Source organism: Candidatus Aminicenantes bacterium, from assembly GCA_011049425.1.
Classification (GTDB): Bacteria; Acidobacteriota; Aminicenantia; order UBA2199; family UBA2199; genus UBA876.
Genome location: DSBM01000141.1, coordinates 57,672 through 169,732 on the forward strand (window position 1 = coordinate 57,672; position 112,061 = coordinate 169,732).

The 112,061-nt window shown below is 53.6% G+C and carries 112 protein-coding genes, 3 tRNA genes, 1 other RNA gene and 2 pseudogenes (1 of these 118 only partly in view); 40 read left to right on the forward strand and 78 right to left on the reverse strand.

Going from position 1 to position 112,061, the window contains the following annotated elements; all coding sequences use genetic code 11:
* From ENN40_09805 to ENN40_09850, 10 genes are all read left to right on the forward strand, one after another.
* Nucleotides 1–172: the end of an ATP-binding cassette domain-containing protein gene (locus tag ENN40_09805; GenBank protein HDP95638.1), read on the forward strand. The gene continues 464 nt to the left of window position 1, outside the view; only the last 172 of its 636 coding nucleotides appear in the window; its start codon lies off the left edge, out of view; the stop codon is at nucleotides 170–172.
* 2 nt (nucleotides 173–174) lie between these two features.
* Entirely contained in the window at nucleotides 175–960 is a 786-nt protein-coding gene (locus tag ENN40_09810) for an ABC transporter permease (GenBank protein ID HDP95639.1), read from the forward strand.
* Between the two features lie 110 nt (nucleotides 961–1,070).
* The gene (locus ENN40_09815; protein ID HDP95640.1) at nucleotides 1,071–4,049 is read left to right on the forward strand and encodes a GGDEF domain-containing protein; all 2,979 of its coding nucleotides are present in this window, start codon (nucleotides 1,071–1,073) and stop codon (nucleotides 4,047–4,049) included.
* A 6-nt stretch (nucleotides 4,050–4,055) separates the two neighbouring features.
* The gene (tatB, locus tag ENN40_09820; GenBank protein ID HDP95641.1) at nucleotides 4,056–4,316 is read left to right on the forward strand and encodes a twin-arginine translocase subunit TatB; all 261 of its coding nucleotides are present in this window, start codon (nucleotides 4,056–4,058) and stop codon (nucleotides 4,314–4,316) included.
* On the forward strand, nucleotides 4,282–5,025 hold the full coding sequence (tatC, locus tag ENN40_09825; protein ID HDP95642.1) for a twin-arginine translocase subunit TatC: 744 nt from the start codon (nucleotides 4,282–4,284) through the stop codon (nucleotides 5,023–5,025). The genes tatB and tatC overlap by 35 nt, the downstream gene beginning before the upstream one ends.
* Nucleotides 5,026–5,116: 91 nt before the next feature.
* Entirely contained in the window at nucleotides 5,117–6,094 is a 978-nt protein-coding gene (locus ENN40_09830) for a TRAM domain-containing protein (protein HDP95643.1), read from the forward strand.
* On the forward strand, nucleotides 6,094–6,585 hold the full coding sequence (locus tag ENN40_09835; protein HDP95644.1) for a 2-C-methyl-D-erythritol 2,4-cyclodiphosphate synthase: 492 nt from the start codon (nucleotides 6,094–6,096) through the stop codon (nucleotides 6,583–6,585). The genes ENN40_09830 and ENN40_09835 overlap by 1 nt, the downstream gene beginning before the upstream one ends.
* Nucleotides 6,582–7,901 carry a ribosome biogenesis GTPase Der gene (gene der, locus ENN40_09840; protein ID HDP95645.1) on the forward strand — a complete coding sequence of 440 codons (1,320 nt, stop codon included), beginning with the start codon at nucleotides 6,582–6,584 and terminating at the stop codon, nucleotides 7,899–7,901. The genes ENN40_09835 and der overlap by 4 nt, the downstream gene beginning before the upstream one ends.
* Nucleotides 7,902–8,072: 171 nt before the next feature.
* The gene (locus tag ENN40_09845; protein HDP95646.1) at nucleotides 8,073–8,828 is read left to right on the forward strand and encodes a ParA family protein; all 756 of its coding nucleotides are present in this window, start codon (nucleotides 8,073–8,075) and stop codon (nucleotides 8,826–8,828) included.
* Nucleotides 8,821–9,684 carry a ParB/RepB/Spo0J family partition protein gene (locus tag ENN40_09850; protein ID HDP95647.1) on the forward strand — a complete coding sequence of 288 codons (864 nt, stop codon included), beginning with the start codon at nucleotides 8,821–8,823 and terminating at the stop codon, nucleotides 9,682–9,684. The genes ENN40_09845 and ENN40_09850 overlap by 8 nt, the downstream gene beginning before the upstream one ends.
* A 726-nt stretch (nucleotides 9,685–10,410) precedes the next feature.
* Here the strand turns inward: ENN40_09850 and ENN40_09855 are convergent.
* From ENN40_09855 to ENN40_09955, 21 genes are all read right to left on the reverse strand, one after another.
* The gene (locus ENN40_09855) at nucleotides 10,411–11,241 is read right to left on the reverse strand and encodes a TIGR00282 family metallophosphoesterase (GenBank protein HDP95648.1); all 831 of its coding nucleotides are present in this window, start codon (nucleotides 11,239–11,241) and stop codon (nucleotides 10,411–10,413) included.
* A 28-nt stretch (nucleotides 11,242–11,269) separates the two neighbouring features.
* Nucleotides 11,270–12,814: a ribonuclease Y gene (rny, locus tag ENN40_09860; protein HDP95649.1), complete on the reverse strand. Its 1,545-nt coding sequence runs from the start codon at nucleotides 12,812–12,814 to the stop codon at nucleotides 11,270–11,272.
* Between the two features lie 41 nt (nucleotides 12,815–12,855).
* Nucleotides 12,856–13,194: a cell division protein ZapA gene (locus ENN40_09865; GenBank protein HDP95650.1), complete on the reverse strand. Its 339-nt coding sequence runs from the start codon at nucleotides 13,192–13,194 to the stop codon at nucleotides 12,856–12,858.
* Nucleotides 13,178–13,399 carry a hypothetical protein gene (locus tag ENN40_09870; GenBank protein ID HDP95651.1) on the reverse strand — a complete coding sequence of 74 codons (222 nt, stop codon included), beginning with the start codon at nucleotides 13,397–13,399 and terminating at the stop codon, nucleotides 13,178–13,180. Before ENN40_09870 ends, ENN40_09865 begins: the two co-directional genes overlap by 17 nt.
* 14 nt (nucleotides 13,400–13,413) lie before the next feature.
* The gene (gene pheT / locus ENN40_09875; GenBank protein HDP95652.1) at nucleotides 13,414–15,483 is read right to left on the reverse strand and encodes a phenylalanine--tRNA ligase subunit beta; all 2,070 of its coding nucleotides are present in this window, start codon (nucleotides 15,481–15,483) and stop codon (nucleotides 13,414–13,416) included.
* 5 nt (nucleotides 15,484–15,488) lie between these two features.
* The gene (locus ENN40_09880; protein HDP95653.1) at nucleotides 15,489–16,520 is read right to left on the reverse strand and encodes a phenylalanine--tRNA ligase subunit alpha; all 1,032 of its coding nucleotides are present in this window, start codon (nucleotides 16,518–16,520) and stop codon (nucleotides 15,489–15,491) included.
* On the reverse strand, nucleotides 16,517–16,870 hold the full coding sequence (locus ENN40_09885) for a 50S ribosomal protein L20 (GenBank protein HDP95654.1): 354 nt from the start codon (nucleotides 16,868–16,870) through the stop codon (nucleotides 16,517–16,519). The genes ENN40_09880 and ENN40_09885 overlap by 4 nt, the downstream gene beginning before the upstream one ends.
* A 61-nt stretch (nucleotides 16,871–16,931) precedes the next feature.
* On the reverse strand, nucleotides 16,932–17,129 hold the full coding sequence (locus tag ENN40_09890; GenBank protein ID HDP95655.1) for a 50S ribosomal protein L35: 198 nt from the start codon (nucleotides 17,127–17,129) through the stop codon (nucleotides 16,932–16,934).
* Nucleotides 17,107–17,643, reverse strand: a complete 537-nt coding sequence (locus ENN40_09895; protein ID HDP95656.1) for a translation initiation factor IF-3 — start codon at nucleotides 17,641–17,643, stop codon at nucleotides 17,107–17,109. The genes ENN40_09890 and ENN40_09895 overlap by 23 nt, the downstream gene beginning before the upstream one ends.
* A gap of 16 nt (nucleotides 17,644–17,659) precedes the next feature.
* A complete protein-coding gene (thrS, locus tag ENN40_09900; GenBank protein HDP95657.1) occupies nucleotides 17,660–19,513 on the reverse strand; it encodes a threonine--tRNA ligase in 1,854 nt (617 codons plus the stop codon).
* A gap of 19 nt (nucleotides 19,514–19,532) precedes the next feature.
* A tRNA-Val gene (locus ENN40_09905) sits at nucleotides 19,533–19,611 on the reverse strand.
* Nucleotides 19,612–19,633: 22 nt separating this feature from the next.
* Entirely contained in the window at nucleotides 19,634–19,909 is a 276-nt protein-coding gene (locus ENN40_09910) for an HU family DNA-binding protein (GenBank protein HDP95658.1), read from the reverse strand.
* 128 nt (nucleotides 19,910–20,037) lie between these two features.
* Entirely contained in the window at nucleotides 20,038–20,562 is a 525-nt protein-coding gene (locus ENN40_09915; protein ID HDP95659.1) for a 3-isopropylmalate dehydratase, read from the reverse strand.
* A gap of 3 nt (nucleotides 20,563–20,565) precedes the next feature.
* Complete coding sequence (locus ENN40_09920) at nucleotides 20,566–21,819, reverse strand: 3-isopropylmalate dehydratase large subunit (GenBank protein ID HDP95660.1); 1,254 nt, start codon at nucleotides 21,817–21,819, stop codon at nucleotides 20,566–20,568.
* Nucleotides 21,816–22,406, reverse strand: coding sequence for a gliding-motility protein MglA (locus ENN40_09925; GenBank protein HDP95661.1), 591 nt, complete (start codon nucleotides 22,404–22,406; stop codon nucleotides 21,816–21,818). Before ENN40_09925 ends, ENN40_09920 begins: the two co-directional genes overlap by 4 nt.
* A gap of 2 nt (nucleotides 22,407–22,408) precedes the next feature.
* Nucleotides 22,409–22,897, reverse strand: coding sequence for a roadblock/LC7 domain-containing protein (locus ENN40_09930; GenBank protein HDP95662.1), 489 nt, complete (start codon nucleotides 22,895–22,897; stop codon nucleotides 22,409–22,411).
* 43 nt (nucleotides 22,898–22,940) lie between these two features.
* Nucleotides 22,941–23,543: a recombination protein RecR gene (gene recR / locus ENN40_09935; GenBank protein HDP95663.1), complete on the reverse strand. Its 603-nt coding sequence runs from the start codon at nucleotides 23,541–23,543 to the stop codon at nucleotides 22,941–22,943.
* Between the two features lie 18 nt (nucleotides 23,544–23,561).
* On the reverse strand, nucleotides 23,562–23,876 hold the full coding sequence (locus ENN40_09940) for a YbaB/EbfC family nucleoid-associated protein (protein HDP95664.1): 315 nt from the start codon (nucleotides 23,874–23,876) through the stop codon (nucleotides 23,562–23,564).
* Nucleotides 23,791–25,467: a DNA polymerase III subunit gamma/tau gene (dnaX, locus tag ENN40_09945; GenBank protein HDP95665.1), complete on the reverse strand. Its 1,677-nt coding sequence runs from the start codon at nucleotides 25,465–25,467 to the stop codon at nucleotides 23,791–23,793. Before dnaX ends, ENN40_09940 begins: the two co-directional genes overlap by 86 nt.
* A gap of 79 nt (nucleotides 25,468–25,546) precedes the next feature.
* Nucleotides 25,547–25,645: signal recognition particle sRNA small type (gene ffs, locus ENN40_09950), an RNA gene on the reverse strand.
* A gap of 23 nt (nucleotides 25,646–25,668) precedes the next feature.
* Nucleotides 25,669–25,755, reverse strand: a tRNA-Ser gene (locus ENN40_09955).
* Between the two features lie 132 nt (nucleotides 25,756–25,887).
* Between ENN40_09955 and ENN40_09960 the strand changes: the two genes are divergently transcribed.
* A complete protein-coding gene (locus ENN40_09960) occupies nucleotides 25,888–26,700 on the forward strand; it encodes a 1-acyl-sn-glycerol-3-phosphate acyltransferase (GenBank protein HDP95666.1) in 813 nt (270 codons plus the stop codon).
* On the opposite strand, the gene ENN40_09965 is transcribed toward ENN40_09960, so the two are convergent.
* From ENN40_09965 to ENN40_10000, 8 genes are all read right to left on the reverse strand, one after another.
* Nucleotides 26,697–27,581, reverse strand: coding sequence for an HAD family phosphatase (locus tag ENN40_09965; GenBank protein ID HDP95667.1), 885 nt, complete (start codon nucleotides 27,579–27,581; stop codon nucleotides 26,697–26,699). The genes ENN40_09960 and ENN40_09965 overlap by 4 nt on opposite strands.
* A gap of 156 nt (nucleotides 27,582–27,737) precedes the next feature.
* Nucleotides 27,738–29,825 (reverse strand): elongation factor G, encoded by a 2,088-nt coding sequence (gene fusA, locus ENN40_09970; GenBank protein ID HDP95668.1) that lies wholly within the window; start codon nucleotides 29,823–29,825, stop codon nucleotides 27,738–27,740.
* Nucleotides 29,826–29,990: 165 nt separating this feature from the next.
* Nucleotides 29,991–30,407: a DoxX family membrane protein gene (locus ENN40_09975; protein HDP95669.1), complete on the reverse strand. Its 417-nt coding sequence runs from the start codon at nucleotides 30,405–30,407 to the stop codon at nucleotides 29,991–29,993.
* 26 nt (nucleotides 30,408–30,433) lie between these two features.
* On the reverse strand, nucleotides 30,434–30,934 hold the full coding sequence (locus ENN40_09980) for a rhodanese-like domain-containing protein (protein HDP95670.1): 501 nt from the start codon (nucleotides 30,932–30,934) through the stop codon (nucleotides 30,434–30,436).
* A gap of 103 nt (nucleotides 30,935–31,037) precedes the next feature.
* Complete coding sequence (locus ENN40_09985; GenBank protein HDP95671.1) at nucleotides 31,038–34,136, reverse strand: efflux RND transporter permease subunit; 3,099 nt, start codon at nucleotides 34,134–34,136, stop codon at nucleotides 31,038–31,040.
* Nucleotides 34,133–35,215 carry an efflux RND transporter periplasmic adaptor subunit gene (locus tag ENN40_09990; protein ID HDP95672.1) on the reverse strand — a complete coding sequence of 361 codons (1,083 nt, stop codon included), beginning with the start codon at nucleotides 35,213–35,215 and terminating at the stop codon, nucleotides 34,133–34,135. The genes ENN40_09985 and ENN40_09990 overlap by 4 nt, the downstream gene beginning before the upstream one ends.
* A complete protein-coding gene (locus ENN40_09995; GenBank protein ID HDP95673.1) occupies nucleotides 35,212–36,570 on the reverse strand; it encodes a TolC family protein in 1,359 nt (452 codons plus the stop codon). The genes ENN40_09990 and ENN40_09995 overlap by 4 nt, the downstream gene beginning before the upstream one ends.
* Nucleotides 36,571–36,595: 25 nt before the next feature.
* A complete protein-coding gene (locus tag ENN40_10000; protein ID HDP95674.1) occupies nucleotides 36,596–37,210 on the reverse strand; it encodes a TetR/AcrR family transcriptional regulator in 615 nt (204 codons plus the stop codon).
* A gap of 284 nt (nucleotides 37,211–37,494) precedes the next feature.
* Between ENN40_10000 and sppA the strand changes: the two genes are divergently transcribed.
* Together sppA and ENN40_10010 are read left to right on the forward strand one after the other, a co-directional pair.
* On the forward strand, nucleotides 37,495–39,174 hold the full coding sequence (gene sppA / locus ENN40_10005; GenBank protein HDP95675.1) for a signal peptide peptidase SppA: 1,680 nt from the start codon (nucleotides 37,495–37,497) through the stop codon (nucleotides 39,172–39,174).
* A gap of 6 nt (nucleotides 39,175–39,180) precedes the next feature.
* Nucleotides 39,181–39,828: a threonylcarbamoyl-AMP synthase gene (locus tag ENN40_10010; GenBank protein HDP95676.1), complete on the forward strand. Its 648-nt coding sequence runs from the start codon at nucleotides 39,181–39,183 to the stop codon at nucleotides 39,826–39,828.
* A 7-nt stretch (nucleotides 39,829–39,835) separates the two neighbouring features.
* Here the strand turns inward: ENN40_10010 and ENN40_10015 are convergent, their stop codons facing one another.
* The 6 genes from ENN40_10015 to uppS are packed head-to-tail and all read right to left on the reverse strand — an operon-like array spanning nucleotide 39,836 to nucleotide 45,199.
* Entirely contained in the window at nucleotides 39,836–40,684 is an 849-nt protein-coding gene (locus ENN40_10015) for a prolipoprotein diacylglyceryl transferase (GenBank protein ID HDP95677.1), read from the reverse strand.
* The gene (locus ENN40_10020; GenBank protein ID HDP95678.1) at nucleotides 40,681–41,088 is read right to left on the reverse strand and encodes a septum formation initiator family protein; all 408 of its coding nucleotides are present in this window, start codon (nucleotides 41,086–41,088) and stop codon (nucleotides 40,681–40,683) included. Before ENN40_10020 ends, ENN40_10015 begins: the two co-directional genes overlap by 4 nt.
* A gap of 38 nt (nucleotides 41,089–41,126) precedes the next feature.
* Nucleotides 41,127–42,470: an RIP metalloprotease RseP gene (rseP, locus tag ENN40_10025; GenBank protein ID HDP95679.1), complete on the reverse strand. Its 1,344-nt coding sequence runs from the start codon at nucleotides 42,468–42,470 to the stop codon at nucleotides 41,127–41,129.
* Between the two features lie 3 nt (nucleotides 42,471–42,473).
* Nucleotides 42,474–43,634, reverse strand: coding sequence for a 1-deoxy-D-xylulose-5-phosphate reductoisomerase (locus ENN40_10030; protein HDP95680.1), 1,161 nt, complete (start codon nucleotides 43,632–43,634; stop codon nucleotides 42,474–42,476).
* 9 nt (nucleotides 43,635–43,643) lie between these two features.
* The gene (locus tag ENN40_10035; protein HDP95681.1) at nucleotides 43,644–44,456 is read right to left on the reverse strand and encodes a hypothetical protein; all 813 of its coding nucleotides are present in this window, start codon (nucleotides 44,454–44,456) and stop codon (nucleotides 43,644–43,646) included.
* On the reverse strand, nucleotides 44,453–45,199 hold the full coding sequence (gene uppS, locus ENN40_10040) for a di-trans,poly-cis-decaprenylcistransferase (protein HDP95682.1): 747 nt from the start codon (nucleotides 45,197–45,199) through the stop codon (nucleotides 44,453–44,455). The genes ENN40_10035 and uppS overlap by 4 nt, the downstream gene beginning before the upstream one ends.
* A gap of 151 nt (nucleotides 45,200–45,350) precedes the next feature.
* Between uppS and ENN40_10045 the strand changes: the two genes are divergently transcribed.
* Nucleotides 45,351–46,103 carry a cyclic nucleotide-binding domain-containing protein gene (locus ENN40_10045; GenBank protein ID HDP95683.1) on the forward strand — a complete coding sequence of 251 codons (753 nt, stop codon included), beginning with the start codon at nucleotides 45,351–45,353 and terminating at the stop codon, nucleotides 46,101–46,103.
* A 170-nt stretch (nucleotides 46,104–46,273) separates the two neighbouring features.
* Here the strand turns inward: ENN40_10045 and ispD are convergent, their stop codons facing one another.
* Nucleotides 46,274–46,960, reverse strand: coding sequence for a 2-C-methyl-D-erythritol 4-phosphate cytidylyltransferase (gene ispD, locus ENN40_10050; protein HDP95684.1), 687 nt, complete (start codon nucleotides 46,958–46,960; stop codon nucleotides 46,274–46,276).
* A gap of 122 nt (nucleotides 46,961–47,082) precedes the next feature.
* Between ispD and ENN40_10055 the strand changes: the two genes are divergently transcribed.
* From ENN40_10055 to ENN40_10090, 8 genes and pseudogenes are all read left to right on the forward strand, one after another.
* Nucleotides 47,083–47,289 (forward strand): 50S ribosomal protein L31, encoded by a 207-nt coding sequence (locus tag ENN40_10055; protein HDP95685.1) that lies wholly within the window; start codon nucleotides 47,083–47,085, stop codon nucleotides 47,287–47,289.
* Nucleotides 47,270–48,394 carry a peptide chain release factor 1 gene (prfA, locus tag ENN40_10060; protein HDP95686.1) on the forward strand — a complete coding sequence of 375 codons (1,125 nt, stop codon included), beginning with the start codon at nucleotides 47,270–47,272 and terminating at the stop codon, nucleotides 48,392–48,394. Before ENN40_10055 ends, prfA begins: the two co-directional genes overlap by 20 nt.
* Entirely contained in the window at nucleotides 48,355–49,203 is an 849-nt protein-coding gene (gene prmC, locus ENN40_10065) for a peptide chain release factor N(5)-glutamine methyltransferase (GenBank protein HDP95687.1), read from the forward strand. Before prfA ends, prmC begins: the two co-directional genes overlap by 40 nt.
* Nucleotides 49,200–50,528, forward strand: coding sequence for a radical SAM protein (locus ENN40_10070; GenBank protein HDP95688.1), 1,329 nt, complete (start codon nucleotides 49,200–49,202; stop codon nucleotides 50,526–50,528). Before prmC ends, ENN40_10070 begins: the two co-directional genes overlap by 4 nt.
* A 31-nt stretch (nucleotides 50,529–50,559) precedes the next feature.
* On the forward strand, nucleotides 50,560–52,035 hold the full coding sequence (locus ENN40_10075; protein HDP95689.1) for a hypothetical protein: 1,476 nt from the start codon (nucleotides 50,560–50,562) through the stop codon (nucleotides 52,033–52,035).
* A gap of 61 nt (nucleotides 52,036–52,096) precedes the next feature.
* Entirely contained in the window at nucleotides 52,097–52,696 is a 600-nt protein-coding gene (locus ENN40_10080; GenBank protein ID HDP95690.1) for a DUF937 domain-containing protein, read from the forward strand.
* A 29-nt stretch (nucleotides 52,697–52,725) separates the two neighbouring features.
* Nucleotides 52,726–53,163, forward strand: a complete 438-nt coding sequence (lysM, locus tag ENN40_10085) for a peptidoglycan-binding protein LysM (protein HDP95691.1) — start codon at nucleotides 52,726–52,728, stop codon at nucleotides 53,161–53,163.
* Nucleotides 53,164–53,356: 193 nt separating this feature from the next.
* Nucleotides 53,357–53,623, forward strand: a pseudogene (locus tag ENN40_10090) (DUF134 domain-containing protein).
* A gap of 381 nt (nucleotides 53,624–54,004) precedes the next feature.
* On the opposite strand, the gene ENN40_10095 reads toward ENN40_10090, so the two are convergent.
* From ENN40_10095 to ENN40_10105, 3 genes are all read right to left on the reverse strand, one after another.
* Nucleotides 54,005–54,283, reverse strand: a complete 279-nt coding sequence (locus ENN40_10095; GenBank protein HDP95692.1) for a peptidylprolyl isomerase — start codon at nucleotides 54,281–54,283, stop codon at nucleotides 54,005–54,007.
* 9 nt (nucleotides 54,284–54,292) lie between these two features.
* Entirely contained in the window at nucleotides 54,293–54,799 is a 507-nt protein-coding gene (locus ENN40_10100; GenBank protein ID HDP95693.1) for a tetratricopeptide repeat protein, read from the reverse strand.
* Between the two features lie 118 nt (nucleotides 54,800–54,917).
* Nucleotides 54,918–57,620, reverse strand: a complete 2,703-nt coding sequence (locus ENN40_10105) for a hypothetical protein (GenBank protein ID HDP95694.1) — start codon at nucleotides 57,618–57,620, stop codon at nucleotides 54,918–54,920.
* A gap of 97 nt (nucleotides 57,621–57,717) precedes the next feature.
* Here ENN40_10105 and ENN40_10110 point away from each other — a divergent pair, with 97 nt between their 5' ends.
* Nucleotides 57,718–58,038: a heavy metal-binding domain-containing protein gene (locus ENN40_10110; protein ID HDP95695.1), complete on the forward strand. Its 321-nt coding sequence runs from the start codon at nucleotides 57,718–57,720 to the stop codon at nucleotides 58,036–58,038.
* A 157-nt stretch (nucleotides 58,039–58,195) separates the two neighbouring features.
* Here the strand turns inward: ENN40_10110 and ENN40_10115 are convergent, their stop codons facing one another.
* Nucleotides 58,196–58,399, reverse strand: coding sequence for a hypothetical protein (locus ENN40_10115; protein HDP95696.1), 204 nt, complete (start codon nucleotides 58,397–58,399; stop codon nucleotides 58,196–58,198).
* Between the two features lie 50 nt (nucleotides 58,400–58,449).
* Between ENN40_10115 and ENN40_10120 the strand changes: the two genes are divergently transcribed.
* From ENN40_10120 to ENN40_10150, 7 genes are all read left to right on the forward strand, one after another.
* A complete protein-coding gene (locus ENN40_10120; protein HDP95697.1) occupies nucleotides 58,450–59,592 on the forward strand; it encodes an STAS domain-containing protein in 1,143 nt (380 codons plus the stop codon).
* Nucleotide 59,593: 1 nt separating this feature from the next.
* Nucleotides 59,594–60,361 (forward strand): ATP-binding cassette domain-containing protein, encoded by a 768-nt coding sequence (locus tag ENN40_10125; GenBank protein HDP95698.1) that lies wholly within the window; start codon nucleotides 59,594–59,596, stop codon nucleotides 60,359–60,361.
* Nucleotides 60,358–61,305, forward strand: a complete 948-nt coding sequence (locus ENN40_10130) for an MCE family protein (GenBank protein ID HDP95699.1) — start codon at nucleotides 60,358–60,360, stop codon at nucleotides 61,303–61,305. Before ENN40_10125 ends, ENN40_10130 begins: the two co-directional genes overlap by 4 nt.
* Complete coding sequence (locus ENN40_10135; GenBank protein ID HDP95700.1) at nucleotides 61,302–61,901, forward strand: hypothetical protein; 600 nt, start codon at nucleotides 61,302–61,304, stop codon at nucleotides 61,899–61,901. The genes ENN40_10130 and ENN40_10135 overlap by 4 nt, the downstream gene beginning before the upstream one ends.
* A 99-nt stretch (nucleotides 61,902–62,000) precedes the next feature.
* Complete coding sequence (locus ENN40_10140) at nucleotides 62,001–62,450, forward strand: N-acetyltransferase (protein ID HDP95701.1); 450 nt, start codon at nucleotides 62,001–62,003, stop codon at nucleotides 62,448–62,450.
* Nucleotides 62,422–63,360 carry a DUF2156 domain-containing protein gene (locus ENN40_10145; protein HDP95702.1) on the forward strand — a complete coding sequence of 313 codons (939 nt, stop codon included), beginning with the start codon at nucleotides 62,422–62,424 and terminating at the stop codon, nucleotides 63,358–63,360. Before ENN40_10140 ends, ENN40_10145 begins: the two co-directional genes overlap by 29 nt.
* A gap of 122 nt (nucleotides 63,361–63,482) precedes the next feature.
* Nucleotides 63,483–63,941: a polymer-forming cytoskeletal protein gene (locus ENN40_10150; protein ID HDP95703.1), complete on the forward strand. Its 459-nt coding sequence runs from the start codon at nucleotides 63,483–63,485 to the stop codon at nucleotides 63,939–63,941.
* A gap of 12 nt (nucleotides 63,942–63,953) precedes the next feature.
* On the opposite strand, the gene ENN40_10155 is transcribed toward ENN40_10150, so the two are convergent.
* Genes ENN40_10155 through ENN40_10210 form a run of 12 tightly spaced genes read right to left on the reverse strand, consistent with a single transcriptional unit; the run spans nucleotide 63,954 to nucleotide 74,136 of the window.
* Nucleotides 63,954–65,846 carry a hypothetical protein gene (locus ENN40_10155; protein ID HDP95704.1) on the reverse strand — a complete coding sequence of 631 codons (1,893 nt, stop codon included), beginning with the start codon at nucleotides 65,844–65,846 and terminating at the stop codon, nucleotides 63,954–63,956.
* A 3-nt stretch (nucleotides 65,847–65,849) separates the two neighbouring features.
* Nucleotides 65,850–66,512 (reverse strand): uracil-DNA glycosylase, encoded by a 663-nt coding sequence (locus ENN40_10160; protein ID HDP95705.1) that lies wholly within the window; start codon nucleotides 66,510–66,512, stop codon nucleotides 65,850–65,852.
* Between the two features lie 8 nt (nucleotides 66,513–66,520).
* Nucleotides 66,521–67,174 carry a hypothetical protein gene (locus ENN40_10165; protein HDP95706.1) on the reverse strand — a complete coding sequence of 218 codons (654 nt, stop codon included), beginning with the start codon at nucleotides 67,172–67,174 and terminating at the stop codon, nucleotides 66,521–66,523.
* Nucleotides 67,167–67,697, reverse strand: a complete 531-nt coding sequence (locus ENN40_10170; protein HDP95707.1) for a hypothetical protein — start codon at nucleotides 67,695–67,697, stop codon at nucleotides 67,167–67,169. The genes ENN40_10165 and ENN40_10170 overlap by 8 nt, the downstream gene beginning before the upstream one ends.
* Nucleotides 67,697–68,329: a guanylate kinase gene (locus ENN40_10175; protein HDP95708.1), complete on the reverse strand. Its 633-nt coding sequence runs from the start codon at nucleotides 68,327–68,329 to the stop codon at nucleotides 67,697–67,699. Before ENN40_10175 ends, ENN40_10170 begins: the two co-directional genes overlap by 1 nt.
* The gene (locus ENN40_10180; protein HDP95709.1) at nucleotides 68,319–68,627 is read right to left on the reverse strand and encodes a DUF370 domain-containing protein; all 309 of its coding nucleotides are present in this window, start codon (nucleotides 68,625–68,627) and stop codon (nucleotides 68,319–68,321) included. The genes ENN40_10175 and ENN40_10180 overlap by 11 nt, the downstream gene beginning before the upstream one ends.
* Nucleotides 68,617–69,501 carry a DUF1732 domain-containing protein gene (locus ENN40_10185; GenBank protein ID HDP95710.1) on the reverse strand — a complete coding sequence of 295 codons (885 nt, stop codon included), beginning with the start codon at nucleotides 69,499–69,501 and terminating at the stop codon, nucleotides 68,617–68,619. The genes ENN40_10180 and ENN40_10185 overlap by 11 nt, the downstream gene beginning before the upstream one ends.
* Nucleotides 69,502–69,504: 3 nt before the next feature.
* Complete coding sequence (locus ENN40_10190; GenBank protein HDP95711.1) at nucleotides 69,505–71,316, reverse strand: ABC transporter ATP-binding protein; 1,812 nt, start codon at nucleotides 71,314–71,316, stop codon at nucleotides 69,505–69,507.
* Nucleotides 71,313–72,146 (reverse strand): CDP-diacylglycerol--serine O-phosphatidyltransferase, encoded by an 834-nt coding sequence (gene pssA / locus ENN40_10195; GenBank protein ID HDP95712.1) that lies wholly within the window; start codon nucleotides 72,144–72,146, stop codon nucleotides 71,313–71,315. The genes ENN40_10190 and pssA overlap by 4 nt, the downstream gene beginning before the upstream one ends.
* Entirely contained in the window at nucleotides 72,143–72,388 is a 246-nt protein-coding gene (locus tag ENN40_10200; protein ID HDP95713.1) for a DUF465 domain-containing protein, read from the reverse strand. Before ENN40_10200 ends, pssA begins: the two co-directional genes overlap by 4 nt.
* A gap of 2 nt (nucleotides 72,389–72,390) precedes the next feature.
* Nucleotides 72,391–73,209 carry a hypothetical protein gene (locus tag ENN40_10205; protein HDP95714.1) on the reverse strand — a complete coding sequence of 273 codons (819 nt, stop codon included), beginning with the start codon at nucleotides 73,207–73,209 and terminating at the stop codon, nucleotides 72,391–72,393.
* A gap of 12 nt (nucleotides 73,210–73,221) precedes the next feature.
* Entirely contained in the window at nucleotides 73,222–74,136 is a 915-nt protein-coding gene (locus tag ENN40_10210) for a hypothetical protein (protein ID HDP95715.1), read from the reverse strand.
* A 221-nt stretch (nucleotides 74,137–74,357) separates the two neighbouring features.
* On the opposite strand from ENN40_10210, the gene queF reads away from it, so the two are divergent.
* On the forward strand, nucleotides 74,358–74,771 hold the full coding sequence (gene queF, locus ENN40_10215) for an NADPH-dependent 7-cyano-7-deazaguanine reductase QueF (GenBank protein HDP95716.1): 414 nt from the start codon (nucleotides 74,358–74,360) through the stop codon (nucleotides 74,769–74,771).
* On the opposite strand, the gene ENN40_10220 is transcribed toward queF, so the two are convergent.
* Nucleotides 74,741–75,958 (reverse strand): glycosyltransferase family 1 protein, encoded by a 1,218-nt coding sequence (locus ENN40_10220; GenBank protein ID HDP95717.1) that lies wholly within the window; start codon nucleotides 75,956–75,958, stop codon nucleotides 74,741–74,743. The two genes, queF and ENN40_10220, sit on opposite strands and share 31 nt — an antisense overlap.
* A 166-nt stretch (nucleotides 75,959–76,124) precedes the next feature.
* On the opposite strand from ENN40_10220, the gene ENN40_10225 reads away from it, so the two are divergent.
* Nucleotides 76,125–76,592 carry a prepilin-type N-terminal cleavage/methylation domain-containing protein gene (locus ENN40_10225; GenBank protein ID HDP95718.1) on the forward strand — a complete coding sequence of 156 codons (468 nt, stop codon included), beginning with the start codon at nucleotides 76,125–76,127 and terminating at the stop codon, nucleotides 76,590–76,592.
* A 75-nt stretch (nucleotides 76,593–76,667) separates the two neighbouring features.
* On the opposite strand, the gene ENN40_10230 is transcribed toward ENN40_10225, so the two are convergent.
* Nucleotides 76,668–77,255, reverse strand: a complete 588-nt coding sequence (locus ENN40_10230; GenBank protein HDP95719.1) for a lytic transglycosylase domain-containing protein — start codon at nucleotides 77,253–77,255, stop codon at nucleotides 76,668–76,670.
* Between the two features lie 293 nt (nucleotides 77,256–77,548).
* Between ENN40_10230 and purH the strand changes: the two genes are divergently transcribed.
* On the forward strand, nucleotides 77,549–79,081 hold the full coding sequence (gene purH / locus ENN40_10235) for a bifunctional phosphoribosylaminoimidazolecarboxamide formyltransferase/IMP cyclohydrolase (protein ID HDP95720.1): 1,533 nt from the start codon (nucleotides 77,549–77,551) through the stop codon (nucleotides 79,079–79,081).
* Here purH and maf read toward each other — a convergent pair.
* The 15 genes from maf to thiC form a co-directional block, all read right to left on the reverse strand.
* Nucleotides 79,053–79,700 (reverse strand): septum formation protein Maf, encoded by a 648-nt coding sequence (gene maf / locus ENN40_10240; protein ID HDP95721.1) that lies wholly within the window; start codon nucleotides 79,698–79,700, stop codon nucleotides 79,053–79,055. The genes purH and maf overlap by 29 nt on opposite strands.
* Nucleotides 79,697–81,091, reverse strand: coding sequence for a sigma-54-dependent Fis family transcriptional regulator (locus tag ENN40_10245; GenBank protein HDP95722.1), 1,395 nt, complete (start codon nucleotides 81,089–81,091; stop codon nucleotides 79,697–79,699). The genes maf and ENN40_10245 overlap by 4 nt, the downstream gene beginning before the upstream one ends.
* Nucleotides 81,076–82,662, reverse strand: coding sequence for a hypothetical protein (locus ENN40_10250; protein ID HDP95723.1), 1,587 nt, complete (start codon nucleotides 82,660–82,662; stop codon nucleotides 81,076–81,078). The genes ENN40_10245 and ENN40_10250 overlap by 16 nt, the downstream gene beginning before the upstream one ends.
* Before the next feature lie 12 nt (nucleotides 82,663–82,674).
* Nucleotides 82,675–83,886, reverse strand: a complete 1,212-nt coding sequence (locus tag ENN40_10255) for a type II secretion system F family protein (GenBank protein HDP95724.1) — start codon at nucleotides 83,884–83,886, stop codon at nucleotides 82,675–82,677.
* A 10-nt stretch (nucleotides 83,887–83,896) separates the two neighbouring features.
* The gene (locus ENN40_10260; GenBank protein ID HDP95725.1) at nucleotides 83,897–85,039 is read right to left on the reverse strand and encodes a type IV pilus twitching motility protein PilT; all 1,143 of its coding nucleotides are present in this window, start codon (nucleotides 85,037–85,039) and stop codon (nucleotides 83,897–83,899) included.
* A 9-nt stretch (nucleotides 85,040–85,048) separates the two neighbouring features.
* The gene (gene pilB, locus ENN40_10265; GenBank protein ID HDP95726.1) at nucleotides 85,049–86,761 is read right to left on the reverse strand and encodes a type IV-A pilus assembly ATPase PilB; all 1,713 of its coding nucleotides are present in this window, start codon (nucleotides 86,759–86,761) and stop codon (nucleotides 85,049–85,051) included.
* A gap of 68 nt (nucleotides 86,762–86,829) precedes the next feature.
* Nucleotides 86,830–87,999, reverse strand: coding sequence for a hypothetical protein (locus ENN40_10270; GenBank protein ID HDP95727.1), 1,170 nt, complete (start codon nucleotides 87,997–87,999; stop codon nucleotides 86,830–86,832).
* Between the two features lie 46 nt (nucleotides 88,000–88,045).
* Complete coding sequence (locus tag ENN40_10275) at nucleotides 88,046–88,696, reverse strand: hypothetical protein (protein HDP95728.1); 651 nt, start codon at nucleotides 88,694–88,696, stop codon at nucleotides 88,046–88,048.
* Nucleotides 88,689–89,594 carry a decaprenyl-phosphate phosphoribosyltransferase gene (locus ENN40_10280; protein ID HDP95729.1) on the reverse strand — a complete coding sequence of 302 codons (906 nt, stop codon included), beginning with the start codon at nucleotides 89,592–89,594 and terminating at the stop codon, nucleotides 88,689–88,691. Before ENN40_10280 ends, ENN40_10275 begins: the two co-directional genes overlap by 8 nt.
* Nucleotides 89,595–89,606: 12 nt before the next feature.
* Complete coding sequence (ruvB, locus tag ENN40_10285; GenBank protein ID HDP95730.1) at nucleotides 89,607–90,620, reverse strand: Holliday junction branch migration DNA helicase RuvB; 1,014 nt, start codon at nucleotides 90,618–90,620, stop codon at nucleotides 89,607–89,609.
* Entirely contained in the window at nucleotides 90,617–91,210 is a 594-nt protein-coding gene (ruvA, locus tag ENN40_10290; GenBank protein ID HDP95731.1) for a Holliday junction branch migration protein RuvA, read from the reverse strand. The genes ruvB and ruvA overlap by 4 nt, the downstream gene beginning before the upstream one ends.
* Nucleotides 91,207–91,722 carry a crossover junction endodeoxyribonuclease RuvC gene (gene ruvC / locus ENN40_10295; GenBank protein HDP95732.1) on the reverse strand — a complete coding sequence of 172 codons (516 nt, stop codon included), beginning with the start codon at nucleotides 91,720–91,722 and terminating at the stop codon, nucleotides 91,207–91,209. The genes ruvA and ruvC overlap by 4 nt, the downstream gene beginning before the upstream one ends.
* A complete protein-coding gene (locus ENN40_10300; GenBank protein HDP95733.1) occupies nucleotides 91,719–92,474 on the reverse strand; it encodes a YebC/PmpR family DNA-binding transcriptional regulator in 756 nt (251 codons plus the stop codon). Before ENN40_10300 ends, ruvC begins: the two co-directional genes overlap by 4 nt.
* 12 nt (nucleotides 92,475–92,486) lie before the next feature.
* On the reverse strand, nucleotides 92,487–93,332 hold the full coding sequence (locus tag ENN40_10305) for an MBL fold metallo-hydrolase (GenBank protein HDP95734.1): 846 nt from the start codon (nucleotides 93,330–93,332) through the stop codon (nucleotides 92,487–92,489).
* Complete coding sequence (gene thiC, locus ENN40_10310; GenBank protein HDP95735.1) at nucleotides 93,332–94,606, reverse strand: phosphomethylpyrimidine synthase ThiC; 1,275 nt, start codon at nucleotides 94,604–94,606, stop codon at nucleotides 93,332–93,334. The genes ENN40_10305 and thiC overlap by 1 nt, the downstream gene beginning before the upstream one ends.
* A 154-nt stretch (nucleotides 94,607–94,760) precedes the next feature.
* On the opposite strand from thiC, the gene ENN40_10315 reads away from it, so the two are divergent.
* The 4 genes from ENN40_10315 (at nucleotide 94,761) to ENN40_10330 (ending at nucleotide 97,369) form a co-directional block, all read left to right on the forward strand.
* Nucleotides 94,761–94,846: transfer RNA gene (locus tag ENN40_10315), tRNA-Leu, on the forward strand.
* An 86-nt stretch (nucleotides 94,847–94,932) separates the two neighbouring features.
* Nucleotides 94,933–95,619, forward strand: a complete 687-nt coding sequence (locus ENN40_10320; GenBank protein ID HDP95736.1) for a hypothetical protein — start codon at nucleotides 94,933–94,935, stop codon at nucleotides 95,617–95,619.
* A 60-nt stretch (nucleotides 95,620–95,679) separates the two neighbouring features.
* Nucleotides 95,680–96,747 carry a redox-regulated ATPase YchF gene (gene ychF, locus ENN40_10325; GenBank protein HDP95737.1) on the forward strand — a complete coding sequence of 356 codons (1,068 nt, stop codon included), beginning with the start codon at nucleotides 95,680–95,682 and terminating at the stop codon, nucleotides 96,745–96,747.
* Between the two features lie 100 nt (nucleotides 96,748–96,847).
* Nucleotides 96,848–97,369, forward strand: a complete 522-nt coding sequence (locus ENN40_10330) for a hypothetical protein (protein HDP95738.1) — start codon at nucleotides 96,848–96,850, stop codon at nucleotides 97,367–97,369.
* A gap of 44 nt (nucleotides 97,370–97,413) precedes the next feature.
* Here ENN40_10330 and ENN40_10335 read toward each other — a convergent pair whose 3' ends face one another.
* Both ENN40_10335 and ENN40_10340 read right to left on the reverse strand, forming a co-directional pair.
* Nucleotides 97,414–98,001, reverse strand: a complete 588-nt coding sequence (locus tag ENN40_10335; GenBank protein HDP95739.1) for an NUDIX domain-containing protein — start codon at nucleotides 97,999–98,001, stop codon at nucleotides 97,414–97,416.
* Nucleotides 98,002–98,498: 497 nt separating this feature from the next.
* Nucleotides 98,499–99,401: a glycosyltransferase gene (locus ENN40_10340; protein HDP95740.1), complete on the reverse strand. Its 903-nt coding sequence runs from the start codon at nucleotides 99,399–99,401 to the stop codon at nucleotides 98,499–98,501.
* Between ENN40_10340 and ENN40_10345 the strand changes: the two genes are divergently transcribed.
* The 3 genes and pseudogenes from ENN40_10345 (at nucleotide 99,357) to ENN40_10355 (ending at nucleotide 103,495) form a co-directional block, all read left to right on the forward strand.
* On the forward strand, nucleotides 99,357–100,793 hold the full coding sequence (locus tag ENN40_10345; GenBank protein HDP95741.1) for a TIGR04013 family B12-binding domain/radical SAM domain-containing protein: 1,437 nt from the start codon (nucleotides 99,357–99,359) through the stop codon (nucleotides 100,791–100,793). The genes ENN40_10340 and ENN40_10345 overlap by 45 nt on opposite strands.
* Before the next feature lie 40 nt (nucleotides 100,794–100,833).
* Nucleotides 100,834–101,382, forward strand: a pseudogene (locus ENN40_10350) (gliding-motility protein MglA).
* A gap of 586 nt (nucleotides 101,383–101,968) precedes the next feature.
* Nucleotides 101,969–103,495 (forward strand): ATP-binding protein, encoded by a 1,527-nt coding sequence (locus tag ENN40_10355; GenBank protein ID HDP95742.1) that lies wholly within the window; start codon nucleotides 101,969–101,971, stop codon nucleotides 103,493–103,495.
* On the opposite strand, the gene ENN40_10360 is transcribed toward ENN40_10355, so the two are convergent.
* From ENN40_10360 to ENN40_10390, 7 genes are all read right to left on the reverse strand, one after another.
* Entirely contained in the window at nucleotides 103,485–104,096 is a 612-nt protein-coding gene (locus ENN40_10360; GenBank protein ID HDP95743.1) for a hypothetical protein, read from the reverse strand. The two genes, ENN40_10355 and ENN40_10360, sit on opposite strands and share 11 nt — an antisense overlap.
* A 13-nt stretch (nucleotides 104,097–104,109) precedes the next feature.
* Complete coding sequence (locus ENN40_10365; GenBank protein HDP95744.1) at nucleotides 104,110–105,207, reverse strand: phospho-N-acetylmuramoyl-pentapeptide-transferase; 1,098 nt, start codon at nucleotides 105,205–105,207, stop codon at nucleotides 104,110–104,112.
* A gap of 2 nt (nucleotides 105,208–105,209) precedes the next feature.
* Complete coding sequence (gene murJ / locus ENN40_10370) at nucleotides 105,210–108,980, reverse strand: murein biosynthesis integral membrane protein MurJ (GenBank protein HDP95745.1); 3,771 nt, start codon at nucleotides 108,978–108,980, stop codon at nucleotides 105,210–105,212.
* Between the two features lie 113 nt (nucleotides 108,981–109,093).
* Entirely contained in the window at nucleotides 109,094–110,152 is a 1,059-nt protein-coding gene (locus ENN40_10375) for a hypothetical protein (protein HDP95746.1), read from the reverse strand.
* A 205-nt stretch (nucleotides 110,153–110,357) separates the two neighbouring features.
* The gene (locus tag ENN40_10380) at nucleotides 110,358–110,714 is read right to left on the reverse strand and encodes a hypothetical protein (GenBank protein HDP95747.1); all 357 of its coding nucleotides are present in this window, start codon (nucleotides 110,712–110,714) and stop codon (nucleotides 110,358–110,360) included.
* A complete protein-coding gene (locus ENN40_10385; GenBank protein ID HDP95748.1) occupies nucleotides 110,603–111,316 on the reverse strand; it encodes a class I SAM-dependent methyltransferase in 714 nt (237 codons plus the stop codon). The genes ENN40_10380 and ENN40_10385 overlap by 112 nt, the downstream gene beginning before the upstream one ends.
* Nucleotides 111,303–111,947 carry a thiamine diphosphokinase gene (locus ENN40_10390; GenBank protein HDP95749.1) on the reverse strand — a complete coding sequence of 215 codons (645 nt, stop codon included), beginning with the start codon at nucleotides 111,945–111,947 and terminating at the stop codon, nucleotides 111,303–111,305. Before ENN40_10390 ends, ENN40_10385 begins: the two co-directional genes overlap by 14 nt.
* Nucleotides 111,948–112,061 lie beyond the last annotated feature (114 nt).

The following is a 112,061-nucleotide window of genomic DNA, read 5'->3' on the forward strand; positions in this document are numbered from 1 at the left end:
TCTTCTGGATGAAGTCACGGCCGCCCTGGATCCGGAAAACATCGAAAACGTGGTACGTCTGCTGACCGCGTCTCCCGGCCGGACCGTGATATCGGTGTCTCACAATCGCGATTGGGAAACCTTCTCTACCCGTTCCCTGTTCATGCAATCCGGCAGTTTGCAGGCAGAATAGCCATGGGCGCCAAAGCGATCAACCTGTTTTCCCTGGCGACATTCTCGTTGTTGTTGCTGGTACCCATCAGCGTGTTCCTGTTTCTGCGCATTCCCCGTATCCGCGCACTGTTGATCGCACATATACGTATGGTGGCGCAGCTCTTCCTGGTCGGCCTGTACCTGGAAACCATTTTCCGCATCAACCATCCCCTGATCAATCTGGCCTGGATCCTGATCATGATCGCCGTTGCCTGCACGGCGGCTACCAGCCAGAGCGGCCTGCGATTAAGGCGGTTTTTTCTTCCACTGGGCACGGCGTACCTGATCAGCATGGCGGCAATTTTCGGCGCTTTTTTTATTGTACTTGAACCCCGGACCGTATTTTCGGCCCGTTATCTGATCCCCCTGGGAGGCATGATCCTGGGCAATATCCTGCGCAGCAATGTCATTACGCTGGACCGATATTTTCACGGCCTGCAGAAGCGCCCGGAAGAGTTCATCACCCATCTTTCCATGGGGGCCACCCCCTGGGAGGCCCGCAAACCTTTTATGGCTGACGCCCTGAAAGCCGCCGTATCCCCCCAAATCGCCACTGTCGCCACCATGGGACTGGTGTCCCTTCCCGGCATGATGACCGGGCAGATTCTGGGCGGCAACTCTCCGTCCGTGGCTATTCAATACCAGATCCTGATCATGGTCGCCATCTTTACCACGGCAACGGTTTCGGCTTTCCTGGGCATGGTGTTTGCCTCCCGGCGGGCTTTTGACGGCTACCAGCGTCTTCGTCCCGGCCTCTTCCGCCATTGAACCATATCTGCGAGCTTGTATGCGACTTGCGTGCATCCTTTTTGACAGCCGCCATAACCATTTTGCCCGTGCTGTCTTTTGATCCCGGTTTATGCTATGATTGAACGGCCATGATGCGCCGGATCGCCTTTTCAGGTCTACTCCTTCTGGGAATGTGGACTTTTATTCGCGGGGTTCAGTACCCCATTATTCATTACAAAACTTCCGACGGACTTCCGCAGAACTACATTACCGCTTTGGCGCAGGACTCGGACGGATTTATCTGGGTGGGGACCCAGAGTGGAATCGGCATCTTCGACGGTAATGACTTTATACGCACACTTTCAACCATGGAGGGGCTTCCGGGCAGTTACATCAATGACCTGGTGGCGGGTCCAAACAACCAAATGTGGGTGGCGACCGACGAGGGCGCCGCCCTGATGCAGTCCATGAAAACCACCCATGTATGGGCCCGGGGAACGCGCATTCAGCGTTTGTTTCCCGTTTCCGGAACCGGCTTGGGTTTCTTTGCATTGGGGGGCGGCCGCCTCCTGCGAGTGGACGATTCGCAGGAACCGGCTACCGTTGGTTTTTTAGGAAATGACAAACAGCAAAGAATCCGTCACGCTGCCCTGGACACCCGGGGGACCTTGACTGTCCTGGCCAACCGGCAAGTGTACCAGCTCACGTCCGAGGGTCAATGGATTCCATTTGATACCAACCGCGCCATCGATTTCCTGATTTACCGTCAAGACAAGCTATACCTGGCTGGAGAGGGGGTCCTCAGTATCGCCGCACCGGGAGAGTCGATCGTTTCCGTGAACCTTCCGGCCGCATGTGGAGAGATGCGTGACCTGGATATAGATCAAGGTGGAGGCATCTGGCTGGGAACAGATAAGGGCTTGTTCAGTTATGACCCCGGACCCGGTGATTGGCAACATTTTCACGCCGGAAACGGGTTGAACTACTCCCGAGTCAACCGCGTATTCGTGGATCGTGAACACACGGTATTCGCCGGTACCCGTTACGGTTTGTCATTCCTGTCCGGAATCACTTTCCGCATGTATTCGACAGACGACGGCCTGCCTTCCGAATTCATCTGCAGCCTGCTGGAAGATACACCCGGCACCATCCTGGCCGGCGGATACGACGGCATATCTGAGATCCGTAACGGGCGCGGTCGAGCGTTTGCCGTGAACCGGCAATTGCAGAACAAACAGGTGCGGGCTTTACTGAAGGTCGGTCCGCGAAATTACCTGGTGGGCACTCGTTACAACGGCATCTTCCGCTGGGACCGCAACCAACGCCTGGAGCTCCTTCTGGGTGATGTGCGGGTTTTAAGCGCCATCAGGGACAGCAACAGTGTGTTCTGGTTCGGAACGGACAACGGATTGTTGCGCTACGACGGCCATAACTCGTTCCAGACCATTCTTGAGGGGCTTCACCATCAGCGGGTCTGGGCCATGGCCGAATGGTCTCCCGGAGTATTGATTCTTGGAACCGGCAACGGCCTTCAAGTCTACTCTCATGGCCGATTTGTTTCCAGTGACTTGGAAACCCGCCTGGGACCGATCAATATAACCGACATTCACGTGGCATCCTCGGGGGAAATCCTGGTTTCCTCCGTGGTCCATGGCCTGTTCATCTACCGTGAAACGGATCTACTGAACTTCACCACCCGCAACGGCCTGTTGCACAACGATGTATGGTACGCGCTCAAAGATTCTCAAGGTCAAATCTGGCTCAACACCAGTGTCTCTCTGGATCGATACCACAACGGGTATTTCTCTCACTTCAACAAAAACACAGGCCTGTTTGGAGATGAGGGATTCATCCATACCACCCTTGAAACCAGCGACGGCAGCCTGTGGTTCAGCGTATCCCCGGGCCTGGTGGAACTGCCTCCCAGCACGCGCAGCCTGGACCCGGTTCCTCCAAGGGTTCCCAACTTGAGTATACGTGTAGATGATCAGCCTATCCCCCTGGACAAACCCATCCAACTCAGCAGCCGCCAGAATTCAGTAGAGTTTTCCTTTTTTACGGTTTCCACACGCCGGGACCAGCCTTTGTATTATCGCTGGCGCCTTTTGCCCCGTCAGCAAGAGTGGCAGCCCCCTTCCCAGAAAACCAGTGTTCACTTCCTTAACCTCAGGGAGGGTCTTTACACATTTGAAGTCATGGCGGATAACGGTTTTTTCCAGGAAGACTCTCAGAAACAATGTCAACGCATCTCTTTTGAAGTCACTCCGCCGCTATGGAGACAATGGTGGTTCTGGGGTCTGACCGCATTGGCGTTTTTCGGACTGATCCGGCTGGCTACATTCATACGCCTGCGTATGCTGGAAACCCAGAAACGCAAACTGGAGCAGCGGGTATACGAACACACAAGTGAGTTGGCACGAAAAAACCATGAATTGGTGGTCTTATCCATCACCGATCCCCTCACCGGCCTCAAAAACCGCCGTTACCTGAACGATCGCATCGGTGACGATGTACACATGATCGAACGCAGTCTTTTTCCGCGCAAAGATTCCGCGGCCGCGGGGCGCCGTTACCGCCGCGAAGATTTGATCCTGACCTTTTATGTGATCGATATCGACCACTTTAAAAGCGTGAATGATATTCACGGCCACACTGCGGGTGACCGGGTTCTGGTGGGAGTGGCTCAGGCCCTGCGGCGGGAGTTGCGCACATCGGATATCATTATCCGTTGGGGAGGTGAGGAGTTCCTGGTGGTCACACGCAACAAGCGGGCAGACAACTCCTACCTGTTGGCTGAACGCCTGCGCAAGAGCATTGAATCCAGGGCGTTCCACATCTCCAGCGGTGAAACGGTCCGGCGCACCGTCAGCATCGGGTTCGCGCGCTATCCTTTTGTTCAAGGAAATATTCGAGCGGTCTCCTGGCAGCAAGTGATCTCACTCGCAGACTCCGCCATGTATCTGGCCAAACTGAACGGTCGCAATCTTTCAGTGGGAATCGATCCCGGGCCAGGATTCACGGAAGTGCCTTTTTCTCAAATCATTACCAGGATGGATGAACAGGCCGCGGCCGGACGCATCCGGCTCTATTCCACCCGGGATGAACTTCAATTCCATTCCCACACATGAGGTAAGATGTTCGGCTCAATAGGTTTTCAGGAAATTCTTTTAATTTTTGTTGTCGTTCTACTGGTTTTCGGACCAGACAAATTGCCACGCTTTGCCCGTGAACTGGGAAAATTCATCCGCGACTTCCGCTCCACGGTAAACGATGCCAGGCATACAATTCAGGAAGAGGTTGACCGACACGATATCACAAAGGATATCCGCAATATGGACAGTGAACTGAAAAAACTCCAGGATGATGATCACAATGGTCCAAAGAAAAGCGGATGAGATGACTTTTTTTGAACACCTCGGCGAATTGCGCCGACGGATACTCATATCTTTAGCCATTATTCTGGTTTTCTTTCTGGTGTCCTGGAACTTCGTGGACGAATTTTACGCCTGGATTGCCCAACCCGTACAGCAATTCCTGCCTCCAGGCCAGAAACTGGTGTTTACGGCTCTGACTGAACCGTTCATGATGTACATCAAACTGGCCTTCATGGTATCTGTTTTTGGCGCTTCGCCATTGATATTCCACCAGTTATGGCTGTTTATCGCTCCAGGCCTGTATCCCAAGGAACGACGCCTGGTTTTTCCCTTTGTATTATTTACCACTGTTTTTTTCCTGCTTGGCGGCGCTTTTGGATACTATGCCATCTTTCCCTGGGCATGCCGTTTCTTTCTTCAGGTCGGACAGGATTTTACACCCATGCTGACCATCAACCAATACCTCTCGTTGGCGTTCCGGGTGATCTTCGGCATTGCCGTTGTGTTTGAACTTCCGGTACTGGTATTTCTCTTGTCACGGCTTGGCATTGTTACCGCGCGCATGCTGATTCGTTATTTCAAGTGGGCAATTGTGCTGATTTTTATTCTGGCCGCGGTAATCACACCCACACCCGACATGGTTACGCAATCCCTTTTTGCAGGCCCCATGATCCTGCTCTACCTGCTCAGTATCGGAATCGCCCGCCTGGCCGCGCCCCGCCGCAAATAATCACGACCGTTCTTTTTGACATCCATATAGCTGCTGGCTTTTCAGGCCCTGATCTGGTATATTATCTGTATTTCCATTGAGGAGTTTTTACGTGATTTATATCTATAAACTCATCTTTGTCGCCGTATTTGCGTTTATCGGGTATCACCATCCGCCGTTTCTGGGAACCACGCAACAAATGGGAGCGGTCATCGGTGCCGCTACCGCCCTGGCCCTGGTGATCCTGGCGCTGCGTGTCCGCGTCACCGAATTGAAATACATCTGGAGCTCATCCATCGGCATGTTGCTGGGAATCCTTGTGGGGCTGGGGCTTTATGCATTAACCGAATCGATCAGCCTTTTCTTTTCCGCCAAGGTGTTTTTCCAGATGGTTTTCCTGTTCGGATTTCCTATTACAGGACTTTTTATCGGCCTGCAGAAGCCCAACATGTTCTCACCACTGAACATCAAGGAATTCCTACGCGGCAGCAGTGCTTTCACGGATTCCTTTCTGCTGGATACCAGCGCCATAATCGACGGACGCATCGTTCCCATTGCCGCATCCGGTTTTATCAGCGGTGAATTGATCATCACCCAATTCGTGCTGGCTGAACTGCAGTCCATTGCAGATTCATCCGATCCCAGCAAGAAGATTCGCGGCAAACGCGGCCTGGATGTAATCGACCAGCTGCGCAAGACTCCCGAGATCTCGGTCACCATCCTCAACAAGTCTGTATCCGGCGTCAAGGAAGTCGACCAGAAACTGGTTCTGCTGGCGCGGGAAAGCAATTTCAAGGTGATTACCAATGACGTCAACCTGAGCAAGATCGCCAAACTGCAGGATGTCAGCATCCTCAATATCAACGAGTTGGCATTCAGCCTCAAGCCCATTGTTTATCCGGGGGAACATTTGACGGTCAATATACTCAAGGAAGGCAAGGAAAAACGCCAGGGCATCGCCTATCTCGAGGACGGAACCATGGTGGTTGTGGATGACGCCAAATCGGATATCGGAAAAACCTTGCGCATTGAGGTGACTTCCGTGCTTCAGTCCACCACGGGCAAAATGATTTTCGGCAAAAAATCCTGATGCTCAAGATCCGCGCGGGCGCAGGGTACGACATCCATCGCCTCGAAAGGGGAGGGAAGTTAATGATCGGCGGAATCCAAGTCAGCAATGACTTGCATTTCGTGGCCCATTCGGACGGTGATGTGCTGCTGCACGCTTTGATAGACGCCCTGTTGGGCGCCTCGGGGCAACCGGACATCGGCGAATTATTCCCGGACACCGATCCCCGCTATCGCAATATCTCAAGCTCCACTCTGCTGGAAAATGTCCTTTTACGTTTACATGAAAACGGTTTTACAATCATTAACATCGATTGCACCGTCGTGGCCCAAAAACCTCTTCTGCAACCTTTCAAGCCGGCTATGCGTGAAAACCTGGCGCGAATGCTGAAAATCCCCGCCGATGCGATCGGGGTGAAAGCCAAGACCCGTGAAGGCCTGGGCGCGGTGGGTCGCGGCGAGGCCATTGAATGTTACTGTATCTGCATGATCCGCGCACGCGCTGAATCATGAAACGCATCCCCATCATCACCATTATCGGTGTTCCCAATACAGGGAAATCGACCCTGTTCAATCGCTTGACCGGCCGCCGCAAAGCCCTGGTTCATCCGGAACCCGGTATGACGCGGGACGTGTTTCGCATGCCGATGTTCTTGGATGAACGGCCGGTTTTCCTTCAGGATTCCGGCGGGTTTTTCCCCGATAAGTCCGATATATCTAAAGAAATAAACATCCGGGTGTTGCGCGAAGCGGAACGCTCCGATGTGGTTGTTTTTTTGTGCGATGGCAAGCGGGATATCCTCGGATATGAAAAGGATTTTTACCTTTCCGTGCGCAGCCGTGCACAATCACTTATTCTGGTCGTAAACAAAGTGGATGACCCGGAACGCCATGTCGTTCCCCAATCGTATTATGAATTAAAGACCGATGTGCTGGCGATCTCCGCTGAACACGATCTGGGAATCAATCAGCTCCGTTTTCTTCTTGGCGAAAAAATAGGTGAATCCGTCACCAAGCCCACAACAGAACCGGGCAACGCCTCGCGCATCAGTATAGTGGGCAAACCCAATGTGGGCAAATCTTCGCTGATCAACAGCATCCTTAGGGATGACTTGTTGATTGTAAGCCCGATTCCCGGAACCACACGCGATTCAATTGACCTGGCCCTCAGCCGCAACAATCGAGACATGATCCTGGTAGATAATGCCGGGATTCGCAAAATGCAAAAAATTCACGAAGACACGGAGAGTATCGCCGTACTCCGTGCGCAGAAAGATATCCATAGCGCGGATATCATTATCCTGGTTATCGATGCTTCGCGCAAAATCAGTCAAAATGATTTGTTTATCGCCGACCAGGTGTTGAAATCAGCCAAACCGGTCATCCTGGCCGCCAATAAGTGGGACCTGGTATCGGCCTCACAGGCCCCGCATTTACTCGAACAATCGATTCGTCAACGCCTGCACGCATTTTATTTCGCTCCTTTTCATCTGGTATCCGCCTTAAATGGGAAAAATGTTTTCCGCTTGCTGGACAATGCGGAACGAATTCACATGGTACTTCAAGAGGGGGTTCGCACACCGGTCCTGAACCGCGCCATTAACTCAGCCTACGCGGAAAAACGCCTGGTGACAAAAAGCGGAAAGGCATTCAAATCGAAATACGCGACCATAGAATCCAGACGGCCATTCTTTATTCGCCTGCAGTCTCGTTATTCCGAGCACCTGAAACCTTCGGATGAAACCTTTCTCAAAAAGCGTATTACAGAAAAGCTTGATTTATGGGGCATTCCCATCTTTGTCAAAGTCACGGCATCCGCGCGGAACTGAGCATTGTCGACGCGTCGACATCTCTGTTGCAAAGGCATGTTCGACCGCATGCGCCGCCCAGCTTTATGTTTTCCTTGACATCGATTTCACCATAAAGTAGGATGCATTCAAGCGTTGGGAAACCATAGGAAACAAACCCTAAAACGCCATGACGGGAATCAGGAGAACAGCGTGATCATTACCATTGCCAACCAGAAAGGCGGGGTGGGGAAGACCACCACTGCAGTAAACCTCGCGGCTGCATTTGCCTTGGCCGGAAGACGCGCCCTACTCATTGATATGGACCCGCAGGCCAACTCCACAGTGTCTTTTCTGGACTCGCGTGACATCGAGCTGAGCGTATTTCATTACCTGGAAGACATCGATACCGCGTTTGAGGATGTGGTTCAATCCACGTCAATTGAAAACCTTGATCTGCTTCCCGCTTCCATCTCCCTGGCCAAACTTGAATCCAAAATGATCGGCGAAATTGATGGCCATTTCCGCCTGAAAGATCGCCTGGATGCCGTGTTTCCTCGATATGACTATGTCTTGATCGATACGCCGCCAACCCTCGGATTGATCACCATCAACAGTTTAGTGGCGGCTACCCACTTACTCATCCCCATTCAGGCATCCTATTTTGCTTTAGAAGGCACGGATGATCTGTTGGATACTTTTGAAAAAGTCCAAGCGCGCAGCAATCCGGAATTAGCCATTCTGGGTGTCCTCATCACCCTGTATGATCGACGCATCGTAATCGCACGTGACAGCGCGGCACACATCCGGGGGATCTTTAAGGATCGCATGTTCAAAACCGTGATTTCACGCAATGTGAGGTTGGAAGAGAGCCCGGCATTTAAAGAATCCATATTCACCCACGCTCCGAATTCTCGCGGGGCAGGGGAGTACAAAAACCTGGCAAGGGAGATTATGAAACATGGCTAAAAAGATCGGCTTGCCTGAATCCATCAAGTTGAAACATGATCATCACCTGGTAGACGAGCTTTCAAGTCGCAGCCGCACCTGCGTGATCCGCTATATTTCGCTGGAACGGATCGTGGCCGGCGCGCAGCAGCCGCGCAGTGATTTTGGTGACATCGAAGCGCTGGCGGCTTCGATCCGCGAAAAAGGCGTTATTGAACCCATAATTTTGCGTTCAAGGGATGGTCGATTCGAAATCATTGCCGGAGAGAGACGCTACCGCGCGGCCAGATTGGCCGGTTTAACTGAAATTCCCGGAATTGAATACGACATTCAGGACAATGAAGCTTTGGAACTGTCCATTGTGGAAAATGCCCAGAGAAAAGACTTGAACCCGTTTGAATTGGCATTTTCTCTAAAGTCCCTGAACGAGATATATGGATACACCCACGAAGAAATCGCCAAAAAAGTCGGCAACTCAAGGGTATCCATCACGGAAATGATACGCCTCAGTGACATGCCGCCCCAGGTAGTCAGCCGTTGCCAGGAAATGGGTATCGAGTCTAAGTCATTCCTGCTTGAACTGGTAAAGCTGGAAAATATCGAGCAGATGATGCATGTACTGGATCAATATGCAAAATCGCCGTTTTCCAGGGATGCCGTCAAGGAAATCCGCCGGCGCAAAACGCCGGAGGGCAAAGAAAAGGGCCGGCCCGCTGCCGCAAAAGCGCAGAGTTTCAAGTTTGTGGCGCCCGACAAATCCCTGAAAATCGATTTCCGTTTTCGCGAAGGTGAGATCAACCGCGAGCGCCTTATTGACGTATTGCAGACACTGCTTGAGGATCTGCAGAGCGGGCGGATCAAGGGCATCAATACCTGATTTAATTGAAAATTCGGTTTTTGGTTAAGGAATGTGTTGTTAAGTTTACATAATATATCTTATCCGACGTTACATCCGCTATGCATCTATCGCGCCGATATGGCAGTATTTTCATCTTTGTGGATAACTCTTGTGTATGTCTTGTGAAGGCTTTCTGGCAGTTCGCGTCTGTTTTCCCGCGATATCGTTCATCCGCCATTGCAACTGTCCGGGACCCGCTGGAATTAGTTGCTTTTCTTCCCTGGCCAGGCGCCTGGTTTTGTGCTGGCGATATGCAGCCGCGACCCAATTGGGGATTTCCCGTTTCGGCCTGAATTGAATCTTTTGGTTCTGTTACGTTGGTGATTGGAGTGAAGCTTCAGAACACCCAGAGGGCATAAATACCCGTAGGACATAAAGCATAAGCGAACGCAAGCGTAGGTTCCTGGGACCCATTTTTAAATTAGAATAACGTCCGCCCACACAGAATGGAAGAAAACCAATCTTTTCAACTATAGATCCCTTGCGTTTCCGTGTCGGTAATCCCGAATTGACGGTAAACGGGAATTTTTACTGCGCCGTTACCGGCAGAACTGTCTCAGCAGAAATAGTGTTTTGTTTTTCGGAAAACCTATATAAGGGATATTCAGCTAGAAATATGCCTTATTTGGCTGATTGTACAGTTGCTGCGCTGGACTTACTGAGGCGGTTTTTGGTTGGGCGCGAACATTTTAAATTTTGCTTGCGCTATGTGTTTCGGCCCAATGACTCGCTCAAATTCTTTAGTCCCTGGTCCATTTTTTCCTGGAAAATCCGCCAGGTGGATGCCTGGTTGCACTTGCCGCTGCGGATGTTGACATCGAATACGGAAAAATCCATGACCAGGTTGTTGCGGGCCACCTCAAAACGCTGGTACATTCCGGTCAGGAAGCGTTCAATAATGGGTTTGCGCTTCATGCCGATCACCGAATTGAGAGATCCGGTCATGCCCACATCGGTTTGATACCCGGTGCCGTTGCTGAGAATGCGCACGTCACTGGTTTGCACGTGGGTATGGGTGCCCACCATGACACTCACCCGCCCATCCAGAAAAAAGCCCATGGCTTGTTTTTCCGCCGTGGCTTCGGCGTGAAAATCCACGAAAACGCATTTCTCGGGGTCTTCTTTCAAGAGGCGATCCACAATCAGAAAGGGATTGTCGACCACGGGTTCCATGAAAACCCGCCCCTGCAGGTTGATTACGCGCAGTTTGGCTCCATTTGCCAGATTCGCCTTATAGCAGCCATTTCCGGGAACACTTGGTGGATAGTTCATCGGCCTCAGGATGCGGGGATTTTCGCGCAGCAATTCAACGGCTTCACGCTTGTCCCATACGTGGTTTCCCGAAGTGATCAGGTCCACGCCGGCCTGGAACAACTCTACGGCTGTTTTGGGAATGATACCTAAGCCTCCGGCACTGTTTTCGCCGTTGGCAATCACAAAATCAGGGCGAATGCGATAACGCACTTTGGGCAGCACATCAGCCAGGAATCTCCTGGCCCCGCGTCCCACCACATCCCCGATAAACACCACGCGCAGGTCTGGGGATTCGCTACTTGTATTTTTCCTATTTGGCATATTCAACTGCTCGGACTTCTCGTATCACCGTGACCTTGATCTGGCCGGGGTATTCCAATTCCTCCTGGATGCGTTTGGCAATATCTTTGGACACGAAAAACACCTTGTTATCGTTCATTTCATTGGAATCCACGATAACCCGGACTTCCCGGCCGGCCCGCAGCGCGTAGGCTTTTTCCACACCCTCAAAACCGGCGCACACTTCCTCCAGTTTTTCCAGGCGCTTGATATAGGTTTCAAAGATCTCTCTCCTGGCGCCTGGCCGGGCTGCGGACATGGTATCCGCCGCCTGGATCAACACACCCTCAACCGCGGTAAAATCCACGTCCATGTGGTGAGAAGCAATGGCCTCCTGCACCTGTTTGGACTCGCCGAACTTGCGGGCCAGGTCGACCGACAACTGGGTATGGGTGCCTTCAGTTTCGCGGTCAATGGATTTGCCCACATCGTGCAGCAGTCCGGCGCGGCGGGCGACGTTTACATTCGCCCCCAGTTCCCGTGCCATAAACGCCGCGATCAGGGCCACCTCTTGGGAATGCTGCAGGGCATTCTGGCCATATGAAGTACGGAACTTCAGTTTCCCCAGGTAGTAGTACAACTCCGGGTTTATGTCCTTGATTCCCAATTCCACGACGGTCTGCTCGCCGACTTCGCGGAGAAAGTCATCGAATCCCGTTTCGATCTTTTCCACGATCTCTTCCACGCGCGCGGGATGAATCCTGCCGTCCTGGATCAGTGTTTCCAAAGCCCGCTTGGCAATTTCGCGACGAATGGGGTCGAAAGAAGAAACGATAATCGCTTCCGGGGTATCATCTACAATGAAGTCAACACCGGTCGCGTTTTCCAGGGCGCGGATATTGCGCCCTTCCCTACCGATAATCCGCCCTTTCATCTCGTCATTGGGAAGATCGATTACCGCTACGGACGAAGAAACCACGTGCTCGGAAGCCAGCCGCTGGATGGCCGTGCCGATAATGTCCTTGGCCATGACCTGGCTTTTTTCTTTTAAATCCTCTTCAATGGCCCGCAATCGCTGAGCGGATTCCATGCGGGCTTCGCTTTCGTATTGGCTGACGATCAACTCTTTGGCTTCCTGAACGGTCAAGCCGGAAATAGTTTCCAACTTTTTGCGCTGTTCTTCAAGCGTGTTTTCCAATTCGCGGCGCGCCAGGTCCAGTTGTTGCCCACGCTCCCCCAGTTGGACTTCAACTTTTTTCAGGTCTTTTTCCTTGTTTTCCAGGTTGATGTAGCGATGGTCCAGATTCTCTTCCTTCTGTACCAGGCGACGCTCCGTTTCATTGATTTTGTTTATTTTCTGGCTCTGTTTGCGATTGTATTCGTTTTTCCAGTTGATAAACTCTTCTTTCAGTTCAAGATTGGTTTTCGTGCGCTGGGCGGCCAACTCCTGGTCAGCCTGACGTTTCCATTCCTGTTGCTGCTGCTCAAGCCTCCGGTATTGTCCGGAAAACAGCTTCTTGCGCAACAGGAAAACCACTACAGCGGTCAAAGCGATTCCGCCCAGGAACGGAACCATATATGTAAGTATCGACATGTCTCCTCCTTAAACAGGACATGCTACTTCGACAGCGGATTTTGCAGGGAATTTGATTTTTCATGGGCGCGTCCGCAATCGGCATCCATATTATCCAATGTCGCAATCACCTTGTCGATCCTGCGCAAAACAGCACGAAGATCATCGTTTTCACGGCGCAGGGAAAACAACTCGGCCGCAATGTTGATCGAGGTCAACAATCCCAACCGGAACGAATCCATATCGATGGACCGGCCCCGGACGGCGCGTATCTTATCTTCCACGTAAGCAATGATTTCCATAAAGGTGCGGGGGTGGATTTCTGTAGGTAAATCAAAACGGAAATTCCGCCCCAAAATCTTTACATCAATCGTTCTTACCATTATCGTCTTCCAGAGAATCAACCAATGCCAACAGGCTGTTGACTTTGCGTCTGATCTCCTCCCTTTCCTTGTTGATCTGGGTTTTGGCCTGCTCGATCTCAGCCAGCGAATTTTGCAAGCGCCGGTTGTCTTCGCGCAGGCGTTTTATTTCTTCCACCAATGCCATTACCCGCTTTTCCAGGCGGGAAAAATCATTCTCCGGCATGGTTTCCCTCCTCCTTACGTTCTGAGTTCCAACTTAAGGGTTTTTACCAGCTTGTCTACCAGTTCGGTGTGAATGTGGTTTACCCTTTCTCCGGTTAATGTCTGAAAAGCGTGGCGGTAATAGAAACTCAGGGCCATACTGACCCGCTCCCGCCCTGAATCCGCCTGATCCCGATAGCAATCAAACAGTTGATAAGACTCCAGTTCGTTTGGTCGATGCATGGCAATGGCTTTTTCCAGGTCCGCAAACGCGACTTCACTGGGAATATAAACCGACAGGTCACGCTTTACCATGGGGAAACGGTTCCATTGAACAAAGCGTTGAACCGCGTGTGCCGGCATCAGTGAATCCAGCCTGATCTCCATGGCGGGCAGGATTTTTTCCAAGCCTGCGCATCGCATGATTTTTTGCTTCAGGCAACCCATCCATCCCGCCGGTTTATTGCGGATTCGGATTTCAAAAGAGCAACCCGGGTGCAGCCAGGGCAGATTGCTCTGCTTTAGAGAAAATTCCGTTCCCAGCCCCGACAGAAGTGCTTGCATTTCCCCGCGAAACACGAAAAAATCAACCTCTTCGGCCTTGGGATTGCGCCAGGACAGCGGTTCGTGTTCACCCCATGCCGTAGCGGCCAGGGCTTCCTCTTCGCGATAGTCGCTGTCGGAGTAGCGGAAAAAGCGTTTTCCCGTCTCAAACAACTTAACGCCCGGCGCGCCCTGATTGGCGTTTAGAACCGTGGCGCGCAACAGGCCGGGTATAAGCGAATTGCGCAAAACAGCGTAATCCATTCCCAGCGGATTTCGCAGGGCGATAGAGTCCGCGGCAGTGGATTGCGTTTGTGCCATCATCAGGTTGTCTTCCAGGCTCTGAAAAGAGTAATTCAATGCTTGGAAATAGCCGTTGGCAATCAGGTGATGAGCCGCTTTCAGCCGCAGGTTCCGCTGTCTATTCAGAGTGAAATCCTGGTTAACGGTTCGCGGCACGGCCGCTGGTATGCGGTTGTACCCGTAAATGCGTATGATCTCTTCCACAAGATCCTGTTTGCGGGTGATATCGACGCGAAAGGCCGGCACGGTTACGGCCCAGGAATCATTGCTGCTCAAGTCCACCCGGAAACCCAGGCGTTCAAGAATGGCGGCCGCCTCAGTCCGGGGAATTTCTATGCCTGCATAGCAGCTGGGAAAATCAACCGGCATGCGGACAACGGTTTCCTGGAAGCGGCCGGGGTATTCATCGCGATATCCACTGGTAACCACCGGCTTTTCGGACCATGTTTGCATATATCCCAATGCCATGCCAAGGGCATGGGGCGTTGCCGTGATGTCGGTTCCACGCTCAAAACGGTATGACGCGTCGGTTTGCAAGCCCAGTCTTCGGGCCGTACGGCGAATGCGCACGGGGTCGAACCACGCGCTCTCCATGAATACGCTTTGGGTGCGGGCCGTGATTCCGGATTCAATCCCGCCCATGATTCCGGCCAGGGCGACCGGTCGAAGGGCATCCGCGATTACGATATCCTCCGGGTCCAATTGCACTTCCCGCTCATCCAGAAGTCGCAATCGTTCACCGGGTCGTGCCCGCCGAACCCGGATTTGTTTTCCTTCCAGACAATCCAGGTCAAACATGTGCAAGGGATGCCCCATGGCCGCGATCACCAGGTTCGATGCGTCTACAACCTGGTTGATGGGACGCATCCCCAGGGATTCCAGCAAGGTGGCGATTTTTGCGGGAGAAGGCGAAGACGCGATATCGTGAACCACACATCCCGTGTACCTGCGGCAATCCGTTGCGGATTCGATTTGCACTTCGACGGAGTCGCCACCCTCCCCCACCGTTTGCTGCGGATGTGGATATTCCGGAAGATCCAGCTGCAGATGCGGCATGCGCGCATGAATTTCACGCGCAATGCCCAGGTGGGAAAGCCAATCCGGCCGGTTGGGAGTGATCTCTACGTCAAAAGTTGTGGAATGGCTGCCGGAGTGGATTTCAGCCACTTCGATTCCGAGGGAAGCCAGCAACTCCTTGATTTCCGTCACTGGCATGTCTACATCGATGAACTGTTGCAGGAATCGCAGGTTTACGCGCATGGGAATTATCCGAATTGGCGCAAAAAGCGCAGATCGTTTTCAAAAAACATGCGCAGATCCGGAACACCATGTCGCAACATGGCGATGCGGTCCACGCCCATGCCAAAAGCAAAACCGGAAAACACCTCCGGGTCGATACCACAGTTTTCCAAAACCTTGGGATGCACCATACCGCTGCCGAGGATTTCCAACCAACCGGTTCCCTTGCAGATGCGGCATTCGGGATCCCGGCCGAAACACAAGAAACAACTGATATCGATTTCCGCCGAGGGCTCGGTGAACGGGAAATAGCCCGGACGGAACCGGGTGACAATCTCGGAGCCGAAAAAAGCCCGGATAAAGGTTTCAAGAATACCGCGAAGATGGGAAAAATTGACGCCACAATCTACCAGCAAGCCCTCAATCTGGTGGAAAACCGGCGTATGTGTGGCATCCGGTTCATCTTTGCGAAACACTTTACCGGGAAAAATCGCCTTGAAGGGGGGACGTTTTGACTTCATATAACGGATCTGTACCGGAGATGTATGGGTGCGCAAAACCGTATCTTCCCGCCCCTGGATAAAAAAAGTGTCCTGTTCATCCCGGGCGGGGTGGTGAGCGGGGATGTTCAATGCGGTGAAATTGTTGTATTCACTCTCCATCTCCGGTCCCTCCGCCACTTCATACCCCATCTGGATAAAGATATCCTCCAACTCGGTGCGGGTGCGCTCGATCAGGTGAGGCGCGCCGATGGGACGGTAAACAGGCGGTAAAGTCCAATCAACGGTTTTTTCTCGGCCGGTTTTCAAGCGGGCGGAAACCTGATCCAGGTTTTGCGTCACCGTTTGCTTGAAATGGTTGATGAGACGACCGGCTTCGGCTTTCTTTTGCGGCGGTACATCGCGCAACCGCTGCATCAGGAGCGTACAAATCCCCCTGCGGCGGCTGAAGTACTTTTCCTTCAACTCGCGATGCTGCTGCTGAGATTGAACCTGCTCGACCTCCGCTTTGAAAACCTGGATCAGTTCATCAATCTCATGACTGAGTTCCCGGCTCATAGGTACGTTTTGACTTTCTCAACGATACCTGTGAATGTGTCGGGTTCAGTAGCTGCAAGATTGGAGAGCACCTTGCGGTTCAGGCGGATCTGCGCTTTGTCTAAACCATGGATAAATGTAGCGTAATTCAGATCGTGTTGGCGCACGGCGGCATTGATGCGCACGTTCCACAGGCGCCGGAAGTCGCGCTTGCGGTTGCGCCGATCCCGATAGGCATATTGCAGCGAGCGTTCGACAGCCTCGCGTGCTGTGCGATAATTATGGCTCTTGGCTCCAAAAAAGCCACTGGCCAGTTTCAAAATTTTCTTGCGGCGATTCAGTTTTTTATTTCCGCGTGTTACTCTGGGCATCTCATCCTCCGTCTAAGGCTTTTTTCATTTGCCCCATTGCGATTCTTCAGCAGAGAAATCGTCAGCCATAGGGCAAAAGGTTCTTCATCTGCTTGGCTTCTTCCTTGACAACAATGGTGGATTTCCGCAGATTGCGTTTGCGTTTTGCGCTTTTTTTGGTCAGGATATGTGAAGCAAACGCGCGGTTGCGGCGGATCTTACCACTGCCGGTGAACCGGAAACGTTTCCGGGCGCCTCTATGGGTTTTTAGTTTCGGCATCTTTTCCTCCTTTCTTCTTGCCGATCAGTATATGGTTGGAAAACCGTTCTCTCTTGGGCATGGATTCAATCTCGGCAAAGTCCTTGAGGATCTCAAGAATCTTTTCCGTCATGATATGCAGCATTTCCGGTTTGCGTTTCTGGCGGCCACGCAACCACACCGTAATCTTGACTTTATTGCCTTCATCCAGGAATTGCCGGATCTTTTTTAACTTGACTTCGACATCATGCTCCCCGATTACAGGTGTGAACTTGATCTCTTTAACCTGGATTTTTTTCTGCAGTTTCTGGGCTTCATGTGCTTTTTTTTGAATGCTGTACAGGTATTTGCCATAGTCGAGAAGGCGACATACCGGGGGATTCGCATTCGGGGAAATCTCAACCAGGTCCATGCCCTTTTCTTCGGCGATTGCCAATGCTTCACGCATCGGGACAATCCCCAATTGATTCTTTTCTTCATCAATAAGCCGTACTTCCTGGGCACGAATTTCCCGGTTGATACGGTGAGGCCGGATCTTCTGAACAGGTCTTCTAGTGCTGTACCTTCTTCGCAAACGTTTTCTCCTCGATGGCGTTTAAAATTGATTGAACCAGTTTTTCGAGCGCCATCTTACCCTGGTCTCCGCTGCGGTGGATGCGCAGGGAGACGTCCTGGTTCTTTTCCTCTTCATCACCCAGAATAAGGATGTAGGGAATCTTTTCCATTTCAGCGTCACGAATCTTGCGGCCCATACCTTCACTGCGACTCTCCAGACGGGCGCGGATCCCTTTCTTTTGCAGTTCGTTCTGCACCTGCCTGGCGTACGCGGTATTGCGATCGTTGATGGGAATCACGGCAGCCTGAACCGGAGCCAGCCATACCGGGAAATAGCCTGCGTAATTCTCGATCAGGATGCCGAAGAAGCGCTCCAGAGAGCCCAGCAGGGCTCTATGAATCATGATGGGCCTTTCTACCTGCCCGGTTTCACTTGTGTAACGCAAATCAAACCGGCGAGGCATATTGAAATCCACCTGGATGGTGGAACATTGCCATGAACGTTTTAGTACATCCTTGATTTTAATGTCGATCTTGGGTCCGTAGAACACGCCCTCACCCGGATCAACGGTGAATGCGACTCCGGATTCACTCAGGGCCCTTTCCAGTGCGTGCGTGGCCAGGTCCCACTCCTCGGGATCGCCGACAAAGTTTTCCGGGCGGGTGGAAAGAAAAACATCCAGGTCGGTAAAACCGAATGTTCCCAATATGTTCAGGCTGAAACGGATCAGATCCTTTAATTCGTCAAGGATCTGTTCCCGGGTACAGAAAATGTGGGCGTCATCCTGGGTAAAACCGCGCACACGCAGCAATCCGTGTAATACGCCACTGCGCTCATATCGATATACCGTTCCCAGTTCCGCCCAACGCAGGGGCAATTCGCGCCAACTCCGCGTGCGGGATTTAAACACCACCAGGTGAAACGGGCAGTTCATGGGTTTAAGCTGGTATTCGGTGTTGTCGAACTCGATCGGGGTAAACATGTTTTTACTGTAAAACCCCCTGTGTCCACTGGTTTCCCACAATTCACCGCGCGCGATATGCGGCGTATACAGGAGTTCATAGCCGGAACGAATATGTTCTTCCCTCCAGTACTTTTCAACCTCATAGCGAATCATGCCGCCGCGGGGATGCCAAAGCACAAGACCGGCGCCGATCTCATTTTGAATCGAAAACAAATCCAGGTCCCGGCCCAACTTACGGTGATCCCTGGCTTTGGCCTCTTTAAGGAAACACAGATGATCGTCCAGTTGCTCTCTCGTGGGGAATACCACGCCATAGACCCGCTGCATTGAATGGCTGGATTCATCTCCCATCCAGTGTGACGCCGCTACGGACATGAGTTTGAAATGCTTCAGGAATCCCGTAGACGGCAGGTGCGGCCCGCGGCACAGGTCAATGAATTCTCCCTGGCGGTATACGGTTACGCTGTCCCCATCAACCTTTTCATGAATCAGTTCCACTTTCAGCAACTGCCCCATTTGCGAAAAGAGCTCCAGGGCAGCCTTCTTGGATAGTATTTCACGCTTGATGGAGAGGTTCTGTTTAACCAGGTGAGCCATGCGGCGGGATATTTTTTCCAGATCCCCCGGGGTAAACGGCTCTTTAACTAAAAAATCGTAATAAAACCCGCTGTCAACCGCGGGTCCGATGCCGTATTGGGCATCGGGGAATAATTCGAACACGGCATGGGCCAGCAGATGCGCGCAAGAGTGCCGGAACACATCCAGGGCATCCGCATGCTTCGGATATACAAATTCATATCGATCCGCCTCGACGGTTGCAGCTCCAAGATCGGTCAACTCGCCGTTCAGGCGCATCAAAACAGGCTTGCCGTTTTTGTTACTCATGGTTGGTCCGGGAGGGGGATGGTAGGCGCGGGCGGGCTCGAACCGCCGACCTCTACCGTGTCAAGGTAGCACTCTAACCAGAACTGAGCTACGCGCCTGAACCACAAATTCCACAGCTGGTTAATCCAACTGGATTTTCAGCTTTTTGCCGGGAATGAACTTAGCGACCCGCCGCGCCGGGATTTCAATAGTCTCCCCGGTTCGTGGATTCCGGCCCTTCTTGCGTTTTTTCATCGTGGATTTAAATGTACCGAATCCCACGATGGTCAATTTCCCGTTTTCCCGCTTCATCTGGTCGATTACGATTTCCACCAAATTGTCTATAATGGTTAAGGCATCGTTTTTGGTGAATTCGGTATTATTGACCATAGCGGCCGCCAATTCATTCTTGTTCATAAACAATCCTCCTCTTGACGCTCGTAAATGTACATGATATCCCCTGCAAAGTCAATACTGACGGGCAAAAAAGCCACGTGACCGCGCCGCCTCACGGGTTGCTGCAGACACACGGATCCGTAGGTGTCTCAGATGCGCAGAAGGCTCCCCTTGGCCATGATATCTCGTTGGACCCTTGAGAGTTGAGGGAGGGAAAAGCATTCCTGGGTGTCCTCTACTGTCACCTTCCCGGTATCCAGGTTCACGTGAATGGGTTTTAAATGCGTCCAACCGCCGTTTTTCACCAATTCCCCGGCTTGTGGTAATTCAATGATGGGCATGCCGGAATTGATGGCGTTGCGTTTGTAAATGGCCCCGAATGACTCAGCGATAATCAGTCGTATGCCCAGGGCGCGAAAACAATCCACTGCATGCTGGCGCGACGATCCCGATCCGAAGTTCGCGCCGGCCACCACGACATCACCTTTCTGAACCAGTTCCGGGAAACGGGTCCAACCCTCCAGGTTACCCAGGGCATAACGACCCATCTCGTCCACTTCCGTGATATGCAGATGCTGGTTGTGAAAAATCTGATCCGTGTCGATATCCGGAATCAACCTTCCCTGCGCAGAGGTCAACAGGATCAGCCGGCCGGCAAATTGACGTTCAGACATGCGCTAGCCCTCCTTTGCGGTCAATCTTCCTTTCATCACCGACCAAGCCACAACTTCGGGAGAAGTCAGGTAGTTGAATCCGTCACCCTGTTTACCCGGGAAATTGCGGTTGCCGGTGGACAGCATGACCTCATTGCGCCCGGTCATACCGATATGACCCTGGGCGCAGCCGCCGCATCCCGGATTGGATATGATCGCGCCGGCATCAAACAGGTCATTCAACATGCCCCGGTCCATGGCCGCTTTGTAAACCCGTTGCGTGCTCGGCACAATCGCCAGTCGCGTTCCCGGGGCGATTTTGCGCCCTTTCAGAATTTTCCAGGCGGCCTCGATATCGCTGAGCCGCCCATTGGTGCAGGATCCGATAAACCCAAAATCCACTTTGACGTCGCTCAGCTCCGAAACCTTGCAAACATTGTGTGGAACCGGCGGTGCCGCCACCATGGCTTCAATATCAGAGACATCGACAACAATCTCTTCATCATATGTCGCGTCGGGGTCGGCACGAACTTCACCGGGACAATCCCCCATCCCGTTCATGGCCGGAATCTGATCCATGGTGTGGTTGTTAAAGGGAATAAAGCCCACGATTCCACCCATTTCCGTGATCATGCTTAACAAGGTGATGCGACCAGGCAGATCCAGTTTCTCTACAGCCTCGCCCACGAATTCAACCGCGCAACCCAACACGCGGTCGGTTTTCAGTTCGCCCAATATCCACAGCGCCAGGTCTTTACCGTTGATTGGTACTCGGGGCTTTCCCTGTATGCGAACCAATCTGGTGCGGGGGACTTCAAACCAGGTGCGCCCCCTGCGGAACCCAAAGGCGATATCCACATCCCCCATCCCCTGGCCGAAACAGTTCACGGCTCCGAGAATGTTCATGTGGCTGTCCGTACCCACCACAATTGTACCCGGCAGGGCGATTCCCTCTTCCATCATGGTATGGGTACCGATGCCGCGCTCCACGTCAAAAACGCGGATTCCCTGCTCCCGGGCGAATTCCCTGCAGATCTGCTGGTTATTCGCATACTGGATGGTTTTGGGCGGAACCGTCAAGTCAAAAGTAAACAACACCCGCTCCCGGTCCACCACCGGGGCATCTCCATAGTGACTTCGGTAGTTTTTGACCACATTCGGCCCGGCAAAATCCCGGGCGGAAATCACGTCCAGGTCGATCCAGACAATCTTTCCCGGCGCTACCTCTTCCTGGGTATGCCGAGCAAAAATCTTTTCAATAACCGTTTTTCCGCTCATTGCAGTTTCCTTTTCACATCGATCATAACCAACCTGGAGATCTGTTTCAGGGTATCGATCACCCCATCTCCCTTTGTGGCGACGGCTTCCGTTACGGGTTCCCCTTTTTTGCGCAACACCGGAATCAACTCATCGGCTGGAGTGATATTGGGCAAGTCCCGTTTATTCAGTTGCAATACATAAGGCATCTGGTCGAAATTCAATTTGTATTCACGCAGGTTTTCCATCATGTCCTCAAGGCTCTCGATGTTGGCTTCAAAACGCTCGCGCTGTGAATCAGCCACAAACACCAGTCCGTCCACACCCTTGAGAATCAGCTTTCGGGAGCTGCTGTAATAGATTTGTCCCGGCACGGTATACAGATGGAATTTGACCTTGTAGCCTTTGATTTGACCAAGATCCAGGGGAAAAAAATCAAAAAACAGGGTTCGCTCGGTTTCAGTGGCCAAGCTGACCAGCTTGCCTTTGTTATCACTCTTGATTTTCTCGTATATGTATTTGATGTTGGTGGTTTTTCCACTGAGCCCCGGCCCGTAGTAGACGATCTTAAAGTTGATCTCGCGAGTGGAATAGTTTAAAAATGACAATATCAGTCTCCAAATATCTCGTCAATGTCTGCGTCCGTAACCCCTTCAAAGGGAGAAATATCATCTTTGAAAACGTTTGACTTCAATTTTTGATTAATGGTTTGAAATACTCCGGCCAGCTCCGACGTGGCGTTTTTCACCCGGAAACGTACCAGGCCCAGGTTGGATTCCCTGCGAAAGATGTTGATCAACATGGTGCGTTCATTGATCAGTGACACGTAGAGGCTCTTGGTATCGGATTCAGTCAACACACTGGTGAATTTGTCGATCTGCAGCATCTGGGCGATACTGTTGACGGCCGATATGCTACCGGCGATCAACGAAGAGATGGAATTCAAATAGGAGTCATCCAGATCGCCGGTGGAGGCGATGCAGTGGCCCTCGGAATCGGTAATAAAAACGATCTCTGACCCCGAATTTTCTTTGAGCTCATCAAGGATCTTTTTGATCAACACATATTCTTCGTTGTATATGACAAAGTTTTCCTGCATGGTCTAACCATTATGAAACGCCTCAAATCGCTTGTCAACCATATCATTCAACATCCCTGCGTCCCTCCATGGAACGGGCGATGGTCAACGCATCCACGTAGTCCATGTCCGCGCCCACGGGCAAACCCAGGGCGATGCGGGTAATGCGCAACCCATTGGACTTGAGTTGTTCACTCAGGTAGTGTGCGGTTGCATTGCCTTCAGTGGTTGGACTGGTAGCCAGAATGACCTCGCGAACGCCACCGGAAGCGACACGTTGTACCAGTTCCGGGATCTTTAACTCATCCGGACCCACACCCTGCACCGGTGACAGATTCCCATGCAATACATGGTACAACCCATGGTAGAGATGGGTTTTTTCAATTGAAAGGATGTTGAACGGTTCTTCCACTACGCAGATCAAACCCCTGTCCCGGCGATGATCACGACAGATTTCACAGGTTTCTTCCGTGGTCAAGGTGCGGCATTGGGAACAGAAACGCACACTTTTGCGCGCCTCGAGAATGACGCGCGCCAATTCCTGGGATTTCTCGGGGTCCGATTTCAAAAGATAAAAACCGATGCGCTGGGCGGATTTACGCCCGATTCCCGGCAACCGGCTCAACACGGTAAGCAACCGTTCCAATGGCGGGGAAAAACCGTTCATGTATTGCTCCCCAAGCACCTAAAAGGGCAGACCACCGGGGATACCCGGGATGCCCATGCCGCCCATTTGATTCTCAATCTCACTGTCCACCTTGGCCTGAGCATCGTTAACGGCCGCAATAATGAGGTCCTGAAGCATTTCCACATCTTCGGGATCCACCACTTCCGGAGCGATGCGCAAGGATGTAATGGCTTTGTGACCGTTCATGTGCACCTGCACCATTCCACCACCCGCATTCCCCTCAACATCAAGAGCGTTCTTTTTCTCCTGTACTTCCTGAGCCATGCTCTGAGCCATCTGTATCATCTGGTTGATGTTCGGAATCTTGGCCATCTCCTCCTCCTTGAATCTTGTCGACGCTGATCATCTGCGCCCGGATCTGTTCCGCCAGGTCCTTGATATTGCGATCACTGCGCATCTCTTTCTCGACTTCCGCGCGGGTGTCGCGGCCCACGTCCACCAGAATGGGGAGGCGGCGGCGGTAGCGTTTGGCCAACGAGCGTTCGAGTACTTCGAGGTTGTCGTCAAGTACGGATTTCACATGGCCGTTGCCGCCGTCCACCACAACGCGGACGCGGTTGCCATCACACTCTACACTCGCCGCACGAATATGGGACGCCAGCCGGGGATTGTTTCTTTCCAGGTCTTCAATCCACCAGACGCGTATGGTCTCTGCGCTGATATCAGGTACGTCCGCCTGGGGCTCTGCTTTTTTATCCCCTGAGAAACCGTTTCCGGCTTTTGCGGGCGGCAGATCGGAAATAACTGAGTGGACAGGAGTTTCCCCTATCGATGCCTGCGTGTTCATTGCCCGAATGGCTTCTTCAATGGCAACAAGATCCGGGAAGTAAGAAAGCTTTAAAAACAGGTATTCCAGAATGATGCGCGGATTTTCCGTGTGCCGCACGGTCATTTCCATTTCCTTGGCGGCTTGAAAATAGCGCAAAAGTTCTTCTTCTTTAACAGCCGCGAGGATTTCACGAATCCGTGTCAGGTTCTCCGGATTGAGATTGTGCAAACTGCCCGGGTCCTCCATGCTGTGGACCACGATCAGGTCCCGCAGAAACTTCAGGTATTCCCCGTAGAAAAAGCGCAAATCGGCGCCACGCTCCACCAGCTCCTGCACGGACAGGATAATGTCCTTGCGACGGCGTTGCAACACGGCTTCGGTCAAGCGGATAAACAGTTCTTCTTCGATCACCCCCAGGATATCGACCACATCCTCGTCGCGCACATCTCCGTTGGACAAGGCTATGGCCTGGTCCAGAACCTTTTTGGCATCACGCAGGCTGCCTTCGGATGAACGCGCAATCAGAAAAACGGCGTAATCGGATACTTTCACGCTCTCGCGTTTGCAGATTTCCCGCAACAGGCGCGCGATGACTTCAAAGGGAATGCGGCGAAACTCCAAATGCTGGCAGCGGGAAACAATGGTGGCGGGGATCTTGTGAAAATCCGTGGTTGCCATGATAAAGTAGGTATGCTCCGGAGGTTCTTCAACGGTTTTCAATAACGCATTCCAGGCGGAATTCGACAACATGTGCACTTCATCGATCACCACGACGCGATACCGGTTCTGCATCGGCTTGTACTTTACGGTTTCACGCAATCGACGTACCTCTTCCACGCCGTTGTTGGATGCACCGTCGATTTCAATATAATCCGACGACTGGTCCGCCGTGATTTCCCTGCAGAAGCGGCACTCATTGCAGGGCTCCCGGGAGGGTCCATTTTCACAATTCAACGCCTTGGCCAGAATACGGGCGGCGGACGTCTTGCCCACGCCTTTCATGCCGGAAAAGATCAGTGCCGGATAGAGTTTATCCATTTCCACGGCATTTTGAAGTGTTTTGACCACGTGGGGCTGTCCGATCAGATCGCTGAAACGTTGGGGGCGGTATTTTCGTGCCAGTGCCAGGTACATTGTCGTTTACGGTATCTTCATGATCACGTTGGCGTCACTGCGCGGCGATCTATGTCCAAATCCATGCCCAATCAAAAAAGAGATCCAGGAGATCCCGGTCACTTGCCGGATTCCCCTTAGTGCTGCTCCCTCTCGGGCCTGACACGGTTCAAGGCACGGCACCGCCAGGCTCCTGGATCTCAAGAATGACATAGAGCGCAACGGAGAGGGTGGGATTCGAACCCACGGTACCGTCTCCAGCACACACGCTTTCCAAGCGTGCTCCTTCAGCCACTCGGACACCTCTCCGCAAAGAGGCATTGTAACCGGAAAACCCGTCAATTGCAATAGTCGGGAATACCTCGTTTACGGCTTTCAGCCGGCTTCATTTTCAAGCAAATGGTCCGTTCCCGGTGCTTCTGATTGTCTCTTCGGCTTTGAATGGGTATAATCACGTTGAAAGCCAACATGAAAAACCCGTTTCGATATATGGATGCCTACACCAGCCCGCAAACCGTTGCTCCCCGCTTTCCCAGTCTTTGTTTTTATCCCTGGTACATGCGGCTGATCTTTCGTTACCGCCGTGACGTGCGCCGCGGCGCCGCCGGTACGGGTTACTTTCCCGCACGTTCACTGGATGTGATTCGCCGCATTGAACACTGCGGCGGCCGTTTCGTTGTGACCGGGCTGAATTACCTGCGTGAACGCTCCGGCCCCGCCGTGTTTGTTTCCAACCACATGAGTACACTGGAAACCATGGTCCTGCCCGGATTCATTCACTTGTTCATGCCGGTCACCTTCGTGGTTAAGGAATCACTGGTTAAAGGCCCTTTTTTCGGCCCCATCATGCGCTCGCGAGACCCCGTGGTAGTGACGCGACGCAATGCCCGCGCCGACCTGATCTCAGTGTTGCGTGACGGCAAACAGAAATTGAAAAACGGCATTTCCATCGTTCTTTTTCCGCAGGGAACACGTTCGCGGGCTTTTGATTCCCGGCAATTCAACACATTGGGAGTCAAACTGGCACGCAGTGCCGGAGTCCCCCTGATTCCCCTGGCATTAAAGACCGATTTTTGGGGCAACGGCTTGCTGATACGACCGCTGGGCAAACTGCATCCGCAGCGCACCATCTTTATGGCCTTCGCGTCCCCATTGGACTCGACTTTGGAATCCGCGCGAATGCACGAACAGACCCTGTTCCATATCCGCAGCCACCTGCGCGATTGGGGATTGCCCCCCACCCGCATTCGCTAAAGCCCGTTCCCGCTTCGCGGATGGTTGATGTCGCAGAGAAAGGCATTCAGGATGCCCTCCCGGCCGGCGCCAACCGCGGGAAACTCCCGATGCATTTCCTCGGGTGCATCCCATGTCACCGCCGCGCTGCCCATGCTCCGCAACATGTCCAAATCATTGTAATCATTGCCCAGAGCGGCAGTGGCTTTGCGTGTAATCCCCAATCGCCGACACAACTCTTCTATGCCGGATGCTTTGGATACGCCCCGGGGCATGAGTTCGATCCACATGGAGCGGTTGTCCAACGGCGAGGTGGCACGGATCACATGACAACGGGAGCCCAGAATGCAACGCAGCCGGTTCAGGCGGTTTCGCAGCGGCGGCATGATCACAATGAACTGCGATACGCCCACCCCCAATCCGTTCAGACTCTGCGGACGCATGCAGGCGAAGCCCCGATAGCGACGCAAGCGCAGTGAAAAATCGCTTTTTTCATTCATAAATCTGCGGTACCAGAACCAGTGGTTGTGGGGCACACGGCGATGAATCATGTGATTCCAGCGCCGCCGATCCAGAACCTGCATGATTTCTTTTGTACGCCCCAACGCCATACCGGCCTGGTAAATCAGCCGCTGTTGCGGCCAATCCATGATTCCCGCTCCGGATGAAAACACAATGTGATCCACGGGGAAATCAGTGGGTACCACTTTGCGCAAAGAGTGGAGATTTCGCCCGGTGGCAATGACGCGTTTGATCCCCATGCGCCCCAATTCATTCAAGACTTGAATGTCCCGGTCATGGAACCGCTGATCGCGGGGCAACAACGTACCATCCAGATCGGTAATCAGCATGGACAATTTTGGCCGAATGGGAAGATTCGCGTTATCCGTAATGTTTATCAAGAAGTCATCCTGTGTAAAACCTTTAGATCGCGATACGAATTAGATTGTATCAATGTTGACGTGAGGGCTCAATGATGATGAGTTGGAAAGTTGGAGGGTTGGAGAAGAAATACGAGTGAAAAGTTGAAAGTCGAAAGAAAAAACTTTAAAAACTTTTCAATGCAGGTCGCGGCGGTCACGTGCCCTTTTCTCTTCCAGGATCTTTTCCTCTATGGTGCGCGGCAAGGGATTGTAGTTCAGAAACTCCATGGAATAGTTGGCCCGCCCACTTGACAAAGTCCGCAGTACGGAGGCATACCCGAACATCTCCATCAAGGGAACCCTGCCCGACAATTTCTGTGAACCCTTGCGGTAACGGCGCATGTTGTCGATGCGTCCGCGACGACGGTTGATGTCACCAATGATATCGCCCATGAATTCATCCGGGGTGTTTATTTCGATTTTCATCATCGGCTCCAACAATTGGGCGCCGGCCTTTTTTACCGCCTGCTTCAATGCCTGCTGGGTACATGCGCGAAACGCCATCTCGCTGGAGTCCACAGCGTGGTACGACCCGTCTGTGAGAACAAAACGCACATTCACCATGGGATATCCGGCCAGCAGTCCTTTGGCCATTGTATCCACAAAAGCGCGTTCCACCGCCGGAATGTATTCCCGGGGGATATTGCCGCCCTTGACATGGTCCACGAATTCCAGTCCGCCCTCTTCTTTGGGCTCAAGCCGGAATTCCACGTGGGCATATTGACCGTGCCCGCCGGTCTGCTTTTTAAACTTGTGTGCGTGGCTGACTTCGCGGGTAATGGTTTCCCGGAAAGCCACCGCGGGTTCTCCCACTTCCACGTCAACCTTGTGCTCCGTGCGCAGGCGATCCACAACGACCTCCAGGTGCAACTCCCCCATGCCGGAAACCACGCTTTCCCCGGTTTCATCATCAAAGCGCACGCGGAACGAAGGGTCTTCCATGGACATCTTGTTCAGGGCCACGGCCATGCGATCGCGGTCCTTCTGAGTAACCGGCTCGATTTTCATATCCAGCACGGTGTCGGGCGTATGAATGGCCTCCAACAGGATGGGATGGTCCTCACTGCACAAGGTGTTGCCCGTCATGGTGGACTTCATGCCGATCAGGGCGCCGATCGATCCTGCGCCCAGGACCTCGACATCTTCACGCTTGCTGGCGTGAATGCGCATGATACGCCCCACTCTTTCCCGCTTGGCCGTGGTTGAGTTGTAGACGTAGGATCCCGCTTTCAATTCACCCGAATAGACACGGATAAAGGTCTGTTGACCCACGAAGTTGTCGTTGATGATTTTAAACGCCAGGGCCGAGAAAGGCCGGTTGGATGCGGGCTTGCGACTTAACGTCTTGACCGGGTCCACCGGATCATGACCCAGGATGATGCCCCGGTCAATGGGAGAGGGCAGGTAGTCCACCAAAGCATCCAGTAAAAGCTGGATTCCCTTGTTTTTAAAAGCGGATCCGCAGAAAACCGGAGTAATCAACAGGTTCAGCACCGCGTGCCGAGCGGCGGCACGAATATCTTCCGCTGCGATTTCCTCCTCGTTGAGAAATTTTTCCATGAGCGCATCGCTGAAATCGGCCAGGGTTTCCACCAACCGTTCTCTCATCTTGAACGCGGTTTCCCGATATGTCTCAGGTATCGGCACCTCGTGGCGTTCAAGACCGGAGTATTCATGCGCCGTGAGGCTTACCAGATCGATGATGCCGTAAAAATCGAGCTCACTGCCCATGGGGAGCTGGAAAGCAATGGCGTTGGCATCCAGCATTTCGTTCATCATGTCGATGGTTTGCAGCAGGTCAGCACCCTGCCGGTCCATCTTGTTGACAAAGGCGATGCGGGGCACCTTGTAGCGATCCGCCTGGTGCCATACCGTCTCGCTCTGGGGTTCCACTCCGCCCACGCCGCAGAACACCATGATAATGCCATCCAGCACGCGCAGGGACCGTTCCACTTCCAGGGTAAAATCGATGTGCCCCGGCGTATCGATGATGTTGATGGTGTGGTCGTTCCAGAAAGTCGTGATGGCCGCGGATGAAATCGTGATTCCACGTTCCTGTTCCTGCTTCATGAAATCCATCACCGCCTGCCCGTCATGGACCTCCCCCATCTTGCGCGTGCGCCCCGTAAAAAAGAGCATGCGCTCCGTGGTGGTGGTCTTGCCGGCGTCGATATGGGCGACAATACCGATATTGCGGATCTTCTGTATCCTGGGTGTGTCCATTTATGTTTTTCTCCTGGTCCAGCCCTGTTGCTTGAAACTCGATTCAGCCGCCACGGGAAAACGATTCAAAAGATCAATTCTCCGAATGGGGGGAAGAGGGGGAAACCGTGTTCCAACCGCTGAATTATACCAGATTCAAGCAGAAGAGTAAACCGGAAGAAGGGATTATTCCCCGCGTTGCCCAACACGCGGCAATCCCCGGCGAATAATCAGCAAGGCGGGGATCAGGAGCAGCAGGTCGCGAACAATCAGCTCGATCATTCCGCCAGTGTGCGTGCCAGCCGTGGTGGTAAAACAGCCGCAATCAATGCTCAAGCCGCGAAGCAGGTTAATTCCCAGCGCGGCGACAAAAACCAGCAAGAGGCCGCCCAACAGCAACGCGGCGCCTTGAGCAAACACACCGGCAATCAGGAATATCCCCGCCAAGAGTTCCAGCCAAGGCAGCCAGACAGCCAGGGGGTGGATCATCCAGGCGGGAATCAGCTGGTAATTGTATAGAATGTCGGCGAAAGCGGCGGGATGTGCGATCTTGTCCAGGCTGGCGTAGATAAAAACACCTCCCAGAAGCAGGCGGCATACCATCAGGGTCCATTTCCATGTTCGGGTTGTCACTTCATGCCTCCCGGGAGTTCAATCCTGTTTCCAGCGGCGCGCCAGCCCTCGATCCCGCCATCATAGACCATTACGTCGTGTATCCCCCTGTCTTGCAGCCAGGAAGCCAGAAAAGCCGAATCCAGGCACTCCGGGTCGATGCAATACGTCACTACGGTGAGACCGGCATTCAGTTCATCCTGAAACTCATCGTAAGCGGACTCTTTGCGGCTGAGCGGCAGGTTCCGCGCTCCGGGGATGTGTCCAATCCGGTAAGCCGATTCTTCCCTGGCATCCACCAGCAGCACCATGTCCGCTTCCATCAACGCTTTCAGGGTATCCAGGTCGATCCTTGAGATATCGCGCAAAACGGCTTGCTCAACCTCAGGCTGCGGCTGATAGGCGGTGGCCAAGGGCAAGCCCTGATTGCGCAGGGCGTTGACCACCAGGGCGACCACCAGGCCGGCAACAAGGATCAAGAGCGTTTCGAGCAGAGTGCGACTGACAAAACGTTTCATATCAGACCATATTCTACGGTACCATCCGGATCATGTCAAACGGTACATCCAGCCCGGCCGATCGAGGTATGGGAGAACCCATACCTCGACCGCGCTTGTTTACTCAGCTTTTCAGGACGTTGATTTCTTTTTTGGGCACGCGGGAGAAGTAGGTGTAGAGGATGGGAACCACGAACAGGGTGAGCAGGGTCGATGCCAGCAGCCCGCCGATCAGGGCGATGGCCATGGGCGAACGCATGGCTGAGCCTTCGCTTGTGGACAGGGCCATGGGCAGCATGCCCAGGATGGTCGACAGGGCGGTAATGAGAATGGGGCGCAACCGCACCACCGCTCCCTCGATGACGGATTCCAACGTATCTGCGCCTTCGCGGATCAATTGATTGATGTAGTCTACCATCACGATGCCGTTGTTGACCACGATGCCGGCCAGCATTACAAAGCCCATGATGGAAGGCAGGTTGACGTTTTTTCCGGTAAGGGCCAACAGCACGGCGGTTCCGATAAACGCCAGCGGAATGGTAAACATGATGATAAAGGGGTACTTGAAGTTCTCGAACTGGGACGCCATGACCGCATACACCAGCACCACGGCCAGCAACAGGGCCAGCAGCATGGTGGAAAACGCTTCTTTCATATCCTTGAACTGGCCGCCCATCTCTGAAAAATAGCCTTCCGGCAGGTTGCCGATAATGGGACCGGCCGCTGCCATGATGTCGCCTACCACCCGGGTCAGATCCCGGTCAACGTAGTTGGCGGTAACACTGACTTTGCGTACCTGGTTCTCGCGGTTGATGCGCACAGGGCCGGTAGAACGTACGAAATCGGCCACTTGGCCCAGGTAGACTTTGCCGCCCGCGGGGGTCATGATGGGCAAACCGCGCAAGTTGTCTACTGTGGCCCGGTCGTGTTTACGAATGCGTACGCGGATATCGCGTTCCTCGCCTTTCAGGTGCATGCGACTGGCCACGGTGCCAATGGTCATGGCGCGTACCTGGCTGGAAACATCGAAAGGCGTCAGGCCCAGGCGTGACAGTTCTTCTTTTCTGAGCAACAAGCGCATCTCGGGTTTGCGTTCCTCCATACTGGTCTGCACGTCGCGAATCCCTTCGACATTTTTAATGGCATCGGCCACACGATGGGTCAGGGAATCCAGAACATCCAGATCACGCCCGAAAAAGGCAAACTCAATGGGGCTGGTTGAAGTGCCCATCATGGCGGAGCCCATGTTGATCGATTGCACGCGGCCTTTTTCCAGGTCCGGGAAATGACGCCGCCACTCCTCCAGGATCTGTTGGTCCGAAATATCCCGTTCACTGCTGGTCTTCAGGAAAGCAAATAAGATCGCTTCGTGTGAACCTGCAGCGCTCATTTCCGAGGCGCCGCCGCTCTCACTGTCATCCGCCCCGACCTGGACCATGGTGGAGATCACATTCGAATCCTTGATGGCCTGTGATTCCACGTACCGGATCACGCGATCGGTCTCGGCAAGGTTCGTGCCGACGGGCATACTGACTTTGAGCAGAATCATATTCTGATCACTCTGGGGCATGAACTCACCGCCGAGATTTGCCGCTAGAACAATAGACAACGCGAGCAGAATCACGGTGGAAACAACCACAATGCGCCGGCGGCCCAGGGCCCAGCGCAACCGGACGCGGTACCATTCCCTGGCCTTGGCAAAGTGTTTGCGGCCCAGGTCAACGGTTTTGCTGCCGGTGCCATGGCCGGTTTTAAACAGCCATGAAGCCAACAACGGGATAATGGTCAGGGCCACAAAGAGTGATGCCAGCAGAGAAAAAGACACCGCCACGGCCAGTTCCCGCGACATTTCCCCCGACATGCCTTGCGAAAGCGCCATGGGGAAAAACACGGCGATGGTGGTCAGGGTGGAGGCGATGATGGCAGTGCCCACTTCCGAGGTGCCGATGCGGGCCGAATCAAAGGGAGACTTCCCGGCTTCAAGGTGACGGAAGATGTTTTCAATCACCACCACGGCGTTGTCCACCAGCATGCCCACCCCCACAGCCAGGCCGCCCAGTGTGATCAGATTCAGGGTGAACCCGGACAGGTACAGGGCGATAAAGGTAACGATTACGGAAAGGGGAATGGCGATGCCGATGGCGATGGTGGGCCGCAGATTGCGCAGGAAAAGAAAGATCAGCAACATGGCCAGGATGCCGCCCACAACAACCGTATTGGCACTCTTGCTGACCATGCGCTCGATGATATCGGAAAAATCCATGCCGATGGAAAATTTCAGGTCCGGATCCAGCGTGGGCTTGATCTCTTCAAGGGCCTGCTTGACACGCCTGGCCACAAGCACGGTGTTGGCGCCGGAGCTTTTTGTAACAATGGCGTGAACGCCTTTGGTGCCCTGCACGCGTGCCAGGTTGCGGATCTCCTTGTGGGTCTCTTTTACCGTAGCGATATCTCGCAGGAATACCGGTTCACCGCGGCGTCCGGCACCCACCATCACCCCGCCGATCTCTTCAACCCTTTTGAACTCACCCAGGGTGCGGATGAGATATTCACCGTGACGTTCATCGATATAGCCGGATGGCAGGTTGATATTGGACGCCTGGATGGCAGCCACTACCTGGGTGATGGACAACCTGCGGGATTCGAGCTTACCCTTTTCCACGTTGACCAGTACTTCCATCTCTTCCGGAGAAAACACCACTACCGAAGCCACTCCGTCCAGCCTTTCCAGGCGCGTGGCAACCTCCTCATCGATGTAATCCTTCAGGTCAATCAGGTCGCGTTTGCCTCCGGTAATGCCATACATCAGGATGGGCATATCGGCGAAATTAAACTTCACCACCATGGGTTGACCGGCATCCGTGGGCAGGTATCGCTGAAACTGGCCGATGCGGTCACGGATATCCTGGGCGGCAAAATCCAGGTTTGTTCCCGATTCAAACTCCACCATGATGGTGGAAATCCCTTCCTGCGATATCGAGTTCAATTGCTTGACGTTGCTGACCGTGGCGATCCATTGTTCCATCGGACGGGTGACGCTTTCCTCGATATCTTCCGAAGATACCCCGGAATAAGAAGTCACCACCGAAACGTAGGGGCTGTCGATATCCGGCAGCATATCGAGACCCAGTCCGGAAAAAGCCATATAGCCGAAAATCAGGATCACCGCCACCACCATGGTTACCGTGACCCTGTGGCGCAATGAGAATTCAACGATCTTCATGGCTTTTCTCCGGAAATACGGATCGGCGCTCCGTCAGTTAAATCGTAGTTACCGTCCACAACCACCTGGGCGCCGGGCTCCAAGCCTCCGAGTACCTCGAAATAGGTCTCGTTACGTAGCCCGACCTGGATGCGGGTGAGGCGGGCAAAGCCGTTGTCGTACACAACCACCCGGTCTTCGCCGATCAGCGCCGACAGGGGTAACATGAAAACGTTTTCGATTTTTTCCACTTCAATGGCGACGGCGGCGAATACCCCCGCCTTGATCGCCATGTCCGGATTTTCGACACGCACCTCTACCTGAAAGGTCTTGGAAGCCGTGTCCGCGGCCAGGGTTTTGGTGTAAATCGTTCCGGTAAACATGCGGTCTGCCAGCGTACTCACTTTCACTGAACAGGGCATGCCCACAGAGATCTTCTCGATATCTTCGGCCACAACGTCGATTTTCACTTTGACACGGCTCAGATCCATGAGGGTCAATACACCGAAACCCCCTCCCATCTGAGGATTGATCATGTCGCCCTCATCCAGGTGACGGGCGGTGATGATGCCGTCAAAAGGCGCGCTCATACGGGCCGATTTCAGGTGGTGCCGCACCAGGTTCAAATTTGCCTCTGCGCTCTGTTTCTGGGTCAATGCGGATTCCAGGGCCAGTTCAGCTTTTTCCAACTGCATGCTGGAAACGGCGTTGCGTTCATGCAGTTTGCGCATGCGCTCGGCATTGACGCGGGCATCTTTCAATGCCGCACCAGCTATGGCCGCGGCGGCGACTGCCTGCTTCCGCTGCAGTTCCAGGCTGGTCGTATCCAGCTCCGCCAAAAGTTGGCCGCGCCGAACCGTATCGCCCTGTTTGACCAGGATGCGTTCCACCCGTCCGGACACATCGGGAATAATGCCGGCCTGCTTCCAGGGCATCACCGTTCCCGTATAGTTCAGGACCCGGGTGAACACACCTTTCTGCACCGGAGCCACCGCCACGTTGATGGCCAGTTTCTCCGGTCCCGTCTGCTCCTGCTTATCCGGACCGCAGGCCGCGGCCAACAGCGCCGCGGCCACAACCACTATCATGCGTTTTTTCATTGCTCTCCTCCCTTGAGACTGACTCCCGTCAGTTTTTCCAGTTCAGTGGCCGCAACCGTGTAATTGTACATTGCCTGCAAGCGGGCGACTTTCGCCTGGGTCAGGCTGTTGTATGACGCATTCAGTTCCAGGATCGTAATCATCCCCTCTTCATAATTCAACTCAGCAATACGCACACCCTCCTGTGCGGTTTCCACACTTTTTTCCGCGCTGAGGATATTCTGGTATTCCTGCTCCAGGGTCAAGCACAGGTTCTGGATCTGAATGCGGGTGGCTTCATCCAGTTCTTCTGCCTGCATGCGCAGGGTCTTGTTCAGCACCCGCAATTCCCCCACTTGACCACTTCTTTTCAAGCCCGTGAAAATCGGCAGGCTGATTGAAAGGTTGATGGTGTAATAATCATTCCAGTTTCCCTCGACAAAGCGGAAGGCATTGGAACGGTAGTTGTACTGAGCCACAATGGAGAGGTCTGGCAAATAGGCGGCATAGGCAATCTTCAGCAGATTGGCCGCCTTGCGGCGCTCCAATTCCAGTTGACGGATTTCCGAGCGGTTTTGCAAAGCCGCCCGGATCAACTCCGCCTGGTCCACGTTGATCTGTTGAAAACTCAATTTTCCCGTTGCCCGTACTTCGGTTCCCGGTGCAAGGCCCACGACATGCCTCAGATTTTCCCGCGTAAGGCGGATCAATTTGCGCACATTGAGCAGGTCCGGCTCCGTGGCGCGGAGATTGAGTTGCGCGCGCAACAGGTCATATCTTGAGGCCATTCCCAGCTCATTTCTGACCGAAACGTTTTTCAAGTTCCGTTGCGCCAATTTTCGTGCTTCCCGGTGGGCTTTTTCCAACTCGTTCAGCACCAGCAGGTTGTGAAACGTCTTGGTGACATTCACCACCAGTTCATCCCGCCCGGCCTTTACTTTCTCCTGGGACATTTCCACATCCAGGCGCGCGTTCCGGAATGTATGCCAGATCTTGCCTCCGGTAAATACGGGTTGCACGATCTGAAAGGTGAACTCGTAATCCATGGTAAAGTCCAGAGTAACCTCGGTGGGCTCCCCACCGGGAACCATGGAGGGCATTTCCAGTACCATCAGTTTTTCGTCCAGGTTCTTTGCCCCGGACAAGTTCACTTTCGGAAGAAAACCCAGGTTCTGGCGCAAACGGAATTTGGCCATGCGCACTTCCTGACGCTGAATCTCAAACCCGGTATTGTTCTCCAGGGCCATTTTGAGAGCCTGGTCCAATGTCAATTCCCTGGTTCCGTCGCCGGCGGCGACCGGACCGGCGAGAATTCCCACTAAGATCAAGAGCCACAACCATCGTTTCATTAGTACCTCCTCAATTGCCTGAATCATCCATCACTTTAGCTGTTTCGCGGAATCATTGTATTTTATTGAGCAAACCATTGCATAAAACATCAACTGCGGTTTGGACCGCATTCATGTACTCATTCTCACTCCAGGTATGAAACATTTGGTTCAAGTTGATTTGGGTCATCATGCCGATATAGATCGAGGCCAGAAGCTCCGGTTTGCAGCACCGATTCAGTTCACCGGCCTCCACAGCGAACTGAAAAAAGGCGACAAAGGCCAGATAGGTTTCTCCCTGCCAGAAAGGCGGCTTGCTCCCATTATCATTCTTGCCGCACTGGTCAAACAGTTCCACAATCAAACGACGCTCCGACAACATGATGCGCACCAGGCCCTGTTGACGAAAAAAATTTTTTGCAACTTCAACCGACATTTTGCGCAGCCTCAGCGGGAAATCTTCCCGGAAATTACCGATATGGGGTCGAATCAACTCAGCAACCCGGGCGTGTAGGTCTTCGAGAACAGCCATGAATATGCCCTGTTTTCCCGAAAAATAGTTGTACAATGTGGGCTTGGAAACCCCCGCCGCGGCCGCGATATCATCCACGGTGGCGTTGGCGAACCCTTTTTCCTGGAACACATCCCGGGCCCGGGACAATATAAACGCACGCACTGCTTCCTTCATATAGTTTTACTCACGGTAAAAATATTTAACTAACGGTAAATTCTATATAATGGCTCAGTCGTTGTCAATACCTGTATATGCCTGTATGCTTTTTTACGAAGTTTTCGCCGTGTAGGTTCCGACAAAACCGCGTCTTTCTTTAAAAAAGGACAAAAAACCTTTCGCGGGAATTCCAAGTATAATCCTTTGTAAACAGAACCCGAAAACCCGGCCCGGTAAATCGGCTCCGGAGTGTGACCAATCCGCAGCCGCCGGGGCTGGTTTTCGGCTTCGAAGGAGATTACATGAAACGAGGCGTTTTGATCCTGATACTCGTGCTGGTCCTGATATTTGCCGCAATCGCCCTTATTGGGGGATATATCTATATGCAGTTCACCCGTGAACCGGAGATCCCGGAAAATGCCCTGTTGGTTCTACCCCTTTCCGGTCGCGTCTGCGACCTGGAAACATCCCCTGTCGCGCACAAAACCACGATAAAAGATGTCTTTTTTCACCTGCAACGTGCCAAGACGGATAAGCGCATTCAAGGGCTTTTGCTGAAAATCTCCTGGATCCATGCCGGCCCAGCCGCTGTTGAAGAACTGGGGTTCCTGATCCGTGATTTTCGTGAATCGGGCAAGCCCGTGCACGCATTTATTGAGGATGGGGGGCTGAATGAATACGTGCTGGCTTCCCATGCCCAGTCCATCACGGCCATGCCCGGGTCCGACCTTTTCCTTAAACACTTCGCCTCTGAAGCCCTGTTCCTTCGGGGCACTCTGGACAAGTTGGGCATTGAAGCGGAATTCTATCACATCGGTGAACACAAAACCGGCGCCAGCATCTACACCCGCGACGGCATGAGCCCGGAACACAAGGAATCGCTCACTACTTTGCTTCAGGATATCACCGATCATGTCATCCGGACCATTGCGCATAACCGCGAAATGGAGGCAGGAAAAGTCAGGTCGCTGATCGATGATTTGTCTATGTCGAACCAAACCTATCAAAAAGAAGGGTTGCTCGATTCCATTGGTTATGCGGATGATATTTTTTTCAAGGACGGTTCCAGCCTGAAACGGCTGGCTTTCTCTAAATACGTGCAAACTTCACGGCCCAACCCTTTCCCCGGCCCCCCCCGCATCGCCCTTTTGTTTGCCGGAGGTGAAATCCATGCGGGTGGCAGCGGCGGCCCCTCCATGTTTGGTGACTCGGTACTGGGATCTGATGACCTAAGCGCCCAGATCCGCTCCCTTCGACGCCGAGATGATATCAAAGCGGTCGTGCTGCGCATCGACAGTCCGGGAGGCTCAGCTACGGCTTCCGAATCAATCCGCCGCGAATTGGAGTTACTGGACAAGCAGAAACCCCTGGTGATCAGCATGGGCCCCTTGGCCGCATCCGGAGGCTACTGGCTGTCCACGCCCGCGAGGCTCATTGTATGCCTGAACACGACACTGACCGGATCCATCGGGGTGTTGGGAGGAAAGTTCATCAATCGAGGGTTCTACGACAAAATCGGCTTGAGAAAAGAACTGGTGGAAAGCGGTGATTTCGCGGGTATGTTCTCAGATATCCGCCCCTTTACCCCTGCGGAGCGCCGGCGCTTTCAATCACTGCTGCAACGCACCTATGATCGTTTTGTCAATCTGGTATCCGAGAGTCGCAACTTAACCAGGGAACGAACCGAAGCGGCTGCCGCCGGCCGTGTGTGGTCTGGTTCCCGGGCCCTTGAGCTCGGCCTGGTGGATCAATGCGGCGGCTTGCTGGACGCCCTTGCCGCAGCCCGCAGCCTGGCCGGCTTTAGCGATAAAGATCCCGCCGGACTGCTGATTCTTCCCCGGCGCAAGTCCCTCCTGGACGTGTTGATCGGAATGACCGCCGGGGTCAGTGCGATGGAAAACCCGAAGCTGGAAGCCCTGCTGCAAAAGTTCAAGCGCAGTTTTCCCGCGGCCATCATGCCTTTCCGCGTGCAATTTCAATAGGTTTCAATGACGCCGCCTCCCCCTTTGCACCAGAACCGGGTATGGCCGCTTTCGCGACTGAACTCATCCAACTGGCGCCGCCGCTTGCAGCGCTTGCTGGAAGGGGGCGGGTTGGTGGTCTATCCCACCGACACCTTGTACGGCATGGGAGGAGATTTTCGCAATCTTGACCTGCATCGCCGCATCGGCTGCATTAAGGCGCGCGCCCATAAATCCTATTCCGTTGCGGTTTGGGACATGCACGCACTCACAGAACTGTCTTCCGCTCTGCCTTCATGGCTTGGCCGAAATGCCGGACGTGTTTTCCCCGGACCCTATACCATGATCCTGCCGGCCAACCCCGGCCTCAATCGGAATCTGCTTCACGGTGCCGACACCATCGGTCTTCGCATCCCCGCCCATCCGTTTCCCCGAAAAGCGCTGGCGGAAATCCGCATCCCCCTGATCTCCACATCCGTCAATCGATCCGGCTCCCCGCCGCTTTCGGACCCCGCAGAGATCCTGGGTCAGTTTCCCGAGATCGACCTGTTGATCGATGCCGGGCGCCTGCCCCCATCGCGCGGTTCCTCTATCCTGGATCTAACGGTATCTCCCCCGCGGATTCTGCGCCGCGGAGAAGGCCTGGAACTGCTGCGGGATCTTGGAATCACTTAAGCGCTTTTCATGCCTTTCGCTTTCTTTCCGGCCTTCGCGGCAACAGTATCAAAAAGAATCCCATGACTGCCATCACCAGGCAAAGCACCTGGCCCATGGTAAGCGACCCCAGCACAAAACCGAGGTGGGCGTCTGGTTCGCGCAGGAACTCAATCAGAAAACGAAAAACAGCGTAACCAACCAGATAAACTCCCAATAGTCGCCCCGGGCGGTTCACGCGACGGCGCAACCACCAGATCAGTAAAAACAACAGAATGCCTTCGAAAAAGGCTTCATACAATTGCGACGGATGGCGCAACGCCGATCCCGGCGCTTCGGGAAAAGACATACCCCAGGGCATTTGCGTTACGCGACCGTAAAGCTCTCCGTTCAGGAAATTGCCCAGGCGGCCGAATGTGTAGCCCAGGGGAACACTGCTGGCCAGCAGGTCACCAAAAGAGAGCAGGCTTTTTCCCCGCTTGCGGCAAAACCAGAATGTAACCAGGGCCACGGCCAGGGCGCCGCCATGAAAAGACATGCCCCGGAAACCGGTGAAATGGATTCCCTGTTCGGTGGAAAAGGGCAGGATAATGGCCAGGGGGTGGGCCAGGAAGTAATTCAGGTCATAAAATAAAACATATCCCAGGCGGCCCCCGATTAAAACCGCCAGAATCGCCCAGAACATGTAGTCGTTTACCTCGGGCATCGATACACCAACCTCTCCCCGCCTTACCCGGTATCGCATCACCAGCCAGGAAACAGCAAACGCCGCCAGATACATCAAACCGTAATAACGGACCTCGAAACTCCCGATGCTGACCAGCACCGGGTCGATTTGATGCGGAATCTGTTGCCACCACTGCCAGAATGCCGTCATTTTTCCACCTCTTTGCCTGAACCGTCATGATTGCGCTTTCGGGATTCTTTCTCGGGTATGACCACGATTACTTTTTCATCCTTTTTCATCAGCCAGAGTTTTTCACGCGCCACGGCTTCAAGCGAGCGTGGATCGCGGCGCAGTTGCTCGATTTCGCTCTGTAGTTCGTTTCGTCGCTTCTCCAGTACAACAATGCGTTTTTCCAGTTCCTCGATACGTTTTTGCGCCTGAACAATCTCTATAATACCGCTGTCACCAAAAAAGAAAGTCAGGATCAAGATAAACAGCAACAGGGTCAGGAGCAACAGGAAGGCCTTGGAACGAATAAAAGCGCCTTTTTCAGCCAAGAATCCCCCGACCCCGCCTTCCATCAGTGCCGAAACGGATCCCGGACATGGATTCAATGTAGCACATGCTATCCGGAGTTACAACCGCCCTATGCTTAAAACGGCAGCAAAGAATCCCATCCGTTGGGCAACGCCTTGGCTATATCATTCAGGATCACGAAAACCATTAAGGCGATCAAAAGGATGAATCCGCCCGTGATCAATCCTTCTTTCAGGCGCATGCTGAAATCCCGGCGCAAAATCGCTTCCAGGGAAAAGATCATTAAATGGCCTCCGTCCAGGGCGGGAATGGGAAACAGATTGATGATTCCCAGTTGCAATGAAATGAAGGCCACCAGCATGAAAAAACTGGACAACCCCGATGACAGCGCGCGGCTGGAAAAACGCGCAATCTCAATGGGGCCGGAAAGGTTTTTGGGGGAAAGGCGGCCGACAATCATTTTGCGGAACGCGTCAAATGTCAGGGTAGTCAGCCGCACCAACTCTTTGGCTGAGCGTGCCGTGGCCGCCAATGGCCCGAAATATCGCTTGACCGATGGCGCAAACGGTTTCATGGCAATGCCGATGCGATATCGTTCCTCATCCCTGGCTTTCTCAGGCGTCACCTTTATCTTTAATTGTTCCTGACCCCGCTGGATATCTAAGTGGAGCGGTGAATCGCCCGCCTGTTGAATGAGTTGCGGCAATTCAAAGTAGTTGACGGACTGGTTATCCACCGCCAGAATGCGGTCTTCGGCACGGATGCCGGCCCGTTGCGCCGGGCTTCCCGGTTCCACGTTTTCAATCAGGGTTCGAAACTCAGGATGCAGACCAGCGTAGCCCAGGGAATACTCCGTAAAAGAAGAAATCCGCATCCGGGTCTCAACGACTTGTTGGTCACGCAGGTACTTTACGGCAACGGTTTGATCCGGGTTGGCGCCAATGGCGTATTCCAGATCCTGCCAGTTTTTGATTTCACGCCCATCCATCGCCAGAATGCGGTCTCCGGCTTTCAGTCCGGCATCTGCAGCCGGGGATGACGATTGCACGTAGTCGATAACCGGCGGGTCCTGGTGGTATCGCTCCACGTTGACTCCAGCCATAAAAATCACCGCCAGAATCACAAACGCAAGCAGGATGTTCATGGCCGGTCCCATTAACAGGATGAAAATCCGTTGACCCCGGTTCTTGGCATAAAATTCATCTGCTTTTAAATCCGCGGGATCGTAACTCTCTTCACCCGCCATTTTGACATACCCGCCCAGGGGAATGGCGCTGAGGCGGAATTCCGTACCCCCCTTGCCCATCCTGCGTCCCAGCAAGCGTTTGCCGAAACCGAACGAAAAGGTTTCCACGCGCACCCCCATGAGGCGGGCGGCGGTGAAATGACCGAACTCGTGGACCAACACGATAATGCCGAACATCAGTAAAAACGCAAACACTTGGTATAGAATGCTCATGAATCAGCTCCGAAATTTTCGCTGCAACCATTCCCGGCATTGTGCGCGCGTCGCATCAATGGCTGCGGTCACGTCCTGTAAGGTACGAATGGGGTGGAAACATGACCGGGAAAGGACCTCTTCAACCATACTGAATATTTCCACAAAGGAAATCCGTCTTTCGATAAACGCTTCCACCGCTTCTTCATTTGCCGCGTTTAGAACCGCACCCGCACTTTTTCCCGTCCTGAGCACGGAACGCGCCAGTGACAATGAGGGGACGTCCATGGAATCTTCCGCAAAGAATTCCAGATTGCCCAGCCGTTCCATGCGCAGGGACTCAACGTCCAGGAAACTTCTTTGCGGATAATTCAAAGCGTAGTGAATGGGGATTCCCATATCGGCAATGCCCAACTGGGCCAGGATCGAGCCGTCATAGAATTCCACCATGGAGTGGACCACGCTTTGAGGATGGATCAACACTCCGATCCGATCCTCCCCGATTTGAAACAGGAAAGCGGCCTCGATCAATTCCAGGGCCTTGTTCATCAACGTAGCTGAATCAATGGTTATCTTGCGCCCCATGGTCCAGGTGGGATGGTTCAAGGCCATCTCAAGCGAGACGTTCACCAACTCCGCGCGGGAGCGACGAAAAAAAGGCCCGCCTGAGGCAGTCAGCAGGATTCGCGATACGGATTCACGCGTTTGTCCTTGAAGACATTGAAATACGGCGGAGTGTTCACTGTCAACGGGAATCAATTCTCCATCATAGCGGTTTAAAGCCTCTTGAACCAGGGCTCCGGCCGCAACCAGGGTTTCCTTGTTGGCCAGGCAAAGGCGAACGCCCTTTTGCAAAGCCGCCAGGTTGGCGGCCAGCGATACAGTGCCGCTGATTGCCGATATCACCACCTCCGGGTCCGCTGCATGAATCAGCTGCTCCAGGCCCGATGCGCCGGAAAAAAATTGCATGTCGGAAAAATGTCTGTGCAGGCGGTCCGCGTCTTCCCGGTTGGCCACGGATACAATACGGGGCTGGAACTTTAAGATCTGCTGCTCCAGAAGTTGGATGTTTTCCCCGGCGGCCAGTCCCGTCACCCTGAAGTGAGAGTTGCTTTCAGCCGAGAGGATCTCCAGGGCCCTGCGGCCAATGGATCCGGTGGATCCCAATAACACAACGTTTTTCACGGCCGGCCCCTATGCCCACACAAAACGCGCCAGCGCGTACAGGGCCGGGGCACAAAAGATATAGCTGTCCACCCGATCCAGTACACCCCCATGACCGGGAAGGATGGATCCGGAGTCCTTGCGTCCCGCCGCGCGTTTAAAAAGTGATTCCACGGGGTCGGACAACTGGGAAAGCAATCCCAGAATGGCCGCGCTCCATATCGCGGTGGACTGGGCAACCGGCAAGGGAAAAATGGCCAGAACGGGAATTGCCGCGGCGGCGGCGAATAAAACGGCGGCGATCAGTCCCTGCAGGGATTTTTTTGGTGATGCCACGGGATAGATGGGAATCCTTTTGCCGTACCGGGCCCAAAGGCTGCCCACGAAATAGGCAAAGGAGTCGCCGACCGCGATAACGGCCAACAGAAAGAAAAGGTAGTTGGGACCGAGTTGTTTTAACCGCAAGAGATAATACAGCGGGATAAAAAGATAAAACACCACCCCGGTATGGATCGCAAAATCGCGAACAAACGAGGCCAACTGCTCTGTGCGGCGGATGCGCACTAAAAAATAGGCTCCGAAAAGAAACACCAGTAGACAAATGGTATCGGCAAGTTCAGGTGTTTTAAACGTAAAGCTGGACGCCACCAGCAGGGCAGCCGTACCCGTGACGGCGAAATGGTGCATGACGGGCCGGCATAAGCGCACCCACTCCAATGCGGCCGCTCCGATCAACAGGAAAAGCACAATGGAAAATGCCAACTCGGAGGAAAAGCGGATCCAGACATAGGCCAACAGAATCAAGACCAGTGCGGTCAGGTTGCGCGCGGCAAATTCCTTCATATGCCTCCAAAACGGCGTTGCCGTGATTGAAATTCCGTTAATGAACGCAATAAGGGGCCCATTAGGAAGTCGGGCCACAATTCGCGCGCAAAAATCAATTCCGCGTACGCTGACTGGTAAACCAGAAAATTGGACAACCGCTGTTCACCTGATGTGCGAATCACGAGGTCCGGATCGGGGTCATTCTGGGTGTAAAGATACTGTCTCAAAGTCTCATCACTGACGCTCTCGGCATTCACTCCCGCTTTTATCATGGAGCGTACAGCTTGGAGTATTTCCTGGCGGCCGCCGTAATTGATGGCCAGGTTGACAGTCATGTCAGTGAAATCACGTGACATTTCTTCTGTTTCTTTTATTTTGCGACCCAACCTGGCCGGCAGGCGTGTCGGTTCTCCGATCATGCGCATGCGGATACGATGCCGCTTCAACAGTTCGGCTTTCTGTTCAAGGTTCTCGTACAACATGTTCATCAGGGCGTTGATCTCGCGTGGGGGGCGCTTCCAGTTTTCACTTGAGAAAGTGTAAAGCGTCAGTATGGGGATGGACATGCGTGCGCATGCCTCTACGATCAGCCGCGCGGTCGCGGCACCCTTGCGGTGGCCCTCCAGCCTGCTCAAACCCCGGCTTTGGGCCCAGCGGCCGTTGCCGTCCATAATAATGGCCACATGTTTGGGCATGCGTTTGGGATCCAGCCCCTGCAGCAACTTTTCCTCTTGTGATCGGGGTTGAACGAGATCCGCCATATCAACCAGCATGGGGCTGATTATAGGGGCAAGCCGGGGGGATGTCAATCTGAGACCCGGCAACCACCCGGTCCGCCGGGGCTGTTGACAATAACTCTCGCCTTCATATAGAATAACCTTCTCTACAGGCGGGATTTGGCCGAGGTTTAAAATGGAAGGTTTTAAACAGTTTGTTTACAGTTACTCTAAAGGCGACATCATCTTTACCGAAGGGGATGAGCAGAACCACTTCTACATCATCAACTCGGGCCGGGTTCAGTTGAAACTCAACCGCAACAACCTGATCCTCATTTCCCTGGGCAAAGGAGACTTTTTCGGTGAAGAAAGCCTGAACGACGGCCAGGAAGCCATGTTTACCGTTGAGGTCATGGAAGATGCTTCCATAATAAGGATCCCCTACTCCGCCCTGGTGGAGATGATGAAGAAAAGCCGGGAGATCTCACTGAAAATCGTGAAAAAACTTTCCGAGAAAAACCTTAAGATTCTGGAATACCTGTTTCAGATGAAAGGACAAGACATCACCAGTGACGAACAACCCGCCTCAGAATCGCTTGAAGAGGACAATCAGGACCTGCTGGATCCGGCCATCCAGGCATACCTGGTGATTCAACGTTCCAACCGGGTGGTGCAACTCACGCATAAGACCACCTTTCTCGGGCGCCGCGACTACACCAGCGGCTTTACACCCGATATCGACCTGACCAAGGAAGATGAGGAAAAATACATCTCCCGCAAACACGCCAAGATCCAGTTCACCAACGATCGGTTCTACATTTCAGAGGAGCCCGGTGCCATTAACGGCACGTTTATCAACGGGGAAAAAATGAAGACCGGGGTTAAGTACGAACTCAACAACGAAGATGAACTTACCCTCTGCCACCTGAGTTGTGTGTTTAAGGCCTGACGGTTCACCGCATTTCATTCTTTCCAACTACCCAACTCTCTTACGCATTTTTCTCGGGCGGTTCACGCCCCTACCCTTGCCCCTCGCCTCTTGCCCCCAAACCCTTGCGGTCTTCTGTGTGATCACTCACAAAAGGCAATAGATCCCCTTTTCAACTTAACCGGCTTTATTCAAAAAGCTTCCAGATCCTCTCTAAAGGTAACCTTGATGTTGCGCACATCTCCCTCAACCAGGGCGATCCGGGCCAGGCTGTAATGATGGACCAGCCCGGCATCATCCGTGACCAGGACTCCGTTGTCTCTGCGGGCCCGCTCGTGCGCCTCACGGATCACATTCAGACGAAAACCTTGAGGTGTCTGGATCCTCTTGTAAATGGAGCGGTTCGGAAAATCCGCCACTTTTCCTTCCGGGTCCAATTGTACCAATGTGTCGCTGACCGCGATTGCGGGCGCTACCGCATCCGCCCTTTTCAGGGCATCCAGGATGCGATCCACAAGAGCGGAGTCGATCCACGGACGCGCCGCATCGTGAATCAGCACGTGGGTCCTTCCCGCCACCACGGCCGCCAAGCCCGCGCGTGATGATCCCTGCCTGGTGTCTTTGCCCGCTACCACTCGAATACGCTCGCGACTAAATCCATCCATCATAACAAGGGTGCGTGAGAGCCGATCTTCCGGTACAACCAGAATCACATCCCGGATGCGGGGATGGGTCAGTAAGCGCTCAACGCTGTGGCGAAGCATCTCTTTCCCGTCTATTTCGCGAAACTGCTTTGGATCGGATCCGCCCAGTCGGACTCCCCTGCCGCCCGCCAGAACGATTGCGGTTGTATTCATGTCGCTGGTTTCGGTCTGCATGTGTTCAACTCCCAATGCGATTATACGCTATGCGCTATCCGGCCTCAACCGCGACCGCATCCGTTGTGGATCCGTTGACACCATCGGGACAATCATGCTAAAATGCCCACTTCGGAGGCATTATGAAGAAAGAAATTCATCCCGAATATATGGAATGTACCGTCACCTGTGCTTGTGGCAATACCTTCAAGACCCGGGCCACGGTCAAAGGGATCGAAGTGGAAATCTGTTCCAGTTGTCATCCCTTCTATACGGGCAAGCAGAAATACGTGGATACAGAAGGCCGTATCGAGAAGTTCAAGAAAAAGTATGGCTACAAGGAGCAATGACACCCTTCTCTCTTGTCTGCACAACCTTTACGAAAAAGCGCAAGCCCTGACGCAGCGCCTGGCGGAAATGGATGTAACCTCCAATTCCGAAAATTTCCGCAACCTCTCACGCGAGTTATCCCGGATCAAACCCGTAAGCGATCTGTACCTGGATCTGCGCCGCTATGATAAAGAGCGTTCCGAAGCCCTTGAAATGGCGAAAATCGAGGATGACCCGGAGATGGCTTTACTGGCACGTAATGAAGTGGACGGACTGGATGAAAAAATCTCGGAACTCACAATCATGGTCCGCCGCTTGCTGGTTCGGGACGCGGCCGCGGATCACCGCAATGTCTATCTGGAGATTCGCGCCGGCACCGGGGGTGATGAGGCCTCCCTCTTTGCCGCGGATCTGTTGCGCATGTACCACCGTGTGGCGGAACGCCGCCACTGGAAGGCCGATGTCATCTCCACCACCTACTCCTCCATCGGCGGCATCAAGGAAGTGATTCTGCACTTGCGTGGTAATGACGTATACGGTCAACTCAAGTTCGAAAGCGGGGTACACCGCGTACAACGGGTTCCGGCAACCGAATCCAGCGGACGCATCCACACATCAACCGCCACCGTGGCCGTGCTGCCTGAAGTGCGCGATGTGGAAGTCACCCTTAATCCCGCGGATGTCCGCATTGACACGTACCGGGCTTCCGGAAGCGGAGGACAACACGTCAACAAAACCGAATCCGCCATCCGCGTCACCCATTTTCCCTCGGGAATCGTGGTCACCTGCCAGGACGAGTCTTCCCAGCACAAAAATCGTGACAAGGCCCTGGCCGTACTCAAATCCCGCCTGTACGAAGAGGAGATGCGCCAACAGGAAGAGGGGATTGCTCTGGATCGTCGCGCACAGGTGGGTTCCGGTGAACGTTCCGAAAAGATCCGCACCTACAATTTTCCCCAGAACCGTGCCACGGATCACCGCATTTCCGGGCGAAACTTCAACCTGGAAAGCGTCCTGGACGGCAACATCAGCGACCTTCTGGCCGCACTGGCCGGCCGCCATGAAGAGCGGGTCCTGCAACAGCGATTCCGCGAACTCTCCGCACCGTGCGCTACGGAGAACTGATTGCCGATGCCCTGTTGAAAGGGAGTCAGGCGGGAATCAAGCCACTCGATGCTGAGCTCCTGCTTTGCGACGCCTTTGCAATTTCCCGCGGCCGCTACTGGACAATCCGCCCGGATGAGATCACGGATAAGCAAGGTCAGAAACGCTTTTCCAGGAATCTGCGGCGGCTTTTACGGGGTGAGCCGCTTTACTATATCCTCAAGAAACGCGAGTTCTTCTCACGCAGTTTCTGCGTGGATCGCCGCGTGCTGGTTCCGCGACCGGAAACGGAAACCCTGGTTGAGCAGGCCCTGGCCCGCATCCGTCCCAAAGACACTATTCTCGATATCGGCGCCGGTTCCGGTTGTGTTTCAATCACCCTGGCATTGGAAGCGGATGTCCGGGTGACCGCCCTGGAGATTGACCGGCGCGCCCGGCGCCTGTTGCAATGTAACCTTGATCGATTCAGGGTTGAAACGCGGGTCCGTGTCTGTGGGGGAAACCTTTTCCCCCGCCACGGCGGACCCTGGCGGATGATTGTGGCCAACCCGCCTTACTTGAGTAGTCAGGAATACCACGCCCTGCCAAAACATATCCGTGGGTTTGAACCGCGGAGGGCCCTGGTTGGCGGTCATGAAGGCACGGAAATCCTGCATCGTATCATACACGGCTCCCATTCCAGAATCCATCCCGGCGGATGGCTGCTGCTGGAAACCGGATACAACCAGGCGCGAGGCATCGCGCAGGAGATGAAGGCACGGGGCTTCCACGACATTCAGATCATCCCGGACCTTGCCGGCATTGAACGCGTGGTGATGGGGCGGCATTGAACGTTCTTTTTCTGACTCCCTATATCACCGATTTCTCGGCTTATGATCTCTGGCTTCGCCCGCTCGGGCTCATGCAACTGGCGGCTGTGGTTAAATCACGTACCAGTTGCCGCGTATTCTGGCTCAATCCCCTGGACCGCTACGCCGGTCTCGAGAATCTTTACGACCCGGATGACGGTCGCGGTCATTTTTACCGCTCCCCTATTGCCAAACCGCAATGTTTTCAGTCCATCCCCCGCTTTTTCGCGCGCTACGGCTGGCCGCTGACTGTTTTTGACGCATACCTGGAAACCCTCCCGCCAATGGACATGATCTGCATGACCACACTCATGACCTATTGGGTGGACGGGGCGAGCTTCACCCTGGACAGGCTGCGCCGGCATTCCCCGGATGCGGTTACGGTCGTGGGGGGCATCCTGCCTACGCTGATGCCGGCTGCAAGCAAGCGCGAAATCAGGGCCGATTATTATATCTCCGGCCCTGGAGAAAACTTGCTGCTCAAGCTTATTCAGCGCATCGGCGGGCGCAAATTATTTAAACCCCGACCATCCCGCATCCGCATTGAAGATTTCCTCTCTGCTGCTGATCCCGCCTATCCCTTGCTGACTTCACGGGGATGTCCCATGCAGTGCAGTTATTGCGCATCCCGCTTGCTGAATCCTGAATTCAGTGAACGCCCGGTATCCGCGGTCATTCGCGAAGTCCGTAGCGCTCGTCGGTCTCGCCGCCATTTCGTTTTTTTTGATGACGCCTTACTGATCAACAAAGAAAGCCGATTTCTGCCACTGGCCCGGGCCGCGGCGGAGATGAATTTGTGTCTGCATACACCCAACGGCCTGCATGTGCGCGAAATCGATTCCGTTAGCGCCCATGCCCTGCGCAATGCAGGCACCCGCACCCTGCGCCTGAGCCTGGAAACCACTTCATGCGACATCCACGTCCGGGATTCCAACAAGGCGGACGCAGATACCATGCGCCGGGCCGTTGATCACCTGCTGGAAGCCGGTTTCTCTGCCGCAGAGATGGAAACCTACGTATTGTGGGGTTTGCCGGGACAATCGCTCGATTCCGTGCACGCCACCCTGGATTTCGTGGAAAACCTGGGCATCATCCCCCGCCTGGCGGATTACTCGCCTGTTCCGGGGACCCCGGATTGCATCCGCCTGCAAGATTCCGGGCGCCTGGGCAGATCCCTGGATCCCCGCCATACCAACAAGCTCTTTCACCTGCTGCAAACCAGCGGCTACTCCGGCAGCGATATCCGGGCGGTGCGCACCCGCTGCAGAGGGATCATTTCCAGAGTTCGCAATTGCCGTTCCTGTTGATTTCGGTTATGAATGAGATATGGTGATCCAGATGCGTTCCAAATCCTTGCACGGTTTGAAAAGAAAACCACCCCAAAAACCAACCGGCCCATTGATTGCGTGTTTTTTTGTGATCCTTTCGTTTTGTACTCCCTGTCCGGGTAAGGCTGAAGGCCGTGTTCAAACACTTTTTCGCATCGGCCCCGAGCATTACGATGTGTCCGTAGAGGTCTTTCCCGACCAGGGTTTCCTGCAGGCCAACGCGGCCATCCGCCTCTTCCTGGAGCAACCCGCGTCACCGACCCTCTCGTTCTTTCTGCACCAGACCTTCCGCATCGACGAGCTGGCCCTGAACGGGCGCAACATGCCTTTCTCCATGACCCCCGCCCCACCGGAGAAACTGTACCCCGCACGCCAGCGCGTGGACATCCAATTAAACAGAGAAACGGGCACAACGTCACGGATCGACCTCTTCGTGCGCTACAGCGGCGTGCTGAAAAAACTTCCGCAGTGGGGTTTAGCGAAGCCGGGCAAATTATCAATGGACGACACCATTGGACCTGAACGGGTGGAGTTGGCCGCCTATTCAGGCTGGCATCCCCAGTGGCCGGGACGCCATTGGTTCAGCCTGAAACTCGAAATTATCGCCCCGGATAACTGGAAAGTCATTGCCTCGGGAGAAAAAACCGGTACCCGTTTGAAAGAAAACAGAATTCACACCACATGGGAGTCCGCGCGGGACCACGACCTGGTGGTTGTGGCCTCTCCGGATTTCAAGGAAATTCAGGTGCCCGCGGGCAGTGATTTCGGTATCATTTCAGTCTTGCACACCCGCTTACCTGCTGATTTTGTGAATCGCGAAGCCCGTGAAATGGCGCGGGCACTGGAATACCATACCCAATGGCTCGGCCCTCCCCTGCACGCGGGAACCAGCCTGCGTCATGTCTACTCTCCCCGTGAAAAGGGTCAGGGCGGCTACTCCAGGCCGGGATTGATCATCTCTTCAGAGGGACGCATCAGCGCCGCCCTCGAGTCCCGCCCGGCGCTTTCCTTTATACGCGGCAATGCCCACGAATTGGCCCACTTCTGGTGGAATTCCGGCCGTGGCCAGGCGGACTGGATCAACGAAGCTTTCGCGGAGTATTTCTCACTGCTGGTCCTGGAAGCCGCCGGAAACGCCATGGACTCTGCCGCCTACTTAAAAAGTTGCGAAGAGCAGGTCCGCAATCTACCGCAGAGTGCCGGTGCACTGTCAAAAGTTCCGGCAGACAATACCGGGCATAACCATGTGATCCGTTACTGCCAGGGAGCGTTGATGCTGCACCATTTTCGCAGCCTGATGGGCGATGAGGCGTTTTTTGCGGCCTGCCGCCGCTTTTACCTTGAATTCAGGGAATCAGGCGCAGAAACGCAGGATTTCCGCGACTTCTGGAGCCAACAGAAAGGCATGGACTCAACCACGGTGAATCGCTGGCTGGATACACCCGGAAGCGGTCTTATGCCTGTTCTGGAAACCGCAGAAAAATAGTGGAAAACCAGTCCCTTTATTGTTTAAATTGTGTTATATTCAGGATGACAGGAGGAAATGAATGGAGCAAATAGTCAAACAAATGGTGCATATGCTGGGGAAAGGGGACAGCCTTTCCAATTTAAGCAAAACCATCGGGGGATCACCGCGGGCGACCCGTTCCGCCCTGGAGCTTGTATTGCCCTCGATGATCCATGCCATGAACCGCAATACCAACAGCCGTGACGGCGCCGGTTCCCTGCTCAATGCCTTGAAACGGGATCATGACGGCAGCATCCTTGAACGCCTTGGAGAAGCCATATCCAGACCGAATGAAAGCGCCGGCATGGGAATCCTGGGGCACCTGTTCGGATCCAAAACCAGGGCGGTGGAATCCGGCGTCGGCCGCGCCACGGGCCTGGACACAGGGCAGATCACCCGCCTTATGGTCACCGTGGCCCCGATTGTACTGGGATTGCTGGGCAAACTCCGCAACCAGAAAAACCTGGACAGCGACGCCCTCAGCAAACTGCTGGGAAGAGAGGATGAGCAGGTGCGGCCGCGGACAAAAAAACGCCTCTCTCCCCTGTTGCAGTTTCTGGATCAGGATGGAGACGGGGATATCAGCGGGGAAGTCATTCAGATCGGCACGGGATTGTTGGGACGACTGTTCAAACGCTAAAAAACAGATACTTATTCCGGGAGGAAGACATGGGATTGTTTGATTTTATCAAAGATGCAGGCAAAGCCATCGGTTTGGTTAACGAACCCGGCGCGGGTGAGCGCCTGGTTAAAGAGATCCGTTCTCTGGATCTGGATGTGGAAGATCTTTCCGTGAATTTTTCCGATGGTTTGGCAAAAATTTCAGGCCGCGTAAAAACCCAGGAAATGCGCGAGAAGGTCATTCTGGCCGCCGGCAATGTGGCCGGGGTTGAAAAAGTCGACGACAACCTGACAGTCGAACAGGAATCCCCACAGGCGCTGTTTCACACAGTCGTGCGCGGCGACACGTTATCAGCCATTGCCAAACAGTTTTACGGCAATCCAATGAAGTACATGGTGATTTTTAAAGCCAACCAACCACTGCTCAAGGATCCGGATAAAATTTATCCGGGCCAGGTCCTGCGGATTCCCGAAGTCAAAGACTGATTGTGCGCCGGGAAAGGACTCGTGTCCTTTCCCGGCTCAACCTTTCACAACCCGCCTTATCATAACGCCGTTTTCCCTCTTTTTTTCACTGTTTCTTTGAGTCCCGCACGGCATATCGCTTTCCTTCCCGAAAGCATTGACACGCGCACACATCCCCCGTATAATGTGCATATGCTCAAAATAAAGGCTCTCCATGGGTCGTAGAAAAAAACACCGCGCCTGCAGGCTGCTGCAACGGGACCACATTATCGGTCCCACTTCAGCCAAAGAAGTGTGCGGCGTTGCGCTCATGGAAGCCGATGAATTCGAGGCGTTGCGGCTGTGCGACCTCGACAACTGCAACCAGACCGCGGCGGCGGCTATTATGAATGTCTCCCGGGCCACGCTTCAGCGTTTGCTGCGAACCGGGCGCCGTAAAATGGTGGCCGCCTTGCTGAATCATTACACCATTCGCATCAAAGGAGAAACCCACATGAACATCTGTATTCCCACTGTTGACAACAAGGGCCTGAAATCAACGGTAAGCCCCCATTTCGGTATGGCACCCTATTTTACCCTGGTGAACAGTGAAACCATGGAAACCAGGGGGATTGTGAACGAACGCATCGATCACAACCAGGGCGCATGCAAACCCCTGGCCGGACTGGAGAATCATTCCGTAGACGTACTCATTGTATCCGGAATGGGACATCGCGCCATCGCGCGTTTGGCCGAATCCGGGACGCAAGCCTTCCTTTTTACCGGCAATACCGTGGCGGAAGCGCTCAAAGCCTGGCGGGCGGATGAACTTCAGTCTTTAACCCCGGATGCGGCCTGCAGCGGACACGGACGTTGATTTAAACTAATCCCGTTGCCCGGTTTTGCGGATTACATGATAACCGAACCTGGTTTGCACCACGGGGCTGATGCCGCTGTTTGCAAGTTTTTGTACGGCACGCTCAAATTCGACGACCATTTTTCCCGGCCCGAACCATCCCAAATCTCCACCTTTGGATTTGCTGGGGCAGGTGGAATATCGCCGCGCCATGTCGGCAAAAGGGGCGCCGGCTTGGATTTCGCGACGAATCCTTTCCGCCAGGTTGCGGTCTTTCACCAGAATGTGACTGGCTCTCCACTCCATGGTCGACTCCTACGGTGAAACCGGCGCTTCCCCATTTTCAGCGTGTTGCCGGATCCAGGACTCGAGCAGGGGCTTTTCCGGATCCCGGGGAAACAGCTCCAAGGCGCGACGGGCCCATGCGGCGGCTTCTCTGTGATTCCCATCCCGGTGAGAGGTGGCGGCCAGGTTTTTAATGGCGACAACAAACCGGGGATTCAACTCCACGGCCCTGCGAAAAGCCGCGGTTTCCTTTTCGCGCATGGCTGGATCACCGGTTTGATTGTACCGGAAACGATAGGCCATGCCCAGGAGATTGTAGGTCACCGCATTTTCGGGCTCTTTCTCAACAGCTTGTTGGTAAGCGCTTGCCGCCTGTGCGTATCTTTCGGCCTTGAAGTGTTCAACCCCCTGCTGAATCCAATCCTGAGCTGATTTTTGAGACTTTGTGCAACTCCATGAAGTGAAAAGGATGGCCGCCATTGCCCAGCAAAAACAACTTAAGCGCCACAGCTTGTCAAAAGCTTTTAACTTCTTCATATCGTTCCTCCACTCAAAAAATCACCCCCGTTGCACCCTGGCGCGCTTTTCGCCAAAACATTTTCGCTCTCCGGGGACCGGGACTCCATCCTGTACGGCGTTTAACTGATCCCTGCGTTCATTTTTTGATATCGTCTTTCCATGCGGATCGCAGCAAAGCGTTAAACAGGAGTTTGTAGGTTCCATGACTCTGCGCACGGCTCTGGGGACGGAATCCAAACAGGACAATCCTGCCTTTGCCGTACTCTAAATCCACGAGGGCGGCTTTGCGGGCAAGGTGAGATTCTCCCAGCAGCCACCCGCTCTCCAGAATTTCCCTTTCGGGATACCGGGCCACCACTCTCCGCTGCCAGGGTTGACGGGGAATCCAGGTCGAAAAGGCCGGACTGTCTGAAAACATCACTGCCGCTTTTTTTTGCATTCCCAGACCCAGGGGATGCTCGATATCCACTTCGACTCCAAGAATGGACATGGGACAGAAAAACTTGTCGCGCTTCAGCCCTTTTAAAATATTGCGGACCGGGGGTTCAAACTCCTTTAGAACCAACTCTGAAGAGCGGTTCAGGCAAACCAAGTGACCTCCCTGGCGCACGAATTTTTTTAAAGCCTCTATGCCCTGTTTTTTGATTCCGCCCTGGTATTCGGGCGGGAGAGGAGAATAATACCGTTTCCAGGGCGAATCAGGGGCCGGCTCGCCTTTCACAATCAAATCTTTGCTTTCCGACGGCAATACAATGACATCGAAATCAGTATTCAACCCGTTCTTTCCCTTCGGGCTTGAGATCTGCTGGTTGTGCAGGGTCTGGAAACGAATGCCGGCATCGTCCAGCATGAAGCGGGTCCAACCTTCGTCCATGCTGGCATTCCAGGACTGGTACACGCCGATACGAGGAAAAACCAATTGCACCATTCCGGCGCGAAGCTCACCATCGCCAAAGCCGCAAGAAAAGCCCAGTGCCTGCTGCAACTTATCGATTTCCCGACGACTTTTTGGATTCAGGCGCACCAGGAAATCACCGCATTCAGCCGATTCCGGGCCCTCATTGCCTCCCGGTTCGGTTTTTCGCCATACCGTCACTCCGCCGTCCAGTAAAGCAAAAACCGCTTGATGAGCTGCATTTTCGCCGCCTTTCAACACAGCCCACACCTTCTCTTCCGGAATATCAACCCGGGGATCCGACACATCGGAAATCATCTTCATCTCGGCTGCAAATGGACCTTCCACCGGAATGCACTCCACTCCCATCTGCAGAGGCAAAGTCCACCCCGCATTGTCGTATGGGGGAATGGGCGGACCGCCCGGATACTGGCGCATGTCTGGATAACGCTGGCGCTCCAGCAGAGCCTGGGCATAAGGTTGATAAGGCTGATTCATGTTGATCACCCAGGTTCCCGCCGGCACCATTCGTTGCCCCGATTGCGAATCCGCAGTGATTTGATGAACTTCGACGCCTCCGAGCTGCAGGATGCGGAGCATGCGCCGTGCGGCTGGAGCATCGTGCTGAATATTCGGAATCAGGAACGCGGTGACTCCATTTTCTCTTTGGCCGTCGACCGCGTCTTTGCACATGCGGTAGAAATTCATTAAAAACGATTGCCGATACAAAGCGGCGGCTTCGATCAAACCGAATGACAACGTGAGCTCGTAATCCACGATATCCCGCAAACGCCACCACCCACCCCTCCATGGATGGGGGAACTGCATGCTCTTTTGATAATAACTGTCACTGATCTCACCCGGCTCAACGTAAACCGGGGTCGCGATCTTCACGGAAGCCATTTCACTCAGGATGCCGATCGCATTGTGAAGCCAGGACGTATCATCGCAAGCACCGATCCACCATCCGGTAAAGCTGCGACCGTGTACCACTCCGGCCCGGTTCTCTTCTTCCAGGCGATATGCCATATGGCTGCCGCAAAGGGCGATCCCCCGCCATACCAGCGGATGGACCGGTCCGGTGGGGGGGTCTTTAAAGGGAGGTATGAACAGGCGCGCCCCCGAAGAGCCCATCTGGTGTTCATCGATATGGATCTGGGGAATCCAGTCGTGGAAAAGAACCTGCATTAGCGCCCGTGTTTCCGGCAGGTTGCCCATGAACCAGTCTCGGTTATTGTCATGTCCCGCATAGTGATGATATAGCCAGGGCATGCGTCCGCCGTCGTAAAGGGTTCCCCGATACTTTCTGTACCAGTCCGTTACCATCTGAACACCGTCTGGGTTGATGGTGGGAACCAGCAACACGATTACTTTGTCCAATACGTCCTGACCGGGAAAAGGGGTTTTTCCCGTTGTCAGCCTCCAGGCGAGTTCCATGCTCATCTGTGACGCCCCGATCTCGGTGGCGTGCAGGCTGCAGGTGATCAGCAGGATGGTACGACCGGTTTGAGCCAGTTTCGACGCATCCTCCCTGGTTAAGTCCCGGGCATCCCGCAGTTTCCGGACAATTTCACGATAGTGGTCCATGTTTTTCAGGTTGGCCGGCGATGAAACAACGGCCATGACCAGTGGACGCCCCTGAACGGTTTTTCCGATTTGGAGCAATTGCAGGCGTTCCGACTCTTTGTCCAGAATGCGAAAGTACTCCAGAATCTGAGCGTAATCCGCAAGTTTTCCGTCCTGTCCGACCTCATGACCCAAAAAATCGTTTGGTGAAGTTTGGGCATTCAAAGTCGGCACAAACGCTAACAGGCATAACGAAAACAACAGGCAAGCCGGAAGGTGTTTCATCTGCATGAGTTCTCCCAGCGGGAACCAGCTGTGAAAAGTCCCGCAATTCCAAATTGTAAGGGAAAAAGACGAGGCTTGGCAATAGCGATTCATGGCGTGCCTTCAACCAGGTGAGAACAAACAGTTGGAATGGAACGTATTTTCCAGGTGGGAAACCACAGATCACAATGTCTTTCCAGGAGGTGCCGATATGATTGTTACCACCACTCCCTCCATTGAGGGCAAAAAAATCCGCGCTTACCTTGGCCTGGTTACAGGAGAGGCCATTATGGGAGCCAATCTGTTCAAAGACCTGTTCGCGGGAATCCGCGACCTGGTGGGAGGCCGTTCAGCCGCTTACGAACGGGAACTGGGCCGGGCACGCCAGGTGGCGTTAAAAGAACTCGAGGAGCGCGCCGCCGCCCTGGGAGCGGACTCGATAGTGGGTGTGGATATCGACTACGAAGTGTTGGGCCAGAACAACGGCATGCTGATGGTGTCGGTCAGCGGAACCGCGGTCAAAACCGCATAAGACTTTTTGGTTCTCTTCCATTTTGTGTGGGTTTTGTGGGTCTGGAGTTTATTATTCTTCGAAAAAAGAGAAAGACTGCAGTAGAGTACCCTCTCCACAACCCCTCGCCAATCATTAATGCGGGCTTACCCACACTAAATGGAAGAGAACCACTTTTTTAAACCGCGTTGCCGCTATCAAGGGCCGAGGCCGCCATGTAAATTGATCCGGCCGCCGCCGCGACCACTACGGTCACGGCAACCATCGCTGACAACCATCCCGAAATAAAGTTTGGCGGCAAAAGTTCCGCCATGATTCGCAATACTCCGGGAATCAAGATGGCTCCGCACCACAGAATTCTTTTTTTTTCACAAGGCTTCATTTCCCCTCCTCTCTGCATCGGGATTAAGCCCGAGGCTTCCCCTCCTCAATATGCCGGACGCCGGGCGTTTTGTCAATTCACAAAGGTTCCTGCCGTGTGTGGTGGACGCTGGGTTTCAAATCGGCTACAATCCATTTGAGTCGCAAATGGGTCCCGATAACCAACAACATATCCAATTGCCAAGCCGGCTGGTTCTGGAAGACTACAGCGAAATCCAGAATCAATTGCGCAAACTGAACCCCGGGCGGCCGGTGTCGCTGGATTTCTCCCGGGTTGAACAGATGGATTCCACCGGTGCGGCCATAATCAGTCACTTGACGCGTACGCGGCCCGACATTCGCATGCATGGACTCTCCCCCCGTCTGAAACGCATGCTGGATGTGTTTACCGGCAGCGATGCTCCCGCTCCCGACTCCGGAGAACCGGCAACCGACCTTCCCCAGCCAAACTGGTACGATTCAGCAAAGCAATTCCTGGTACTCATGGCCGATGAATTTGCTCATATCTGGCATTACCTTTGGCGGCGACGCGGAGTGTACCCCGGTGAGATCCGCCAGCAACTCTACCATATGGGGTATGGCTCCTATTGGATTGTCAGCATCATCACTTTCCTGGTGGGCGTCACCATCGCCCTGACCACGGCCAAGCAACTCAATGATTTCGGGGCGAACATATTTCTGGCGGACGTGGTGGGATTCGGCATGATTCGTGAACTGGTTCCGCTTATGACCGGCATCATTCTGGCCGGAAAAGTAGGCGCGTCCATCACCGCCGAGATCGCCTCCATGAAAGTGCTGGAGGAAGTGGACGCCCTGCACACCATGGGCCTGAACCCTGAGAAATTCCTCATGGTTCCGCGGCTCGTCGCCATCGGCCTGGCGGTTCCCCTCCTTGTCGCCGTGGCGAATATCGTGGGAATTTTCGGCGGCATGCTGGTGGGAAAATTCTATTCCGGAATCTCTTTCAAAGCCTTCTACGACGAGATGCTGACCATTGTGGAACTGGAAGACCTGCTGATCGGTCTGGGCAAAACCATGGTTTTCGGCTGGGTCATCGTGATCAGCAGTGGGTTTAAAGGATTCTCCGTATCCCGCGGCGCGCTGGGGGTGGGAATCGCAACCACGGAATCGGTCGTGTTGTCCATTTCCCTGATTATCGTGCTGGACAGCATATTCGCACTTTTGCTGTATTGAAATGAGACAGGAAACCATTGTTCAAACCCGCGACCTGACGATTGGCTACCACGGAACCGCGGTGGTTTCACACATCGACCTAACGGTAAAACGCGGCCGCATCGTTGTCGTGCTGGGAAAAAGCGGTTGCGGCAAATCCACGTTGCTGAAAACCATGATCGGCCTGCTGCCCCCCATAGCCGGTTCAGTTGAATTCGACGGGCGCCCGGTCGATTTCAGCTCAGAACAGTCCCTGCAGCGGCTTTTTGGCCGCATCGGTGTATTATATCAGAGCGGTGCCCTGCTGAATTCCCTCAACCTGTACGAAAACATTGCATTGCCCATCACCATGCATCATCCCGCCATCAGCCACGAGATCCGCAAAGAGATGGTAACCAATCGCTTGCACCAGGTGGGTTTGGCCCCGGAGTTGGCGCGTTATCCCGCCGAACTCAGTGGGGGGATGCGAAAGCGGGCCGCCCTGGCGCGCGCCATGATCCTGGATCCGGAAATCATTTTTTGTGATGAACCGTCAGCCGGCCTTGATCCCATTACCGCCGCCGGCCTGGATGAATTGATGCTCAACCTGAAAGAGTTGCTGGGAATCACTTTCGTGGTCGTCACCCACGAACTGCGATCGATTGAACGCATCGCTGATGATGTGTTGGTGATGCAGCAAAGCAGAATCCGCTTCAACGGGTCTTTTCAAGAGTTGAAAAATACATCTGATCCATTTGTACGGGCGTTCTTTCTCTGGGGCAATGCGAATAACAAGGGAATCTCACCATGATCACAAAGGAACAAAAAAACCGCTTGCACATATTTCTGGTTGTTTCCTCGCTGCTTTTGATTGCGGCCCTGGGCGCATTTATCATTCCCCTGGTTCAACACCGTGGAGATCTGTATTCGATAAACTTTACCGGAATTTCCGTAGGCGGACTGGAAAAAAGTTCCACGGTAAAATATCAGGGCGTACGTGTCGGCAACACGGAAGAGATCAACGTCAACCCGGATGACCTCAAATCCATCCTGGTTACCGTGCGCATTCAGCGCCAATTCAAAATCAAGTCCGACATGAGAGCCAAACTCATGTTTATCGGCATTACCGGGCTGAAGTACATTGAACTCTATGGAGGCAGCAACGAAGCCCCCTGTATCGCCCCCGGGGGCAGCATTCCCACTGAACCGGGCATGGGGGAAAAAGCCGAAGACATCGTGCAAAACATTGATGAGGCGGTGAAACGCATCAACGTATTACTCAGTCCCCGCAATCAGCAGAATATCGAGGAATTTGTCGAGCATCTCAACAAAACCGCCACGGTATTGAGCGAAGTGTTTAACATTCGCCGCGTCAACCTCGAGGAATTGCTGATTCAACTGGACAGCGCTTCCGCAAATCTCGATCGTTCCACAAAGGAATTAAACCTTTTCATGGCCAACCTCAACCGCGCCCTGCCCGCGGATCGCCTGGATCGAATCGGCCGGGATTTGGAAAAATCACTTAACAGTCTTTCCCAACGCTTCTCGGCAAATGAATTCGGCCGCTTAATCCGCAATACCGATACCGGAGTTCAACGCATCAGCAACGCCATTGTGGAGTTGAAACACGAAATCGGCATGGCTGTTGAAATGATCCACGATGCCTTTGCCGACCTCAGATCGTTTACGCGCCGGTTGGACGAAGATCCCAATATCCTGATCCGCAAAAGCAAACGCCGGAGGTCCAAACCATGAAGCGCATCATTCCCGCTGTAATTGCCGTCGTCATGCTGTGGCTGGGATGTACCACCGCTACTGAAAAACGTTATTATCAACTGCACATCTCTCCACCGCCGCAGCCAATCAGCGTCACTCCTTTTCCGGGAACCATCTTGGTAAGCGATGCAATGGTTGATCAGATTTACGAAGGCTATCGACTGATATACCGGCTTTCGCCTTACCAGTTGGATTTCTATAACTACGAGTATTGGATAAAGAAGCCCTCTCAAATGATCCGTGAGGCCCTGATCAATTATCTCAACCAGCGCAATGTATTCGCCCGGGTGATCCAATCCGCCGCCGAAGCCGAACCGGATTGGGTCTTGCACAGCCGCTTAAACGCCATTGAAGAATGCGATCAGAGAGATGTCTGGTTCGCCCGCCTCTCCATGTCCATCCGCATTACCACCCATGACGGTAAGCGTGTCCTGGCAGAACACCGCTTTGATCGCATGGATCGCCTCGCCCGCCGTGATTCGCGCCTGCTTCCCAGAGTCTTGTCGCGTATTCTTCAAACCGAGATGGATAAGGTGGTTGAAAAACTGCGCCGGTTATCACCTGTCGCCGATTAACACTCATACCACTTCTTTGCTTGCGCACGCAACTGCTTCGTAAAGAACCGATGCCCGGAAATTCTTGACAGCGTCGTCTATAGCGTTTAGGGTCTAACCATGCCCGAAAAAGGACCGACCCCGGCGCTTTGCGTTCGCGTCAACCGCATTGACAAGTTTAATCCCGTGCCGCCACAGGAACTGGTAAACATCTACCGCCACGCCGGCTGGCTGGAAAACCATGATGGCCGGAGCGGCGATTGGGTTCCCGGCCTTATCGCCGGCAGCCTGTGCTGCTTTGGTGCTTTTCACGAAAAGCGCCTGGTCGGTTTCGGACGCGCCATTTCAGACTCCATATCCGACGCCTACATTCAGGATGTGGTGGTGTACGATTCCTTTCGCGGACTCGGCTTGGGCAGGCGGATTGTGAATGCCATTCTGGAAGACCTTTGCAGCCGCAATATCGGCTGGATCGGGCTGATCTCAGCGCCGGGTACGGCGGAATTTTACCGCGGACTGGGATTCAGCAGCCTGAGTGGGCATGTCCCCATGCGTTTTACCGGGAAATAACCCCATGCTGGTGGACGTTGCGAGTTTCTCCGCCTTTCATGTTTCAGATAGCTTTCAATTCCATTCACTCCTGGACAAGTTTCCCACCGACAGCTCTCATTATAACTTCGCCGCGCTTTTTTGCTGGCAGGATACATACAACTCTTGCTGGCAAATCAATGACAACCATCTACTGCTCCTGAACGGCAAAACCCAAACCCTGTTGATGCCGTTGGGCCCTGAGTTGTCTGCAAACGATCTCTTACGTCTCTCTCAGAGCCTCCGATCCCAGGCATTAACGGGAACCATCGCAATGGTCCCCCCGACATATATCGAACAACACGCAGATCTGGAAAAGCATTTTTGCATCCGCCCTGACCGGGACAATGCGGACTACATCTATTCCGCGCACAAACTGGCTGAACTCAGGGGTCGCAAATTGTCCCGCAAACGCAACCAGATTCATCAGTTTCTTTCCAACCATCCCCACTATGTCTGCCGTGAACTTCAACCGGAGGAATGGCCCCGCTGCCGCCAACTCGCTGCTGAATGGAGCCACAAAAGACACGATGTCGCTTTGCACGAGTCTCCTGAATACAATGCTTTGCAAAGAGCCTTTCAAAATTGCCGTGAACTCGGTATCCGCGGCTTCGGTTTGTTTGTTGCTCAAAAACTGGTCGCTTTCTCGATCTGGTCGCGCCAGAACCGCGACACGGCCACCGTGCATTTTGAAAAGTTTGACCCTGCAGTGAAAGGCGCGGCACAAATGATCAACCGCGAAACCGCGCGGCACCTGATATCATGGGCTCGATGGATCAATCGTGAACAAGATCTGGGTATTGCCGGTTTGCGCCGGGCCAAGTTGTCGTACCTCCCGGACCGGTTGTTGCTGGGGTTCACGGCATATCCCCGTAATCCAGCGTCTCAATGAAAGGATCCCGCGCAGTTGCTTGACAACCTGTGCGGATCATCCCATAATGCCTTTCGGTATCGGAACCGACCCGAGGAGAACCGATACCAACCTGGGACCCATTCAAAAAAAAGGAGACAATCATGGCGTTCAACACGGACAGAAAAGACGACAAGGACAGTTTCAACCCGTTTTCATCCCGTTCACAAAATTCCGAATCCATGATCGGCGAATCTCTAACGGTTGAAGGTGAAATCCACTCGGAAGAAGCGCTTGTGATCAGAGGCAAAGTCAAGGGCAACATTCACAGCAAACAGCCGTTGGTTGTGGAAGAGTCCGGTCAAGTCACGGGTGACCTCAACGGCAAGGTTATCACCATCCGCGGAACCGTTAAAGGCAAAGTGATATCTGCGCAAAAACTGCTTATCAGCGCATCCGGCTCATTTTGTGGAGACATCTCGGTTGAGAAACTGATCATCGAAGAGGGCGCCCGATTTAAAGGTCACGTCACCATGGACACACCCGCCCCGGCACAATCTCATAAACCCCCTTCCGAAAAAACTCCCGACAAGGGCACGGACAGCTCAAAGCCCGGCCATTGACCGCAATCACTTTCAGCGCTTCCGGATAACGCGCACATCTCGCTGATTCAGGATACCCGTCATTCTCAATGCGGCAACGCTACCGCTGACCACCATCAGACCCGATATTTTGCCGTATTTGGCAATCCTTGACTCCAGGCGGGTGTCCATAACAACCATGCGCTCACCGATCTGTTTTCGGGCCAAGCGCATGCGCGCGGCAACCTTTCTTTGGGATGATTCGCGAAAAACCAGGTCAAACAGGTCCGCATGCGGCGGCAGGTGGAACCAGCGCCTGTATTTTGATTCCCGCCTCTGGAACGCTTCCTCTGACTGCAGCAACCTCAAGCCGTAATGAAAATGAAAAGTGGAAAAAACATCCACGTGACCCCCATTTACGACCCATTCGCGCAAGCGCCCCACTACGACCTGGATCTGCTCGGCGGCATCGTACTCCGTAAAGTGGAAATCCGACTCGGGACGGAAATAGATAGCGGCCGTGAACGCTTGGCGGAATTCCGGTCGCAATACAGCCCAGGTCCCCATCACCACACGGCACCCATCTTGAGATGCCGCCGCCTCCATTGCCCGGGAATCGGACTCGGCCGTGATAACCGGGGGTTTTTGGCCCAGGATGCGTTTTTGTACCTGGTCCCGCAAGGATATCAGGTTACCCCGGGGAACCCGTACCAGTTCTTTTTTGCACCGATAACAGGTGGTTTCCGCTTTCCAGACTCCCCCGCAATTCGGGCAGGTCTTTGCCGTTTCCGGCCCCTTTCCCGGCAAAATGACTTCCCGGCAATGGGGACACCTGGCGATCATGCGGCAATGGGGACAGAAAAGATAATCTTCTCCCTGCAAGCGGTTCACCATAACCAGAACCCGGCGCCCTGCATCCAGATGTTCTGAAATTCGTTGCAGCAGGTTTAGTGGAATCCCCGGTGATCCCGGCGGCAAGGGGATTACTTTCGTTTCCACCTTTTTTTTACAGCGGCTGTCTTCTACAACCACAAATGAGCGGCGACGGAACACCGCCAGTGGATGGGAATGATCACCCTGAACAAAAGGGATCCGCTCTATGGCGGCACGCAATCGCGCCAATTCGGGGACGGGCTCTGTTTCCCGCCCGCCAGGCCGGCTCAACCAGGCCGTAGGCTGCTCAACCACGACAATACCCAAGCGGGGAAATGGCAGCATCAACGCGGCTTGACCACCAACAACGGCAAGTGGCTCTCCGCCGACCGCCCGCGTCCAGGCATGCTCTCTGTCGGCTGCGGACAATAGAGAATGGTACGCGACCATGCCCGGTGATTGGGCTATCATTTCTTTGGCAGTGCGGATATCCGAGGTAAGAAACAATGCACTGAAGCCCTTTTCCAGACATGCGTCCATCATCTCCTGATAATGGGGACTTCGCTGATAATCAAGTATCAAGCGCTCAGAAAATCCCGCTCCGGTTTGTTTCTGTGGGAAAACAGAACCGGGATCACCCAGGTTGCGGGAAAAAACGCCGAACTCAACCGGCAAAAGCCGCTTGGTCTTTTTCACTCCCTGCAAGTTCAGTGCCGGCAGTGCAGGTCCGGGTTCGCCATCCACCATCATGCGCAGCTGACGACGGTTACGTCGACGGGGAGATAACGCCGAGTCCAGCAGGATTCCCGGAGGCAGGAGAAAACGTCGCGCCGCATGCAGAACAAACTCCAGGTAAAGCGGCGGTAAACGAAAGGAATCCCGGACCCATCCAACCACCGGACGGATACGCCCGGTGTAATCCGAAGAAAATGAAACAACCCATCCCGTTTCCAAGCGATTGCCGATGGGAACGATCACCCGGCTCCCCAATCCGACCTGATCCAACCCGGACTCAGGAATAGAATAGGTCAACGGTTCGATCAGGTTCAGGGACAAGGCGATGTGAACTTGCACGGATCAGGGCTTGAGAAGCTTTAACACTTCCTGCATATCAGCCCATACTTCCCACTTTGCCTTGGAGATGGACTCTTTTCCGCGTTGATGCAGAATGTAGGAGGGATGAAAGGTGGGAACAACGGGAATACCCTTGAACGAAAAGATTCGACCCCGCATCCGTGAAATGGCCGCATGGTTCCCCAGCAAACGGTTGGCCGCCACCTTTCCCAAACATACAATCACGCGGGGAGACAACAAGTCAATCTGTTGATAAAGGTAGGGCAAACAAGCTTCCACTTCACTGTCGTTGGGATCCCGGTTCCCGGGCGGCCGGCATTTCACGATATTTCCGATGAACACGGATTCGCGGGAATGCCCCATGCGTTGAATCAGCCGGTCTAGCAGTTGGCCGGCTTTGCCCACAAAGGGCCGTCCTTCGCGATCTTCCTGTTCGCCGGGGCCCTCACCGACAAACAGGATCAAAGGCTTTGGCGCCCCCTCACCGGGAACACTTTGGCGCCGCGTCTGGTGCAGGGAACAACGGGTACAGGAATGGATCCGTTGATGCAGAGACTCCAAAGAAACCGATTCTTTGCCCACAAGGGCGATGGCGGGCAAATTCAGGCTGTCCACCCCGAGTTCGCGAAAAAAGTGCAACCATTCCGCCAATCCCGTTCTATTCATTTGCCGCCTCACTGTTTTTCCCGTAGTATTGACAAATGGACGACCTGAGCGGCAATCACCCGGGCCAATTCCGCTTTGGATCGGCTCGGTAAGGGGATGACTTGATCCGGGGTCATTAAAGTGACCCGGTTTGGAACCGCTCCAAAGGCGGGGTTTTGCTCAGAAATCTCATTGATTACTAATATATCAAGGTTCTTGGCAAAGAGTTTGCGCTTGCCGTTTTCCAGGGCATTCTCCGTCTCAGCGGCGAATCCCACCAGGACCTGTCGCGGCGTGCGGCGATTTCCCGCCTCTTTCAGAATGTCCGGATTGCGCTCCAGTTCCAGCAACAGTGGAGATCCGGCTTTCTTGATCTTGTGCGGGCTGCTGCGGGCTGGACGGAAATCAGCAACGGCCGCAACCATTATGATGGCATCAACGCTGGAAAAGCAGGCAAAGACGGCTTCATGCATTTCCTGGGCGGTTTCCACTTTAATTAACTTTACCCCGGACGGGTAGCGACAAACCGGCCCGGATATGAAAACAACTTCGCTTGCATATTTTTCAGCAAAAACTTTGGCGAGGTACAGTCCGGTTAAACCGGATGAACGATTGCCCAGGAAACGGATGGGATCCAACGGCTCCCGGGTTGGGCCTGAGGTGATGAGCACACGTTTACACACGCATCACTCCCAGACAGTGTTCCACAATGTGTTGCGGTTCGGGCAGGCGACCGGCGCCTTTGCCGCCACAGGCCAATTCTCCCGAATCGGGAGGGATCACTTCCACACCCCGTTCTTTCAGTATGGTTAGGTTGTGTTTTACCGCCGGGTGAGCGTACATGCCCTCGTTCATGGCGGGAGCAATCACAACCCGCCCGGGAAAAGCCAGGTAAGTGGCGCTCAGCAAATCATTCGCCATGCCGGCGGCCATGCGCGCGATGGTGGCCGCACTGGCTGGGGCAATCAGCAAAAGGTCGTGTTTTCGTCCCAGGTTGATATGCTCTAGCGGGTCATCGGCATCCTCAAACCATTGCGTGTGCACGCGTCCAGGCACAAAGGTATCAAACGTCAACGGCTTGACAAAGCGACAGGCATTCCGGGTCAATACAACGCTGACATCATGGCCCAGCCGTTGGAAAGCGCGCAAAATGTCAACGGCCTTGTACGCGGAAATGGAACCGGTCACTGCAAGTAAAACGTTCATCACTGCCCTCCAAGAATGCGTTTTACCCGTGATAGTTGTCTTTGCGCTCGTAACTCCATGGCGTTTACAATATGCACCAGCGCATCCAGCGCGTTGTCCAGGACATCGTTGATTACAATGAAATCGAAACAGTGGTGCAATGACATCTCATGCCGGGCGGTTTCCAATCGCTGTTCCATTGTGTGGGTCCATTGTGACTCCCTGTGCATCAGGCGCCGTCGCAATTCCTGCATGGAGGGCGGCATGATAAACACGGATATGCTGGCGGGCATCATTTTGCGAACCGCTTCCGCGCCCTGTATATCCACATCCAGAATCATGGTGCGGTCACTTTTTTCAACCGCTCTCAACTCAGACCAACTGGTGCCGTAACGTTCACCATGCACGGCAGCCCATTCCACAAACGCTTTGGCTTTAATCATGGCCGTAAACTCTGCATAATTTACGAAATGATAGTCTACACCGGGAGTTTCCCCGGGTCTGCGCTTGCGCGTGGTATGGGAGACGGAGAAATACAACCCAGGGACGGCCATCATCAGGCGACGGATCAAAGTTGTTTTCCCGGATCCGGAAGGCCCGGAAACAACCAGCAGGTGTTGGCCGTCTGATTGGGATTTTGCGTCAAGAGCCATCAATGTCTTCCCCTGCTTCAGGTCGTAAAGGCCTGGTTGTCGGCTCTTCTCCCCCGCCCTCCTGCATGCGGGCGACCAGTGAAGCCACCGAAATCGCCGATAAAAAGACCGGGCCGGAACGGCTGATCACCAATGCCCGCATCTTTTTCCCCATGGTGGCGTCAATCAACCTGCCTTCATCTCGTTTTTCACGGACAAAACGCTTTATCGGTGAGGATCCGGGTTGAATGATGGCCAAAACCTGACTACGGGTCACACTGTTTCCAAAACCAATGTGCAGCAGAATCCTATTCGACATTCTGTACCTGCTGACGGATTTTTTCGATCTCCCGGCGCACCATCAGGATCATGTGATGAATGTCCAGCGAAGCGGTTTTGGATGCAATGGTGTGGGTTTCTCGCAGCATTTCCTGTGAAAGAAAATCCGCTTCGCGCCCCTTTACCCATGGTTCCGGATTCTTTACCAGGGCCTGCAGTCTTTGGGTATGGGTTTCCAGGCGCTGGATCTCTTCACGGATGCAGCTCTTTTCCGCCGAAAGGGCGGCTTCCTGGGCAATGCGCCTCTCATCCAACTCGTACTCCTTAACAAATCTGCGGATCTTTTCCTGAAGGTTGCTGAACACCAGGTTTTCAGCCTGGTCCGCTTCCGCTTCAATTTCTTCCAGGTATTGCCGCACTCGCTGCAAAGAGTCGAGAATACTTGCCTGGATGAATTCGCCTTCTTCCGCGCGACTAACCACGAAATCATCGCAAACCTGACTGATGGAAGTGCGGATCAGGTCCAGGCTGGCGGGAGAGATTTTCTCAAACTCGTAATCCAGGTGGAAAATCATGGGGATTTTCATTAACGAATCCAGGGAAAGGTTGATGGGGAATTTGTGCCTGCGATTAAAGGGGGCCATCTTCTCCAGGATCTCATCCAACAGGAATTCATTAAACTGAATATTCCACTTTAAGGGATCGCGTTCAAACAGGTTGAAAACGATATCCACTTTTCCGCGATGAACCCGGTCCTTGATGATCTCCTTGATCAGTTTCTCTGAATTCGGTGTGATACCGGTGCCTTTGAAATTAAGGTCCAGGAACTTGTGATTCAGGGATTTTATGGAAACGGAAAAAGAAAATTCGTTAAAATCGAACCGCCCCTGGGCGAATCCGGTCATGCTTTTCATGCGTCACATTATAATGTCCATCTCCGGGAATTGCAAATTATACAGGGAATAGTAGAGTCCGCGACGCTTCAGCAGATCCCGGTGATTACCGGATTCGCGAATACGCCCGTTCTCAATGACCAGGATCATGTCGGCTTCGATAATGGTGGACAGACGATGCGCGATCACAAACGTCGTGCGGCCTTCCATTACCTCCAGCATGGCTTCCTGAATGGCCTTCTCAGATTCCGTATCCAAAGCGGAAGTGGCTTCATCAAAAACCATTATCCGGGGTTGACGGTAAATGGCCCTGGCGATCAGGATGCGCTGTCGTTGTCCCGTCGATAAAAAGACGCCCCTTTCCCCCACCCGGCTCTCATATCCCTGGGGAAGCTTCTCAATAAAATCAGAAGCGCGGGCGATTCTTGCCGAGCGGCGGATCTCTTCCATACAGGGTTCACCGGACCCATAAGCAATATTGCTGACAATGGTATCATTAAACAGGAACACGTCCTGAGTCACCAGGCCAATATGCCTTCGCAGGGATTCGCGTGTAATCAACGCGATATCTTGATCGTCGATCAGTATCCTGCCACTGTCTGGATCGTAAAAGCGCATCAGCAAATTCATCAAGGTGGTTTTGCCCGAACCGCTGGCCCCCACCAAAGCCACCACTTCGTTGGGCTGAACCGTGAAACTGACATTGCGGATCACCGCAATGTTGGGGGTATATGCAAAAGAGACGTCGCGAAATTCCACTTTGCCGTTCACCCGGTCCAGGCTCTTGGTTTTGGCTGAGTCTTGTGTGCCGGAGTCGGTATTCATGATCTCTTGAACCCGTTCATATCCGGCTCTTCCCTGTTGATAATCGTTGTTGGCCTGGGACAATCGCTTAATGGGGTTGTACATCAGGAAAAGCGCGGCCAGGAAAGACGAAAACTGCCCGGGTGTCATGATACCGTCGACGACACGCTGCATGCCCAGCGTAAAGATAATGGCAGCTACCAGACCTCCCATGGTGTGCATTACCGGTGATGCCATTGAGTACACCAGGGCGATGCGGGAGTTGATGCGATAATGCTCATGATTGAGACGGGAAAAGCGCCTGATCTCCTCTTCTTCCATGTTGTAGGCCTTGACGATTTTGTTTCCCGTCATGGTTTCGGTAAATGCATTGGACAAGCGGCCGACCGCCACCTGAGACTGGACACCCTGTTTTTTTACGCGCCGGCCGAACAGTGTCAGGAAGAATGTGGCAACCGGCAAAATCATTAACGAAATCAACGACAGAAACCAGTCGTGGAAAAAGATCACCACCAGCAGCGCCACCATGGTCAGGCTTTCGCGTACATAGACCGCGAGGGTCTCTGAAACGGCAAACTTGATTTTTTCGATGTCATTGGTCAGGCGAGATACCAGGTCTCCGGTGCGTGACTTGGATAGGAAATCGATGGACTGGTACATGAGGTTACGATACAGGTTGTCCCGGATATTGCGAACAACCTTTAGACCCAGGGTTTTCATGAAATACAGGGAAAAAAACTGAAAAACAGCCTGACCGAGAAATGAGACAAAGAGCAGTTGCGGCAATAGCAGCGTCATGCCCCGCCGATCCACGTTAAACAGATCCTGGATCCAATTGCGCACCATGTGGCCCTTCTGGGCCATGGCCGCGGTGCCTCCGGCTCCCTGGATAAACAACTCGTCCATCAGCGGTTGAATGATAAAGGCAAACATGGCGGTGAAAGCCGCCACCAGGGACATGAAAAACAAAGCCAGTATGAAGCGCTTGGAATAAGGGCGAATATGCGCTTTAAGGGTTAAACCGGCGTTCATCGCGATTTGGAATCTCCAACCGATTCGCTGGTGTCCTTTTCAAGAGATGATTCCCCGGAGGATTCGGATTGATATCGATCATACAAACGCACCAGAACAGGAGAAAACATATACACCACGGTCAAGACCGGGATGGTCTGCCTGGGATACATGCTGCCGAAAGCAATCAGTCCGGCAAGAACAAAAAGAAAAATCAGACTGTGTCGCGGCTGGATGCCCTTCATGGTTTGGTAGCGAATGTTGGAAATCATCAGGAATGCCACCAACAGAACATACCCGGCGAACAGCATTACATGCAGCGGCTGAATCGGCGGGCGGTCGAAAATCAGCACGACCGAGAGCACACAGGCCGCCCCCAGCGGAATGGGAATCCCGACAAACATATGCGATTGAGAACTCTTGGAATCCCGCAACATGTTGAAACGGGCCAGGCGCATGATACCCGCGCTGAGAAAGAGAAACCCGACCACCCGGCCGATCTGGGGATAGGTGTCGTGAAAGCCCCAGACATATACCATCACCGAAGTAACCAGGCCGAAAGTCACGCCATCCACCAGTGTATCCAGCTGCATGCCGAATCGCGATTCGGTCTTGGTTAAGCGCGCTATCGTGCCGTCAAACCCGTCCATAACCACTGCAATAATCACAAAATATACCGCTTGGGCAAAATCCCGTTTCAGGATCTGAAGCAAAGCGAGATACCCAAGCAACAAATTGAAAGTCGTAAACACAGATGGTAGGAATGAAATGCGCACTTTGCGATGGCGCTCATTGGGGAATCGTTTTTCCTTTCTGCGACCGGCATCATTCCGCTTGGACCTGGGAATCATGACTGCCTGTCCAGAGAAGAGTCGATCCGCCTGCGATAGACGCTGATCATGCGCTGCATGGCGTCTTTTAACTGAAGCTTGCGTTTTTTTATTTCCCGTACCCGGACCTCCTGAATTTCACTGTCGTTTCCCGTTCCGGACAAATCATCAAGTTGTTGTTGGAATTCCTGGTGTTCAATAAACAAACTCCGGAAAATCCCGTCTTTTTTGATGAGGATATCCTTGATGCGCTGGTCTTCCATGGCTACATCTGCCGTTGCTTGGCTTCCTTTTTGTTGCGGCAGAATTTCAGGTAATTCTGCAGGTTTCGATCCCTGCCGATAATCGACAAAGTGGAAACCGTTGCTTCCTGGACGGATTTGTCCATCACGTTCAGCACAATGTAATCCAGCCCCCGGGAAATGGCCAGGGATAGAAAATAGGATGTCAGCATAAAACGACGGGGCAATCCGTATGAAAGGTTGGTCAGGTTGCCGATGGTTTTAACCTGAGGGAAATCCAGCTTAAACAACTCGAGGGTATTGAGAAATGTCTTGCCGTGAGAAAAATTCTCTTCCAAAGGTTGAATGACCGCATCCAGCAGGATGTTTTTGCGGCTGATGCCTTTGTCCAGAAGGGTATCCACATATCTCTGCGCGATTAACAGGGATTTTTCCGGGTAAATATCGTTGTCACGTGGATCTTCGCGGGTTAAAGCCACAATGCGTACGGTTTTGTCTGAGGCTTGCATGGCCTTGTGAAGGGTCTCTATCTTCTCGGGATTAAACTCAATGTCTCCCACGATAATGTCGTTTCCAGAAATCTCGATGGCCTCAACCAGGGTGGCTGTGTTTTCGCTGCGAACAAAAACCTTTGCGCCCAGTTCCTCGACAATGGGGATCACTTTGCAGAGGAAGGGTCTTTCCTGGTGCAATAGAGGCATGGCGTTGAGTTCAACATACTCCGCCCCGCTCTCTAACTGATGCAGGACTTCGCGCCGGATGTATTCCATATCCATTTTGTTCATCTTGTCCAGAACTTTTTTGTTGCCTGAATTCAGTGAGTTGCCGATAATGGTGATCATTGTGCTTGCTTCCTAAACATTAAAGAACTCTTTGAGTATTGAAATCACATCATTCCCCGATCGTTTTGAATCGATTCCGGGCATGAACACTTCGCCGCTCACGGGGTAGATTCCACTGATGCCGCGCGCTTTTCTCTCTAATCCCTCGGGAATCGCCTTGATGTCCATAGCCGCTGCAGCCGGCTTTCCAGCAAGCATGGCATCCAGCAGCGTCGCCGTATTTACAACTCCGGGTGCGGACAAGTCCACCAGGATGCTTAGCGGTCTCATCCTGGAAATAGGTTCCGCATCCAACATGTGACGGGTGTCACGAGTCAAGGGCAAATGCAGAGAAATGATGTCCGCCGAGGATAGCAGGTGTGCGAATGAAATTCTTCTGGCTGGAAAAACGCATTGAACTTCCTCGATATCGCTGTACAGGATTTCCATTCCCAGGTTGAATGCCCTTTTGCCCACTTCAGAGCCGATCCGTCCGAATCCCACAATACCCAGGGTTAATTTCCGTTCAGAACGAAAAGCATCGGGTGTGCTTTGCCCGATATCCTTGCTGGCGTGAAAACAGTGGTAGGCGGGACCGATATGGAAGCGACAGGCCATGATCAGTGCCAATGTATAGTCGGCAACTGTTTCAGCGGTGGCAAAAGGAGTGCAACGAACGTCAATTCCCCGGGAACGGGCGTAATCCAGGTCCATTTCCCCCGCCGTTGTCGCCGGTCGGATCAGGAGACGCAGATTCTCAGTTTGCTGCAGAAATTTCCGGTCAACCGGGATGCGGGCATCCACAACCGCGGCATCAATGTGGTGCAATTCACCGGCCGTGCATAAATGCGGAATGACCTCCACTTCATGGATCTCAAATTCAGGAACGGTTCTCAGGTCGTCCGCCATACCGGCATCCAATTTTCCCGCCAATAAGACTCTGATCACTCCCGATTACTCCTGTTTTTCAGCCGATTTCGTTACGCCCATTTCGTATTCACAGGGTGATGAGAATAGCAGAATATCGCCATGGAGTCAAGGTAATTCGCCGTTTCCCGGCGTAAATCCCCAGGCTTGACCTCGGCGGGCACTTGAATTGGGTCGGCAAATTACGTACACTTTTTGCGGCGGAAAACCGATTGGTTTTCAACCGGGAGTTCGGCATGTCCATGAACCGCATTACCGAAGAACTGATAAAGTTGAGGCGTCCGCAAAGCCATGTAAATCCAGATGTACTGGAGGCATTGCCTTTCCAGCCTCCGGATTCACATACCCGCATCGAGATCTTGAATCCGGAGTTTACATCCCTCTGCCCCAAAACAGGACTTCCGGATTACGGCACCATCCGCATTCGCTATATCCCCCGGGAAAAGATCGTGGAATTAAAGTCGCTGAAATATTACTTTCTGCAATACCGCCAGACCGGGATCTTTTACGAGCGCTTGACGCGACTGATCCGCGACCATCTGGTCGCGCTTCTGGATCCGCTGGAGATCGAAGTCGAGGCCAGGTTTACTCCCCGGGGAGGGTTGTCTTCTACCGTTGTCTCCGTTTATCCGGCCGCATCAGCGGAATCACGCTGATTGGATTTTTTTTGATTTCCCGCAAGCATGGCAAACACTTGATTGTACTTACGCCGGATCTCGGGCCATGCATAGTGATCCAGGAAAAAGCGCCGCCCGTTTTCACCCAGTTTTTTTCGCAGGCATTCATTTTCGCCGAGTCGCTCCCATATGGCAATGAACTCAGCGTAATTGGTGTACCACAGCCCCGCATTGCTGCGCAGGCACTGCCCGCGCAACACTTCGGTGCGCCCATTTGCCATGACGGGCTTTCCCAGCGCCCACGCCTCCAGCGCCACCATGGATAAAGACTCAAACTGCGACGGGTTGATGAGGAATGCACTTCCTTTCAAGGCATTGAATTTTTCCCCGTCCGGCATGAACCCCAGGTAGTGAATGCGGGGATGATCCGGAACCGGAATCCAGGCCTTGCCGATCAGAACGAGATGGAATTCATTTTTGGTTTGATTTTGCATGCGCAGAAAGAAATCCAGGAGTTCGGGCACGCCTTTGTTTTCATCCAGACGCCCGATATACAACGCATAAGGCGCCTGGATCTCATGGCGGCGCAAAAAACCGGCTACGTCAAAGCGCTCAGGAATCTCCGAACCCACCCCCACGATCAGGCCCGGTACATGCTGGTTGTCGGATACAAGATTGATCAGGAACTTCTCTTCGTGTGAATTGTACACAATGGCCCCCGGCAAACGAAAGGTGTTTCGAAACAATCGCAGGTAGAGTACCGGATCATGCTCAGCCGTGGGCACCAGGATGGTCTTATCGCGAAAGCGGCTTATTCCGTGCCAGGAATGATAATAGCGGTAAGAAAAAAAAATAAACCAATCAAATTCGGTTGCACGGGTTTGCAGGGTATCCAATAACTTGGGAACCAGCGGACCTTCCTCTTCAAGCCAGCGCATCTCATCTTCCATGCTGTGTTCCTGCTCAAATACCCGGGCTTGAATTTGTCCAAAGCGATGGGGATCCCGTTCGCGTTCAACCGTAAAACGGTGAACCGGAATACCATTTATCTTGCAAATGCCGGCGGGGTAATGGTGCTCCCAGGTGACGTAATCCAAGGCGGTGGTGGTAAATACTTCTACTTCCACATCCCCGCGGATCTTTTCCGCGATCAGTCGCGCATGGTATTCCGCTCCACCGTTGATCTCGATACCGTAGCGCTGCACAACGATGCCGACCTTGTACATGATTTTGTCATTATACCACAGCAGACCCGCAGTCAAAATGACAATAATCGTCACTACACGCCAACCCTGGCCAGCAGATTTTCTTTGAATTGCCCGATATAATTGATGAATCCTTAATTGGCCGAAAAATTGCTGGAATAGGTTGATCCGCTAAGGAGTCATAACTGTGACCAAGCGCAACCGTGGATTCACCTTGATTGAGTTGTTGATTGTGGTGGCGATCATTGGTATCGTGGCCGCCCTGGCCGTTCCAAACCTGTTGGTGGCCTTGCAGCGTTCACGTCAAACCGCCACCATGAGCGATATCCGCACCATCGGCCAGGCCGTAACCTCTTACGCGGCCGATCATGCCGGCGTTCCCAATATTTCAGGTACCGTGGCGGAACTGAACCAGCCCTGGTTCAACAACTACTATCTCAAAACATTTCCCACCCGTGATGCCTGGGGATACGCTTTGCGTTACACGGCGGTTGAACTGACTTATTCAATCATTTCGCTGGGGAGGGACGGCCGGACAGGACCGGAACCCCCGACCGATTTCTACCGGGTAACTGAATTGTGGCAATTCAGTTACGATATCGTGTACTCCAACGGCACATTCACGCAATCTCCCCGGGTGAAAACCGGCAACTAAGCCGGGAGTAAAAAAAATTGCAACGGTTTCTGCTCGAACCGGAACCGCGACCCGGTCAATGGGCGAACCGGAGGTTCAATAGTAAAGGGAACGGGTGACTTTGTGCTTATAGGCTTCGTTGTTGAATAGATAACCGTTGTTGTACAAGTGGAGCGCGCGCATCACATCGCCCCTGGCCACTTGCAGGTAATGCTTTAAAATGCGGACACCCAGGTCGATATTGTAAGTAATCTCGAACAACCGCTTTGAATTAATGGCCAGTTCATTTTTCCATACCGCGTAGTTAATCTGCATCAGCCCATAAGCGCCGGCATTAGAGACCGCGTTGGGACGAAAATCACTTTCCACCTGGATCATGCTGATGACAAGGTCGGGATCTACACCGTATTGGCGGCATTTGTGGTAAACGACTTCAACGATATTTGCGAATTCCGGTTCGCGCTTGCGAAACACACCGTCACGGTAACGAATCAAGCCGGTTTGGGCCACCGTAGAACGAAGCGCGGTTAGCTCTTTTTCCGCTTTTTGCATACGGGCCGACAACGCTTGCGCCTTTAAGTGGTTGGATTCATTCGCATGCGCCACATCAACCAACGCCGAAAACAATACGGCCATGGCCATTGCCATCGGTATAAAAATGTAAAGAAATTTGCTTTTCCTCATGAACGCCTCCCTTCTTCTCTCCCTCTGGTACAAATATAGTGTGAATTTTACCAAAACACACTAGATATGTCAAGTTTTGGGGGTTTGCCTGAAAACTCGGCTGATGCATTACTATACCACAACTAGCGTTTGCGTTCAAGCCATTGTCGGATTCACGCCGGTTTAATGCATCCTCGCCTTACGGAATTGATTGCATAAAAATGTCATAAAATGGAAATAATGCGGCTCGGTATCGATTGTGCTAAAATCATGGGAGTTGAACCCTTAGATCGATGCCGGTAAGAGGAGTCACAATGCCACAGTTACGCAAGCGTGCCCTGATCAGTGTATATGATAAACAAAATATTGCGGATGCCGCCCGAATCCTTTGTGAAAGCGGCTGGGAAATTCTTTCAACGGGTGGAACCGCCGCTCACTTGCGTGAACATGGCATTCCGGTTACGGATGTAGCGGAAGCAACCGGTTTCCCGCAAATCCTGGATGGTCGCGTAAAAACCCTTCACCCCATGATATTCGGCCCGATCCTGGCACGGGATGATGCCGATCACCGCCGCCAGTTGGAAGCGAGAAACAGTTGCTTTATCGACCTGGTAGTGGTGAATTTTTATCCCTTTGAAACCGCCCTGAGAGACCCCGACGCGACAGAAACCGAGATGGTGGAAAAAATCGATGTCGGCGGTCCATCCATGGTGCGGGCCGCCGCCAAGAATCACGCCCGCGTTGCCGTTGTGGTTGACGCGGATGATTACCTTCCGGTGTGCCGACGCCTGGCCGAAGACGGAGACCTGGGTCCCGCTCTGCGCAAAAGACTCGCACACAAAGCCTTTTCCGCCACCGCACATTACGACGCCTTGATTGCCGCCTACTTCTCCAGCCGTGATGCATCTCCACATTCCACGTTAGCCATCGGCGGCCGCAAACACCTGGACCTGCGCTACGGAGAGAACCCGCACCAGGCCGCCGCTCTTTATCTCTATTCTCATCAATCCCCGTTAAAGCATATGCGTCAGCTCCAGGGCAAGGACCTGTCATTCAACAACATTCTGGACACCTCCATGGTGTGGGAAGTACTTTCGCGCTTTCAGCATGCCGATCCCTTCTGTGTGATCGTGAAACACCAGAATCCTTGCGGCGCCGCCAAGCGCAATCGTTTGGATCTTTCGTTTGCAGCCGCCCTTGAAGGAGACCCCGTGTCCGCTTTCGGTGGCATCGTGGGATTCAACAAGGCGGTTGACGCCGCCACCGCGGAACGCTTGAAGCCGGTATTCCTCGAAGTGGTTGTGGCCCCAGCGTTCTCAGATGAAGCGCAACGGATCCTGAAAAGCAAAAAGAGTCTGCGCCTGTTGGAGATGCCGTTGGATTACCGGGAGATCCACGATATCCGCTCCGTACCCGGAGGATTCCTCTGGCAACAACCGGACCATGACATCGCTGATGCCGCCGGGTTTATCAACCATGCCGACCGGCCTGCGGAGCCCTGGGAAATGCGTGATGTTGAAATGGGGTGGCGCCTGATCAAGTTCGTTAAATCAAACGGCATATTGGTGGTTCGGGATGGCGCAATCGTGGGAGTTGGCGCCGGCCAGATGAGCCGGGTTGACTCTGTGCGGCTGGCTCTGGCAAAATGTGGCGACCGTTCAAAGGGAGCCGTGCTGTTGTCGGACGCCTTTTTCCCCTTCGCCGATTCCATTGAACTCGCCGCAAAAAAAGGCATCAGCGTGGTTGTGGAGCCTGGAGGATCCATCCGCGATGAGGAAGTGATCGCCGCAGCCCGGCACCTCAACATGACCCTCTTATTTACCGGGATGCGTCACTTTCGCCATTAAGCCGTCGCGATGGTTGAATCCCAAAGCAATCAATCCCCGCCCGGTTGGTCATGGTATAGAACAACCGCAGGGGAAACCCCATTACGTTGAAATAACACCCGCTGATCCGTTCCACGAACAAGGCGGACAGGCCTTGAATGGCATACGCCCCCGCCTTATCCTGGTAGTGGGCCAGATCCAGGTAGCGATCAATTTCCCACGCAGAGAGCTCGGCAAACCAGACACGGGTTTTGGCCATTTCCACCCATTCCCGGCCGGCATGCAAAAGGCCGATTCCGGTCCAGACCTCATGCATGCGCCCGGACAAAGAACAGAGGATCTGCCTGGCATGGTCTCTGGAACCGGGTTTGCCCACAATATCACCGTCCAGGATCACAACCGTATCGGCACTGACCACCAGGGCCTCGCCTTCCAGGTTGCCGCGCACAAACCGGCCTTTCTCTAAAGTCAACCGGCAAACAAAATCCTCCGGGGACTCATTGGGCCTAATGATCTCGGGAATTCGGGGGGGATGGACTTCGGGGTTCAGGTTGATTAAACGCATCAACTCCAGCCGCCGGGGGGAACTGGAGGCCAGAACAATTCTTGAGGTGAACCCATTTTCTCTGTTTTTCGTCATTTCAAGTGAAACTTTTCAATCAGATAACGCAAGGAACGGTAACTCAAGTTCAACATTTCCGCGGTACGTTTGATGTTGGATTGATTCATTTCGAGGGCTTCGAAGATGATTTGCCGGCTGAGATCATCAATATAGTCCGAGAATGAAAAGTTTTCCTGTTGCAGGATCGTATGGATCTCCTGCTGATCAACCGTGGTTGCGGACACGTGGTAAAGCAGCTCAGAGGGAAGTGAGCGCATGGAAATCAACTCCCCTTTCTCCAACGCCACGGATCGCTCCACAAAATTTTCCAATTCACGTACGTTTCCCGGCCAATTGTACTGCATGAACTGGGAAGTCACCTCATCGGAGAATCCCGCGACCCGCTTATCAAAACGGCGATTGTACAAAGCCAGGAAGTAGTGCATGAGGGGCACAATGTCGTCCTTGCGCTCTCTCAGGGCGGGCACTTGGATCGAAATGACGTTCAAGCGATAGAACAAATCTGAACGGAACTCACCGCTTTTCATTTCCTGGGCCAGATCGCGATTGGTTGCGGAAATAATGCGAACATCCACCGGAATCTCACGATCCCCACCCACGCGGCGGATGGAACGCTCCTGGATCGCCCGCAACAATTTAACCTGCATTTTCTGTGACATTTCAGCGATTTCATCCAGGAAAAGTGTACCTTGATGGGCTTGTTCAAACAAACCGGGTTTATCCCGGTAGGCATCGGTAAAAGCGCCCTTGATGTGCCCGAACAACTCGCTTTCAAGCAGAGTCTCCGGCAAAGCGCCACAGTTAATGGACACGAAACGGTTCTTTGCACGTGGACTGCGATCGTGTATGGCCCGGGCGATCAGTTCTTTACCCGTTCCGCTTTCACCGCTGATCAGCACGGTTGAATCGGTCTGGGATACCGTATCGATGAGATCGTAAATCTGCAGCATGCGGCGGTTTCCACCAACAATGTTGCCGAAGCTGCGGAGTCCGGACAACTCGCGACGCAGTTGGGTATTCTCATCTTCCATCATGCGCCGACTCATGGCCCGGGACACCACCACTTTCAACTCATCGATATTGAAGGGCTTGGTCACGTAATTTTCCGCCCCCAGTTTCATGGCTTCCACCGCATCCGCTGTTGAGGCATACGCCGTAATCATGATTACGGGGATGGACGCGTCTATGCCTTTGATCTTCTTCAGCAATTCAATCCCGCTCAGGTCCGGCATCTTGATATCCGAAATAACCAGGCTGGTCTTCCCTTGCTTCAATATGTCCAGGGCCGCGCGGGAGTCTTCGGCACATAGCACTTCATAGCCTTCCTTTTTCAGGATGATCTGCAACATATCGCGCAGACTGGCATCATCATCAACAATCAAGATGGTTGAAACTACAGGGGAAAGCATATCGTCACCTCAGTACCGACGTTCTTTTCCGATTGAACCTGGATTTCGATTTTATGGGCATCCAGGATGCGCTTCACCAAAGCCATTCCCAATCCGATTCCGGAACTGAAGCGGGAAAAAAACGGCGAAAACAGCTTTTCTTTGTCCGCGGAAGACATGCCGAGACCGTTATCCCGGACACTCAGGCGCACTTCGTTTTCCGCGCGAAACACCGCCACCTGCACGACGCCTTCTTCTCCCACAGCCTTTACCGCGTTGTTGAGCAGGTTCCAGATCATCTGGGAAATCTGGCGCGGGTCGGCACTGACCTCCAAAGAAGGATCGCAACGACGCTCGAAACGGATTCCCGCATGAGCGGTCTGCAACAACTCAACCACATCATCCACCAGGTTCGCCAACGCGAATCTTTCGATCTCCAATGGGGGGATACGGGTGTAGTCCAGGAAATTTTCGATGGATCCGGATAAGCGGGAAGATTCCTTGACAATAATCTCCATGAGATTCTTGTGTTCGGGCGCCACCCGCATTTCCCGGTAGAGGAATTGAACTGAACCGGATATGGAAGCCAGCGGATTGCGGATTTCATGAGCAAGTCCCGCCGCCATTTCACCAATCAAGGCGAGGTGCTCCCGTTCTTTCAACTCGGCTTCAATGCGCTTTTTCTCCGTCAAATCAGTCAGGATAAAGACAAATACTTGCGGCAGGGCGTACATACCGGACAGACGGGTCATGGTAATGCCGAGGATTCGCCCATGGATACTCTTTTCCAGGTATTTGCCCGCCGGCCGGGAAGAATTCCCATCCTCGCTGCGCTGTTCTTCAGCGGTCAACAACAGGTCCAACACATTGCGTCGCTTATCCAGACGCAACATGTGGCGGGCGATCTCATTGTACGAAATGGCCCGGCCGCTGGCGCTGCAGGTAACAAAACCGTTGTGCATCTTCTCTAGAACGGTGTTGTTTAACTGCATCAGATCTCTAAAGTTCTCCCGAACATTGCGTAGTTTTTCATCCGCGGAGCGTATTTTCTCGAAATAGAAGGAAGAGATCATGGCCACGGCTGAAAAGGCTATAAAACTCATCAATAGATTGTAGATAAAAGTGGCCGTTGAGACCCGTTCCAACGAAAGCCCGGGATACATGGGAAGCAGATCCAGAAACATCAGATCCGCCAGCAAGCCGAAGATAATGAATGCGAAAGTGGCGACGTAAACGGTTTCCGTGCGTCTAAGAAAGAGAGCGGATACGATGATCGGCAATATGTAAAGGAAATAGAACGGACTGCTGATGCCGCCGGAAAAATAGACCAGTAAAGTCACCACCATGAGGTCCATTCCCAGTTGCAGGTAAATAGCGGTCCGGTAATGCAGTACCCGTATCAGGAAAAATTCCAACAGGCTGAAAACCAGGGCAATGGAAAGAGACACCAGGATGGGAACCGTGGGAAAGGGCGTCTTGAAAAACAATCCCACGAACAGTGAGATCAACAAGAGACCGCTCAGTATGGCGATGCGAATTGAATTGGTGAGAACAAACTTGCGCGCGAGCTGCTTGTCCTCCAACAGAATCAATGTGTGTCCCGATTAGAACTGGCCGATAATCGCAAACATGGGCAGATACATAGCGATGACCACTGAACCCACCAGACCACCCAGCAAAAGAATCATAATAGGTTCCATCAACGAGATCAAAGCTGAAACCGCCTGTTCCACTTCTTCATCATAGAAATCTGCGATCTTTTCCAACATATTGGAAAGAGAACCGGTCTGCTCACCCACGCCCACCATTTGCGTAACCATAAAGGGAAACAACTTGGTTTCTTCCCAGGATTCGTAAATGGGCTTGCCTTCCTGGACAGACGCCCGGCTGTGCATGATCGTATCCTCGATAATGGCATTTCCCGCGGTTTTGGCGGTAATGGTAATGGCTTCAATGATTTCGACACCGGCATTCAGCAGCGTGGAAAGCGTACGGGTCACCCGGGCGATACCGGTTTTTAGCAACAAATCGCCGAAAACCGGGAGACGCAGCTTGAGCCGATCCACCACGCGACGGCCCTTGTAAGTCTTGTTGTAAGAGTTGAATGCCAGCGCCAGCCCTACGGCCGCAATCAACATTAAAAAGAAATTGCTTTGCAGGAATTCCGAGGCCGCGATTACAATCTGCGTGGGAACGGGCAGATCCGCCCCCAGTTGCGTGAACAATCCCTGAAAAGTCGGCACAACCTTCCACAGAATTACAGCCGTCAGAACCACGGCCGCAATCAAAACGGCCACGGGATAAGCCAGGGCGGACTTGACCCGCCCCACGAGTTTGGCCATGTTTTCAATGTATTCCGAGAGACGCAACAGGATGGTGTCGAGGTTTCCCGAAGCTTCGCCTGCCTGAATCATGCTGGTGTAGAGCTCATTGAACACTTTTGGATGTTTCTGCAACGCGTTGGAAAAATTGGCTCCCGCTTCCACATCCCGGCGCACATCCAGAATCACTTCCTTCAGGTACTTGTTTTTCTGTTGTTCCCCCAGAATGCCCAGTCCTTGCGTGATCGGCAGGCCCGCGTTGAACATCACGGATAACTGGCGGTTAAACACGGAAAGCTCACGCATGGAGACTCTCTGTCGTGCGCCTTTGCCCACAAAAGGCAGTTTGAAACTGACTCGTTTGCGCTCAATGTTGAGAACCTGGATCTGCTCGCGTTCAAGAGCACGGGAAAGCTCCTGAGGGGACCGTGCCATTCTTTCGCCCGTAATCACGTTTCCAACCCGGTTCTTGCCCTTGTACTTGAATACCGGCATTTAATCCCCCTTAAAACCTTCCCGGTTGCATGCCCCCGGACGCGCCCCCGGCATATCCCTGTCGCATGTGGCCGGCAAGGGATGAAGGGCCGCGACGGATCAATTCGCCCAGTTCCTCCGGGTTGTGGGATGCTCCCATTGCGGTGTCCATTGATATGTCTTTCTTGAAATAGAGTTTGGCCAGGGACTGGTTGAACGTCACCATTCCGTACTTTTCCTGACCGGTCTGCATTGAGGAGTAAATCTGGTGGATCTTGTTGTCCCGGATGAGATGACGGATAGCGGGATTCGGTATCAGCACCTCGTTGGCCAGAACCCGGCCGCGTCCGTCGGCCTTGGGCAGAAGCGATTGGGTGACAATGCCTTCGATATTCATGGAGAGTTGGGTCCGGACCTGGTCCTGCTGGTGGGGTGGAAACACGTCGATAATGCGGTTGATGGTCTGGGCGGCTGAATTGGTATGCAGGGTGGCGAAGGTCAGGTGACCGGTCTCGGCAATGGTCAAAGCGGACTGAATGGTTTCCAGGTCACGCATTTCGCCGATCAATACCACGTCTGGATCTTCCCGCAGGGCGGATTTCAACGCCAAGGAGAAACTCTTTGTATCCGCATGGAGTTCACGCTGATTGACGACCGCTTTGCGGTGGCTGTGAAGGTATTCAATGGGATCTTCAATGGTGATGATATGGACCAGGCGTTCCTGGTTGACCTTGTCGATCAAAGCGGCCAGAGTGGTGGTCTTACCCGAGCCCGTGGGACCGGTCACCAGCACAAGCCCGCGGGGCTTGTCCGCGAGCGTGGCCACCACCGGTGACACTCCCAGGCGATCAAATCCCCAGATCTCATATGGAATTCTCCGGAACGCCCCGGCAACGGCGCCACGCTGCATAAACACATTGGCGCGAAAACGAGCGATCCCCTTGATTCCAAAAGAGAAATCCAGTTCCCAGTTGTCCTCGAACTTGTGTTTTTGATTGTCGTTCAGAATGCTGTAGATGATCTGCTTGGTTTCTCCCGGGGTTAACGGAGGATGCTCAATGCGACGGATTTTTCCGTGAACACGAATGATGGGAGGCGCATTCGTGGTAATGTGAAGGTCAGTTCCTCCTTCATCCACCATCAGCTTCAGCAACTGGGGCAACGGCAAGGCCATCCGATTCTCCTAGATTTTCGAGGTTTCCCGCAGGACTTCTTCAATGGTAGTGACTCCTTCCTTGATCTTTTCGATCCCGCTGCGCCGCAGCGTAAGCATTCCCTTTTCCTTGGCCTTTTGGCGCAGTTCCGAAGTGGATGCTCCCACCATTACCAGCTCCCGCAATTCTTCGTCGATCTCCATGACTTCGAACAGGCCCACCCTTCCCTTGTAACCGGTGTTGTTGCATTTTTCGCAACCCGTGGGTTCAAAGATATCCACTTTTTTGGCCTCTTCCGGAGCAAATCCGATATCGATCAGGGTCTGGACAGGGATTTTCGCGGGTTTGCGGCATTTTGAACACAGCCTGCGGACCAATCGTTGCGCGGCCACCAGACGCACCGCGCTGGAAACCAGAAAGGGCTCGATCCCCATGTTGATCATGCGCGCGATAGTGGAGGGCGCGTCGTTGGTGTGAAGGGTGGACAGGACCAGGTGACCGGTCAAGGCCGCCTTGATGGCGATATCCGCGGTTTCAAAGTCCCGGATCTCACCCACGAGGATGATGTTCGGATCCTGGCGCATGAACGAACGCAGGGCAGCGGCAAATGTCAAACCGATCTGCTCCCTGATGTTTACCTGGTTGATACCGAAGATGTTGAACTCCACGGGGTTCTCCGCGGTAAGGATGTTCACGCCCTCATCGTTGAGCTTGGAAATGGCGGAATACAATGTGTTGGTCTTTCCCGATCCGGTGGGGCCGGTGACCAGGACAATGCCCCAGGGTTCCGATATATTGGAGTCAAAACGTTTCAACGACAGGGGTTCAAAACCCAGCTTCGTCATATCCAACATCAAGTTATCTTTGTCCAGGATGCGGATTACGATCTTTTCTCCATGAATGGTCGGAAGTGAACTGACCCGCATATCCACCACCTTGATCTGATCGTTGATTTTGAGCTTGGTTTTGATACGGCCGTCCTGGGGCAACCTGCGTTCGGCGATGTCGATTCCGGCAATCAGTTTGACGCGGGCCAGCACCTTGTTGCGTAGATTCATCGGCGGCGTCATGTATTCATGCAGGACGCCATCAATGCGGAAACGCACGCGAAACTGTTTTTCGTACGGTTCAAAATGGATATCGGACACGCCTTTTGATATGGCGTCCTGGAAAATGAGATTCACCAGCTTAATGGCCGGGGCATCTTCATCCATTTCCGCTTCAAGCAATTCCTCGTCCGCCTCATCCAGCAATTCAATGGAGGCGTCGTCGTTCATCTCGATCTCATCCAGGAATTTCTGGGCCTCGATCCCCTGGGAAGAGCCGTAATAACGATCAATGGCCTCCATAATGGAGTTCTCCGGGGCAATCACCGCCTGGATGCGCAGGTTGGTGGAAAAGCGGATCTCTTCCTGAACAAACAGGTTGGATGGATCCGCCATTGCCAGGGTAAGAATCGATCCAATGCGATGGACGGGAATCACAATGTGTTTGCGGGCAACATCGGGCTTGATCAAGTGAATGACTTTTTCTTCGATATCGAACTTTGATAGGTTGATGGATGGATAACCGAACTGCTTGCTCAATGCCTGGGCGATATCTTCTTCTGAAATATATCCCAAACGGATCAGCACACTCCCGAGTTTGCCCGCTTCTGTTTTCTGGACTTCAAGGGCGTGGTCCAACTGCTCTTGTGTAAGGCGATTGTCCTTGAGCAGATACTCCCCGATCTTCATGCTCATTTTGGCCTCATTGTATTTGATGTCAAAGGGAAAGTCAAATTTTCCTCTGTCTATGGACTTTCAGCCAATTATTGCACCCAGACGGCCGCACCTACGGCCAAGCCCGCTACGGATCCGGAGGCGTTCAATGCCATGCCGACATCCAGCACCAGCCGGTTCATGCGGAACCCCAATCCAAACCCGTATTGAACGTTGGAGCGATTCCCGAGAAAGTATTTCTCTTGCAAGTCGTTCCAGATTCCCGCGCGAAGAAAAATGCGCTGCTGATAAAACGCCGTTTCCATTCCCAGAGAGATGGGCTGGACCTTGCGGCCGTCAAACCACATGTCCGTGGGTTTCAGATCCATGTTGAGGTAAATGGCCAGCCGTCTGGAGGGCCGGAACGCCAAACCGGCAATCACTTGCTGCGGCAACTTCAGGGTTGCGGATTCAAGCTTGACCTCTGGATTTCCCAGGTTTTTGACCATCAATATCCCCTGGAAAGTCTGCCCCATGTTCATCACGAGTGAAAGATCCGCCAGAATGCGGTTGAATTTGTCTTGCGCTTGTCCCCACGCATGCGCGGCCAGATCACGAATTCCTACATCTTGCCCAAAAGGCTCAGCCATCAAATGTGTATCGAACACCGATCCCCTGCCTGTGAGGTAATGCAGTCCCACTCCCAGGCGGATTTCTCGAGTAAGATCCAGGGCATAAGCCAGGGAAAATTGTCGATAATCGAGACCGAAAAAACGCATGCGCAACGCATTCAACTCTTCGGAACCCCAGGCTTCAGCGGGAACATCAAAAATCGAAGACGCGGCAGGCTGCATGCGGCCGGCACGAATCCAGGCCAGTGAGAAACCGAAATTGCGGCTGACCAGCGCCGGCATTCGCGCAGTTGAGCCGCTGATTCCGTGCTCTAAAGACCACAGTTGCTTGAGACCCTGAACGGTTTCTCTCTTTTCAGCGGGGTCCATAGACAAAAATCCCGCCAAGTCCTTTGCCAGAACGCTTCCCAGACTATCTTCAAATCCAAGGTAATCACGATAGGACTGTTGAAACTGGTAAGCCGACAAAGCGGCTTGAACTTCGGCCAGGGCCGCCGGATTGAGATAGATCGCGGACACATCCCAACCGGATGCGAAAACGCTGTGCCCCAGGGAAAGAGAACGGGCACCATAGAAATCGGGAAACACACCGGGCAGGTATCGGCCAAAACCCAGAATCAGCACGGCTACCAACAGCGTCTTTTTCATGATCCCCTATCTTACTCCAACACCCGGATTTAGGCAATACGGCCGTTCATGAACGCTGTGAAAATTGGCGAATGCGTTCGCGAACGGATGTGTGAGTACTTTTCCCGCGCAATAATCGCTCACGATCCGCATGGTTGAGCAGGGGGATCAGTGAGAGCAAAACCTTTACAGTTGCCTGGGGATCCCGGCTGATCACGGAAGCCACCGCCGGACGTTTAATCCATGGCAAACCATCAAGGGCCCGGTACAAACCATGACGATCGTTGCCGGCCTGCAACATGTCCAACACCACCTGCTCCGTACAACAGGGATTGGTCAATACCGCCCGCAACAGCCGCACATCCCGTAAAGAACGAAAATGGCGCAGCAAATCCGCGGGCGCGGCTTTCAAGCAGGAGATCTTCTCTCCCAGCGGCAGGCGTTGAAACTTGTTTACAAATTCCAGCTCGCCACGCTTGCGAACCAGGGGATTGGTTCGTTTGTTACGAATGACCCGCAACAGATCACCGGGAAACAACGTGGAAAGGATATTCAACGCGCGTTTCTGAGGAAAGCGCGGGTGTTGGATCAACGCGACCTGAATCCGTTGTCGATGAGCGAATTCTTCGCTCAGGCGACTGAGCTCATCCTCGGAAAGAAAACCGCTTGCCAGGCGCCGCAAAACGGAAAGTTCATCCTGTCTGACTTCTTCAGGCATACAGTATCCACACAAACACGGCCAGCCACAAGAGGGCGTTTATAAGGAAAGGCAGATCCGTAATCACCACTTCTTCGGGATTCTCTCCCCGGTTGTCTACATATGCCAGGAACAGATAACGAAATACACCGAAAACCACGAAAGGAATGGTTACAATCAACCAATCGGTGTGAAACTTTCCTTTTACCCGCGGATCCAGCACGTACATGAAATAGGAGATCAAGGTGGTGGCGGTTGACAGGGCGATCAACTGGTCCAGAAACGGCAGGTTGTACTTATCTAAAATGGCCCGCGACCGGGAACCACCCTCCTCAGACATTTGAGAGCGCATCATCTCCTGTCGGCGTTTGACCAGGGCCAGAAAGATCGACAACAGGAATGTAATCAGCAGGATCCAGGGCGATAGCGGGATATCGTTCGCAAATCCCCCGGCCATCACGCGCAAGACGAATCCCGCTGAAATCAGCATCACATCCAGAATCACCACCGCCTTCAACCACAGTGAATAGGCTATGTTGATCGCCATATAGGTCAATGCCGTCCAGAAAAAAGCTTTGCTGAATACCCATGACACCAACAGGGAGCATAGCGCAATCGCCGCCGCCCAGAACAATGCCGTATTTACCCGCAGCAGACCGGAGGCCAGTGGTCGATGGCGCTTCACCGGGTGATGACGGTCTTCACCTCGGTCCACAATGTCGTTGATAAGATAGACCACGCCCGCCAATGCACAGAACAAGAGGAACGCGGCGGATGCCCTCAACAGATGGGACGGCTGAAAGATGTTCATGGAGAAGAGGATGGGGGCGAAAACAAACAGGTTCTTGATCCATTGTCTGGGCCGCATGGACCGAATCACCAACCCGGCGGTTCCAATCAGGTGCTTTGGCGCGTCCATCCCCGTTCCCGCCTACTCTGTTTCGCGAAATAACGGACCTGGTTTTTCGCTGCTTTCGCGTTTGAAATGGATGTAGGCCTTTTCAGTAGCCACCCGTCCGCGGGGGGTGATCTTTAAAAATCCCTGGCGAATCAGGAAAGGCTCGTACACATCCTCAATGGTATCCTTTTCTTCCATTACAGCCGTGGCCAGGGTGGAAAGGCCCACGGGGCCACCGGAAAACTTGTCGATCACCACGTGGATGATGCGCCGATCAATCTCATCAAACCCTTCTTCATCAACGCCCAGCGCAAAAAATGCTTTCTCGGCGATCTGGTCGTCAATACCACCCCGCGCCTCTACCTGGGCAAAGTCCCGCACCCGCCGCAACAACTTGTTGGCCACGCGCGGAGTTCCCCGGGAGCGGCCGGCTATACTTTGCACCGCCGTTTCCGAGATTTCCACCCCAAGGATATTGGCGCTGCGCCGGATCACCCGCAGCATGTCCGCGTTTGAATAAAAGTCCAGGTGCATCAGAATTCCGAAGCGATCCCGCAAAGGCGAAGAAAGCAGTCCGGCACGGGTGGTCGCGCCCACCAGGGTAAAAGGGTTTAGATCAAGGGCCACATTGCGGGCGCCCACACCCTGGCCGATAATCACATCCACTTGGAAGTCTTCCATTGCGCGGTAGAGGATCTCTTCCATAGCGGTGCGCAGTCGGTGGATTTCATCAATAAATAGTACGCCGTGGGGTTCAAGGTCGGTTAAAATTGCGGTTAAGTCGCCTTTCCGTTCCAATACCGGCCCCGAGGTTTTGCGCAGTTCCACGCACATCTCCCTGGCGATAATATGCGCAAGGGTTGTCTTTCCCAACCCCGGCGGACCGTGGAGAAGAACATGATCCAGGGGCTCATTGCGCTCACTCGCACCGCGGATATAGGTAATCAGATTGGCGAGTTTGCGCTTCTGACCGATGAATTCATCAACCTGCTGCGGGCGCAGGGTGCTGTCGAGAATGCCTTCCTCTGCACCGTTTTCGATTTTCATTGCCTGCTGATCCGTTTTAACGCCAGTTTAAAAAGCTCGTTGAACGGTTTTTCCGCTCCACCAGGGGATTTCAGAACATTGGATACGGCATCTCGCGCCGGTCGCAGAGAAAACCCGAGGTTGACAAGCCCGGAAACCAGGTCGTTTTCCACAGCCGGAATTCGGGTATCGCCACTATCATCAACCACCCGCCCCAATCGCCCACTCATTTCCAGAACCACCCGCTGGGCTGTTTTTTTTCCGATTCCCGGAACGCTGCTCAGGCGGACAAAATCGCCGGCATCGATGATTCCCGCCAATTCATCGGCGGAGAAAGCCGATATCAGCGCCAGGGCGATTTTTCCGCCAATTCCGGATATGGTGATCAGCTCTTCGAACCAGCTGCGCTGCTCCCGGGAAGAGAATCCATACAACTGGAAAGTATCATCCTTTAAACGCAGCGTGGTAAACAACTCCACTTCCCGGCCGGGAGCGAAATCCGAAAAAATGGAAACAGGTACCATCACACGCATGAACAGGCCGGATGCTGTTTCCACTGAAACCACCCCGGGTTCGCAGGACCGGATGCGCCCCCGTACTCCGGCAATCATTTCCGCCTCCTCTTCTCAGTTGTTCTTGCGCTTTTCATCACGCCCCTGGGACGGCTCAACAGGTGGCAATAGGCCACGGCCATGGCATCACTCTCATCCTCTTTAAAAGCACCGGATTCGAGACACAGCAACCGCCCCATCATGCGTTGCACCTGATCTTTACCCGCGTTACCGCTGCCGGTTACGGCCTGCTTGACCGTGCGGGGCGAATAGAGGGACAAAGGCACCTGATGGTGGATCATGGCTGCCATTACCACCCCTCTGACCTGTGCCAGCACATTTTGTGAACGGGCGTTCGCACCCAGGAAACCTTCTTCAAGCGCGGCTTCGTCCGGACGGAAGCGCTCCAGAATTTCATTTAAATTGTGCCACATGGCCTGCATGCGTTCCAGAAAATCCATCTGTTTCAATGAGATGGTTTCACAATGCAACATCCGGATTGTCCCCTGTCGTTCCAGGAGCAACGCCACGCCGAAACGGCGCGAACCGGGGTCAAATCCCGCAACGATCATGAACCGGACTGATAGGCTTCCATTTCACTGTCGTCGATGTCGAAATTGGACCAGACATTCTGGACGTCATCCAGATCTTCCAGCTTTTCGGTCAGGCGCAGGATCTGTTGGGCGTTTTTGCCTTCAAGCTTTACCGTTGTGGTAGGCAACATGGAGATCCCGGCAGTGCTCACCGGTATTCCCGCCGCTGCGATGGCGGCACACACAACGTCGAATTCCTTGACAGTGGTCACGACTTCAAAGCCATCTTCATCTGTGCGGAAATCCTCCGCGCCCTTCTCCAACGCCACTTCCATTAACGCGTCCTCTTCAACCGCTTCCCGTGAAACCACGATTAAACCGCAACGACTAAACATCCAGGCCACGCAACCCGATTCTCCGAATTTTCCTCCATATTTGTCAAAAGTATGGCGCACTTCCGCAACGGTACGGTTCTTATTGTCCGTCAGCGTTTCAACCAAAATGGCCGCGCCGCCGGGGCCATAACCTTCATACGTGATTTCCTCGTAGTTGACCCCTTCCAGTTCCCCGGTGCCCCGCATGATGGCCTTTTTGATGTTGTCGCTGGGCATGTTGACGGCACGGGCCCCATCTACGGCATGACGCAAGCGCGCATTGCTTTCGGGATCACCACCCCCCAGGCGGGCGGCCACGGTGATTTCCTTGATGTAACGCGTAAAGATCTTGCCCCGCTTGGCGTCGGTGGCGGCTTTTTTGTGTTTAATGGAATGCCATTTGGAATGACCCGACATGCTTTAACTCCTTTAGCTGATTTCGATACGTTGATTTTCCCGTGCCAGGAAGGATGCGGGGAACTGCTCGCGGCACCGTACCAGGGCTGCTTCCAAGGAATTGTCATCGTGCCCGGGATCGTAATGGAACAGAAAGAGTTTTTCCACATCCATGCCGGCGGCATTGCGCGCGGCCATGGAAACGGTACTGTGTCCGAATCCCTCGCGTGGACGGGATGTATCGAAATATTCCTCATCCAGATACTGTGCGTCATGCACCAGTACGTCCGTACCGCGACACAACCGTGACATTTTTGCATCCATCCCCTCTGGGAATTCCACGTCGGTGGCATACACCAGGCTGCGTTCATCCGTGCTGACCCGGAATGCCCATACACCCTCACGGGGATGCGTGGATGACGATTCCGCCTGCACCCGGACGCCTTTGGCGCAAAACGCCGTTCCGGCTGATTCCAGGGAACGAAATTCCACTTTTGCCTGGATAGAATCCCATCCGATGGGAGAATAGGGAGATGAAAACAGTTGGTGAAGCGGATTTTTGCCGTCATTAAGCGAATAAGGGGGGGAATGGATTACCACGCGGATCCCGGGTTCGTACAGGGGCGGGAAAAAAGGCAGGCCCTGGATGTGGTCCATGTGATAATGGGAAATAAAAACATGGATGTCGCGGGGTTGCGCTTTTTGCTCCACCAGTTGCCGCCCCAGATTGATAATGCCGGTACCGGCATCTAATATGATGTTTGCCTCCGCAAAAGCGCAGAGTATGCAGGCGGTATTGCCGCCGTACTTGAGGAACTGCGGCCCGGCCACCGCATAACTTCCTCGCACTCCGAAAAAAGTGAAAGCGAACCCCGCCATCAGAGCTTACCTTCCAAAATTTTGTAAACGCAGTATTCACCACACATGGAACAGGCATTGGTGGCGGTTGCACGCAGCCCCCGCACCTCGCGGAAACGCTGCGGGTCCATGGCCAATTGTTCCTGGGTTTCCCAGTCCAGGTTGCGCCGCGCCATACCCATATTGCGGTCCCATTCAGCGGCATTGGAGACTTTCTTGGCGATATCTCCGGCATGCGCCGCGATCCTCGCCGCCATGATTCCCATGCGTACGTCATCTTCATCGGGAAGTCCCAGATGCTCGGAAGGGGTCACGTAACAAAGAAAATCGGCCCCGGCAGCGGCGGCTACGGCTCCGCCTATAGCGGAAGTGATGTGGTCATACCCGGGAGCCACATCGGTAACCAGGGGACCCAGAACGTAGAAGGGGGCATTTTCACAAAGGCTTTTTTGCAAACGGATATTGGTCTCGACCTGGTCCAGCGGCAAATGACCGGGGCCTTCCACCATGACCTGGACTCCGGCCGCGCGACAACGCCGCACAAGTTCTCCAAGGGTGATCAATTCCTCGATCTGCGCACGGTCAGTGCCATCCGCCAGGCAACCGGGTCGGAGTCCGTCTCCCAGTGAAAGGGTGACATCGTGTTCTTCGGCGATCTGGAGCAGGTCATCGAACCTTTCGAAAAATGGATTCTCTTTCTGGTTGTGCATCATCCAACCGGTTACCAGCGATCCACCCCTGGACACTATGTTGGTTGTGCGTCCCTGGTTGCGCAGGTATTCCACCGCTCGCCCGGTTAAACCGGCGTGAACCGTCATGTAATCCACGCCGTCTTCCGCCTGGCGTCGAATAAAGGCAAACATTTCATCCGCTTTCAGGTCCACAAACGGAACTTGCCTGCGATTGGCGTCCACCACCATCTCATACACCGGAACGTTGCCGAAAGGGATGGTACAATGAGCGAGCAAGGTGCGGCGGATGGCGGTGATATCTCCCCCGGTGGAAAGGTCCATAACCGTATCCGCCTGATAGCGGAGAGCGATCTCCAGCTTTCTCAATTCCGCTTCAACATGGGGAAAATCTTTGGATGTACCGATATTAGCGTTTACTTTTGTACGCAGTCCCTTACCGATGCCGATTGGATCCAGACGCTCATGCCGCCGGTTTGCCGGGATTACGATTCGTCCGGCCGCCACTTCGCGACGAATGAACTCAACATCCAGACCTTCGCGATCCGCGACCCGAATCATCTGAGGGGATATCTTTTCCCGCCGAGCCAGTCCCATTTGCGTCATGGTTATCTCTTTGCTGGCAGTGTAGCCTATTCACGCGGGCAAATCAAGAGCGCTCCCGAACAGCGGGATTCCCTCTGATATTGACCTTTGAAGGTGCCTGTGCGCAACTACCCGACTTGAATCCGGACCCTGCAATGTGCTAGAGTTCATTGGTGCCGGGATGGCGGAACTGGCAGACGCAAGGGACTTAAAATCCCTCGGGGCGCAATCCCTGTGCGGGTTCGATTCCCGCTCCCGGCAATCTTCGCTCTTTCTCGGCTTTGCCTGGTTACGGCCGATAACGGGCATGGTTGACTTTTTGCGGTCTTTTGCTAGAATCAGCCTTCATGATTTCCACTATCCTCTTTTACGTAGCCAGTTTCTTTATCTCTTTCTTTTTATGTATTCCCATCGGTCCGGTCAACCTGGAAATCCTGCACACGGCCCTGAAGAAACATTACGTCCAGGCCCTGAGCATTTCCGCCGGAGCGGCCCTCGGGGATGCAGTCTGGGCCACTTGCGCCTTTTTCGGAATTTCTCCATTCATGTCTTCCCGCTACATGGAGGCTTCCTTTTTCTTGTTTACCACCATCATTACTGCGGTGTTGGGACTGGTCGCGCTCAAAGACGCGCGCTTCATCGAAAAAAAAGAAGAGAAACTCGTGACCAAGATCCGCCGCAAACGCTGGGCGGTGCTCAAGGGATTGGCCATGGTTCTGGTGAATCCCCTGGGAATTGTTTCCTGGATGGTCAGTCTTTCCTTTCTGAGCCGGGTAAATGTCTTTATCCCCATGGAACTACGCTATGAGGTCATATTCTTCGTTGTCGTCACCGCCGGCGCCATGACCTACTTTTCTCTGATCGTGTTTATCGCCAGTCGCATGAAAGCGCTTTTTTCCCCATCCCGTACCCGGAAAATCATTCGTTTTCTGGGCTTTTTGCTTTTGGCCTTTTCCCTCTACTTTTTTTATCACGCCATTGAACTGTTCTTTTTCAACGGCACCCGTTTGCAGTTGAGTTCCCTGGTTCAGTAACCCGTCCGCCTGTCAACCCGCCTGCCTTGCCGTATTGCAAGCTTTAGAGTATACTGAATCATGATCCTGACTATTTTCGGCTATCCCAAAACCGGAAAAACACTGTTATTCAATCTCTTGGCCAGACAACGGGAAACCGTATCCAAGTTTTCTTCGTCTCACAACGAGTTGCACAAAGCCGTGGTTGACGTTCCGGATTCGCGCCTGGCAAACCTGGCCGCCCATTTTGATACACCCCCGGTTTTTGCCAAAATCGAATACCTGGACACCGGCTCCATGGGCTACGGTGAAATCGAGAACAGTGCCTTCGTCGACCTGTTGCGTCGGGGAGACGGCCTGATCCACATCGTGCGAGGATTCACGGACCCCGAGATTCCCCATCCCGCATGTTCCGTTGATCCCCAAAGAGACATCGACCACATGGAGTCGGAAATCATCGCGGTGGATTTCGTCTCCATGGACAAGCGCAGGGAAAAACTGGAGACGGATATGCGCCGCACCGGGTCACGTGAATTAAAAGAAGAACATGACCTGATGCTCCGCCTCCAGGAACACCTTGAAGCCAACCGCCCCTTGCGTGAATATGCGCTCAATGAAATCGAGGCGTCCCGGGTAAGGGGTTTCTCTTTTCTTTCCCAGAAACCCCTGCTCCACCTGGTCAACGCAGACGAAAACAACTATCATCAACATTTGAAACTGGCTCGTCCTGCAATAAACCAACGCACTGTCCAGGTTTTCTGCGGCCGCATGGAAACGGAACTGCTGGAATTGGATAGCCGTGAGCGCGCCCTTTTCCAGACTGAATTCGGTCTGAGCGATTATCAATACCTTCGCGATTCATTTATTCAGACCAGCTACGAGCTGATGAACCTGGCCTCTTTTTTCACCGTAGGTCATGATGAAACCCGGGCCTGGACGATTTCTCGCGGCGAATCCGCCTGGAATGCGGCCGGAAAAATCCACGGCGACATTCAACAGGGTTTCATTCGTGCCGAAGTGATTTCCTGGAGTGATTTTCTTTCCGCCGGAGGATTTTCCCAAGCCAAGGAAAAGGGGAAACTGCGCCTGGAAGGCAAAGACTACCCCGTAAAGGACGGCGAAATCGTGCATTTCCGCTTCAACAAGTAAGCGTTTACCAAAAAAAGACAATTATCCAATTCCATACTTGTTGACTTTTTTTTGGTAGTGCTATACATTCTGCATAGATTTCGGAGGATATGAGGGAAAAATGAAGAAAACCACATTCATCTTGATGGCGTTGGTCCTGTTTGGAAGTGTTCTCCAACCCCAAACCCTGACCCAGATCGGGTTCATTATCAAAAAAGCCATTCCCGACGTGGAGAACATCGCGGTGCTTTATCCCAAACATATGAAAACCAAGTACGTCTCCGAAGCCAAGACAGCCCAGGTGGTCACCCGCAAGAACGTCAGCATTTACGATGTCAGTCGCATGAGTGAGATCTCTGATGCGGTTTTCAACATCCGCCGCATGAAAAGCGTCGTGGTCGTGATCATGGCGGACGATTCGATCCTGACCCCCAAAGATGTAAAATTCGTTATTGACAAGTTGACTTCATCCAACATCCCGGTGGTGAGTAATCGCGACAAGGACACTCTACTGGGAGCCCTGTTCAGCGTGATTCTGCGGGATGGGAATGTAGAAAAACACGTCAACCGAATTGTGGCCACCGCCCTGAATCTAAATCTTTCCGAAGAATTCATCAGCGAATGCATCATTGACGTTGAATAGATCCTTCGAGACATTTTTCTTTGCCTCTGAGATGGCTAAACGATTCAGGCCAGGAGTTTCTGGTGGTTTTCCACTACCCAGGGAAATTCTGTCTTGAAATTGGGCGTGAAAATGCCGTTTTCGAGTTGCTCGCGGATCTGGCGGATACGCCAGAACCTGCCATCATCCACTTCATCGGGGTTTACAGAAAATGGACCGCAATGGCGTGTGAGGAACAGGTAGACCAGTTCCGATTCCACCGCTGAATCCCAGCGGTAGACGCCCAGCAATACTGCGCGGAATTCTCTCAATCCAATCTCTTCATATGCTTCCCGTTTCAAGGCGTCTTCGACCTTCTCCCCCGAGTGGATGTGTCCGCCAACCGCAGTGTCCCACCTTCCCGGTTGGATCTCTTTGCACATGGGTCTCTTCTGCAGGAAAATCCGGTCCCGGTCATCCAGTACATGGAGATGAACAACCGCATGAAGCAAACCTGGCGTAGAATGACAAATCGCCCGTGGTGCCCGGCCCTTCACGCGTCCGGATTCATCCACCAAATCAAACCACTCATCGTCTTTATAATCTCTTTTCCAGCGTAATTTGTTCCATCTGTGTTTCAAAATGCGCGCCAGGGCAAACCCCACAAACACCATGTAAAAGAGGCCGCCGCTGATAAAGGCCCATGCCTGCCGGCTCAAGGCAAGGGCCGCATAAATCGTGAGCCCCGCATGCGCCAAAAAAAACCAGAACAACGGCCGCATGGCTTGTTGCATGCGTTTCAAGGCAGTCGCGTCCATGTAGAGATTTTTCATGTAGCGCCGTGACATCATCCACACGATATTACGATTGGACCACGCGGATATCCCCAACAGAACGGCAAAAAACACTTCAATCACAGCCGGTTTCAATTTAAAAAACAGATCATTACCCTGCCAGAGGGAAGTCAACCCCAGCAATACGATCAGCCCCATGTCCAACAACAGAAAACGATCAAGAACATGCTCTCTCAGCCACGCAACAGCCAGTTCAACAACCCCGAAAACCACCGCCACCACGAGTCCGACCCGTGTTCCCCAGATGGAGTCGGCCAGAATGAACACGATCAGGGGCAGAAAGCCGGGGGCCAGGCTACGCAACAATTGCGCCCGGGTCATTTTTCGTTTCCCCCGTAACGTGCGGCGATCAGCCAGCCCATGAAACGACCCGAAAAACCAGAGATCCGAGCCGTAACGGCCTGGCCGATCTCACAAAAAAAGCCAAAGAACCCCGGCTTCTGTTTTTTGATAAAACAGATATCCCCAAGGATCCGCATCAGCGCAGCGCCCAGACACAGAGGCAACCCCATGATCCAGGCGGATGCGCGATTGTGGAAGCGGGGGATCGCGCGGGACATGGCCCGTTTCAGCCGGTGCATTTCCCCGGGTGAATAATCGTGCGAATGGAATACCCGGGAACGGGGTTCGTACAGGATCCGATACCCCGCCTGCAGCATCCTGCGCGCCCATTCCTGATCTTCCGCGATATCAATGGATTCACTGAAAGGGAACTCTTTCCACAAAGCGCGCGGTATTGCCGCGCTGACCGTTGAAAAATGCATCGGCCTTCGGGAATCCCATTGCTTCAGCACAACACCGGTGCCCGGTGGCAATGCACGCAGCAGGTCCCGCTGCATGTAAATGGGACAATCCGGACGCGGCAAGTGGCGGCTGAACACACCGGCCAAACCGTGATCACGCCTCAATGGGCGTACCAGGTTTTCCAACCAGTTTGGGCCGACCGGTTCGGCATCACCATTCAAAAATGTCACCCATTTGCCCCGGGCCAATCGGGCGCCCAGGTTGCGGGTACGGCCATGACCAAAATCCGCTTCGGTCTGACGAATGAGGCGAACCCCGGAGAAGTGGGCGACCCTTTCCCGGGTTCCATCGCTGGACCCGGAGTCGATGACGATGATTTCCATGTTCATGGATGTATGCTGCAGAAAAACGCCCCGTAAACATGCCTCGATATGGCCGGCTTCGTTGCGTACGGGGATTACGATGGAGACATCCATACACACTTCCTCAAACCGAAAATGGAATTCCGGAAAAGCAAACCCACCGGTGTCTTATCCTACCCTACCACGCAAGCGCCTGTCAATGCGGCAGAGCTTCTCCGCCTACACATGAGGCATGCGCAAACCGCTTCGGATCCGGCGTGTGTTAGAATGGGTCTAATGCCGACTCCGCGTGTGTTCTTCCGGATAACCCCGTTGACGCGACTGAGTGTTCCCCTGCTTCTCAATGCCTGGGAAACCATCCCTGGGGCGCCTGTCATTCAGGTGGTGAACGGACCGCCTGATGGTGCAGGACGAGGCGATACCGTGCTCTACTCATTCCTGACAACCCAGTTACCGGATTTGCATACCGAGATTCTTTGCCTGCGCGAAAAGGGCGTGGTTTTGGTGGCCGGGGGACCTCATGCCGCCGCTGACCCTGAATTTATGCGCCGGATCGGGTTTCACTCCGCAATCACCGGCGACGGTGAGGCGGCGCTTCCCGAACTCGCACGCAACCTGGAGGCCGGTCTCGAGTTGAAACCGGAATACACCGGCGGTCGAAAAAACGACATTTCCAAGTGGCTGCCCTATTCACGCTCTGTTCGCACCTTGCCGCCCCTGGAACTGATGCGGGGATGCGCTCACAATTGCACCTATTGTGCCGTCCCCCTGTCGGGGCCCCTCCGTTTCCGTTCCCTGGACTCAGCGCGCGATTACTTAGAGCAGCTTCACAGCTATGGGGCCAGGCGTGTGAATTTCATCTCGCCCTCAGCGCTGGAATACCGAGATTCCCATACGGGCACAGACCCGCTGGAATCGGTAGCGGATTTACTGGCAACCGCCCGCCACATCGGGTTTCGTCACATCGAATACGGCATCTTCCCCAGCGAGATCCGCCCTGGTTCCCTGAATCGTGAGTGGTTGCGCCTTTTGCGCGAACACGTCTCCCACACCCGTCTTACCCTGGGGGCTCAGAGTGGTTGTCCCGAGCGCTTGCGCCGCCTGCGGCGCGGACACACACCTGAGGATGTCGAGGCTTCAGTGATTGCGGCCAACCAGGCTGGATTCGGGGTGAACCTGGATGTGATGGTCGGCTTCCCCAATGAGTCGCTGCAGGAATTGATTACCACCCTGAATTTCATTCGCCGCCTGCACCGCAATCACCGCATCCACGCCCAGGTTCATCACTTCATGCCGCTGCCGGGAACCATCCTTCAACACGCCTTGCCCTCGTTTCCCGGAATCAAGGGTAGAGAGAAATTGTTGCAAATGGAAAAGGACGGATTGATTACCGGCCATTGGAAGCTCGGCGCCCGGGTCGCCCGCCGTTACCTGGCTTGGGTGCAAGAGCATCATCCCTGTACATATGAACGGTTCCTGACAACCAAAGAGACGCGGTTATCTTGACACGCCTGCCGGATCATGGCAAAATCGGGGCGAGTCATTCATGTTCATAAACCATGCCGCAAAGCAGGTGACCGCCAAGATCGTTTATTACGGTCCGGGCCTGTCCGGGAAAACCACCAATCTGCAGTATATTTTTTCCATTACCAATCCCAAAAGCCGCGGAGAACTCGTCAGCATCGAAACCGACATTGAACGCACGCTGTTCTTTGATCTTCTGCCCATGAACGTGGGTTTGATCAAGGGTTATCAAGCCAAATTCCAGTTATACACCGTACCGGGACAGATTTTTTACGACGCCACGCGCAAACTGGTACTCAAAGGAGCCGATGGTGTGGTTTTTGTGGCGGACTCACAGGAGCTAATGGGACAGGCCAATACCCAGAGCCTGGAGAACCTGAAGGTCAACCTTGCGGCCTGCGGAAAGAGTATTGAAAAGATGCCGCTGGTTTTTCAATACAACAAACGCGACCTGGGCAGCATCATCCCCACGGTTGTACTGAACCAGACCCTGAATGTGTTCAATGCTCCCTATTTTGAGGCGGTAGCCACCTCGGGAAGCGGCGTCATTGAAACACTGCGTGAGATTTCCAGCAAAACCCTGGCGTTGATCAAAGCCTCGATCCACGCCCAACAGGGCCTCTCCACCTCCGTCAGCATGCCTGTCCAATTCGACACCAATAACAGCCAGAAGATCATTGATAAATCCGCCCTGCCGATGCGCAAGTTTTCCGTGGAACGCCTGGATGAACCGAAAACCCGCCCGTTTTATCAAGCCGAATTGGAAGCCTCCGCCCCCGCTGTGTCGGGAAACCAAAAAGAGCCATCAAACGGAAAAGGAGACAACGCGGTTCTGGACTCCATCCGAGAGTTGGCGGCCCAGTTTCTGAATGAGGACCAGGATAAATCACGCTTGACCCTGATCCAGAAATTACCGGTTACGGATTCGCGTTTAACGGTGGATATCCGCAACTCCAAGGAAAGTGTCATTCACAGCATCGATCTGAACCTGGACCCGGAAACCCGCAAAGTAACGCTGGTTTTCGACCTGAAACGCTGACATCCCGGTTCAGGGCCGTTGCCTCCCTCTCCAACTTTCCCACAGCCCCGGGGTTGACATCTGTTTTGACCTTGCCTATATTTTTTTTGACGCACGGCGGCTGACCGGGGGAGGAAAAATGATCAGCCGTATTCGCAGCGCTTCGATCTGCGGCCTCGAGGTTGTACCCATAGATGTTGAGGCCGGGTTCTCCCGCGGCATTCCGGGGATCACCATTGTGGGACTACCGGACGGTGCGGTACGGGAGAGCCGTGAACGTATCCGCTTCGCAGTCCGCCATGCGGGTTACGAGTTTCCCGCGGGGACAAAGATCGTAATCAATCTCAGTCCAGCTGATTTGCGCAAGGAAGGATCTTCATTCGACCTTCCCATGGCCGCCGCAGTGCTTTCCCACCAATTCCGCATCCATAACCGCTCACGATTAACCGACTTCCTCTACGCCGGGGAACTCGACCTGGACGGATGCCTCAAGCCCATTCGCGGCGCTTTGAACCTGGCCATGTTTGCGCGCAAAAATGAATTGCGTGGCGTGGTGCTGCCCAGGGCCAATGCCGCTGAGGCTGCTCACGTAAACGGCATTGAAGTCTACGGCTTGAATGATTTGAGAACGGTCATGGCCTTTCTGCTTAATCAAAAAGAATTCACTCCTGAATCCGCGCAAATCATAAGCGTTTGCGGCAACACAAAAGCTGACTTCAAATACATCCACGGACAATATGCTGCCAAACGGGTATTGGAGATTGCAGCCGCCGGATTTCACAATGTGATGATGGTCGGTCCCCCGGGATCGGGAAAATCCATGTTGGCCAAATCCCTGCCATCCATACTACCGGGAATGACCCGGGAAGAAATCCTGGAAACCTCTTTGATCTACAGTGTTGCCGGCCTCCTCAACCGCAGCGGCGGTCTGAAGAGTGAGCGGCCTTTTCGCTCGCCTCACCATACGATCTCCGCTGTGGGCATCAGCGGCGGGGGAAAACACCCCGCCCCTGGAGAAATCTCCCTGGCCCACAATGGTGTTCTGTTCCTGGATGAATTGCCGCTTTTCCGCCGCTCAGCGCTGGAAGTCTTGCGCCAGCCCATGGAAGATGGTTGCATCACCATCTCCCGTGCCCTGACTTCAGCCACATTCCCCGCCCGTTTCATGCTGGTGGCAGCCATGAATCCCTGGTTTGAAAGCAGCCCGGACGTGAGTCAAGCGGGAACCAACATGAACCGGCGTCATTACCACAACCGCATCAGCCGCCCCTTACTGGACCGTTTCGACTTACAGATCGAAGTGCCCAGGGTTCCCGTTCAGCACATCGCCGCCGGTCAAACGGCGGAAGCATCCAGCCTGATTCGCCAACGGGTGGATCAAGCTAGAAATATCCAATTGAAACGCTTCCAGAAGGAACATGCAGTACATATCTTTGCCAACGGCCAGATGGAAAACCCGCAGATTCAGCGCCACTGCAGGCTTTCCCAAGAGGCGGAACGTTTTCTGCAAACAGCGGTGGAGCGCTTCCGCTTAAGTGCCAGGGCCTATTTTCGCATTCTTAAAACAGGCCGTACCATTGCGGACCTGGAAAATGCGGCACAAATCAGCAGCCGTCATATCCAAGAGGCCCTGCAATACCGCTCGCAGCCCCTATTCAATGATTGAATTCTTTTCGGCATACCCCGGGAAAAGCTCTAACCACAAGCATCAGGACGAATACCGGCGCCAGACTTCCGGCGGCAAATCCCCACCCCACCACCAGCGCGGTCATCATCACGTAGGCAATTATCGGCCAGGGTGCCTGCCATGCCAGAACAACGCCCACTGCCACAAACGGCAACAGCGTAAGCAATTCCAGGCCCATCCGTTTTATACGCCAATTCCTCACAAGCCGGCGGCGTTTTTCAGAGGACAAGGGCGTTTCAAAATCTGCGGCCAGAAAGTCCAGTGCGGCCGGCCACCACGGTTGAAAGATCCTGTTACGGCGCGGAAGCGCTTTGGGGGTTTCATAAAGAAAAAGCGAAACCAGACGCCACTCTCTGCTCCGCAGCGCAGGCCCGGCGCAACCATATACCAACGCAGGGATCGGCAACATACAGAAAAACCACTCGTATGATACCAATCTACCCAGTACCAACATCGCGGAGAGCGCAAGCACGGCAGCCAGTGTCACTACAGCGCGTATTCCCATATAGGTAATCAATTCACGGATATGATGACTGAGAAATCGAAGCGCGATCTGTAGGGGTGAATCACTCATTTTCATGTGGGGTCTCCCGTTATCGCAGTTTGATACTGATGAGGCTGATCAGGGCAAACAACACGGAAACAATCCAGAAGCGGATCACGATCTTGGGCTCGGCAATGCCCAGGAATTGAAAGGTGTGATGAATGGGCGCACGGTAAAAGATGCGACGTTTCAGCCACTTAATCCCCACGTAATCCTGGATAAACACGGAAAGAAACTCAAGAACGAAAATCCCGCCGGCAATAATAAACAGCAATTCCTTTTTCAGCATAACCGCAGTGGTTCCAATGACTCCGCCGAGAAACATGGCTCCCGTATCCCCCATGAAAATCTGAGCCGGATAAGTGTTAAACCACAGAAACGCCGCCAGCCCTCCCACCAGCGCAGCCATGGCGACAACCAGTTCCCCTGATCCGGGAACGAATGGGTATAAAAGGTAATCCGCGATAACCGAATTCCCGATAATGTAAGCGAATATGGCGTAAACCGCCGCCAGCAAAGCCACGGGAACCGTGGCCAGGCCGTCCAGTCCGTCCGCGAAGTTCACTGAATTCGATATGGCGATCACGGTGAGAATCACAAAAGGATAATAGAAAAATCCCAGGTCCACGGCGGGGTTTTTAAAAAAAGGAACAAACAGGCCTCGGGCGATTTCGGCTGGAAAGGGCGTGCTTTCCGGGGACAGGACCAACCATGCCAGGATCAAGCCGAACACGGCTTGAAAAAACAACTTGGCGGCGCGGCTGAGCCCGGCATCACTGTGGCCGCGCATGTGCTTCAGGTAGTCGTCAAAGAAACCGAGGGAAACAAACCAGAAGGAAGCAAACACCACAATCCCCACGAACATGTTGTCCAATCGGCACCACAACAACACCGCCACGAGAAAAGCCAGAAAAATAATCAGCCCCCCCATGGTGGGAGTACCTTCTTTATCACGACTGGATATGTCTCCGTAATCCCTGATACGGTCACGGAAACGAAGCTGAAAAATGATGTTGATTAAATGCCGGCCGAGGAACACGCCCATGACAAATGCCGTCAACATGGCCAGAAGGGCACGGAAACTGATGTAGCCGAAAAGGCGCTGCCCGGGAATCGATCCCATCCAATCAATAAGCCAATGAACCATGTTTAACCGATCTCCTCATAAATCCGGCGGATCAAGGCCTTGAGCCGGAACTCGGGCTGCAGGTTGTTGGACGTGATCAACACGCGGGCAATCAATTCTTTTACCTCTTCCCCGGTCAGGTGGCCACGGCGATGAAAGGAGAGCAATAATTCCAGCAATCCCTCGCGAACACATGAATTGGGATGCAGGAAAAACGCTTCCATGCTATCCAGATCTTTTTTTGCTCCATGAGTGGCCACCAGTTTCATGGCGGCAAGGCACTCCTCTACCCCGCCGCGACGCAAGCGTTCTCTCACCAGGTCGCTGAAATCCGCATAATCCTCGTCCGACAATGTCAGTGTCAGGTGCTTGAGTGTAGCCACCCTCACCTCGTAATAGGAGTCCTGCAGAAGGCGGCGAAACAGTTGCTGCCATTCCGGATCCCAACTCTTCATTTGTGACAATGCCGTCAAGGCATTACGCCGGATAAACCCTTTCTCCCGGGTATTGCGGAGGAGGTTGACGAGCAGAGACACTTTTGATGTATCCTGAAACAAGCCGATCAGCTTGACGCCCACGTTGCGTATTTCCCATTCCGGGCTGGAACAATACAGATTGATCTTATAATGGAAATCACGGCGATAGGTGTTGGGATCGCCGGAAACCCTTTCCAGGAAACGGAAAGGCGAGAGCATGGAAATGGGAGGCTGAACGGATGGCCGCAACCAGCGATTGCGAAAGAAAAGGATCTCGGTGTTCTTCAACAACAGCGAGGAGAGAAAATAGACGGCTATGCCGACAAAGGAAAGTGAAAGCAGGGTCACTGTATGTTCCAGGACCCGGGATTCAAAAACAATGCGGGCAAACAGTTGGCGGGACTCCGCCAGAACGATCACCATCATCAGTGCCGCCCCCGCGGTCTTGGCCAGGCTGGTGACCAATTGCTTCGATTCCACGTGGATTTCGTCACCAAGTAAGCGTTGGCGCAACACCACGATGCGGATCAGCGCAAACCCCATATAGGAAATGGATGCGGCCAGCGCCAGGCCGGCATAACCCAGTGATGTTCTAACCAGCAATATGGCCAGAATGATATTGACGGCCAACATAAAGAAGTTGAGTTTCATGGAAGTCTTGATATCCAGACGCGCAGAAAATATGCGTACCGTGAGAGAATGGATTCCCCACCCCACCAGACCGATGGCGTAAAACTGCAAGGCGTATGCCGTACGGCTTACGGCCAGCGAATCGAAACTGTGGCGCTGCAGCAGCAATGAAACCAGTGGATTGGCCAGGTAGATCATTAAAATGGATACCGGAACCAAGAGAAACAGATTGATACGGATGCCGTCTACGAAAAGGCGCTTAGCCCTCTCACGGTCGAACAGGGCGATTTTTGCGGAAAACTGCCGCAGGATGACACTGTTTATGGCCTGAGAAATCACGGCAAAAGGCAAGCTGAATATGCGGCGTGAGAAATACAGGAAAGAGATTGAACCACTCGGCAGGACAGAAGCCAGCGATTGATTCACGATTTCAGAGGTATTGGACAAAAACACATCCAGGGAAATGGGTCCAAGTTGCCGATAGTATTTCTTGTTGACGGTACTGGAGAGATGGATCCTGGGCCGATGGAAAAAACCCAGGGCCGGCTGGCGCAGGATGCGCAACGTGAACGGTATGAGAAAAAGGATCTGCAACAGTCCGCCCAGCAATACGCCGGCAGCCAGGGAATATACACCCAGCCATGCGTGTCCCATGAGAATTCCTGCGATGGTGCCGATTGAAAAAAGGGCGGCGGATGATTCCGCCAATCCAAAACGACTGAACGCTTTCAGCCACACCCCGAGTATGGCGGCCACGGTTACCAGAAACAGGTATGGAAACATCAGGCGCGTCATATTCACGGTAAGCCCCACGATGCCCTTGGCGACGAAACCCGGGTACAACAAACGGATCAGCATGGGGGTGACCAGAATACCGCTGACGGTCAGCAACAGGGAAATCAGCAGGGTAAAGTTGATAAGAGAAGATGATGCCTCCCAGGTCTTTTTGCGGGAACTGCGGTGAAAAAGTCGCAGAAAAATCGGCAGAAAGGCGTTATCGAGGGCGTTCTCCGCCACAATGCGGCGCATGAAGTTCGAAACGGTCAACCCCACGGCGAATACATCCATTGCGCGGCCGGCCCCGAAAACTGCTGCGGAGACCATTTCCCGAACAAAACCACTGAGCCGTGAAAAAATGATCCCCAGAGATGAACCCATCATCATGGATGTGGTGGATTTCAAGTCACGAATACTTGTGATCTTCTCCTGGTAACTTTTGAGTAAAAGCGTGTGCGTTCCAACCTCGACGATATCCCCGGCAACCAATTCAGCCCATTTCTGGACCGGCTCCTTGTTCACCCGCACCGGACCCCGCTTGGGTTTAATGACCAGTCGTTCCCCGCCGCCAAGTTGGCGGATTTCCGCCATGGCTTCGACTCCCCCGGAATCCAGGCTGATATCACTCCACAGCGTGTTGCCTACCGTGGTGGCTTCAAACACCAGCTCATGAGTGAGTTCGGTCTCGGATTCCTGCAGATAGAACACACGAATTTCCCTTTCCTCTGCTTGCGGATGGCCGCTCGCCAGGGTATCAATCTCCTCAAGAATTTTTAAATTGCTTTCCCGCGGGTCTGTTACTTTCAGGGCATTGCGCATCGATTGCAGAACCGCATCATCATCGAGCAATTCAGTGATCGACTGAAACAGCGCGACTTCCGGAACTTCCAGCTCTCTGCGTACCTCCGATGGGTTGACGACTTCATAGACAACGCGGCAGCCGCCGGACTTTTCGACTTCAATGGCGTTCAGGATCTGGTGGTCACCTGGAAGATCGCTTTTGGGGATAACAATCGACGGTAACCCCACGGTGGTGATCTCTTTAATGGTTCCCGCTCCGGCCCGGCATACCACCAGGTCGGCCACCGCGTAAATCTCATCGATATTATCAAAGTATTCACGAATGATCAGGCGGCCGGGAATTTCGATGGGGCAGCCGATGCGTTCAAGCCCGCGAATGGTGTCGTCGTAAGCCTTGTACTCCCGGGAATACCCCCTGCCGGTGGAAAGAATCACGGTCAGATCTCTCCTGGCTATCAACATGGGCATGAGTTCGATCATGGCCTGGTTAATGGTACGGGCTCCACCGCTGCCGCCGAATACAAATACCACCCGGTTGGTGTCCGGAATCAGCAACTTGCGCCGGATATCACCGACAGCTGATTCCGTAATGGCAAGGCGCAGGGGATAACCGGTAACCGCCACTTTTTCACTGGGGAAAAAACGGGCTGATGACGCAAATGACACCCCGATTCGACTGGCATACCTGGAGATCATGCGATTCAAGCGCCCGGGAACCGCATTCTGTTCGTGGACAAACACCTTGAGTTTCAATATGGAGGCCGCCAGCATCACCGGGGCCGCCACGTAGCCACCACTGCCCACCACGACATCCGGACGAAAACGCTTCAGAATAAAAAAGCTCTTTACCGTTCCCGCCAATATTACCGCCAATGCCCAAGCGGTTTTCAGGTTACGTACTTTTTGGGGCAAACCCATGGACGGTACGGTCACAAAACCCATCGGCTGGGGCATTCTTGGAACAATGCGCGCCTCCGCGCCCCGCCGTGTTCCAATATAGAGAAAAGATGCCTGTGGATGTGCGGCTTTGATTGTTTCGTAGATGGCGATGTTGGGATATACGTGACCGCCGGTCCCGCCACCGGTAAACACGATCCTCTTGGCTGTCATATTGCCTGCCAGTATACCACAGGCGACAAGGTTTTTACACGAAGTCGGCCACTGGATTTACTCGTGGGCGGAACGCCATGTCGATAACTTCCTCGAGCGCATCTTGTCAGAATTCAAGCCACAACAGGAGGCTGCAACAGGTGGGCGATGTAGTCGGCATAGAGACGCACAACGGGCAATGTTCGACTGGAAAAGTCACGGAAAGGCGGGTTGAAACGTGCGACCCGGCGGATCAATTCCGTCGGCTCATCCCCCAGGGACATTCCCCGCAGGCGATTTTCATACGGACTCAAATCGTCCATCACAGCTGCGATGCCGTCATGAAAGTGTTTGGATTCGATACGGCCATCCCGATAGGCCCGCAGCATGCCGTGAGCCACCACATTGACCGGCAGTATCTTCACCAAGTCCAGACATGCTTTGCGGGTTTGTTCCGCCAGGGAGCGACGGTCGATATGCGTCAACGAGGACACGTTCAGGGGCATCCCGAAAGAGACATAAACATCACCTATATGGCGGAACATCTTCAATGAATCTCGAACGTGCAGGGTCAAGGGTCCGCTGCGGCGCCGGATCATTTCCCGGTCTTCTCGAACCTTCGCGTAATCTACGTTCACCGGAACAATAAAAACCGGAGGTATCTTCTCATCTCCATGTCCTTTTTGTACTCGGGCATATTCCAGCACGGCTTCAAAAACCGCCGGAAAAAAAGGTCCGTGGCAATGATGGTCGGAAATGCACCGACGCGTGCCTTCGGGAAACACCAGAACCGACCTGCGCGTTTCGAGCAAAGAAAAAACGGAGTCCCGCAATTGCCGGGCAGACAGGATCAGATCCCGGCGATTGCGGGGACGTCGGATCAGGAAACCGCCGGCCCGCTCCACGATACCCTGAAAAAAACGACCGCGAACCAGATTGTCGCCCATGCCGACCCAGGGCACTTCCATTCCGGATATGGTCAATGCCACCTGAATGCCCGTGGTTTCCCAAAGACTCTTGTGCAAAGCGGCGTAAAGAAATACCGCCCCCTTGTCCTCTGTTTTTTTCAATTCCGGATTAAACTCCAGGTGGGGGCGGCACCACAAGCGAAACCCCCAAATCCCGAACCGTCTCGCCAATCCAAAGATCAACCGGTTGCGGGGCGGGATATGGGTTTTGCGGCTTCTGTGCATGGATTTCCAAATATCGTTGATTGTAGCACCATTCAGTGAAGTTGGCAAAGACGATTCCCCCTGTTCCGGCAATTGGGAGAATCGCTTTATTCTGGTAAGAAAGAGGTTTTATGACATCTTGACTTGATCCCGCAGCCTTGACCACCATGCCTGATTTTTTTTGTTGCCGCTCTCTTGCCAAAATTTCCGCTTTGGATTCCTTGAATCACCCATCCCGAGCCGGCGTGCAGGGAACGGGGCAAGCATTGGAGAAACGGGCGCACAACACCACGGATCCCGCCTGGGCTGACATCGAAAAACATTGATGCACCACCTGGAACACTTTGACGTCCTCCCCGGCGATCATGGTGCTCATGGGACCGGGATACACGGCAATTCCCGGCACAGATAACCCATCAACAAACAACTTAACCCGTTCACCCACCGCATCCGATCCCAGTGGGTAGAAATTCAATTCAGCCTGGATATGCACAGCTTCACCCCCACAGCCAGAAAGGCGCCATCGTGACACCCGAGCCGTTGCTGGATCAGGTCCAGCCACTTCCCGACCAACGGCGGCCATTTCAAAGAAAATGGATATGCACAGGGAATTACCCGTACCCGGCCCAGGGGTCTCAGGAGATTGAGAAGTTCTTCAGCAGAAAAGAAACGCGCTGCCGCATAAGGCGAATCGGGTTGATGCATACGTGCCCGGTTGAATGGTGATTCCGCGTTTAATACCCCTAGAATCAATTTGCCGCCGAATCGCGTACAACGAATCATCTCTCTGATTACAATTTCCGGGTTTTCGGCAAACTCCAGTGAGGTTATGGCCGCGGAAACATCGAAGCAATCGTCTCTGAAGGGAAGATCATGGGCATCGACTTGGTGAAAAGTCGCCCCCGGAACGGCTTTCTTTTGGGCAATGCCAACCATCTCCGCCGCGATATCTACTCCGGTCACGTGTAATCCCGCTTGGGCGAAAAAAAGGCTCCACCAGCCGGTACCGGAACCGATTTCCAGCAAAGTCCCTGCGCGGGGAATGCGTTTCAATAAACGCGATACGGCCTTTTTCTCGAGGATATCAAAGCGCCTGCCTTCATAACTCTCGTACCATTCGTCGTATCGGCCCGCCACCGCACCGAAATCAAAGCTTGTTTTCAAATTCATTTTAATCAAAACCATTTTCACGGCTGCATAAGAGCAAACCGCCACCTTCTACACGCAACCACGCCGGCGTGCCGGATACTCGATTACTGATTCCCCGGGTTCCCGGCGTCAAAGATTCACTGTTCAGGGAAAATTCAAGTCCCCGGGTGGTCACACCCCAAGCCTCGGGAAAGGGCACAAGGGACACCAGCCCGCCCGGCGGGACATCGATGCACGTAAGTATTTGGCCCTGCAAGGCACGGATGCGCATCCCGGTTTCGCGGATCTCCAAAATGCCGGGAAACCGTGACAGCAAGGAGATATGACCCAGCACATGGTCCGGTCTACCGCCGAAAGCCCCCAGCAATAAGACCCGGCCGGCGCCGCGATCTTGAGCGAGTTCCACCGCCAGTTCGGTATCGGTTTTGTCTTTGCGCCGGGGATGCCGGATCACTTCCGCCGCAGAATAACGGTCCAGCAAATCAGGGTCAAGGGAATCCATGTCACCGATGATCACATCCGGGATCAAACCCAGAGCGGCCAAGTGGCGGGCGCCGCCGTCGGCGGCCAACACCAGATCCGCCCGCCGTATCTGTTGCGCGACACATTCTGCGTCACATAACACGCCGTTGCATACAACAATTGCAGTGATAAGTTTTTTTTTCATATTCTCTTTGCGTTTACAGCCGGTGCGACGCTGCGAACCCAGATTAACATGAATACGGAATCAGGCCAAATCCGTATGCATCATGCGGAACGGGCTTTGTTTTCCCGCTTACGC

What these genes read in the sequence shown, in the direction of transcription:
- ENN40_09810 (HDP95639.1), top strand. Translation starts at nt 175, where the DNA reads ATGGGCGCCAAAGCGATCAACCTGTTTTCCCTGGCGACATTCTCGTTG.
- ENN40_09815 (HDP95640.1), top strand. Translation starts at nt 1,071, where the DNA reads ATGATGCGCCGGATCGCCTTTTCAGGTCTACTCCTTCTGGGAATGTGG.
- tatB (HDP95641.1), top strand. Translation starts at nt 4,056, where the DNA reads ATGTTCGGCTCAATAGGTTTTCAGGAAATTCTTTTAATTTTTGTTGTC.
- tatC (HDP95642.1), top strand. Translation starts at nt 4,282, where the DNA reads ATGATGATCACAATGGTCCAAAGAAAAGCGGATGAGATGACTTTTTTT.
- ENN40_09835 (HDP95644.1), top strand. Translation starts at nt 6,094, where the DNA reads ATGCTCAAGATCCGCGCGGGCGCAGGGTACGACATCCATCGCCTCGAA.
- der (HDP95645.1), top strand. Translation starts at nt 6,582, where the DNA reads ATGAAACGCATCCCCATCATCACCATTATCGGTGTTCCCAATACAGGG.
- ENN40_09850 (HDP95647.1), top strand. Translation starts at nt 8,821, where the DNA reads ATGGCTAAAAAGATCGGCTTGCCTGAATCCATCAAGTTGAAACATGAT.
- rny (HDP95649.1), bottom strand. Translation starts at nt 12,814, where the DNA reads ATGGTTCCGTTCCTGGGCGGAATCGCTTTGACCGCTGTAGTGGTTTTC.
- ENN40_09865 (HDP95650.1), bottom strand. Translation starts at nt 13,194, where the DNA reads ATGGTAAGAACGATTGATGTAAAGATTTTGGGGCGGAATTTCCGTTTT.
- ENN40_09870 (HDP95651.1), bottom strand. Translation starts at nt 13,399, where the DNA reads ATGCCGGAGAATGATTTTTCCCGCCTGGAAAAGCGGGTAATGGCATTG.
- pheT (HDP95652.1), bottom strand. Translation starts at nt 15,483, where the DNA reads ATGCGCGTAAACCTGCGATTCCTGCAACAGTTCATCGATGTAGACATG.
- ENN40_09880 (HDP95653.1), bottom strand. Translation starts at nt 16,520, where the DNA reads ATGAGCCGGGAACTCAGTCATGAGATTGATGAACTGATCCAGGTTTTC.
- ENN40_09885 (HDP95654.1), bottom strand. Translation starts at nt 16,870, where the DNA reads ATGCCCAGAGTAACACGCGGAAATAAAAAACTGAATCGCCGCAAGAAA.
- ENN40_09890 (HDP95655.1), bottom strand. Translation starts at nt 17,129, where the DNA reads ATGCCGAAACTAAAAACCCATAGAGGCGCCCGGAAACGTTTCCGGTTC.
- thrS (HDP95657.1), bottom strand. Translation starts at nt 19,513, where the DNA reads ATGAGTAACAAAAACGGCAAGCCTGTTTTGATGCGCCTGAACGGCGAG.
- ENN40_09910 (HDP95658.1), bottom strand. Translation starts at nt 19,909, where the DNA reads ATGAACAAGAATGAATTGGCGGCCGCTATGGTCAATAATACCGAATTC.
- ENN40_09915 (HDP95659.1), bottom strand. Translation starts at nt 20,562, where the DNA reads ATGTCTGAACGTCAATTTGCCGGCCGGCTGATCCTGTTGACCTCTGCG.
- ENN40_09920 (HDP95660.1), bottom strand. Translation starts at nt 21,819, where the DNA reads ATGAGCGGAAAAACGGTTATTGAAAAGATTTTTGCTCGGCATACCCAG.
- ENN40_09930 (HDP95662.1), bottom strand. Translation starts at nt 22,897, where the DNA reads ATGCAGGAAAACTTTGTCATATACAACGAAGAATATGTGTTGATCAAA.
- recR (HDP95663.1), bottom strand. Translation starts at nt 23,543, where the DNA reads ATGAACGGTTTTTCCCCGCCATTGGAACGGTTGCTTACCGTGTTGAGC.
- ENN40_09940 (HDP95664.1), bottom strand. Translation starts at nt 23,876, where the DNA reads ATGGCCAAGATTCCGAACATCAACCAGATGATACAGATGGCTCAGAGC.
- dnaX (HDP95665.1), bottom strand. Translation starts at nt 25,467, where the DNA reads ATGTACCTGGCACTGGCACGAAAATACCGCCCCCAACGTTTCAGCGAT.
- ENN40_09960 (HDP95666.1), top strand. Translation starts at nt 25,888, where the DNA reads ATGGGTATAATCACGTTGAAAGCCAACATGAAAAACCCGTTTCGATAT.
- fusA (HDP95668.1), bottom strand. Translation starts at nt 29,825, where the DNA reads ATGGACACACCCAGGATACAGAAGATCCGCAATATCGGTATTGTCGCC.
- ENN40_09975 (HDP95669.1), bottom strand. Translation starts at nt 30,407, where the DNA reads ATGGTATGCCGCCTGCTTCTGGGAGGTGTTTTTATCTACGCCAGCCTG.
- ENN40_09980 (HDP95670.1), bottom strand. Translation starts at nt 30,934, where the DNA reads ATGAAACGTTTTGTCAGTCGCACTCTGCTCGAAACGCTCTTGATCCTT.
- ENN40_09985 (HDP95671.1), bottom strand. Translation starts at nt 34,136, where the DNA reads ATGAAGATCGTTGAATTCTCATTGCGCCACAGGGTCACGGTAACCATG.
- ENN40_09990 (HDP95672.1), bottom strand. Translation starts at nt 35,215, where the DNA reads ATGAAAAAACGCATGATAGTGGTTGTGGCCGCGGCGCTGTTGGCCGCG.
- ENN40_09995 (HDP95673.1), bottom strand. Translation starts at nt 36,570, where the DNA reads ATGATTCAGGCAATTGAGGAGGTACTAATGAAACGATGGTTGTGGCTC.
- ENN40_10000 (HDP95674.1), bottom strand. Translation starts at nt 37,210, where the DNA reads ATGAAGGAAGCAGTGCGTGCGTTTATATTGTCCCGGGCCCGGGATGTG.
- sppA (HDP95675.1), top strand. Translation starts at nt 37,495, where the DNA reads ATGAAACGAGGCGTTTTGATCCTGATACTCGTGCTGGTCCTGATATTT.
- ENN40_10010 (HDP95676.1), top strand. Translation starts at nt 39,181, where the DNA reads ATGACGCCGCCTCCCCCTTTGCACCAGAACCGGGTATGGCCGCTTTCG.
- ENN40_10015 (HDP95677.1), bottom strand. Translation starts at nt 40,684, where the DNA reads ATGACGGCATTCTGGCAGTGGTGGCAACAGATTCCGCATCAAATCGAC.
- rseP (HDP95679.1), bottom strand. Translation starts at nt 42,470, where the DNA reads ATGAGCATTCTATACCAAGTGTTTGCGTTTTTACTGATGTTCGGCATT.
- ENN40_10035 (HDP95681.1), bottom strand. Translation starts at nt 44,456, where the DNA reads ATGAAGGAATTTGCCGCGCGCAACCTGACCGCACTGGTCTTGATTCTG.
- uppS (HDP95682.1), bottom strand. Translation starts at nt 45,199, where the DNA reads ATGGCGGATCTCGTTCAACCCCGATCACAAGAGGAAAAGTTGCTGCAG.
- ENN40_10045 (HDP95683.1), top strand. Translation starts at nt 45,351, where the DNA reads ATGGAAGGTTTTAAACAGTTTGTTTACAGTTACTCTAAAGGCGACATC.
- ispD (HDP95684.1), bottom strand. Translation starts at nt 46,960, where the DNA reads ATGCAGACCGAAACCAGCGACATGAATACAACCGCAATCGTTCTGGCG.
- ENN40_10055 (HDP95685.1), top strand. Translation starts at nt 47,083, where the DNA reads ATGAAGAAAGAAATTCATCCCGAATATATGGAATGTACCGTCACCTGT.
- prfA (HDP95686.1), top strand. Translation starts at nt 47,270, where the DNA reads ATGGCTACAAGGAGCAATGACACCCTTCTCTCTTGTCTGCACAACCTT.
- ENN40_10075 (HDP95689.1), top strand. Translation starts at nt 50,560, where the DNA reads ATGCGTTCCAAATCCTTGCACGGTTTGAAAAGAAAACCACCCCAAAAA.
- ENN40_10080 (HDP95690.1), top strand. Translation starts at nt 52,097, where the DNA reads ATGGAGCAAATAGTCAAACAAATGGTGCATATGCTGGGGAAAGGGGAC.
- lysM (HDP95691.1), top strand. Translation starts at nt 52,726, where the DNA reads ATGGGATTGTTTGATTTTATCAAAGATGCAGGCAAAGCCATCGGTTTG.
- ENN40_10095 (HDP95692.1), bottom strand. Translation starts at nt 54,283, where the DNA reads ATGGAGTGGAGAGCCAGTCACATTCTGGTGAAAGACCGCAACCTGGCG.
- ENN40_10100 (HDP95693.1), bottom strand. Translation starts at nt 54,799, where the DNA reads ATGAAGAAGTTAAAAGCTTTTGACAAGCTGTGGCGCTTAAGTTGTTTT.
- ENN40_10105 (HDP95694.1), bottom strand. Translation starts at nt 57,620, where the DNA reads ATGAATCGCTATTGCCAAGCCTCGTCTTTTTCCCTTACAATTTGGAAT.
- ENN40_10110 (HDP95695.1), top strand. Translation starts at nt 57,718, where the DNA reads ATGATTGTTACCACCACTCCCTCCATTGAGGGCAAAAAAATCCGCGCT.
- ENN40_10115 (HDP95696.1), bottom strand. Translation starts at nt 58,399, where the DNA reads ATGAAGCCTTGTGAAAAAAAAAGAATTCTGTGGTGCGGAGCCATCTTG.
- ENN40_10120 (HDP95697.1), top strand. Translation starts at nt 58,450, where the DNA reads ATGCCGGACGCCGGGCGTTTTGTCAATTCACAAAGGTTCCTGCCGTGT.
- ENN40_10125 (HDP95698.1), top strand. Translation starts at nt 59,594, where the DNA reads ATGAGACAGGAAACCATTGTTCAAACCCGCGACCTGACGATTGGCTAC.
- ENN40_10130 (HDP95699.1), top strand. Translation starts at nt 60,358, where the DNA reads ATGATCACAAAGGAACAAAAAAACCGCTTGCACATATTTCTGGTTGTT.
- ENN40_10135 (HDP95700.1), top strand. Translation starts at nt 61,302, where the DNA reads ATGAAGCGCATCATTCCCGCTGTAATTGCCGTCGTCATGCTGTGGCTG.
- ENN40_10140 (HDP95701.1), top strand. Translation starts at nt 62,001, where the DNA reads ATGCCCGAAAAAGGACCGACCCCGGCGCTTTGCGTTCGCGTCAACCGC.
- ENN40_10145 (HDP95702.1), top strand. Translation starts at nt 62,422, where the DNA reads ATGTCCCCATGCGTTTTACCGGGAAATAACCCCATGCTGGTGGACGTT.
- ENN40_10150 (HDP95703.1), top strand. Translation starts at nt 63,483, where the DNA reads ATGGCGTTCAACACGGACAGAAAAGACGACAAGGACAGTTTCAACCCG.
- ENN40_10160 (HDP95705.1), bottom strand. Translation starts at nt 66,512, where the DNA reads ATGAATAGAACGGGATTGGCGGAATGGTTGCACTTTTTTCGCGAACTC.
- ENN40_10170 (HDP95707.1), bottom strand. Translation starts at nt 67,697, where the DNA reads ATGAACGTTTTACTTGCAGTGACCGGTTCCATTTCCGCGTACAAGGCC.
- ENN40_10175 (HDP95708.1), bottom strand. Translation starts at nt 68,329, where the DNA reads ATGGCTCTTGACGCAAAATCCCAATCAGACGGCCAACACCTGCTGGTT.
- ENN40_10180 (HDP95709.1), bottom strand. Translation starts at nt 68,627, where the DNA reads ATGTCGAATAGGATTCTGCTGCACATTGGTTTTGGAAACAGTGTGACC.
- ENN40_10185 (HDP95710.1), bottom strand. Translation starts at nt 69,501, where the DNA reads ATGAAAAGCATGACCGGATTCGCCCAGGGGCGGTTCGATTTTAACGAA.
- ENN40_10190 (HDP95711.1), bottom strand. Translation starts at nt 71,316, where the DNA reads ATGAACGCCGGTTTAACCCTTAAAGCGCATATTCGCCCTTATTCCAAG.
- pssA (HDP95712.1), bottom strand. Translation starts at nt 72,146, where the DNA reads ATGATTCCCAGGTCCAAGCGGAATGATGCCGGTCGCAGAAAGGAAAAA.
- ENN40_10200 (HDP95713.1), bottom strand. Translation starts at nt 72,388, where the DNA reads ATGGAAGACCAGCGCATCAAGGATATCCTCATCAAAAAAGACGGGATT.
- ENN40_10205 (HDP95714.1), bottom strand. Translation starts at nt 73,209, where the DNA reads ATGATCACCATTATCGGCAACTCACTGAATTCAGGCAACAAAAAAGTT.
- queF (HDP95716.1), top strand. Translation starts at nt 74,358, where the DNA reads ATGAACCGCATTACCGAAGAACTGATAAAGTTGAGGCGTCCGCAAAGC.
- ENN40_10220 (HDP95717.1), bottom strand. Translation starts at nt 75,958, where the DNA reads ATGTACAAGGTCGGCATCGTTGTGCAGCGCTACGGTATCGAGATCAAC.
- ENN40_10230 (HDP95719.1), bottom strand. Translation starts at nt 77,255, where the DNA reads ATGAGGAAAAGCAAATTTCTTTACATTTTTATACCGATGGCAATGGCC.
- purH (HDP95720.1), top strand. Translation starts at nt 77,549, where the DNA reads ATGCCACAGTTACGCAAGCGTGCCCTGATCAGTGTATATGATAAACAA.
- maf (HDP95721.1), bottom strand. Translation starts at nt 79,700, where the DNA reads ATGACGAAAAACAGAGAAAATGGGTTCACCTCAAGAATTGTTCTGGCC.
- ENN40_10245 (HDP95722.1), bottom strand. Translation starts at nt 81,091, where the DNA reads ATGCTTTCCCCTGTAGTTTCAACCATCTTGATTGTTGATGATGATGCC.
- ENN40_10255 (HDP95724.1), bottom strand. Translation starts at nt 83,886, where the DNA reads ATGCCGGTATTCAAGTACAAGGGCAAGAACCGGGTTGGAAACGTGATT.
- ENN40_10260 (HDP95725.1), bottom strand. Translation starts at nt 85,039, where the DNA reads ATGGCCTTGCCGTTGCCCCAGTTGCTGAAGCTGATGGTGGATGAAGGA.
- pilB (HDP95726.1), bottom strand. Translation starts at nt 86,761, where the DNA reads ATGAGCATGAAGATCGGGGAGTATCTGCTCAAGGACAATCGCCTTACA.
- ENN40_10270 (HDP95727.1), bottom strand. Translation starts at nt 87,999, where the DNA reads ATGAAAAAGACGCTGTTGGTAGCCGTGCTGATTCTGGGTTTTGGCCGA.
- ENN40_10275 (HDP95728.1), bottom strand. Translation starts at nt 88,696, where the DNA reads ATGCCTGAAGAAGTCAGACAGGATGAACTTTCCGTTTTGCGGCGCCTG.
- ENN40_10280 (HDP95729.1), bottom strand. Translation starts at nt 89,594, where the DNA reads ATGGACGCGCCAAAGCACCTGATTGGAACCGCCGGGTTGGTGATTCGG.
- ruvB (HDP95730.1), bottom strand. Translation starts at nt 90,620, where the DNA reads ATGAAAATCGAAAACGGTGCAGAGGAAGGCATTCTCGACAGCACCCTG.
- ruvA (HDP95731.1), bottom strand. Translation starts at nt 91,210, where the DNA reads ATGATTGCCGGAGTACGGGGGCGCATCCGGTCCTGCGAACCCGGGGTG.
- ruvC (HDP95732.1), bottom strand. Translation starts at nt 91,722, where the DNA reads ATGATCGTTGCGGGATTTGACCCCGGTTCGCGCCGTTTCGGCGTGGCG.
- ENN40_10300 (HDP95733.1), bottom strand. Translation starts at nt 92,474, where the DNA reads ATGTCGGGTCATTCCAAATGGCATTCCATTAAACACAAAAAAGCCGCC.
- ENN40_10305 (HDP95734.1), bottom strand. Translation starts at nt 93,332, where the DNA reads ATGGCGGGGTTCGCTTTCACTTTTTTCGGAGTGCGAGGAAGTTATGCG.
- thiC (HDP95735.1), bottom strand. Translation starts at nt 94,606, where the DNA reads ATGACGCAAATGGGACTGGCTCGGCGGGAAAAGATATCCCCTCAGATG.
- ENN40_10320 (HDP95736.1), top strand. Translation starts at nt 94,933, where the DNA reads ATGATTTCCACTATCCTCTTTTACGTAGCCAGTTTCTTTATCTCTTTC.
- ychF (HDP95737.1), top strand. Translation starts at nt 95,680, where the DNA reads ATGATCCTGACTATTTTCGGCTATCCCAAAACCGGAAAAACACTGTTA.
- ENN40_10330 (HDP95738.1), top strand. Translation starts at nt 96,848, where the DNA reads ATGAAGAAAACCACATTCATCTTGATGGCGTTGGTCCTGTTTGGAAGT.
- ENN40_10335 (HDP95739.1), bottom strand. Translation starts at nt 98,001, where the DNA reads ATGGTGTTTGTGGGGTTTGCCCTGGCGCGCATTTTGAAACACAGATGG.
- ENN40_10345 (HDP95741.1), top strand. Translation starts at nt 99,357, where the DNA reads ATGGCCGGCTTCGTTGCGTACGGGGATTACGATGGAGACATCCATACA.
- ENN40_10340 (HDP95740.1), bottom strand. Translation starts at nt 99,401, where the DNA reads ATGGATGTCTCCATCGTAATCCCCGTACGCAACGAAGCCGGCCATATC.
- ENN40_10355 (HDP95742.1), top strand. Translation starts at nt 101,969, where the DNA reads ATGATCAGCCGTATTCGCAGCGCTTCGATCTGCGGCCTCGAGGTTGTA.
- ENN40_10360 (HDP95743.1), bottom strand. Translation starts at nt 104,096, where the DNA reads ATGAAAATGAGTGATTCACCCCTACAGATCGCGCTTCGATTTCTCAGT.
- ENN40_10365 (HDP95744.1), bottom strand. Translation starts at nt 105,207, where the DNA reads ATGGTTCATTGGCTTATTGATTGGATGGGATCGATTCCCGGGCAGCGC.
- murJ (HDP95745.1), bottom strand. Translation starts at nt 108,980, where the DNA reads ATGACAGCCAAGAGGATCGTGTTTACCGGTGGCGGGACCGGCGGTCAC.
- ENN40_10375 (HDP95746.1), bottom strand. Translation starts at nt 110,152, where the DNA reads ATGCACAGAAGCCGCAAAACCCATATCCCGCCCCGCAACCGGTTGATC.
- ENN40_10380 (HDP95747.1), bottom strand. Translation starts at nt 110,714, where the DNA reads ATGGCCGCCGTTGGTCGGGAAGTGGCTGGACCTGATCCAGCAACGGCT.
- ENN40_10385 (HDP95748.1), bottom strand. Translation starts at nt 111,316, where the DNA reads ATGGTTTTGATTAAAATGAATTTGAAAACAAGCTTTGATTTCGGTGCG.
- ENN40_10390 (HDP95749.1), bottom strand. Translation starts at nt 111,947, where the DNA reads ATGAAAAAAAAACTTATCACTGCAATTGTTGTATGCAACGGCGTGTTA.